This window comes from Leuconostoc citreum (genome assembly GCF_004354555.1).
GTDB classification, from domain to species: domain Bacteria; phylum Bacillota; class Bacilli; order Lactobacillales; family Lactobacillaceae; genus Leuconostoc; species Leuconostoc citreum.
The window spans coordinates 115,034-230,376 of sequence record NZ_PUFH01000004.1; the positions used below are offsets into that span (position 1 = coordinate 115,034).

At 39.1% G+C, this 115,343-nt stretch carries 104 protein-coding genes, 5 tRNA genes, 1 pseudogene and 1 riboswitch (2 of these 111 running past the window's edge); of the genes and pseudogenes, 87 read left to right on the forward strand and 23 right to left on the reverse strand.

The genetic code is table 11. The annotated features are described in order from the left end of the window. The 4 genes from C5L21_RS02425 to C5L21_RS02440 all read left to right on the forward strand — a co-directional run. On the forward strand, positions 1-889 hold the 3' portion of the coding sequence (locus C5L21_RS02425; protein WP_004899127.1) for a sensor histidine kinase. The gene continues 395 nt to the left of window position 1, outside the view; the window shows 889 of its 1,284 coding nt (coding positions 396-1,284); its start codon lies beyond the left edge, outside the window; its stop codon occupies positions 887-889. Between the two features lie 51 nt (positions 890-940). Then, on the forward strand, positions 941-1,807 hold the full coding sequence (locus tag C5L21_RS02430; RefSeq protein ID WP_004899126.1) for a S1C family serine protease: 867 nt from the start codon (positions 941-943) through the stop codon (positions 1,805-1,807). 189 nt (positions 1,808-1,996) lie between these two features. Next, positions 1,997-3,328 carry an L-fucose:H+ symporter permease gene (gene fucP, locus C5L21_RS02435; RefSeq protein WP_004905471.1) on the forward strand — a complete coding sequence of 444 codons (1,332 nt, stop codon included), beginning with the start codon at positions 1,997-1,999 and terminating at the stop codon, positions 3,326-3,328. A gap of 21 nt (positions 3,329-3,349) precedes the next feature. Next, on the forward strand, positions 3,350-3,736 hold the full coding sequence (locus tag C5L21_RS02440; protein ID WP_085699564.1) for a VOC family protein: 387 nt from the start codon (positions 3,350-3,352) through the stop codon (positions 3,734-3,736). A 33-nt stretch (positions 3,737-3,769) separates the two neighbouring features. On the opposite strand, the gene C5L21_RS02445 is transcribed toward C5L21_RS02440, so the two are convergent. Then, positions 3,770-4,099, reverse strand: a complete 330-nt coding sequence (locus C5L21_RS02445; RefSeq protein WP_004905475.1) for a thioredoxin family protein — start codon at positions 4,097-4,099, stop codon at positions 3,770-3,772. A 509-nt stretch (positions 4,100-4,608) separates the two neighbouring features. Between C5L21_RS02445 and C5L21_RS02450 the strand changes: the two genes are divergently transcribed. From C5L21_RS02450 to C5L21_RS09415, 10 genes are all read left to right on the forward strand, one after another. Beyond that, positions 4,609-5,490 carry a homoserine O-acetyltransferase/O-succinyltransferase family protein gene (locus tag C5L21_RS02450; RefSeq protein WP_133286003.1) on the forward strand — a complete coding sequence of 294 codons (882 nt, stop codon included), beginning with the start codon at positions 4,609-4,611 and terminating at the stop codon, positions 5,488-5,490. A gap of 15 nt (positions 5,491-5,505) precedes the next feature. Beyond that, positions 5,506-6,615: a trans-sulfuration enzyme family protein gene (locus C5L21_RS02455; protein ID WP_085699567.1), complete on the forward strand. Its 1,110-nt coding sequence runs from the start codon at positions 5,506-5,508 to the stop codon at positions 6,613-6,615. Then, positions 6,612-7,763, forward strand: a complete 1,152-nt coding sequence (locus C5L21_RS02460; RefSeq protein ID WP_004905483.1) for a trans-sulfuration enzyme family protein — start codon at positions 6,612-6,614, stop codon at positions 7,761-7,763. Before C5L21_RS02455 ends, C5L21_RS02460 begins: the two co-directional genes overlap by 4 nt. A 5-nt stretch (positions 7,764-7,768) precedes the next feature. Next, complete coding sequence (locus tag C5L21_RS02465) at positions 7,769-8,890, forward strand: vitamin B12 independent methionine synthase (RefSeq protein ID WP_012305419.1); 1,122 nt, start codon at positions 7,769-7,771, stop codon at positions 8,888-8,890. A gap of 72 nt (positions 8,891-8,962) precedes the next feature. After that, a complete protein-coding gene (locus tag C5L21_RS02470) occupies positions 8,963-9,439 on the forward strand; it encodes an S-ribosylhomocysteine lyase (protein ID WP_004899110.1) in 477 nt (158 codons plus the stop codon). 447 nt (positions 9,440-9,886) lie between these two features. Beyond that, the gene (locus C5L21_RS02475; protein ID WP_085699569.1) at positions 9,887-11,014 is read left to right on the forward strand and encodes a 5-methyltetrahydropteroyltriglutamate--homocysteine S-methyltransferase; all 1,128 of its coding nucleotides are present in this window, start codon (positions 9,887-9,889) and stop codon (positions 11,012-11,014) included. A 166-nt stretch (positions 11,015-11,180) separates the two neighbouring features. Next, the gene (locus tag C5L21_RS02480; protein WP_085699571.1) at positions 11,181-12,782 is read left to right on the forward strand and encodes a peptide ABC transporter substrate-binding protein; all 1,602 of its coding nucleotides are present in this window, start codon (positions 11,181-11,183) and stop codon (positions 12,780-12,782) included. A gap of 23 nt (positions 12,783-12,805) precedes the next feature. Beyond that, positions 12,806-13,519: a gamma-glutamyl-gamma-aminobutyrate hydrolase family protein gene (locus C5L21_RS02485; RefSeq protein ID WP_040177411.1), complete on the forward strand. Its 714-nt coding sequence runs from the start codon at positions 12,806-12,808 to the stop codon at positions 13,517-13,519. A 138-nt stretch (positions 13,520-13,657) separates the two neighbouring features. Continuing rightward, positions 13,658-15,502: an APC family permease gene (locus tag C5L21_RS02490; RefSeq protein WP_085699572.1), complete on the forward strand. Its 1,845-nt coding sequence runs from the start codon at positions 13,658-13,660 to the stop codon at positions 15,500-15,502. Positions 15,503-15,596: 94 nt separating this feature from the next. Then, on the forward strand, positions 15,597-15,770 hold the full coding sequence (locus C5L21_RS09415) for a hypothetical protein (protein WP_004899099.1): 174 nt from the start codon (positions 15,597-15,599) through the stop codon (positions 15,768-15,770). A 36-nt stretch (positions 15,771-15,806) separates the two neighbouring features. Here C5L21_RS09415 and C5L21_RS02495 read toward each other — a convergent pair whose 3' ends face one another. After that, positions 15,807-16,538, reverse strand: coding sequence for a type 1 glutamine amidotransferase (locus C5L21_RS02495; RefSeq protein WP_085699574.1), 732 nt, complete (start codon positions 16,536-16,538; stop codon positions 15,807-15,809). Then, complete coding sequence (locus C5L21_RS02500) at positions 16,538-17,896, reverse strand: Mur ligase family protein (RefSeq protein ID WP_004905517.1); 1,359 nt, start codon at positions 17,894-17,896, stop codon at positions 16,538-16,540. Before C5L21_RS02500 ends, C5L21_RS02495 begins: the two co-directional genes overlap by 1 nt. Positions 17,897-18,126: 230 nt before the next feature. On the opposite strand from C5L21_RS02500, the gene C5L21_RS02505 reads away from it, so the two are divergent. From C5L21_RS02505 to C5L21_RS02575, 15 genes are all read left to right on the forward strand, one after another. Continuing rightward, positions 18,127-18,732: a thymidine kinase gene (locus C5L21_RS02505; protein ID WP_004899095.1), complete on the forward strand. Its 606-nt coding sequence runs from the start codon at positions 18,127-18,129 to the stop codon at positions 18,730-18,732. 71 nt (positions 18,733-18,803) lie between these two features. Next, positions 18,804-19,877, forward strand: coding sequence for a peptide chain release factor 1 (gene prfA, locus C5L21_RS02510; protein WP_085699576.1), 1,074 nt, complete (start codon positions 18,804-18,806; stop codon positions 19,875-19,877). Between the two features lies 1 nt (position 19,878). After that, positions 19,879-20,877 carry a peptide chain release factor N(5)-glutamine methyltransferase gene (gene prmC / locus C5L21_RS02515; protein ID WP_004906788.1) on the forward strand — a complete coding sequence of 333 codons (999 nt, stop codon included), beginning with the start codon at positions 19,879-19,881 and terminating at the stop codon, positions 20,875-20,877. A gap of 29 nt (positions 20,878-20,906) precedes the next feature. After that, positions 20,907-21,917 carry an L-threonylcarbamoyladenylate synthase gene (locus C5L21_RS02520; protein ID WP_004906784.1) on the forward strand — a complete coding sequence of 337 codons (1,011 nt, stop codon included), beginning with the start codon at positions 20,907-20,909 and terminating at the stop codon, positions 21,915-21,917. Positions 21,918-22,128: 211 nt separating this feature from the next. Continuing rightward, complete coding sequence (locus tag C5L21_RS02525) at positions 22,129-22,398, forward strand: phosphocarrier protein HPr (RefSeq protein ID WP_004899089.1); 270 nt, start codon at positions 22,129-22,131, stop codon at positions 22,396-22,398. Between the two features lie 2 nt (positions 22,399-22,400). Then, complete coding sequence (ptsP, locus tag C5L21_RS02530) at positions 22,401-24,116, forward strand: phosphoenolpyruvate--protein phosphotransferase (RefSeq protein ID WP_004899085.1); 1,716 nt, start codon at positions 22,401-22,403, stop codon at positions 24,114-24,116. A gap of 108 nt (positions 24,117-24,224) precedes the next feature. Next, positions 24,225-24,710: an RNA polymerase sigma factor gene (locus C5L21_RS02535; RefSeq protein ID WP_004899084.1), complete on the forward strand. Its 486-nt coding sequence runs from the start codon at positions 24,225-24,227 to the stop codon at positions 24,708-24,710. Continuing rightward, complete coding sequence (locus tag C5L21_RS02540; protein ID WP_004899082.1) at positions 24,700-25,728, forward strand: anti sigma factor C-terminal domain-containing protein; 1,029 nt, start codon at positions 24,700-24,702, stop codon at positions 25,726-25,728. The genes C5L21_RS02535 and C5L21_RS02540 overlap by 11 nt, the downstream gene beginning before the upstream one ends. An 80-nt stretch (positions 25,729-25,808) precedes the next feature. Continuing rightward, the gene (gene tsaB / locus C5L21_RS02545; RefSeq protein ID WP_085699578.1) at positions 25,809-26,519 is read left to right on the forward strand and encodes a tRNA (adenosine(37)-N6)-threonylcarbamoyltransferase complex dimerization subunit type 1 TsaB; all 711 of its coding nucleotides are present in this window, start codon (positions 25,809-25,811) and stop codon (positions 26,517-26,519) included. Continuing rightward, complete coding sequence (rimI, locus tag C5L21_RS02550; protein WP_004899074.1) at positions 26,503-27,060, forward strand: ribosomal protein S18-alanine N-acetyltransferase; 558 nt, start codon at positions 26,503-26,505, stop codon at positions 27,058-27,060. Before tsaB ends, rimI (C5L21_RS02550) begins: the two co-directional genes overlap by 17 nt. Beyond that, on the forward strand, positions 27,035-27,445 hold the full coding sequence (rimI, locus tag C5L21_RS02555) for a ribosomal protein S18-alanine N-acetyltransferase (RefSeq protein WP_024047330.1): 411 nt from the start codon (positions 27,035-27,037) through the stop codon (positions 27,443-27,445). The genes rimI (C5L21_RS02550) and rimI (C5L21_RS02555) overlap by 26 nt, the downstream gene beginning before the upstream one ends. Positions 27,446-27,447: 2 nt before the next feature. Then, positions 27,448-28,464, forward strand: coding sequence for a tRNA (adenosine(37)-N6)-threonylcarbamoyltransferase complex transferase subunit TsaD (tsaD, locus tag C5L21_RS02560; RefSeq protein WP_085699580.1), 1,017 nt, complete (start codon positions 27,448-27,450; stop codon positions 28,462-28,464). A 154-nt stretch (positions 28,465-28,618) separates the two neighbouring features. Beyond that, positions 28,619-29,269 carry a redox-sensing transcriptional repressor Rex gene (locus tag C5L21_RS02565; protein WP_004899069.1) on the forward strand — a complete coding sequence of 217 codons (651 nt, stop codon included), beginning with the start codon at positions 28,619-28,621 and terminating at the stop codon, positions 29,267-29,269. 5 nt (positions 29,270-29,274) lie between these two features. Next, entirely contained in the window at positions 29,275-30,312 is a 1,038-nt protein-coding gene (locus C5L21_RS02570) for a lipid II:glycine glycyltransferase FemX (protein WP_133286004.1), read from the forward strand. A 189-nt stretch (positions 30,313-30,501) separates the two neighbouring features. Then, the gene (locus C5L21_RS02575; protein WP_036058290.1) at positions 30,502-31,320 is read left to right on the forward strand and encodes an HAD-IIB family hydrolase; all 819 of its coding nucleotides are present in this window, start codon (positions 30,502-30,504) and stop codon (positions 31,318-31,320) included. Between the two features lie 48 nt (positions 31,321-31,368). On the opposite strand, the gene C5L21_RS02580 is transcribed toward C5L21_RS02575, so the two are convergent. Further along, positions 31,369-31,851 (reverse strand): FUSC family protein, encoded by a 483-nt coding sequence (locus C5L21_RS02580; RefSeq protein ID WP_004899061.1) that lies wholly within the window; start codon positions 31,849-31,851, stop codon positions 31,369-31,371. A 124-nt stretch (positions 31,852-31,975) separates the two neighbouring features. On the opposite strand from C5L21_RS02580, the gene C5L21_RS02585 reads away from it, so the two are divergent. Further along, positions 31,976-32,713: a nitroreductase family protein gene (locus C5L21_RS02585; protein WP_085699582.1), complete on the forward strand. Its 738-nt coding sequence runs from the start codon at positions 31,976-31,978 to the stop codon at positions 32,711-32,713. Between the two features lie 28 nt (positions 32,714-32,741). Here C5L21_RS02585 and C5L21_RS02590 read toward each other — a convergent pair whose 3' ends face one another. Further along, complete coding sequence (locus C5L21_RS02590; RefSeq protein WP_133286005.1) at positions 32,742-33,197, reverse strand: ImmA/IrrE family metallo-endopeptidase; 456 nt, start codon at positions 33,195-33,197, stop codon at positions 32,742-32,744. Beyond that, positions 33,181-33,561, reverse strand: a complete 381-nt coding sequence (locus C5L21_RS02595) for a helix-turn-helix domain-containing protein (protein WP_004899048.1) — start codon at positions 33,559-33,561, stop codon at positions 33,181-33,183. The genes C5L21_RS02590 and C5L21_RS02595 overlap by 17 nt, the downstream gene beginning before the upstream one ends. Positions 33,562-33,714: 153 nt before the next feature. Between C5L21_RS02595 and C5L21_RS02600 the strand changes: the two genes are divergently transcribed. From C5L21_RS02600 to C5L21_RS02665, 14 genes are all read left to right on the forward strand, one after another. Continuing rightward, on the forward strand, positions 33,715-33,927 hold the full coding sequence (locus C5L21_RS02600; protein WP_133286006.1) for a helix-turn-helix domain-containing protein: 213 nt from the start codon (positions 33,715-33,717) through the stop codon (positions 33,925-33,927). Between the two features lie 316 nt (positions 33,928-34,243). Then, a complete protein-coding gene (locus tag C5L21_RS02605) occupies positions 34,244-38,077 on the forward strand; it encodes a KxYKxGKxW signal peptide domain-containing protein (RefSeq protein WP_170167807.1) in 3,834 nt (1,277 codons plus the stop codon). 128 nt (positions 38,078-38,205) lie between these two features. Beyond that, the gene (locus C5L21_RS02610) at positions 38,206-39,186 is read left to right on the forward strand and encodes a type I phosphomannose isomerase catalytic subunit (RefSeq protein ID WP_085699592.1); all 981 of its coding nucleotides are present in this window, start codon (positions 38,206-38,208) and stop codon (positions 39,184-39,186) included. 205 nt (positions 39,187-39,391) lie between these two features. Continuing rightward, on the forward strand, positions 39,392-40,342 hold the full coding sequence (locus C5L21_RS02615) for a mannose/fructose/sorbose PTS transporter subunit IIA (RefSeq protein WP_133286008.1): 951 nt from the start codon (positions 39,392-39,394) through the stop codon (positions 40,340-40,342). 31 nt (positions 40,343-40,373) lie between these two features. Beyond that, positions 40,374-41,183, forward strand: a complete 810-nt coding sequence (locus C5L21_RS02620; RefSeq protein WP_004901559.1) for a PTS mannose/fructose/sorbose transporter subunit IIC — start codon at positions 40,374-40,376, stop codon at positions 41,181-41,183. Positions 41,184-41,197: 14 nt separating this feature from the next. Beyond that, complete coding sequence (locus C5L21_RS02625) at positions 41,198-42,109, forward strand: PTS system mannose/fructose/sorbose family transporter subunit IID (RefSeq protein ID WP_036058395.1); 912 nt, start codon at positions 41,198-41,200, stop codon at positions 42,107-42,109. A gap of 142 nt (positions 42,110-42,251) precedes the next feature. After that, positions 42,252-42,629: a DUF956 family protein gene (locus C5L21_RS02630; protein WP_004901554.1), complete on the forward strand. Its 378-nt coding sequence runs from the start codon at positions 42,252-42,254 to the stop codon at positions 42,627-42,629. Continuing rightward, a complete protein-coding gene (locus C5L21_RS02635) occupies positions 42,629-43,462 on the forward strand; it encodes a YitT family protein (RefSeq protein ID WP_004905442.1) in 834 nt (277 codons plus the stop codon). The genes C5L21_RS02630 and C5L21_RS02635 overlap by 1 nt, the downstream gene beginning before the upstream one ends. Before the next feature lie 150 nt (positions 43,463-43,612). After that, on the forward strand, positions 43,613-43,897 hold the full coding sequence (gene groES, locus C5L21_RS02640; protein ID WP_004901550.1) for a co-chaperone GroES: 285 nt from the start codon (positions 43,613-43,615) through the stop codon (positions 43,895-43,897). Between the two features lie 75 nt (positions 43,898-43,972). Then, positions 43,973-45,592: a chaperonin GroEL gene (gene groL / locus C5L21_RS02645; protein WP_004906732.1), complete on the forward strand. Its 1,620-nt coding sequence runs from the start codon at positions 43,973-43,975 to the stop codon at positions 45,590-45,592. Between the two features lie 136 nt (positions 45,593-45,728). Next, positions 45,729-46,139 carry a flavodoxin gene (locus tag C5L21_RS02650; protein WP_012305410.1) on the forward strand — a complete coding sequence of 137 codons (411 nt, stop codon included), beginning with the start codon at positions 45,729-45,731 and terminating at the stop codon, positions 46,137-46,139. A 111-nt stretch (positions 46,140-46,250) separates the two neighbouring features. Next, complete coding sequence (locus tag C5L21_RS02655; RefSeq protein ID WP_004906727.1) at positions 46,251-46,694, forward strand: DUF3290 family protein; 444 nt, start codon at positions 46,251-46,253, stop codon at positions 46,692-46,694. Next, positions 46,691-47,335: a DUF421 domain-containing protein gene (locus C5L21_RS02660; protein ID WP_004905436.1), complete on the forward strand. Its 645-nt coding sequence runs from the start codon at positions 46,691-46,693 to the stop codon at positions 47,333-47,335. Before C5L21_RS02655 ends, C5L21_RS02660 begins: the two co-directional genes overlap by 4 nt. A 45-nt stretch (positions 47,336-47,380) precedes the next feature. Beyond that, complete coding sequence (locus C5L21_RS02665; protein ID WP_004906724.1) at positions 47,381-48,268, forward strand: prenyltransferase; 888 nt, start codon at positions 47,381-47,383, stop codon at positions 48,266-48,268. Between the two features lie 19 nt (positions 48,269-48,287). On the opposite strand, the gene C5L21_RS02670 is transcribed toward C5L21_RS02665, so the two are convergent. The 5 genes from C5L21_RS02670 to cbpA form a co-directional block, all read right to left on the reverse strand. Beyond that, on the reverse strand, positions 48,288-49,274 hold the full coding sequence (locus C5L21_RS02670) for a LacI family DNA-binding transcriptional regulator (protein ID WP_004905433.1): 987 nt from the start codon (positions 49,272-49,274) through the stop codon (positions 48,288-48,290). A gap of 65 nt (positions 49,275-49,339) precedes the next feature. Then, the gene (locus tag C5L21_RS02675; RefSeq protein WP_004901528.1) at positions 49,340-49,585 is read right to left on the reverse strand and encodes a hypothetical protein; all 246 of its coding nucleotides are present in this window, start codon (positions 49,583-49,585) and stop codon (positions 49,340-49,342) included. An 18-nt stretch (positions 49,586-49,603) separates the two neighbouring features. Then, positions 49,604-51,013, reverse strand: a complete 1,410-nt coding sequence (locus C5L21_RS02680; RefSeq protein ID WP_040190584.1) for a glycoside-pentoside-hexuronide (GPH):cation symporter — start codon at positions 51,011-51,013, stop codon at positions 49,604-49,606. Between the two features lie 17 nt (positions 51,014-51,030). Continuing rightward, positions 51,031-52,731, reverse strand: a complete 1,701-nt coding sequence (locus C5L21_RS02685; protein ID WP_085699598.1) for a glycoside hydrolase family 13 protein — start codon at positions 52,729-52,731, stop codon at positions 51,031-51,033. Between the two features lie 186 nt (positions 52,732-52,917). Continuing rightward, complete coding sequence (cbpA, locus tag C5L21_RS02690) at positions 52,918-53,565, reverse strand: cyclic di-AMP binding protein CbpA (protein ID WP_004901521.1); 648 nt, start codon at positions 53,563-53,565, stop codon at positions 52,918-52,920. A gap of 119 nt (positions 53,566-53,684) precedes the next feature. On the opposite strand from cbpA, the gene pth reads away from it, so the two are divergent. From pth to C5L21_RS02760, 14 genes are all read left to right on the forward strand, one after another. Next, the gene (gene pth, locus C5L21_RS02695; protein WP_085699600.1) at positions 53,685-54,254 is read left to right on the forward strand and encodes an aminoacyl-tRNA hydrolase; all 570 of its coding nucleotides are present in this window, start codon (positions 53,685-53,687) and stop codon (positions 54,252-54,254) included. Positions 54,255-54,274: 20 nt separating this feature from the next. Further along, a complete protein-coding gene (mfd, locus tag C5L21_RS02700) occupies positions 54,275-57,811 on the forward strand; it encodes a transcription-repair coupling factor (protein ID WP_133286009.1) in 3,537 nt (1,178 codons plus the stop codon). A gap of 17 nt (positions 57,812-57,828) precedes the next feature. Beyond that, entirely contained in the window at positions 57,829-58,122 is a 294-nt protein-coding gene (locus C5L21_RS02705; protein WP_004901515.1) for an RNA-binding S4 domain-containing protein, read from the forward strand. Between the two features lie 62 nt (positions 58,123-58,184). Next, complete coding sequence (locus C5L21_RS02710) at positions 58,185-58,580, forward strand: FtsB family cell division protein (RefSeq protein WP_004905424.1); 396 nt, start codon at positions 58,185-58,187, stop codon at positions 58,578-58,580. A 29-nt stretch (positions 58,581-58,609) separates the two neighbouring features. Beyond that, a complete protein-coding gene (tilS, locus tag C5L21_RS02715; RefSeq protein ID WP_085699602.1) occupies positions 58,610-59,917 on the forward strand; it encodes a tRNA lysidine(34) synthetase TilS in 1,308 nt (435 codons plus the stop codon). Continuing rightward, entirely contained in the window at positions 59,917-60,456 is a 540-nt protein-coding gene (gene hpt, locus C5L21_RS02720) for a hypoxanthine phosphoribosyltransferase (protein WP_004901507.1), read from the forward strand. Before tilS ends, hpt begins: the two co-directional genes overlap by 1 nt. Positions 60,457-60,479: 23 nt before the next feature. Continuing rightward, positions 60,480-62,570: an ATP-dependent zinc metalloprotease FtsH gene (ftsH, locus tag C5L21_RS02725; protein WP_004901503.1), complete on the forward strand. Its 2,091-nt coding sequence runs from the start codon at positions 60,480-60,482 to the stop codon at positions 62,568-62,570. Positions 62,571-62,634: 64 nt separating this feature from the next. Continuing rightward, positions 62,635-63,531, forward strand: coding sequence for an Hsp33 family molecular chaperone HslO (hslO, locus tag C5L21_RS02730; RefSeq protein WP_004901500.1), 897 nt, complete (start codon positions 62,635-62,637; stop codon positions 63,529-63,531). Between the two features lie 117 nt (positions 63,532-63,648). Next, the gene (lysS, locus tag C5L21_RS02735; RefSeq protein ID WP_085699606.1) at positions 63,649-65,130 is read left to right on the forward strand and encodes a lysine--tRNA ligase; all 1,482 of its coding nucleotides are present in this window, start codon (positions 63,649-63,651) and stop codon (positions 65,128-65,130) included. A gap of 81 nt (positions 65,131-65,211) precedes the next feature. Beyond that, positions 65,212-65,284: transfer RNA gene (locus C5L21_RS02740), tRNA-Asn, on the forward strand. Between the two features lie 127 nt (positions 65,285-65,411). After that, positions 65,412-65,484: transfer RNA gene (locus C5L21_RS02745), tRNA-Asn, on the forward strand. Positions 65,485-65,513: 29 nt separating this feature from the next. Beyond that, positions 65,514-65,586 (forward strand) — tRNA-Thr (locus tag C5L21_RS02750). 352 nt (positions 65,587-65,938) lie between these two features. Continuing rightward, the gene (locus C5L21_RS02755; RefSeq protein WP_004906698.1) at positions 65,939-68,095 is read left to right on the forward strand and encodes a peptidoglycan amidohydrolase family protein; all 2,157 of its coding nucleotides are present in this window, start codon (positions 65,939-65,941) and stop codon (positions 68,093-68,095) included. A gap of 354 nt (positions 68,096-68,449) precedes the next feature. Then, positions 68,450-68,761 (forward strand): hypothetical protein, encoded by a 312-nt coding sequence (locus tag C5L21_RS02760; RefSeq protein ID WP_004901496.1) that lies wholly within the window; start codon positions 68,450-68,452, stop codon positions 68,759-68,761. A 54-nt stretch (positions 68,762-68,815) separates the two neighbouring features. On the opposite strand, the gene C5L21_RS02765 is transcribed toward C5L21_RS02760, so the two are convergent. Continuing rightward, positions 68,816-69,988 (reverse strand): MFS transporter, encoded by a 1,173-nt coding sequence (locus C5L21_RS02765; protein ID WP_004906695.1) that lies wholly within the window; start codon positions 69,986-69,988, stop codon positions 68,816-68,818. A 388-nt stretch (positions 69,989-70,376) separates the two neighbouring features. Between C5L21_RS02765 and C5L21_RS02770 the strand changes: the two genes are divergently transcribed. From C5L21_RS02770 to C5L21_RS02780, 3 genes are all read left to right on the forward strand, one after another. Continuing rightward, positions 70,377-71,696: an APC family permease gene (locus C5L21_RS02770; RefSeq protein WP_004901491.1), complete on the forward strand. Its 1,320-nt coding sequence runs from the start codon at positions 70,377-70,379 to the stop codon at positions 71,694-71,696. A 251-nt stretch (positions 71,697-71,947) separates the two neighbouring features. After that, positions 71,948-74,638, forward strand: a complete 2,691-nt coding sequence (locus C5L21_RS02775) for an HAD-IC family P-type ATPase (protein ID WP_085699608.1) — start codon at positions 71,948-71,950, stop codon at positions 74,636-74,638. A gap of 110 nt (positions 74,639-74,748) precedes the next feature. Continuing rightward, positions 74,749-76,152: a DUF2130 domain-containing protein gene (locus tag C5L21_RS02780; RefSeq protein ID WP_085699610.1), complete on the forward strand. Its 1,404-nt coding sequence runs from the start codon at positions 74,749-74,751 to the stop codon at positions 76,150-76,152. A gap of 119 nt (positions 76,153-76,271) precedes the next feature. Here the strand turns inward: C5L21_RS02780 and C5L21_RS02785 are convergent, their stop codons facing one another. After that, positions 76,272-77,141, reverse strand: coding sequence for a Cof-type HAD-IIB family hydrolase (locus C5L21_RS02785; RefSeq protein ID WP_085699612.1), 870 nt, complete (start codon positions 77,139-77,141; stop codon positions 76,272-76,274). 12 nt (positions 77,142-77,153) lie between these two features. Continuing rightward, positions 77,154-78,638: a BglG family transcription antiterminator gene (locus C5L21_RS02790; protein ID WP_085699614.1), complete on the reverse strand. Its 1,485-nt coding sequence runs from the start codon at positions 78,636-78,638 to the stop codon at positions 77,154-77,156. Positions 78,639-78,850: 212 nt separating this feature from the next. On the opposite strand from C5L21_RS02790, the gene ulaG reads away from it, so the two are divergent. The 7 genes from ulaG to C5L21_RS02825 are packed head-to-tail and all read left to right on the forward strand — an operon-like array spanning position 78,851 to position 84,515. Beyond that, entirely contained in the window at positions 78,851-79,924 is a 1,074-nt protein-coding gene (gene ulaG / locus C5L21_RS02795; protein ID WP_004901478.1) for an L-ascorbate 6-phosphate lactonase, read from the forward strand. Between the two features lie 23 nt (positions 79,925-79,947). Next, positions 79,948-80,418 (forward strand): PTS sugar transporter subunit IIA, encoded by a 471-nt coding sequence (locus C5L21_RS02800; protein ID WP_036058399.1) that lies wholly within the window; start codon positions 79,948-79,950, stop codon positions 80,416-80,418. Positions 80,419-80,431: 13 nt separating this feature from the next. Continuing rightward, on the forward strand, positions 80,432-81,940 hold the full coding sequence (locus tag C5L21_RS02805) for a PTS ascorbate transporter subunit IIC (protein WP_133286010.1): 1,509 nt from the start codon (positions 80,432-80,434) through the stop codon (positions 81,938-81,940). A 45-nt stretch (positions 81,941-81,985) separates the two neighbouring features. Continuing rightward, the gene (locus C5L21_RS02810; protein ID WP_085699616.1) at positions 81,986-82,291 is read left to right on the forward strand and encodes a PTS sugar transporter subunit IIB; all 306 of its coding nucleotides are present in this window, start codon (positions 81,986-81,988) and stop codon (positions 82,289-82,291) included. 10 nt (positions 82,292-82,301) lie between these two features. After that, positions 82,302-82,940, forward strand: a complete 639-nt coding sequence (locus tag C5L21_RS02815; protein WP_004901470.1) for a 3-keto-L-gulonate-6-phosphate decarboxylase UlaD — start codon at positions 82,302-82,304, stop codon at positions 82,938-82,940. Continuing rightward, positions 82,940-83,821, forward strand: a complete 882-nt coding sequence (locus C5L21_RS02820; protein ID WP_004901467.1) for an L-ribulose-5-phosphate 3-epimerase — start codon at positions 82,940-82,942, stop codon at positions 83,819-83,821. Before C5L21_RS02815 ends, C5L21_RS02820 begins: the two co-directional genes overlap by 1 nt. Continuing rightward, positions 83,805-84,515, forward strand: coding sequence for an L-ribulose-5-phosphate 4-epimerase (locus tag C5L21_RS02825; protein ID WP_085699618.1), 711 nt, complete (start codon positions 83,805-83,807; stop codon positions 84,513-84,515). Before C5L21_RS02820 ends, C5L21_RS02825 begins: the two co-directional genes overlap by 17 nt. A 129-nt stretch (positions 84,516-84,644) precedes the next feature. Here C5L21_RS02825 and C5L21_RS02830 read toward each other — a convergent pair. Beyond that, a tRNA-Glu gene (locus C5L21_RS02830) sits at positions 84,645-84,716 on the reverse strand. A gap of 81 nt (positions 84,717-84,797) precedes the next feature. Next, a complete protein-coding gene (locus C5L21_RS02835) occupies positions 84,798-85,121 on the reverse strand; it encodes a hypothetical protein (RefSeq protein ID WP_048801607.1) in 324 nt (107 codons plus the stop codon). Between the two features lie 426 nt (positions 85,122-85,547). Here C5L21_RS02835 and treR point away from each other — a divergent pair, with 426 nt between their 5' ends. The 9 genes from treR to C5L21_RS02880 all read left to right on the forward strand — a co-directional run bounded on the left by treR (position 85,548) and on the right by C5L21_RS02880 (position 96,246). After that, entirely contained in the window at positions 85,548-86,246 is a 699-nt protein-coding gene (treR, locus tag C5L21_RS02840) for a trehalose operon repressor (RefSeq protein WP_004901460.1), read from the forward strand. A 47-nt stretch (positions 86,247-86,293) separates the two neighbouring features. Continuing rightward, the gene (locus C5L21_RS02845) at positions 86,294-88,315 is read left to right on the forward strand and encodes a PTS sugar transporter subunit IIABC (protein WP_085699620.1); all 2,022 of its coding nucleotides are present in this window, start codon (positions 86,294-86,296) and stop codon (positions 88,313-88,315) included. Positions 88,316-88,327: 12 nt separating this feature from the next. Continuing rightward, positions 88,328-90,700, forward strand: a complete 2,373-nt coding sequence (locus C5L21_RS02850; protein WP_085699622.1) for a glycosyl hydrolase family 65 domain-containing protein — start codon at positions 88,328-88,330, stop codon at positions 90,698-90,700. Next, entirely contained in the window at positions 90,693-91,361 is a 669-nt protein-coding gene (gene pgmB / locus C5L21_RS02855) for a beta-phosphoglucomutase (protein ID WP_085699624.1), read from the forward strand. The genes C5L21_RS02850 and pgmB overlap by 8 nt, the downstream gene beginning before the upstream one ends. Before the next feature lie 123 nt (positions 91,362-91,484). Continuing rightward, on the forward strand, positions 91,485-92,357 hold the full coding sequence (locus tag C5L21_RS02860) for an ATP-binding cassette domain-containing protein (protein ID WP_040190561.1): 873 nt from the start codon (positions 91,485-91,487) through the stop codon (positions 92,355-92,357). Further along, complete coding sequence (locus tag C5L21_RS02865; protein WP_085699626.1) at positions 92,354-93,100, forward strand: MFS transporter permease; 747 nt, start codon at positions 92,354-92,356, stop codon at positions 93,098-93,100. Before C5L21_RS02860 ends, C5L21_RS02865 begins: the two co-directional genes overlap by 4 nt. Before the next feature lie 60 nt (positions 93,101-93,160). After that, a complete protein-coding gene (locus C5L21_RS02870) occupies positions 93,161-93,628 on the forward strand; it encodes a LytTR family DNA-binding domain-containing protein (RefSeq protein ID WP_004901442.1) in 468 nt (155 codons plus the stop codon). Next, entirely contained in the window at positions 93,615-94,007 is a 393-nt protein-coding gene (locus C5L21_RS02875) for a DUF3021 family protein (RefSeq protein WP_371862923.1), read from the forward strand. Before C5L21_RS02870 ends, C5L21_RS02875 begins: the two co-directional genes overlap by 14 nt. Before the next feature lie 160 nt (positions 94,008-94,167). Beyond that, positions 94,168-96,246 carry a DNA topoisomerase gene (locus C5L21_RS02880; RefSeq protein WP_085699628.1) on the forward strand — a complete coding sequence of 693 codons (2,079 nt, stop codon included), beginning with the start codon at positions 94,168-94,170 and terminating at the stop codon, positions 96,244-96,246. 37 nt (positions 96,247-96,283) lie between these two features. On the opposite strand, the gene C5L21_RS02885 is transcribed toward C5L21_RS02880, so the two are convergent. Further along, complete coding sequence (locus C5L21_RS02885) at positions 96,284-96,580, reverse strand: winged helix-turn-helix transcriptional regulator (RefSeq protein WP_133286011.1); 297 nt, start codon at positions 96,578-96,580, stop codon at positions 96,284-96,286. Positions 96,581-96,709: 129 nt separating this feature from the next. On the opposite strand from C5L21_RS02885, the gene C5L21_RS02895 reads away from it, so the two are divergent. The 6 genes from C5L21_RS02895 to C5L21_RS02920 are packed head-to-tail and all read left to right on the forward strand — an operon-like array spanning position 96,710 to position 102,289. Continuing rightward, positions 96,710-97,909, forward strand: a complete 1,200-nt coding sequence (locus C5L21_RS02895; protein ID WP_085699630.1) for an ATP-binding protein — start codon at positions 96,710-96,712, stop codon at positions 97,907-97,909. Between the two features lie 15 nt (positions 97,910-97,924). Next, entirely contained in the window at positions 97,925-98,479 is a 555-nt protein-coding gene (locus tag C5L21_RS02900; RefSeq protein ID WP_133286012.1) for an NAD(P)H-dependent oxidoreductase, read from the forward strand. Then, positions 98,476-99,183 carry a triose-phosphate isomerase gene (locus C5L21_RS02905; protein WP_012305399.1) on the forward strand — a complete coding sequence of 236 codons (708 nt, stop codon included), beginning with the start codon at positions 98,476-98,478 and terminating at the stop codon, positions 99,181-99,183. Before C5L21_RS02900 ends, C5L21_RS02905 begins: the two co-directional genes overlap by 4 nt. A gap of 7 nt (positions 99,184-99,190) precedes the next feature. Then, the gene (locus C5L21_RS02910; protein WP_004901426.1) at positions 99,191-100,444 is read left to right on the forward strand and encodes a CinA family nicotinamide mononucleotide deamidase-related protein; all 1,254 of its coding nucleotides are present in this window, start codon (positions 99,191-99,193) and stop codon (positions 100,442-100,444) included. 18 nt (positions 100,445-100,462) lie between these two features. Continuing rightward, positions 100,463-101,197: a 3-oxoacyl-ACP reductase FabG gene (fabG, locus tag C5L21_RS02915; protein WP_085699636.1), complete on the forward strand. Its 735-nt coding sequence runs from the start codon at positions 100,463-100,465 to the stop codon at positions 101,195-101,197. Positions 101,198-101,215: 18 nt separating this feature from the next. Continuing rightward, positions 101,216-102,289 (forward strand): glycerol dehydrogenase, encoded by a 1,074-nt coding sequence (locus tag C5L21_RS02920; protein ID WP_133286083.1) that lies wholly within the window; start codon positions 101,216-101,218, stop codon positions 102,287-102,289. Between the two features lie 82 nt (positions 102,290-102,371). Here C5L21_RS02920 and C5L21_RS02925 read toward each other — a convergent pair whose 3' ends face one another. Then, complete coding sequence (locus C5L21_RS02925; protein WP_085699639.1) at positions 102,372-103,331, reverse strand: Dyp-type peroxidase; 960 nt, start codon at positions 103,329-103,331, stop codon at positions 102,372-102,374. Between the two features lie 149 nt (positions 103,332-103,480). Here C5L21_RS02925 and C5L21_RS02930 point away from each other — a divergent pair, with 149 nt between their 5' ends. Together C5L21_RS02930 and C5L21_RS02935 are read left to right on the forward strand one after the other, a co-directional pair. Next, positions 103,481-104,851: an MFS transporter gene (locus C5L21_RS02930; RefSeq protein ID WP_133286013.1), complete on the forward strand. Its 1,371-nt coding sequence runs from the start codon at positions 103,481-103,483 to the stop codon at positions 104,849-104,851. A gap of 197 nt (positions 104,852-105,048) precedes the next feature. After that, a pseudogene (locus C5L21_RS02935) lies at positions 105,049-109,546 on the forward strand (glycoside hydrolase family 70 protein). Positions 109,547-109,596: 50 nt separating this feature from the next. Here C5L21_RS02935 and tenA read toward each other — a convergent pair. From tenA to C5L21_RS02955, 4 genes are read right to left on the reverse strand one after another with little or no spacing between them, the layout of a single operon-like run. Continuing rightward, positions 109,597-110,268, reverse strand: coding sequence for a thiaminase II (gene tenA, locus C5L21_RS02940; RefSeq protein ID WP_085699643.1), 672 nt, complete (start codon positions 110,266-110,268; stop codon positions 109,597-109,599). Between the two features lie 11 nt (positions 110,269-110,279). Beyond that, on the reverse strand, positions 110,280-110,942 hold the full coding sequence (locus C5L21_RS02945; RefSeq protein WP_004901408.1) for an energy-coupling factor transporter transmembrane component T family protein: 663 nt from the start codon (positions 110,940-110,942) through the stop codon (positions 110,280-110,282). Further along, entirely contained in the window at positions 110,939-112,348 is a 1,410-nt protein-coding gene (locus C5L21_RS02950; RefSeq protein ID WP_085699645.1) for an ABC transporter ATP-binding protein, read from the reverse strand. Before C5L21_RS02950 ends, C5L21_RS02945 begins: the two co-directional genes overlap by 4 nt. Further along, positions 112,341-112,922 carry an ECF transporter S component gene (locus C5L21_RS02955; RefSeq protein WP_004901403.1) on the reverse strand — a complete coding sequence of 194 codons (582 nt, stop codon included), beginning with the start codon at positions 112,920-112,922 and terminating at the stop codon, positions 112,341-112,343. The genes C5L21_RS02950 and C5L21_RS02955 overlap by 8 nt, the downstream gene beginning before the upstream one ends. A gap of 136 nt (positions 112,923-113,058) precedes the next feature. Further along, positions 113,059-113,148: riboswitch (TPP riboswitch) on the reverse strand. A 116-nt stretch (positions 113,149-113,264) separates the two neighbouring features. Here C5L21_RS02955 and C5L21_RS02960 point away from each other — a divergent pair. Further along, positions 113,265-114,602 (forward strand): dihydrolipoyl dehydrogenase family protein, encoded by a 1,338-nt coding sequence (locus C5L21_RS02960; protein ID WP_133286084.1) that lies wholly within the window; start codon positions 113,265-113,267, stop codon positions 114,600-114,602. A gap of 123 nt (positions 114,603-114,725) precedes the next feature. Here the strand turns inward: C5L21_RS02960 and C5L21_RS02965 are convergent. After that, positions 114,726-114,797 (reverse strand) — tRNA-Gln (locus tag C5L21_RS02965). Between the two features lie 109 nt (positions 114,798-114,906). Here C5L21_RS02965 and C5L21_RS02970 point away from each other — a divergent pair. Then, on the forward strand, positions 114,907-115,343 hold the 5' portion of the coding sequence (locus tag C5L21_RS02970) for a phosphatidylglycerophosphatase A family protein (protein ID WP_004901399.1). The gene runs 76 nt beyond the window's last position; only the first 437 of its 513 coding nucleotides appear in the window; its start codon is at positions 114,907-114,909; its stop codon lies beyond the right edge, outside the window.

Consider the following 115,343-nt stretch of genomic DNA (forward strand, 5'->3'; position numbering starts at 1 on the left):
TGTCGCTAGCGTAGAATTTATTGACAATACCCGTAATAATAGTGGGCAACTTGTTAAGTATGGGATTATCACTGTCAATGTGAATGATACAATTTTTAACCTGAACCACTTCAAAAAAGTTATTTTGTGGTCGTTTGGTACTTTTGGTCTACTCGCATTGATGGTCTCATATTGGATTAGCCTTAAAAATATGAAACCAATCATTAAATCTTGGCAACAGCAACAAGATTTTGTTAATAACGCGGCACATGAATTACGAACACCGATGGCAGTCATTCAAGGTAAACTAGAAAATATGTTGACGCACCCAGAATCAACAGTCCGCGAGCAGTCGAATGCCATTATCTTGTCGCTATCAGAAGTACGACGTCTAACGTCCTTAACGAACAATATGCTCACATTAGCAAAGTCAGAATCCAATATGACGCGTATTGAAAAAGAACCGACTAATATCGCCGATTTCTTGTCTCGTATTTTAGCACCTTATCAAGAAATGGCAGAATTTGATGGCAAGCAGGTATTACTTTCTGCACATGTTAATCAGCCCATTTATATTGATCAAAAGCGCATTCATCAGTTAATTGTACTTTTAGTCGATAATGCTATGAAATATTCAGAAGCAGGTGCCACGGTAGCAATTGCTGCTAGCATTGAAAAACGTAAGTTTGTTTTGACAGTAGCTGATACGGGGCGCGGTATTAGCGATGAAGCCAAAAAGCATGTTTTTGACCGCTTTTATCGTGAAGATAAAACGGGCAGTCGCGAAACGGGTGGTACAGGTCTGGGACTATCTATTGCAGAATGGATTGTCAGGGCACACGGTGGTAAAATTACTGTAGCAGACAATCAGCCGAAAGGCACCGTTTTTAGAATTACCTTACCACTTTAATATTCAGTAAAACTTGTCACGCTATACTACTTTTATCTTAGGAGGGTCGTTATGAAACATAGTTTAATTGTCGTGGCTGCCGTTTCGGCAATTGTTGGTGGCGGAGTTGTTTATTCAGGCACGCAGCCAAACTCGTGGTTTCAAAGAGAACCAGCAATTGAGAAAAAAGCTAATGTCACAGGGCAAGCAACCATAGCTAAGACATCTTATAAAAGCCAAGACACAGCAACGACAGCCTACAATAAAGTTAAAGATGCTGTTGTTACAGTTCAGAATATGAAAAGAGAGACAGCGCAGCCAACAGATGGTTTTGCTGCATTATTCGGACAAAAACCTAAGCAAAATAACCCAAATGGGGCCGTTCAAACAGCATCAGAAGGGTCAGGTGTTGTTTATAAAATTGATAATGGTTATGTCTACATGATTACTAACAATCATGTCGTGGCTAATTCCGATGCATTACAAATCATCACGGCTAGTGGTGAAAAAATCAAAGCAACTATTGTAGGGACTGATCAACAAAAAGATTTGGCTCTCATTAAAGCCAAGACAGATGCAATTAAAACGGTTGCACCATTTGGCGATACGAAGAATATCCAATCGGGACAGCCGGTCTTAGCCATTGGTTCGCCGTTAGGTTCACAATATGCCACTTCAGTAACCAGTGGTATTATATCTGCTCCTCGCCGTGATTTAACAAGTCAACAGACTGGCGGTAATACAGAGCAAGTGATCCAAACAGATACTGCTATTAATCCTGGTAATTCAGGGGGCCCCTTGGTTGATTTAAATGGGCAAGTAATTGGAATTAATTCTTCAAAAGTAGCCGCTTCAGACAACGGGACAAGTGTAGAAGGCATGGGCTTTGCCATTCCTGCTGATGTCGTACAAAGCTTCATAAAAAACACTGAAAAATAATATGAGTTAAAAACACCATTGCGTCGATAATTATCGATGTAATGGTGTTTTTTGATACTTTTCAACGGATTTTCAAATATATTAGTAAAACATATGAAAGGGCTTTCATTAATAAGAGTGATGTGCTATCATTAAAACTTGTAAACGCTTACAAGTGACAACACTTGTTTCTACTAGAGGAGAAGTAGCATGATTAATACTGTTAGCAAAAGTGCTAAGCATCATCATGATTTTGGGCAATTAGCAGATGGATATCTGAAAAAGACACCAATTTTCCAATTTGTCGTTGTCTCACTTATGTTTCCGTTGTGGGGAACAGCAGCAAGTTTGAATGATATTTTAATTACGCAGTTCAAAACTGTTTTTGAATTAAATGATGCAGCGACAGCTTTTGTTCAGTCTGCATTTTATGGCGGTTATTTTCTGGTAGCAATTCCAGCGAGCTTTGTGATTCGCAAAGCGTCTTATAAAGTAACGATAATGACAGGGTTAGTCGCCTATATTTTGGGCGCAGGGTTATTTTTTCCGGCTTCACGTGTAGCAACTTACTCAATGTTTTTAGTGGCGATTTTTGCGATTGCGATTGGCTTGTCCTTTCTTGAGACAGCAAGTGATACATATAGTTCCATGATGGGTCCCAAAAAGTATGCTAACCTACGTTTGAATATTTCACAAATCTTGAACCCAATAGGTAGTATTACGGGTATTTTGTTGGGTAAGTATTTGATTTTTGGTTCTGTGGGCAATTTATCAGAGAAAATGTCTGGTATGCAAGGTGCAGAACGAATTGCATACGGTGAAAAAATGTTGCAGTTGACCTTGCAACCGTATAAATACATTTTGTTTGTCTTGATTGCGATGTTGATTGTCTTGGCCTTTACTAAAATGCCAAGTGCTAAGCCAATTGTGGATGAAACGAAACACGCTAAAGTGCGTTTTAGTGAGTCCATTGCTTATTTGTTTCATAATTATCGGTTTAAAAAAGGTATTTTAGCGCAATTTATCTATGTCGGCATGCAGACAGCAGTTTGGTCATTTACCATTCGTCTAGCTTTGGTGATGAATCACAGTATTTCTGATGCACAAGCGTCTAATTTTATGATTTACTCATATATTGTCTTTTTCCTTGGAAAGGTTGTAGCGACATGGCTATTTACTCAAATTAAGCCGACGCAAGTATTGACTGCTTATTCAATTTTAGGGACCTTATCACTACTGCTGGCAACATTTGCCCAGGGTATGATTGCTGTTTATGCAGCCGTTGGCGCCAGCTTCTTCTTTGGACCACAGTGGCCAACTATCTATGCGCATACCCTTGATAACGTCGCAGATAAGCGTCATACCGAGACAGCAGGTGCCATTTTGGTCATGGCTATTGTTGGTGGTGCTGTGGTACCAGCTATCCAAGGACTTGTATCGGATGCGGTGGGTTCGATGCAACTATCATTTATCGTCCCTACCGTAGCATTTGCTTTAGTCAGTTACTATTTTGCAACTGAAATCAAGCACGATATTGAATGATTGAACGAAATGGAGAAACTCATGGCAATCAATGACTATTTTACTGGGATACAACATGTTGGCATACCAACTCAGAATTTAGAGGCAACAATAGCCTTTTATGAAACAATTGGCTTCAAAAAATCCGGTTTATTTCGAAATAATGACAGTCGTTGTGCTTTCATGCAATTTAATAATCTCGTTATTGAGACATGGGAGGGCGATACAATAAATCATGCGGGGGCAATTAACCACATATCTTTGAATGCAACAGACATTGATAAAGCCTTTGCAGCTGTTAAAGCAGCTGGTTTGATGTTGGTGGATCAAGAGATACAAAGTATCCCTACTTTCTGGGAAAATGGCATACGTTACTTTAACATTTTGGGACCGAATCAAGAAACGATTGAGTTTTGTCAAATTTTATAACTAAAAAAAGACACATAGCCTATATGTGTCTTTTTAATTCAACGTCCTTTGGTACCAATCGAGAATTTGTTTTGGTGTGAGCCGCTCGCCGTGGCCAATGCGAGATATTTCTTTACCATTCTCAAACAAAACAAAAGATGGAATGCCACGTAAATTATATGCTGTTGCAACGTCCAGGTTATCATCACGATCAGCATCGAACCAGTTTGCTGTTTGGCTAACAGTGTCTTTAATATTTTGGATGAATGGTTTAATAGCACGGCAATCGCCACACCAATCCGCTGAAAGAAACATGACATTACGACCAGGCTTGTGAATATTTTCTGTCACAACAGCGTTGGTATTTTTGACAGGTTGATACATGGTTATTCTCCTTAGTGACATTATTTTTGAAAAGTATACCACAAATTCTAATGGATAATATTTTTTATGTTTGTGAGTTTAAAATGATAAAAATAAAAAAAAGATTTGAAAAATGTTTGACATCACACAAATATTGCGTTAAAGTATAAACAACATAAACGTTGATGAGATAAGTATACTATTTAATCTTAATGAGAGAGCCCGTATTTGGTGTAAGCGGGTAAGTGCGGATAGTCGAAAATGGTCTTGGAGTTTTTTATGGAGATGAGCCAGCGAGCACTCATATGTGTGACGTAGTAAGTTGAAATCGAGGGTGTTCGTTAACGCACGACGTATAACCAAAAGTATTCACAGATGTTCTCGACGAATACTTTGAGGCGTACGATTAAGGTGTTGTGCGGAAGCACAACATGAACACAGGGTGGTAACACGTGTATTGAACGTCCCGTAGTCTAGCAATCTAGACTACGGGATTTTTTTGTTAACAGCAGGACCAGGAGGGGTAAACAGTGAGTGTGACATTGCAAAATGGCTTATTACGTAGAAAAAAAATAATTGTGGGGGAATTTAATATTTTAGCACCGACGTTGAATATTTTGGTGGTTAATTTAATGCCAAATCGATTACAGACAGAAAAACAATTTGTGGCACATTTGGCATCACAACGTATTAATATCAGGCTGACTTTTGCAGTGCCAACTGCGCATAAAGTGAAGCATGAGAGTAATTTAATTAAAGGACATTATGTCACGCTAGATGATATTTGGCAAGAATACTTTGACGGTCTCATTGTAACTGGTGCGCCAGTTGATCAAGTTCCCTTTGAATCAATTGACTATTGGTCTGAATTTCAGAAGTTATTGTTTTGGCGTCAATCTCATGTGTCTGAAAGCTTATTTACTTGTTGGGCAGCCTATGGTGCTGGTTACGTTGAAAAAATTTTTCCGGTTGAATCAGTAGTACACAAAATTTTTGGTGTCTATCAAGCAAGTGTGGCAAGTGATAATCAACACCCAGAATTAGTGCAGAATATTGACCAGCTGATCATGCCACACTCTCGTTATTTTACAATTCCAGATGACAATGTGTCCAAGAACTTAAGGATTGCAGGGAACAATCAAGTAGGAACAGTGTTGTTAAGAGATGCATCGCGACATTCCACTTATACCACTGGGCATTTAGAATATGACACGAATACCCTGCAAACTGAATATTATAGGGATATTCAGCAAGGCGTTCTACCACAAAAACCAGAAAATTATGATAGTTTTGGTCAACCTAACAATACATGGCATGTAAGCGCTAAAAGTTTTTTCGGCAATTGGACTAAGCTATTGCTGATGCAGAAACATTTGCCTGAAACTGTTGATTACATCACTGCACTCGGATAAAAGGAGCCTTTGAATATGGGATTAAGTATTGATACTGTTTTAGCACAAGCAGGGAATGGTAGTGATGATGACAAAACTGGTGCGATTGTGACGCCATTATATTTTTCAACGGCTTATCGGCATCCTAGTTTGGGCGAATCAACTGGATTTGATTATGCACGTTTAACCACCCCGACACGAGCTGTACTTGAACAACAACTTGCATTATTAGAGAAAGGGGTGCAAGCTTTTGCAACTAGTTCGGGTATGTCAGCGATTGATTTAGTTTTTGAAACTTGTCTTAAAAGTGGCGACCATTTTTTGACGAGTGATGATTTATACGGTGGGACATATCGTTATTTTGATGCCATTGTATCTCAAAGTCAGATCACCTATGACACATTTGATACTGTTTCTCATCTGATGCAAAAGCTTCAGTCGAACACGCGATTGATTTGGCTTGAAACACCCTCTAATCCAATGATGAAAGTGATAGATATCGTAGAGTTATGTAGACAGGTACGTCGTGTCAGTCCAGATATTGTGATTGCTGTGGATAATACATTTTTAACACCAATTTTTCAACAGCCTTTAGCATTGGGGGCAGATATTGTTGTCCATTCTGCAACAAAATATTTAGGTGGACATAATGATTTATTAGCTGGCGCGGTCATTGCCGGTAACCAGTTGCTTGCCAAACAGTTGACGGATACACTCATAACACATGGACAAGTGTTGGATAATTTTAGTGCTTGGCTGCTGATTCGTAGTTTGAAAACTTTGCACCTGAGAATGGCACGGCACAATGAAAATGGCCAGTATCTAGCTAAGAAACTTCTGAATGTAGCTGGTATAACTAGTGTAAAGTACGCAGGAGTAGGCGGTATGATAAGCTTCTATTTGGCTAAAGGATATGATGTTAATCGCTTTTTAACACGATTACAACTTGCTTCGTTTGCTGAAAGTTTAGGCGGACCAGAGACGTTAATTACAATACCAGCAATACAAACACATCATGATATGACCATTGAAAAGCGCGAAGCATTAGGCATAACAGACCAGCTTGTCCGTGTTAGTGCCGGTTTGGAAAACAAATTAGATATATTTGAAGATATTGAACAAGCAGTGGTGGGGGCAAAACTATGAGTGATTGGACAGATATTATTCACGTTGCAACAACACATGACCCATTATCTGGCGCCATCAATACGCCAATACAGCTCAGCTCTACTTTTCATCAATCATCTTTTAATGATTTTGGTGAGTTTGATTATGCACGGTCTGGGAACCCAACACGTGCATCAGGCGAAATAGCAATTGCGACACTCGAACATGGCACGCATGGATTTCTTTTTAGTACGGGGATGGCAGCTATTAGTAGTGTCTTGTTTACCTTATCTGCTGGTGATCATATTGTTGTGAGCAAGCATGTTTATGGTGGTACTTTCCGTGTACTAGAAGATATCCTACCACGATGGGGAATTACACATGATTTTGTCGACTTTGCTGATGTGGCAGCTGTTACAAAAGCCATTAAGCCAAATACGAAAGCATTATATATTGAAACACCTTCAAATCCAACATTACAAGTTACCGATATTAAAGCTATTGTTGCTGTCGCAAAAAAGCATCATCTGCTAACAATTGCGGATAATACCTTTTTATCACCATTTTTGCAGCGACCATTGGATTTGGGTGTTGATATTGTTGTCCATTCTGCGACTAAGTTTCTAGCTGGTCATTCGGATATATTGGCTGGTGCTGTTGTCGTTAAACAGAAAGCATTAGCTGATCGCATTTATTTTATTCAAAATGCGGTTGGTGCTACCCTTGGTGTGTTTGATACATGGCTGCTGTTGCGTGGTATGAAGACGTTAGCCGTACGGATGACGCAATCCAGTCAGTCCGCTAAAAAAATTGCCACTTTTTTAGCTCAGCACGATAAAGTTAGCCGTATATTATATCCCGGCTTATCAACGCATCAAGGTTATGATATTCAGCTATCACAGGCTAAAAACGGTGGTGCAGTTCTCAGCTTTGATGTCGGTAGCCAGCATAATGCACAAACTGTTGTTGCTAATTTGAAAATACCTGTATTCTCGGTCAGTTTGGGTGGTGTCGAAAGTATCATTAGTTATCCGCCAAAAATGAGCCATGCAGAATTAACAACAACACAATTATTAGAAAACGGAATTTCTCCTGGTTTACTCAGATTATCCGTAGGATTAGAATCTGCCGATGATCTCATAAATGATTTAAATCAGGCATTAAACAAGATAAAAAAAGGAGCATGATAACTATGACACAGGCAGGAAAATTAAACTATCATTTCGATCAAGTGGGGTCATATTTACGACCTGAAAACTTAAAGATAGCGCGTGAACAATACGCAAATGGTGATATTTCAAAAGAAGATTTATTAACAGTACAACATGCTGAGATTAAAAAACTTGTCGCCCAGCAAGTGGCTGCCGGCTTAAAGGCTGTCACTGATGGCGAATTTAATCGGTCGTGGTGGCATCTCGATTTTCTAGGGAACTTGGGTGGTTTTGAATTTTACGATCAAGTAGATTCTTACAAATTTCATGGTGAAAAAACACGATCAACCAATATACGACTAAATGGCAAGGTTCATGCTAATTTAAAGCATCCGTTCTTTGAAGATTTTGACTATTTAAAACGCATTGTACCTGATGGTATTGAAGTTAAGCAAACCATACCGTCGCCAAGTTTGATTATCAACCGCGATCAACGGTCAGATGCATGGGCACAATACTATGACAACTGGTCTGATTTTCTCGATGACTTAGCGCAAGCTTACCATGATACACTGCAGCAATTTTATGACTTGGGTGCACGTTATATTCAGCTTGATGATACAACTTGGGCTTACTTGATTGCACAGCTCAACGCTTACCGTGATGATCCAGTTGGCCGTGCGCCATTTGAACAAATAGCAGCAGATGATGTGTATGTCATTAATAAAGCCATAGCAGGTTTGCCAGAAGATTTAAAGTTATCGACGCACATTTGTCGTGGAAATTTCAAATCCACTTACTTATTTGAGGGTGGTTATCAACCAGTAGCTCAATATCTTGGACAATTAAATTATGATGCTTTTTTCTTAGAATATGATAATGATCGTTCAGGTGACTTTGAACCACTGAAAGCGATTTACAATAACCGGCCAAATGTTGAAATTGTATTAGGTCTATTAACGTCTAAATCAGCTGATTTAGAATCCTCACAAGAGGTTATTGCGCGTATTGACGAGGCAGCAGCTATTATTCCAAGATCTCAGTTAGCGCTATCCACGCAATGTGGCTTCTCATCAACAGAAGAAGGCAACATTTTAACAATTGCTGATCAATGGCGTAAGTTAGCCTTGGTCAAAAGCATTGCTGATCAAGCTTTAGGGTAAAAATAATATCATTTGTTGTCGCTAACCGAGGCGCGTATACTTAGGTTAACGCATTATTAAAAGGAGAAAATTATGTCAGAAACAGTTGTTGAAAGTTTCACACTAGACCATACAAAGGTTAAAGCACCTTATGTTCGTGTCATCGAGACACAAAGTGGCCCAAATGGTGGAACCATTACTAATTACGATTTACGCTTAACCCAGCCTAATGAAACGGCTATCGAAACTGGGGGATTGCATACGCTAGAACATCTTTTTGCTGGCTTAGTGCGTGATGAAATTGATGGCATTATTGATATGTCGCCATTTGGCTGCCGTACTGGGTTTCATGTCATTTCTTGGGTAAATTATGATTCAGAAACTTTGGCCAAGGTCTTTAAGAAAGTCTTGGAAAAAATAGCCAGTGATGATATTACTGAGGTACCTGCTGCGGAAATTGAGAGTTGTGGTAACTATAAAGATCATAGCTTACATTCTGCTAAAGAATGGGCCAAACTAATTTTGGCTCAAGGCATTTCAAGTGATGCGTTCGAACGTCATGTTGTATAAGTATTAAAAATAGCCGAGATGAGTAATTGTGTCATACACTAAACAGAGAGTTCAAGTTGGCTGAAATTGAACAGGGTAGCACTATGAATATGGTCTCGGTATATTATTGGTTACTATTGTGAGCTGAATAAACAGTTAGCATTAGTCGGTGAGCGCGTTATTGCTTGGTTAATTGGAATGATCCGATTAACAATGAGATATACCTGTGTATATAAACGCTGGGTGGTAACACGATCACACGTCCCGCAGTCTAATAATTTAGACTGCGGTTTTTTATTAGTCAAATGAAACGGGTGGTAGATGATGAAGAAGCAAATAATCTATTATTTACATGCCAATCAAGTTGTCACTGCTATCTTTCTTTGTGGGGATGGCGCACAGGTTGACTGCTAAGCGTTAAAACACTATTTAAGCGGAAAAAATTAATATTTGAAAAAGGTAAAGTATATGACAAACAAGACTTTAAATAAAATTGGCTTTCAACATGTGGGATCATTTTTGAGGCCAGAACAACTTAAACAAGCGCGCGCAGACTATGAAGCGCATAAAATTACTGCAGCCGAATTAGACAAGGTAACGGATGAAAAAATCAAACAGTTAGTCGAAAAACAAGTGGCTGCTGGGTTAGACATAATTACAGATGGGGAATTTCGGCGCTCGTATTGGCACCTTGATAATTTTTGGGGTTTTGGTGGTGTTGAACGTTTCAAGTTTGGCGAAGGGTATCGTTTTGCCCATGAAGAAACACGTGATGACTCAGCACGTTTAACGGGGCGTTTAACTTTTGACGCTGAGGTGCATCCTTTTATTCAACAGTTTGTATTCTTAAAAAAATTGGCAGACCAGCATGGTGTGGCTGCTAAAATCACGCTACCTGCACCAGCGCAATTTTATGCTGAGCTTGTGCGTGGGGATAATGCAGCACGTATAGTAAAGTATTACGACAATTATGAGACATTATATGATGATATTAAGCGTGTCTATCATGAAGAAATGTTGGCATTATATGAGGCGGGGGCACGTACCATACAATTAGATGATTGTACTTGGGGCATGTTGGTGGATCCGAAATTCTGGTCTTTGATGGCTGGCGACGATTTTGATGCTCATACGATTAAGCAAGTTTATTTAGACTTAAACAACGGGGCGATCGCTGGTTTGCCAGATGATTTAGTGATTAACACACATATTTGTCGTGGTAATTACCATTCAGATTGGGCAGCAACAGGTGGGTACGATGCTGTTGCTGAACCATTATTTACGCAAGAAAATGTTGCTAATTATTTCTTGGAATATGATACAGCGCGATCAGGTAGTTTTGAACCATTAGCAAAAGTGTCAGGAAATAAGTGTGTTGTTTTGGGCTTGGTAACAACTAAAAGTGGTGAATTAGAGGATCGTCAAACTATTATTGACCGTATTCATGATGCGTCAAAGTATCTGCCACTCTCACGACTTTGGTTATCAACGCAATGTGGTTTTGCTTCAACCGAAGAAGGCAATGTGATTACGGAAGCACAACAATGGGCAAAATTGGTATATGTGAAATCGATTATTGATGAAGTATGGCAATAAATAATCAGGCGAGTTATCGCCATACATAAAGGATAATCATATGGAGAACCAAAGCAGTTTGAAATCATATGAATTGAATCACATCGCCACTCGCGCTATACTTTAATTATTTACTTTGAGAAAAATTGTGTGATAGGTTAAATTATTTAGGGAATAGGATAACAATATGAATCGAAAAAAACTGACGGGTATTGCCATTGTGGTTGTGCTAATAATAGGTAGTTATTTGTTTTTACAGCAAAAACCAAAAGAACAGCCAAAAAGCCAATTGCAAGTTGCCGTTCAAAACCCAATTACAACACTAGACCCAAATTTTGCTGATGATATTGGTTCTAACTGGGCTGAAACACAAACGTTGGAAGGCTTATATACATTGGATGATAAAGGTCAGGTGGTCGCTGGTATGGCGGAAAAAGTCGTTAAGCCAACGGTCAATAATACGGTTTATACGATTAAAATAAAGGCTAACCAAAAATGGTCGGATGGCACGCCTGTTACAGCTGATGACTTTGTCAATTCGGCTAAGAGACAAGTTAATCCCGCCTCAAAATCAACACGAGCGAATCATTTTAAAGATTTAGCTAACTATGACAGTATCCGCAAGCAAGGTGCAGATATCAATGAACTTGGTATTAGTGCACCGGATAAGGCAACAGTTAAAATTCAACTATCACATCCCGTGCCGTATTTTAATTTTATCTTAGCTAACCAACTTTACCCAATTAATATGGCAAAGGTGCAGGCATATGGTAAAAGGTATGGGCAAACAGCCGAGACGACGGTGTCTAATGGGGCTTATGCAATTAAAAATTGGAATCAATCAGCTACCACTTGGCAATTTGTTAAAAACCCATATTATTCTAACAAGCAACAGGTCCATTATCAAACAATTAATACAACTGTTGTCACGAATGCAACGTTAGCTAGTAAACAGTATTTGGCCGGTAAAGTGGATGAAGCCGAAATTACTGGAAGTGTCCTATCTGATTTAAAAAAGCAGCATAACAAAGATATTAAATCACAACAAAAAGGTCGTATGGTGTTTATTGTTTGGAACGCGCAAGACAAAATTGCCGGCAATACCAATTTTAAAAGAGCAGTGAGCTATGCAATTAATCGGGATGTTTTGGCACAACAAGCCTTGGGAGATGGTTCAACAGCAGCAAAATCTATCGTACCTAGTGGTGAAATCACAATAGATGGGCAAGACTTTAACCATGATTTATCGTTACCTTTTGACAAAACAAAAGCGCAAGCATATTTGAAAAAAGCACAGGATGAATTAGGGACCAAAAAAATTAGCCTCAATTTGAACTTGGCAGATACCGATGCTTATCGTTCGTTAAGTGTTTACCTGAAAGAGAGAATTGAAAGTGTATTACCTGATGTTACAATTAATATTAACCGAATGCCGTTAAATGCAGAAATTTCCGCATTTAATGCACGTAATTTTCAGGCAGGTACGTTGAGTTGGTCGACAGATTATAACGATCCAATTGATTTCTTGGACATGGCCTATTCAGATGGCGCAATTAATTTCACAAAATGGCAGCATCCGGATTATGACCAATTGATTCAACAAATTAATCAGCAAGGTGATGCAACAACAACACGCTTTAAATTAGAAAAAGACGCAGCTAAATTAAATAATGACTTAAATGGTGTCACACCACTCTACCAAATGGCCAATGTTCATTTATTACAATCACACGTACGTGGCTTAACTTATCCAGTAATTGGTTATCAAAATTATAAATATGCTAAGTAGCGCGAAAGAAGGACAGAACAATCATGAAGAAAATAGGCATTGCTGGTAATCACTTGATGCATGCTAATCCGAGGTTTGGCACGAATTATGTGAATTATATTCAGAAAAATTATGCGGCAGGTATCACTAATGGTGGGGCACTTCCGATTATTTTGCCAATTGGCGCCCCCGAATTAGCCTCAGATTACATCGCAACAATCGATGCGTTACTATTACCTGGTGGCCAAGATGTCTCACCAGATGACTATGGTGAAGAACCTATACCACAAATCGGTGAAATAGATCCGCAACGTGATGCTTTTGAAATAGCGTTAATTCAAGCCGCAATTGCCGCAGATAAGCCTATTTTTGGTATCTGCCGTGGCGCACAGATAATTAATGTTGCCTTGGGTGGTACACTATACCAAGATTTAACAACACAAGTACCGGCATTAGCGGTCAAACATGACCAGTATCCAACAAAATGGTCGACACCAACACATCACTTGGCTTGGCAAAGTAGTAACTGGCTAACAGCACATATGTCAAAGACGGCGTTAGTCAACTCTTTTCATCATCAAGCAGTCAAAACATTGGCGACAGGTTTGCAGTTAGATGCTACTAGCACTGATGGCGTCATCGAAGCCTTTTCAGATGAAAAACGGCGTATTTACGGTGTTCAATGGCATCCGGAAATGCTGCTGATGGCGGATAAAAATGCACAACTTGTTTTTGATGCGTTTATTAGTAGGGTTTAACTACTTGTTTGTCATAAAGTCGTCATATAGGACGGCTTTTTTTCATTGTTAAAATAGCGTACAATGTGATGAGTGATGAATAAAAAAGTTTTTGGGTGCGCAGGTGGGAAATAAAACACCGTCATCCTGGAGAAGAAAATGTTTCAATATATAAAAAAGATTTTGATTGGTAAGCCACTAAAAACACTAGATGAGGGCGGACAATCACTTTCTAAGAAAAAAGCGCTTGCACTATTGTCATCAGATGCGTTATCATCTGTTGCTTATGGTACAGAATCGATTACAACAACTTTGCTGGCTGCAGGCGCGGTTGCGTTATGGCTCCAGCTACCAATCGCTTTATTGGTTCTGATACTATTGGCAGCAATTGTTTTGAGTTACCGACAAATTATTCATGCTTACCCTTCAGGTGGCGGTGCGTATGCGGTAGCGAGTGAAAATTGGGGCGCTAAGGCCGGCTTGGTCGCTGGTGGCTCCTTACTTGTGGATTATATGTTGACGGTGGCAGTATCTGCCTCCGCTGCATCTGATGCAATCACGGCAGCTATCCCGATGTTCCAACCTTATGTTGTGCCACTATCGATTATTATTGTGGTGTTATTGACAGGGATGAATTTACGCGGATTACGTGAAAGTGCTAATTTTTTGATGTTCCCCGTTTATTTCTTCATCATGGCTTTGGGCGTAATGATACTATGGGGTGTTTATCAAGCAGCAACTGGGCAATTGCCTTACCATGCTGCTGCACGTGTTGGCACGAGTTTTTCCGGCTTGTCATTTGTGTTGTTTATGCGAGCCTTTTCTAGTGGTTCCTCATCATTGACAGGTGTTGAAGCAATTTCCAATGCTGTACCAAACTTTAAAGTACCAAAAGAGAAGCATGCAGCAACGACACTGAGTATGATGGCCTTAATTTTGGCCTTATTTTTTGGTGGTATTACTTTTCTAAGTTATTGGTACGGGGTTAAGCCAAATGCCCATTCGACCGTATTGTCTCAAATTGCGGCAACAACATTTGGCGGACATGGTGTTGGTTTTTATGTCATTCAGCTTGCGACGGCTTTGATTTTGGCAGTAGCGGCTAATACCGGTTTTTCTGCATTCCCAATGTTGGCACTTAATCTCGCTCGGGATAAGTACTTGCCACATCTTTATATGGATAAAGGTGATCGATTGGGTTATTCAAATGGTATTTTATCACTGGCATTTGGTGCGATTATTCTGTTATTGATTTTCCATGGTTCAACAGATGCTCTGATTCCTCTATATGCTGTCGGCGTTTTCGTACCATTTACACTATCGCAATCAGGTATGATTATCCATTGGTGGCGTAAAAAACCAGGTTATTGGTGGTTTAAAGCCCTGATTAATTTTATTGGCGCCGCGATATCGGTAATTCTAGTTATCACGCTATTTGCGACACGTATCGAGCACGTTTGGCCATATTTGTTGATTATGCCAATTGTGATGTTTATGTTCTTAAAGGTTAAGCATCATTATGTTAGCATTGCACGTCAGTTGCGTTTAGAATATGTTAAAAATGATCGTGCGGTTCGACATCACTATGATGGTGCCACGGTGATTGTATTAGTATCAAATATCACTAAGGTGACAACAGAGGCCATTGATTATGCATTATCAATTGGCGATTATGTTGTTGCGATGCACGTGAGTTTTGATGTTAATCCTAAAAAAGAATTAGAAACATCCAATGGCTTCAAAGAAGACTTTCCAGATGTGCGTTATGTTGATATCCATTCATCTTATCGGTCAATTGTGAAACCGGCATTAAGTTTCGTAGATGCCGTTGTGAAACAGGCTGAAAAGCGTAACCATTCTGTGACTGTTTTGTTGCCACAATTCGTACCGAAAAAGCCGTGGCAGAATATCCTACACAACCAAAATTCGTTAAGGTTACGTACAGCATTTGCTTCACGTAATGATATATCTGTGTCAACGTATTATTATCACTTATCAGAATAAATTGTGTACATCACACAAACAAGCGCAATAGCTAACCGTAATTTTACTTAAAAGAAAGGGCGACGCCATTATTCGACGTTAGAGGCTAAAATCTATGTCATTTGATACAAAATTAATTTTGTTTTTTATTTGGGTTGTGATCGCTATGACAATTTCAACAGTTGGCCTGATTCTTATTATGAGATGGTACCACCGCGAAGTTAAAAAAGTTAAAAGTGCACAACAAGAGAAGCAGGCACTAGACAATAAACGAATACCAAAAAAATAAGGGACAAAAAAAGCAGTCAGGCGTTTGACTGCTTTTTTAGAACGATTCGGTTGGCACAGTGTTAAGTTTACTTTGCCAATCGATGTCTGGATATTTACGTTGTAGTGTGGTAGCAAGCACTCTCTTTGCTAGATTACCATTTCGTGTAAAAATAGGTCCGTGGAAATAAGAACCATAGACATTTTTATAAATGACACCTTCAGAATGATCCATGCCGTTGTTACCGTTGCCGGAAATAACGGTACCAAGTGCACGTTCGCCTTGGCCAAGGAAAGTCCGTCCTTGGTGATTTTCAAAGCCGTGATATTCTTCACCATTGTCGTTGTTTTTGATGACAATATTGCCAGTTAAACGTTTACCCGACAAAACGGTTAAGCTTTTATCATACATATTTGTTGTAAAATGATCCATCACGCCAATACCGTCAACTTTTTTGCCATCGGCCATAACCATGTAATGTCCTAAAAGTTGAAAACCACCACAAACAGCTAAGAGCGGGCCATCATGTTCGATATATTGTTTTAAATCTGTTGCTTTTTGCTTGAGGTCTTCGGCGACGATAGTCTCTTCATAGTCTTGTCCACCACCAAAGAGAACAAAATCAAACGCTGAACTATCAAAACGATCCCCTAAAGAAACCAGATGGTAATTCATCGTTACACCTATTTTGGTAGCATAATATTTTAGGGCAATAATATTACCATAATCGCCATAGGTATTCATGAGGTCACCATAAAGATGTGCGACCGAAATGTCATATGTCGCCATTAAAAGCCTCCTTTAATGTAGCCAGCCGAGCCTAATTGTTCACGTAATTGTAGCATTGCCGTGTAAGTTGCGACAATGTATACCTTATCTGTTGGCATGGCTTTGATTGCTTCAACGATACGTGTAAGATCTTGATAAATAGCCTGATCTTCAAAGCCGGCCATTTTCAAACGAACGTGAATATCTTTATAACGCTGACCACCGGTGGCAACAGCTTGAATGTTGGTATCATGCAGTTTTTCAAACTCAGCATCCCAAATCCAACTTGTGTCAATACCATCGGCATAATTGGCATTGAGTAATGCGAGCATAGAAAAATCATCCTGTTCGGTAAGCATCATATCAATAACCGAATTGGTACCGACTGGGTTTTTAATGAGGACAATGGTGACATCCTTACCATCAACATGAATGGCTTCTTGGCGACCAAATATTTGTGCATTTGACTCAAAAGCTGTTTTTATCTGATCGGCTGAAACATTAAATTCGCGTCCGACAGCAAAGGCGGTGAGGGCGTTATAAATGTTGTACAAACCACCAATCTCAATGCGCAGTGGTGTATTATCAATTGAAAAAGTAGAGTATTTTGGTGTGAGCTCATCGACATGTGTGACTTGATAGCGTAAGTTGGGCCTAGCAAATTGATCAGTGGTGCTAAAATATTTACCAAGATTAGCATAAGTAATGAAATCATAGTGCAATACACTGTGGTCTGTTGGTGATAAAATACCGTCTGTATTAATTGGTGCTGCACCTGGCTGATATTCTGCAGGCTGTACATGATTAAATCCAAAATAACGTCGTTCATTCGGGAAATCGCCGCGTGTGAAAATTGGTGAATCGCCATTAGCTAAGACGACCGCTTCGGGGGCATGCTTGATACCCGCGATAATTTTATCGTAAGTGGTGTAAATTTCACCATAGCGGTCAAGTTGATCTCGAAAAATATTTGTCAAAACAAACATCTTAGGCTTAATTGCAGAAGCAATTTTTTCGACGTTAGCTTCATCTACTTCTAATACAGCAACGGGCTTCTTGCCATTCGCTGATGGCTTAATTTTACTAGTAACTAGCGTACCAGTGATACCTTGAATCATATTCGAGCCAGAATGGTTGGTAATGACTTCATAACCGCCAGCTTGTAAAACACGTGTGATTAAGGCAGTGGTTAACGTTTTACCATTTGTACCGGTAACAATAACTAAATCAAAATCTTGCTGAATAGACTTTAAAACATCAGGATCAATAGATACAGCTAATTTACCTGGTAAGCTAGTGCCACCACGATGGAGCACGTCATGTAGCAACCAATGAGCGCTTTTGGCTGTTGTACGTGCAAGTGTACTTTTAAGTGTCATAAATATCCCCACTTTCATGTTTATAATTTTACCACGGGAAGGCTTGTTTTGGCAGTTTTAGTTCATATTTGTCACATGCTTAGTCAAGTTGTTTCATTAGACGACTCGTCTAAGTAGTTAATCATTTTGCTTGAATTTTGATATAATGTTAAGGAGTGACAATTCTTTGTCAACGATGAAGAATTGGGAAAGGGTGTGTTGACGAATGAATTCGCCAGCACATATAAATTATGGCACAATTATTCTTTGAATATGGCGCAATGAGTTCAGGCAAGTCAATTGAAATCCTGAAAGTCGCGCATAATTATGAATCGCAAGGACGTAAGGTTCTGCTGATGACCCCTAATATTGATACACGAGCTGGTGTTGGCATCGTAGCGAGTCGTATTGGTTTATCGCGTGAAGCCGTCGCCGTCAAACCCGAAGACGATTTGTATGAGTTAATCAAGCAAATGAAAAATAACGATAATCTGGCTGTGGCGTTAGTTGATGAGGCACAATTTTTGACGACAAAACAGGTGGATCAGCTGGCCTATGCTGTTGATCATTTGAATATGCCAGTGATGACTTTTGGCCTTAAGCAAGATGCTTTTAATCAACTGTTCGAAGGTTCCAAACGTTTGATAGAAATGGCTGACAAGCTAGAAGAAATGAAAACAATTTGTTCGTTTTGTGGTAAGAAAGCCACCACACAATTACGTATTGTGAACGGCCAACCACAGCGAAAGGGCGCACAAGTATTTATTGGCGGTGATGAAGCTTATATTCCAACATGCCGACACCATTGGTATCATCCTGATTTAGACAAAATCACAGAGATGTTTCCTGCAAATTAACACTCACCTTATGGTGACGCGTACATATAAAATAAGACATGCTGCTAGCACATGTGTCATGGAGAAATAAAATGGACCCAATATTCCAATCGCTACAAACAGTAGTTGACCGTTATGATGAACTGAATGAACAGTTAGCTGACCCGGAAATAGCCGGAGATGGTCAAAAATATATGGCTTTATCAAAAGAAGCCGGTGAAATGCGTGAAACAGTGGAAACATACTTGCACTACCAACAGGTGATGCAAGATATTGCTGATGCTGAGGACTTACTAGATGATGCCGAAATGGCACCTTTAGCTAAAGAAGATTTAAATACATTAAAGCCGGAAAAAGAAGCATTAGAGTCACAATTAAAAATCTTGATGCTACCCAAAGATCCTAACGATGACAAGAACATCATTATGGAGATTCGCGGTGCCGCAGGCGGGGATGAATCATCCTTATTTGCTGCTGATTTGCTTGATATGTATCGCCGTTACGCAGAAAAGCAACGTTGGACGTTAAGTATTATTGATGAAACGCTGACAGAGGTTGGTGGATATAAAGAAGTTGCGGTGATGATTACAGGAGACAACGTTTACTCAAAATTGAAATTTGAGTCAGGCGCGCATCGTGTGCAACGCGTACCAGCCACAGAAACGCAGGGACGTGTGCACACATCAACGGCAACTGTTGGTGTGATGCCTGAATTTCAAGAAATCGATTTTGAATTAGCAGAGTCTGACTTGGAAGAGGAATTCTTTCGATCAGGTGGTGCTGGTGGGCAAAACGTCAATAAAGTCTCGACAGCTGTGCGTCTAGTGCATAAGCCAACCGGTATTATGATCAAAATGCAAGAGGAACGGACACAGATTAAAAATCGTGACAAGGCGCGTAAATTGTTAGCAAGTCGCGTGTATGATTTTTATGCCCAACAAAACGAAGCCGAATATGCTGAGAAACGTAAATCAGCTGTCGGGACAGGTGACCGTTCTGAGCGTATTAGAACATATAATTATCCGCAAAATCGCGTGACAGATCATCGTATTGGGTTAACACTCAATAAGTTAGACCGTGTCATGAATGGTGAGTTAGGTGAGGTGATTGACGCGCTAGTTATTGCCGATCAGACAGCCAAATTGGCCGAATTGAATAACGCATAAAATGACAGAAAAACACTTTGAAACACCAAAACAATTTAAATCTTTGGTGGCACAAAAGAAGCTAAAATCAGACCGACTAACGACACCTAAGTGGTATGACTGGGACGATATTAAGAAGCCGACACAACTTGATCATGTCAAAATGTCTTTATTAGAGGCTAGAAAATGGGCCATTAATGAGTTATTAGATGCTGGCATGCCCAAAGATGATGCAACCGACAATGTTGATTTTTTGTTGAGTGGCGCGCTAAATATTAACTATGCTTATTTACGCGCTAATATTACACGTACCATGCCAGCAAAGTTGGCGGCTGTTTGGCCAAAGTGGATTGCGATGCTTATACAACAACAACCACCACAATATATCTTAGGTCATGCGCCTTTTTATGGTCGTGAGTTTATCGTTGATGAGCGTGTCTTGATTCCACGTCCTGAGACTGAACAATTAGTTGCATGGATACTTGCAGATGCTAGTGGCACAACCGGCGAATCGGTATCTGTGCTAGATATTGGGACAGGTTCTGGTGCTATTATTGAAACGCTCATGTTAGAGAATCCACGTGTTCGAGGATTTGCAGCAGATATATCAAGCGATGCGTTAACTGTTGCGGCGTTAAATGCGCAGCAATTAAACATTAAACAACTTCGTTTTGTAGAAAGTGATGTCTTTTCAGGCTTGGCAGACCTTAGATTTGATTTAATCGTAAGCAATCCACCTTATATTGCTAGTTCAGACGAAGATGAAATGGATGCTAGTGTGTTGACTTATGAGCCGCATGACGCATTATTTGCTGATAATCAGGGATTAGCTATTTATCAAAAAATTGCTGAAGGGCTGGCCGCGCACTTAACACCTCAAGGTCGTGCTTATTTTGAAATAGGGTATAAGCAAGGGCAGCAAGTTGTTGACATCATGCAGAAGGCTTTACCCAAAGCCACAGTCACATTGAAACAAGATTTTGCTGGGCTAGATCGTATGGTCCGTGTAGTGAAAGGATAACAAGTTAGGCATGACTAACTAGATAATAAATGATGAATACAGAACGTTTAACAAATCAAGATATTCAGCGCGCTGGCGTCTTACTCAAAGCTGGTGAAGTTGTCGCATTTCCAACAGAAACAGTGTATGGTTTAGGTGCTGACGCAACACATGAAGAAGCAGTCCAAAAAGTATTTGTGGCTAAAGGGCGGCCGGCCGATAATCCGTTGATTATGACTGTGGCAGATGCTGAGCAGTTAACAAATTTTGTGAGCGTATCTGAAGCAGCGAAAGCATTAATAGATGCCTTTTGGCCAGGTTCCCTAACCATTATTCTACCCATTAAACCAGGACAAGTATCTATGATGGTGACTGGTGGGTTAGACACTGCTGCCTTTCGTTTGCCAGATAATGAAACGACACGTGCGATTATTCGCGAAGCAGGCGTACCAATTGTCGGCCCAAGTGCGAATACATCAGGCAAACCTTCGCCAACAACAGCACAGCATGTTTGGCACGATATGCAAGGTAAAATTGCGGCCATTGTTGATGATGGGCCAACACAAGTTGGCGTTGAGTCAACAGTGGTTGATATGGCGGCAGATGTGCCGACTATTCTAAGACCTGGTGCTGTCACACAGCAGCAACTAGAAGATGTCTTAGGTATTCATGTGCTTGATGCGACAAGTACGATGTCAGTTGCTGATGATGTCACACCAAAAGCGCCAGGTATGAAATATAGGCATTATGCGCCTGATAAGCAAGTGGTTATGTTTGATAGATTAGACGCGCTGGCTTTGAAAGTAAGTTTAGCACCGACTGACGTTGTGATGGCGCAAGAAGAAACGTTGCAACGCATGGCACTACCATTAGCACAAACTTGGTCATTAGGCACGACGTTAGAAAATGCAACAGAACAACTTTTTGCTGGTTTAAGATATTATGATGATGTGGCACATGTCAAGACTATCTATGTTGAAAAGATGCCACCAATTGGTCTGGGCAAAGCTTTCAATAATCGCTTAGGGAAAGCCTCGGGAAACCAAGAATATCAAGGCTAATCAAAAACGGCTTCGTGCTGTTTTTTTTATTTACAGAAAAAGGATGTTCTGTTTGTGTAAACGTTTACATTTAAAAGCCCGCCAGATAGGCATTTTCAGCTTAATTCCCTGATATATCAGGGATTAAGCCAACATTTTACTTGATATTTTGTAAGCGCTTTGATACACTAATAGCAGAAGCTGATTCACAGCTAAAAAGGAGAAATTAATCATGGCACAATCAAAAGACTTTCATATCATAGCAGAAACAGGAATTCATGCACGTCCAGCAACTTTGTTGGTACAAGCTGCCTCAAAGTTCACTTCAGATGTTACATTGTCATATCAAGGTAAGGATGTTAACTTGAAGTCAATCATGGGTGTGATGTCACTTGGTGTTGGTCAAGGTGCCGATGTTACTATCAAAACTGAAGGCGATGATGAAGAAGCTGCAATGGCTGCTATCGTTGAAGCAATGGGAACAGAAGGACTTGCAGAATAACAATGGCTAAGAACTTCAAAGGAATCGCGGCAAGTAATGGCGTAGCAATTGCTAAGGCCTATTTGTTAGTTGATCCAGATTTGTCTTTTACAAAGACAACAATTACTGATGTGACAGCTGAACAGGCTCGTGTCGACGATGCTTTGAAGGCTGCCAGTGCTGATGTTGAAATTATTAAGCGTAAAGCTGAAAAAAACTTAGGTGCTGATGAAGCACAAGTTTTTGAAGCACATTTGATGGTTTTGTCTGACCCTGAAATGTCAGGTGCGTTTAAGCAAAAGATTGCTGACGATAAGGTCAATGCTGAAGAAGCAGTTAAAGAAGTAACAGACATGTATATTAGCATGTTTGAAGCAATGACTGACAATGCTTATATGCAAGAACGTGCGGCAGATATTCGTGACGTCACGAAACGAATTCTGTCACATTTGTTGCAAGTAACATTACCAAATCCAGCGTTGATTGATGAAGAAGTTGTTTTGGTTTCTAAAGACCTGACACCATCTGATACAGCACAACTTGATCGACAATTTGTTAAGGGTATTTTAACGGATCTAGGTGGTCGTACTGCGCATGCTTCTATCATGGCACGTACGCTCGAAATTCCTGCTGTTGTTGGGTCAGATGTTGCAACGCAAGAAGTAACAGATGGCGTCACAGTAATCGTCGACGGCTTAACTGGTGATGTTATCGTTGATCCAGATGCTGATACTTTGGCAACTTACCAACAAAAGGCAGCAGACTATTCAGCACAACGTGCTGAATGGGCTTTGTTAAAAGATCAACAGTCGGTGAGTGCGGATGGCAAGACTTTCGTAGTTGGGGCCAATATTGGTTCACCAAAAGATATGGCTGCTGTTTTGGAAAATGGTTCAGAAGGCGTTGGTTTGTATCGTACTGAGTTCCTATATATGGAATCAGATCACTTACCAACCGAAGACGAACAATTTGAAGCTTATAAGGCTGTTGTCGAAAAAATGGCCGGTAAGCCTGTGACAGTGAGAACGATGGATATTGGTGGCGACAAGCACTTAAGTTACTGGAAGCTACCTGATGAAGAGAACCCATTCTTGGGTTACCGTGCTATCCGTATTTCTTTGGACCAGACTGAAATTTTCCGTACACAACTACGCGCGTTATTGCGAGCATCTGCCTATGGTAATTTGTGGATTATGTTCCCGATGATTGCCACATTGGCTGAATTCCGTGCTGCTAAGAAACTTTACTTAGAAGAACGTGCTAAGTTGGAAAATGACGGCGTTGCAATGGGCGAAGTCAAGTTGGGTATTATGATTGAAATACCAGCTGCTGCTGTTTTGGCTGACAAGTTTGCTAAAGAACTTGATTTCTTCTCAATTGGCACAAACGATTTGATCGGTTACACAATGGCTGCAGATCGTGGTAATGATAAGGTTGCTTATTTGTACCAACCCTACAACCCTTCAATTTTGCGCCTAATCAATAACGTGATTGAGGCAGCTCATAAAGAAGGCAAGTTCGTCGCTATGTGTGGCGAAATGGCTGGTGATCCAGTTGCCGTCCCAGTTTTGATGGGCATGGGCTTGGATGAATTCTCAATGAGTGCCCCTTCTGTTTTGCAGACACGTTCATTAATGAAAAAGTTAAATACAGCTGACATGAAATTATTGGCTGAAAAGGCTTTGGATGCTGAAACGAATGATGAAGTAATTGCATTAGTTGAAGCAGCAACAAAATAAATAGTTAAATTTTTTTTAAATGCAAGTATGACTCATATTGAGGAATACTTGTTTTTTTGTGTAACCATTTTGTTTTTGATTCGTTATATCTATAGAAAGGCGGGGGAGATGAAAATAGATTACTATGAACAGCTTTTACTTGACATAGCACATGAGCTCACCGGTTTTTTGATTAATCATCGGATTCAAAGACAAGATGCAGAAGACATTATACAAGATGTCTTTGTCAGGTTGATTCAAGCCGACATCATGTTACCGCCTGAGAAATTAAGACCGTGGCTATATCGTGTTGCTTTATCACGTTTTTACGATTTATATCGTCGGCAAAAAAAGTATCGCGATATTTTACTAGCACAGTATGCACAATATTCTGAAATTGCGCCAAGCATGACTAAAAATGAGCTTTTGCAACAGGCACTAGACAAGTTAGATGACTATCAAAAATCGTTGATATTACTTTATTATGACAGTCGCCACAGTATTCGTGATATTGCCACAATATATAATGCGAGTGATTCAAAAATAAAAGTTGATTTATATCGCACAAGACAGCAACTGAGGCAGACAATAGAAAGGGCACAAAATGAACGATAACCAAAATTTTGAGCGAATAATAAAAAAAGAAAAGCGTAAAAAACTACTCATAACAGCAGTTATTTCAAGCATCGTTACAGTAACTATTGGTTTTGTTGCGGTTATGGCAACAACCATTATTTTAGGAAAACAGATGGACGTTCAAGCTGAAAAGCAGATTAATCAATTTAATATTGCTGATCTTATTTATTCACCAAATATTAGGTCAACATCGCAACGTTATAGGCTTACGGCAATGACGCGTGCAACATTATCTAGTGATCGTCAAAAGAATATTGATGGTTATCGCGTTGCTTATCCTGAAAAAAAAGTGATACTCAATCTGAGTGGACCAGAGAGTAGCAGTGAAACATCCTCTAATATCTATAAGAACGATACCATTAAAAACATTAACATTATGGCAGCAAACCCTAAAACAGGGCAAAAAGAACCGATATTTTTCAATCGGGCCTACCCAAATTGGTATGGTAGCCAAAAGAACAAAGACAAGTTGATGTCACCGATTACACCGACACATGAAGCGAAAACCCTACAAGCATTACCCAACACACTAGGCGAAGTGGCTATCACGTTTGATAAGCGATACAGATACGAAGATATTTTAAAGATGATGCCACACAATATTATGATTAACTATTATTGGCTTGGTTTCCATTCTGCTGCACTTGATACGTCAAGTCATGTTGGTTGTTATGTTGGTTTGAATGCAAAAGATGACGGCAGCGGGAAATTGAACGATCAATTTGCTGGGCTACCTGATAAAACGAAATATAATGATTATCAAGGTCTGAAGAAGGCTTTAAAAAGTCAAATTAACAGAAAAAATGTTGATCATATTGATATTGCTAAAGATGCGGAAAAGCAACTTGCACCATCGCTTAAAACGGCTGAGTTTGCTGGGGTTATCGTCACTGGACGTACAGAAAATCTTGCGAAGTTAGACCAATTACCTTATACTTATGCAAGTAATGTCGGTATAACCACACCTATCATGCCATACCAGTCGCCAATTAAATAAATGGTGATTGTATTTGTTTGAAATCAGTATAACAGTTCAAGACCGTCGTTTGGCGGTTTTTTTGTGGTAGAATATAGATTATGAAGATTTTAGCATTTGATACAAGTAACCAACCACTAACCGTGAGTTTGGCGGAAGATAATCAGGTTATTCGTGTTTTTTCAACCAACGAAGCACGTAACCATTCTATTCAGCTACTACCAGCGATTCAGCAAACAATTGCAGAACAGGGTTGGACATTATCGACAATTGATCGAATCATTGTTGCACAAGGGCCTGGTTCTTTTACAGGATTACGTATTGGCGTGACTGTCGCTAAAGTATTAGCCGATACAATTAAGTGTGAGTTAATTGGGGTATCTAGCTTAGCTATTTTGGCTGAACAACAAACATTTGATGGGCTAACCATCCCATTATTCAACGCACGTAATGACAACGTGTTTACTGGGGTGTACGCGATGGGAAATAATGTATTGCCGGATGCGCACCGGCCAGTAAAAAGTTTATTTGATTGGTTGGCGTCTCGACCAGAACCATTGCTTTTTATTGGTGATACTGATGTGTTTGGCACAGCAATTGTTGAACACTTTGATTCTCGAGCGCAAATTTTGTCACCTGATGAGAGTTTGCCAGATGGGCAGGGTATTGTGTCGCTTGGAAACAGGACATTACCAGCTAAGAGGGTAGCGGATTTTAATCCAAATTATCTGCGTCGCACGCAAGCAGAATTAAATTGGTTAGCTGCCCACCCAAATGAGGATAAGCCTGAAAATTATGTTTTTGAAGTTTAATCGTCAAGGTAAATTACCTTTAACAATCCCACAATATCAAAAGCGTGCTATTGACAGTCAGGGTTATAGTTTTTTGATACGGCGTGCAACTGTTGAAGATATTGATACGCTAGTGAACATTGAAGAAGCTGTTTATGCTGGTCAGGCGCCTTGGTTATTGAGAGATTTTTTAAGTGAACTATCACGACCACATATCCGACTGTATTTAGTTATTGAGCGTCATAACCAGGTCATCGGTTTTGCTGGTGCGGCTTATCAACGTGAAATATATGACATGCATATTACAAATATTGCCGTCGTACCGGTCTGGCAAGGTAATGGGTTAGGACGCTTGCTGATTGAAGATATCGCTAACTTCTCTAAAAATATTGGTATACACACAGTATCCTTGGAGGCTAGATCATCAAATGTTAGAGCAATAGCCCTATATCAACGACTAGGATTTAAAAATGTTGGGATTAAAAAAGGCTACTATTTAGGTGATCATGAAGATGCGATTTCGATGGTAAGAGAGATTGATAATAAGACAAGCCAAAACTGAAGATGCACGGTTGATTTTTAATATTGCCGAAGCAGCATTTGTGCCGTCGCCTTGGCCGATGGCTGTTTTTGAGCATGAATTATCTAGCCCGCGAAGCAGGTATTTTATTGCAAATGCTGGATTTATTGGTGTGACGCAGATAATTGATGAAATCGAAATTGGCAGTTTGGCCGTTCATCCTGATTATCAACGGCGAGGTATAGCACAGCAGTTGTTAAATCAAATCCTTAAGCAGCCAAAAGTCAAACGATTTCTATTAGAAGTTGATGAAACCAATATTTCAGCCATTCAATTATACGAAAAAAATGGTTTTCAGGCTTATTTTCGCCGTGAAAAATATTATAAAAACGGCCATGCAGCAATCATGATGGAAAGGAACATCTAACCGTGACAAAAATTATAGCTTTTGAATCAAGTGCTGACGAAACTAGTGTAGCGATTGTTGAAGATGGTCATATTGTACTTAGTAATGCGGTAGCCACACAAATTAATTCCCATCAACGCTTCGGCGGGATTGTGCCAGAAGTTGCTAGTCGCCATCATATTGAATGGATTACGCGTGTCTTAGATGATGCACTAGATGCAGCACAAGTTAGGCCTGAAGATTTAGATGGTGTAGCTGTGACTTATGGCCCAGGATTGGTTGGCTCATTACTAGTTGGGCTGATGGGAGCCAAAACTTTCGCTCTGGCACATGATTTGCCAATCATACCGGTTAATCACTTGGCGGGTCATATTGCCGCTGCTAATTTCAATGTCCCAATTATTTATCCAGCGTTAGCATTGATGGTTTCCGGTGGCCATACTGAGCTTGTATTGATGACATCAGAAAATAATTTCGCTGTCTTAGGTGAGACTCGTGATGATGCGGCAGGTGAAAGTTTTGATAAAGTTGGTCGATTACTCAAACTCCCTTATCCAGCAGGTAAAACAATTGACGAAATGGCGCATAGGGGACAAGCAACCATTAAATTTCCAACTGCTATGGCACATGAAGATAACTATGATTTTAGTTTTTCCGGCTTAAAAAGTGCAGTTATTAACTATGTTCATCATGCTGAACAAAAGGGTGAAACAATCGATCATAACAATTTGGCGACAAGTTTTCAAAATGCTGTCGTTGATGCATTGATTGGTCGTACCAGAAAAGCCTTGAAGGATTATGACGTTAAAAGTTTTGTTTTGGCTGGCGGTGTAGCGGCCAATACGCAGCTACGTGATGAGTTAGACATATTATTATCACAATTCCCCAAGACAACCTTTATTCCAGTGCCACGAGAATACACAGGCGATAATGCGGCGATGATAGGTGCTGCTGGTTATTGGAACTTTAAACAACATATTTTTGCTGGATTAGATCTTAATACTAACCCTGGCTTAGATTTTGAATTATTAAATAAATAGTCACTTTGTGAATGAATCACTATCTTTTTTTGAAAAGCCTATTTATGTGATATAATAGTTATGCAAAAGTTCACAAGGTGAACATAGAGTGTGCTTTAATATTAAATAGAAAGTGACCACGTTCAGATGGTGACTTAAATGAATTGGAGAAACTATGACTCAACAACCAAAAATTCCACGTGCTACGGCAAAAAGATTGCCGATATACTTCCGTTACTTAACATTTTTACACGATGCGGGGACTGATCGCATTTCATCAGCAGAACTTAGTGATGCTATTAAATTTGATGCGGCAACAATACGTCGTGATTTTTCTTATTTTGGTGCACTTGGTAAGCGTGGTTATGGTTATGATGTGAAAGCACTATTAGATTTTTTTGCTAATGTTTTAGATCAAGACAGCTTAATTAATGTTGCTTTGATTGGCGCTGGTAATCTTGGACAAGCGCTCCTAAACTTTAACTTCCATCAATCTTCAAATATGCGTATTTCCGCTGCCTTTGACGTTGATGAAACTCGAGCTGGAACGATTATGGCTGGTGTGCCTATCTATGCCATGAGTGAGTTAACAGAACAGATTACAGCACAGCGCATTAATATTGCTATTTTAACTGTTCCACAAGGTGTCGCACAAGAGATTACTGATAAGCTTGTTGAAGCAGGGATTAAAGGTATTTTGAACTTTACACCACTGCGTGTGACTGTACCAAATAATGTGCGTGTGCAGAACGTTGATTTAACAAATGAATTGCAAACATTGGTTTATTTTATTGATAACTATGGTTCAATTACGACAGGGTTATAATTCAGATGGCTATTTTAGATTTAAATGATGCAGAGAAAGTTACCGCCTACCAAGAATTTGTTCGTCGTGATCCAAGAGGGCAGGTAACACAGGATCCGCTTTGGGGTGAATTAAAATCTAATTGGGGTCATGTCTACGTTTACCATGAGACTAATGGCCGTATTGATGCAGTTTTGTCAGTCTTAACGGTTGAAGCTGTTACTGGCAAGTTACTAGGCTATGCTGGTCGCGGGCCGATTGCGGACATCGACGATATTGATTTGATAAAGTCTATGATTGAGGAAGCTTTGACAGCTTTACCAGATAATGTATTTTTAATTCGGATGGACCCTGAAGTGCCTTACACACCAGCACGTAATACAGCTTATCAAAACGCAGGTTTTGTCACTCGTAATCGCGATATTACGCACATGCATGGCAATATACAACCACGAAAGAACGTTGTCTTATATTACGATGGTCGTGGTGAAGGCGCTAAACCAATTACCAATGAAGATGACCTGATGTTGCATTTTAAGCGTGATTATCGTAATCAAATTAGACGTGCAGCCAAGGATGGTGTGACAGTAACTTCTGGTGATAGCGAAGCCGATGTCCGGGCATTCTTTGAGACCTATGTGATGATGGCTACAGCTCAAAGTATTACACATCGTCCAATTGATTATTTCTTGCGTATGCAAAAACTATGGCAAGGGACAGGACTATTTAAGATATTCTTAGCTCACTTTGAGGGCCATGTTGTTGCTAGTGGCATTGGCTTTAGTTATGGGGACGAAATTTGGTATATGTATGCTGGATCTGATCGTCGTTATGCCAAGCATTATGGGCCTTATGCAGTGCAGTGGCATATGTTACAATGGGGCTTGGCCCTGGGTAAAGTAGCCTACGATTTTGGTGGTGTGGGGGACTTTGTGCCAACAGATGGGCTATATAAATTTAAACATGGCTTTGCCTATCATGATCCGCATGCTGAATATATTGGTGAGCTTGATTGGGTTCTTGATGATAGTGCATATCAGATGTATCTTGAGCAATTTAGTTAAAAACCGCCAAAAGGCGGTTTTTAAAATTAATATGTTATAATTAATGAGTTATCTATGTTAAATTGAACAATACTGTATCACTACTTTCTGATACAATTTTGTTTGGCTTCGCATAGATTTTTATTCATTAACAAGTTTAATATGGCGTAATAGATTACGCATTAACATTTTTTAAAAGGTGGGAGACCAGTGAACATTAGGATGATTGCCTCTGATATGGATGGCACGTTTTTAACAGCTAATGACGAATATAGCCAAGGTCGTTTTGAGCGTATTTTGGATAATATGAAAGCGCGCGACATGCGTTTTGTCGCGGCTTCTGGGCGACAAGTTAAAAACTTACAAGAACTATTTGAACCAACAATTGGTAAAGGTTACGAAATTGACTTTGTTGGTTCAAATGGGGCTATGGTCGCGACGAGTCAAGAACAGCTATACGCTGTGCATTTATCACCAGCACAGCTATCAAAAGTGATTGCTTGGAATGCTAAAAACCCAGAATCAGCGGAAAATATTATTATTATGACTGGTGATCGGGCAACATATGTTTCTAATCATGCTACGGGGCCAGTAGCTGAGATGGTATTTCAATTTTATCCTAATGTTAAACAAGTTGAAAAGCTTATGGAGGTTGATGACCATATTTTAGAAATTACGTTTGTTTGGCCGAATGATGAAGTGCAACAACATGTTGCTGAATTACGAGAAATATTTGGTAGTGAACTTCATGCAACCGGTTCGGGATTTGGTTCGGTGGATGTGTTGGGTAAAGGTGTAGATAAGGCTGCCGGTTTGCAGGTGTTGCAGGATTATTATGATGTGTTAGACAGTGAAGTAATGACTTTTGGTGATAATGGGAACGATCTAGAGATGCTTCAAAAGTATCCTAATAGTTTTGTCATGCCAAATGCCAATTCATTCATGCTAACCGCAGTTCAAAACAAGGCTTTAAATACCAATGTCAATGATGGCGTATTGGAAACAATAGAACATTTTCTAGGTATATAATTAGTCAAAAAAAGTTAATGGTTAGCAAAAAAAATAAGGCGTCAAGCCTTATTTTTTTGGATCGGGGGACGCAAATCGATTAACAGCAATGGCTACAAAGACACCAATAAATGTATCAGCAATACGATCAATGACATAAAGCACAGTTGCCCCACTTGGAATGTTTAGTGAAATCATTAATAGTGCCGCTAGTGCACCAATGACACCGCTATTATAGTTAAAACCGTCTAAGAAAACAATGGCTACAACAACTAAAAAAGGTAAGAAAATCATTGACACCCATACTGCATGAGACGTAGACGTATGAACCATAAAATAGACTAAGGCTAGTAACCCGCCGACCATGTTTGAAATGAGACGGATCTTAGCAAAGCTTAATGTTTTATCCCAACTTTCTCTTAGCGCAAATACTGATGCCAATGCGGCAACAAATGGTGGGCGCTTGAAGAAATAGAAGGCGGTAATAATGAGCATAACGGCCATTGCTGTCTTTAGTGTGCGTAACCCGATACGGAATTTTCCGAATTGCATAGTCGCCTCCACTAATATTCTTATTATCTTATCATAAAAACATGGTAAAATCTATTTATTATAATAATGGAGGAATAATGATTATGTTCGCGCTCGAGCGTGTATACATAATTATATAAAAACAATGACAAATCCTGTAATTGATTTACTCAAGAATCATAAATCTATTCGTGCCTATACCGACAAGCCTATATCAGATGATATCGTTGAAACGATTTTCAGTGCGGCTATTGCTGGACCAAATATCAATAACTTTCAACCAGTGACTTTTATTGAAATTACCGATCAAGCATTCAAAGCAGAAATTACAACGCAGGTTGGCATGAAATATATTGAAAGTGCTGCGCGCTATTTTGTTGTGGCAATTGATTTTAATAAGGACTTAATTGGCTTGACGCCAGAGGTGCGTCAACTGGCAGAAGAACGGTTAGCCAGTTACCCTATGTTGGAGGGGGCAATTGTTTCAGCTGGTATTGCCTTAGGACGTGCTCAAGTTGCTGCTGAATCACTAGGTTTGGGAAGCGTGACCATGGCCGGTGCGTTGGGGTCTTTTGAATTATACGAAGCGCGCTTGAAATTACCAAAATTTGTTAAGGCTGTTATGGGATTTTCCTTAGGCTATCCAGATCAAGAACCTGGCATTAAACCAAAGCTTCCTCTGTCAGGTGTACTTATGAAAGACGGTTATGATCAAGCCACTTTAGAAAAAACAGTTATGGCTTATGACAACACAATGAAGGCCTATTATGCTGATCGTGGGGTTGATAGCTCGTGGTTTAAAAATAACACGAAATTATTGACTAGGGACCGAGATATGGAACCTTTATCAAATTATCCAACGCGTAAAGGTTTTAAATTATAGTAACTAAAAAAGTATGTGTGTTTTTAATTTACTCACATACTTTTTTGATTGGTGTTAATAAACGTTCCACTAAGTGCGTCAATGGACCTAAACCAAAGGTATTAATAAAATTGAAGCGGTTGTCCCAACGCCACTTTTGTGATGTCAAATCAGCAAAATAAAAATCTAAGAGTAATTGGATTGCATCTATATGTGCCCTTTTTTCAATTGTTACTTTCGTAAAATAATTGCGGTGATAGTTTGATGAAGAAAGTTGATGCAAAAGGTGTGCTATTTCATGTGCAACACGAAAATCATAACTAAAGTGCGTTTCATAATTGCAATTAATAATAATCACACGCTTATTTAAATTCACCACATCAGGATCATAGGCTGAACCGTGAAGGTGAAGTATAGTTAATTTATTTTGGTAAATAATACGCTCAAAATATTCTTGAATCGCATCACTTTTAAATGAAGGTCGCTGCTCAGTCTTTTTTAGCATCAGGTAATGTTTTTAAAATAGATAGAATAGCTTGTCGATATTCTGGTGATAGCTCTTTACCTTCAAAAGATAATAGCAGTTTATCGTTATCAAGTTGTTCACCTAAGTCAATTGTGTAACGATCAGTTTTATCATTTTCATGGGTAGTGATACCTGCTATATCTAAAATTTCGTTCTCAGAAATTCTTAGACCTTTAGCAATTTTATAGAGTGTTTCAACCTTAGGTATATTTTTATTACCATTCTCAATTTGAGATAGGTAGGCAGGTGATATGTGCCCTTGGAGTGCTGTTTGACGAACAGTAAAATGCTTTTGCTCGCGTATTCTTTTAATTTCTAAACCGAAAATTTCTTTAGATATCATATTATCAATTGTTTTCCTTGTTGGAATGTATTATGTACAACTATAAAGCAAACAATAAACAAATATAAAACAAATAACTGAAAAAACGTTTGACGATGTGATACAGCGACTGTATAATAACAACATAGTAATAATTAAAAAAGGGGCAATATTGTGGCATTAACATTGAAATTTAAAAATCCGGAACAGGTCAAAGAAAAGATAGCCATCCAAGGTGAGACAATTGCTGGATTTTCAAAACGAATAAGCGTTAATTACTCGCTGATGGTTGAATATCTAAATACCAAAAAATTTCCATCACCACCAACAGCCAAAAAGATAGCGGATGGGCTAGAAATGGCTATCGGGGATATTTTTTCGATTTAATGTTTACTAAAGTAATACAAAAGCGGTTAACCGCTTTTTTTATTTGAAAAAAATACGATTATTCGTATAACCGTATAACAAGATACCATGTTTTAAAGGAACACATTGTGACGTGATAATGTTTAAAAAATAGAAATCCCTTTTTTTGATATTAATGGCTAAAAAATACAATGATTTGAAAAAATTAAGATGGTAATATAAACGCTAGCTATGATTAAAGGGGGATATTAAAAGCTTATACATGAAAAAATTATTTGATAGTAATCTATAAATATTCAGTAGGTACATTAATGTCATGACACTTCGTGGGGGAAAAATGGAAAATAAAAAAGAACATTATAAATTATACAAATCAGGGAAAATTTGGGTAACAGCATCAATTGTTGCTGCTGTTATGGGAGCAACTACTGTTTCTGTCTCCGCTAGCACGGATAATACCGTGGCAGATAAACAAAGTATTGAAAGCTCACCAAAATCTAAGACTCTGGATAAATCAGTATCAAGTGCCGATCTTGATCAAAGTATAAAAGATGCTAAAAAGGCCAATGTTGATGTTCGAGAAAATAGTAAAGCATCAAATATCACAAGTATTCAAGGGACTAACTCTGCTGATAGTAGTTTACAATTACAATCTACCCAAGATTCAGATACTGAAGATTATAAAAAGCAAGTTGGTAATTTAAATAATGCACAACAGGATGAACAAGCATACCAGAAAGCCTTAGATACCAATAAAAAAAGCAATAAAGATGGGAAAACACAAATTGCAACCTCGGGGAATAAACAGGCCTTAACGTTAGATACAAGTAGAACAAAGCAAGATAATAGTCAACCAGATGCTAAGACAGCACAGAAAACTAAATTAGAGCCAACTAAGGTTTATATTTTGGCAGATAAAAAAACATGGGATGTTGACAATAAAACTGGGCAACCCATTATAAATGATATGCAACCAACTACGGGTGACAGTATCACACCACAAAGTGATACTGTTTGGAAATACACCGGTTCTCAATTAATTGGATCTACCATTACTAAAAGTTGGACGAATGCTGCTACACTTAGTATTGCAGACGGCCAAGATGGTTTAGGTAATATAAAAACAAAACAAATTAATGTAGATTTTCATCAGTCTTTTCACGATTTTCAACTTCAAAATGGAAACTTTAATGATGAAACCGATTACAAGAAACCGGGTTTGCCATCAGTGGAAATATCTAGCAATCTGATTCAGAATGTTCGTATGAACAATTTGAATTGGGCTACAACATTTTGGATGACGTATTCAGGAACGGAGGAAATTGTACCAATTTCAAAAATGACTGGTAAAAATGGTGAACCAAAAGTATATTTCTTGAGTGGTTCATTAAGTTCTACGAATTATGATGGTCCAGCCAAGTTAAATCCAGCAGAACCATGGGATAATTGGTCAATTAATCGTAAAGAATATGCTCAAACGTATGATGCACAAACTGCTGTTATTTCCGCGGGTTCTACTATAGGTTTGACTAATATTAGCTCTACTGGTTCTAAGACTAATGTAAAAAATGGGTTAGCTTACGCTAATACTAGTTCTGAATTTCAATCGCCTAGCGGTGAAGATGATGATCCTGAAATTTATGCTATACAAGAAGGTGTATCATTTACTGATTTCACATCTGATAGACCTACATTATATTTTGGTTCTGTAGCTATGCGTAACGATGCACGTTGGTGGCACGATATTCATATTCTTAATTCTGATAAACTAGCTTTTGTTCAGAAACCCACAGTTGCTTATCATAAAAATACCATTTCATATACACAAATACCCATAAAATCAATCAACGAAAGAATAAACTATGTAGATACCTCGGGAAATAAGTTGGCTGATAGTTACGAAACTAATGATAGTAATAATAAAAAGTTTATTACTTTAACACGAGTTAGAGAAGATGGAACCGACTATGTTGAACATTGGACGACAACTGGTGAGATTGGAACTGATAAAGTGGGCAATCCTACTGTTGTCAAGAAAGTAACTAAAGATATTAATGGTAAAGATGTTATTAGTGAAACCATAACTGGCACAAATGGTTGGAAACAGTTGGATAGCAACAGTTTTCCTGCTATCAAGAATAAAAAAATATCTGGATATAAAGTAGTAGGAACAACAGATAAGCAATCAACTAATGAAAATTTCAACACAACAAAACAAATAGTTACTGCAACTGAACCTAATCAATTACGTGAGATTACCGTGGCTTACGAACCCCAGATTAAGAAAGCTAATGTACACTATGTATTGAAAAATATTAATGGTGTTGAGTTGTTACCTTCAACAAAATTGACTGGAAAATCTGGACAATCTTTTTATGATAAAAATGGAAACTTTATTAGCTACAATTCAAAGAACGAGTCTACAATTTACAATATACCGCAAACATTAGACCAAGCGGTTGGAAATATAAAAGACTCTAATGATCAGAAGCTACATTATTTAGGTACGTCTGATGCTTCTGGGGGGTGTTTCGTAAAAAATTCAGACGGTGAACAGAATATCTGGGTAATTTATACTTATGTTACAGACGGTAAGGACGGCCAAGACGGCAAGAACGGCGAAGCTGGCAAGAATGGTTTAGACGGTAAGAACGGTCAAGACGGCAAGAATGGCTTAGACGGCAAGAATGGTGAAGCTGGCAAGAATGGCCAAGACGGCAAGAATGGCCAAGACGGCAAGAATGGCTTAGACGGTAAGGACGGTCAAGACGGCAAGAATGGTGAAGCTGGTAAGAACGGCTTAGACGGTAAGAACGGCCAAGACGGCAAGAATGGCCAAGACGGCAAGAACGGCGAAGCTGGCAAGAATGGTTTAGACGGTAAGAATGGCTTAGACGGTAAGGACGGCGAAGCTGGTAAGAACGGCTTAGACGGTAAGGACGGCGAAGCTGGTAAGAACGGCTTAGACGGTAAGGACGGTCAAGACGGCAAGGACGGCGAAGCTGGTAAGAACGGCTTAGACGGTAAGGACGGTCAAGACGGCAAGAACGGTGAAGCTGGCAAGAATGGCTTAGACGGTAAGAACGGTCAAGACGGCAAGAATGGTGAAGCTGGTAAGAACGGCTTAGACGGTAAGGACGGTCAAGACGGTAAGAATGGCTTAGACGGTAAGGACGGTCAAGACGGCAAGAACGGCCAAGACGGTAAGAACGGTGAAGCTGGCAAGAATGGCCAAGACGGCAAGAATGGCTTAGACGGTAAGGACGGCGAAGCTGGTAAGAACGGCTTAGACGGTAAGGACGGCGAAGCTGGTAAGAACGGCTTAGACGGTAAGGACGGCGAAGCTGGTAAGAACGGCTTAGACGGTAAGGACGGTCAAGACGGCAAGGACGGCGAAGCTGGTAAGAACGGCTTAGACGGTAAGGACGGTCAAGACGGCAAGAATGGCTTAGACGGCAAGAATGGTGAAGCTGGCAAGAATGGCCAAGACGGCAAGAATGGCCAAGACGGCAAGAATGGCTTAGACGGTAAGGACGGTCAAGACGGTAAGGACGGCGAAGCTGGTAAGAACGGCTTAGACGGTAAGGACGGTGAAGCTGGCAAGAATGGCTTAGACGGTAAGAACGGTCAAGACGGCAAGAATGGCTTAGACGGCAAGAATGGTGAAGCTGGCAAGAATGGCCAAGACGGCAAGAATGGCCAAGACGGCAAGAATGGCTTAGACGGTAAGGACGGTCAAGACGGCAAGAATGGTGAAGCTGGTAAGAACGGCTTAGACGGTAAGAACGGTGAAGCTGGTAAGAACGGCCAAGACGGCAAGAATGGTGAAGCTGGCAAGAACGGCGAAGCTGGCAAGAATGGCCAAGACGGCAAGAATGGCGAAGCTGGTAAGAACGGCTTAGACGGTAAGGACGGCCAAGACGGCAAGAACGGCTTAGCTGGCAAGAACGGCTTAGCTGGCAAGAACGGTCAAGACGGTGCTACCAGCGAACAAAGTGCAACTAGAGTAACAGAAACGAATCAAAATGAAACTGATAGAAAATCCAAAAATAACAAATTACCTCATACGGCAACATCAGATCGCTATTCTGGTGTACTAAGTCATGGGGTCATGGCTCTTGGGTTAGTATCGTTATTATCAGTGTTCAAGGGTAAGCGTCGTAAAGATTAGTATCACAACATTAAAGGGATTGTTTTTAAATAATTTTGAAACAATCTTTTTTGTTGTGTTAGAATGAAAGCGCATACATATATCGTTAAAATGTCTACTAATATCACGGTTCACTAAGGAGAAAAACAATGACTGTATTGATTTTAAAACCAGCGCTTCATGATAAAATTTGGGGCGGGACACGATTAAAACAATTTAAATATGATTTGAAATCCGACCATGTTGGTGAAGCTTGGGTAATTGCTGCGCACAAAAATGGTGTTTCGACTATCGTTAATGGAGATTATGCTGGACAGACGTTAAAAGAACTCTGGGATAATCAACCAGATTTATTCGGTGGGCACCATGTCAATGAAACGTTTCCGTTATTAGTCAAAATATTAGACGCGCAAGATAACTTATCCATTCAAGTACATCCAAATGACAAACAATCTTCTGAAAATTTTGGTAAAACAGAAAGTTGGTACATTTTAGATGCAGAGTCAAATGCTAAATTATTCTATGGGCATCATGCAAAAACAATGCCAGAACTGAAGCAATTTGTCGACAATAAAGCGTGGGATGCGTTATTGCGGACAATACCTGTGAAAAAGGGTGATTTTTTTTATGTACCTGCTGGCACATTCCATGCCCTAGGGGCTGGCGTTTTAGCACTTGAAATACAACAAAGTGCGGATACGACTTATCGTTTTTATGATTTTGATCGTGTGGATCATACTACACACAAAAAAAGACCATTGCAGATTACTGAAGCTTTGTCTGTGACAAAAGTGCCACACGTTGACCCTATTTTAAATCAACGTGTACGTATTCAAGATAGTACGGTTGTTACTCGCCTATTGACCTCTCCAAAATTTACAATTGATAAATTGTCTGTGCGAGGGACTAGTCAATTTAACCAACACCATCAATATGAACTATTCAATGTAATATCGGGGCAAATTACGTTACAGGATTCAGAAGGAACTTATCAATTCGAAAAAGGCGATAATTTCATTATGTTTAAAGATACACAGCAATACACATTAGATGGTTCTGGCGAGGTTGTGGTGAGTTTTGTCACGCCAAATAGCTACCAATCACAAGAGTTAGCATACTTAGATAATTAATTTAATGTAAAGTTTCCAGAAAATAAATGTAAATTTTTTGATAACAGTTTGCAAAAGGTAATGAAAGCGTTTACTTTGATGGCAGGTTAGCGTATAATATCAAATGTAAACAATAGATGATAAAATTTATTGTGAAAGCGTTTACATTACACTGTAATTCGATTATAATCGTATAGTAAACAATTTATTGAGAAGGAGATTATCAATGGTTAATCTTATTGTTGCCAGTCATGGTGACTTTGCAAAGGGCATTTTGATGTCAGGATCAATGATTTTCGGAGAACAAGAAAACGTTGAAGTCGTGACTTTTCAGCATACCGAAGGACCAGATGACTTAGATAAGCATTATCAAGAAGCATTAGCAAAGTTTGATAATGATGATGACACCTTATTCCTAGTTGATTTGTGGGGTGGTTCGCCGTTCAACCGTGCGAGTTTGATTCAGCAGCAAGATCCTGAGCATAAGGCTATTATTGCTGGATTGAATTTACCTATGTTGATCGAGGCGTATGGTGGTCGCTTAGGTATGAATACTGCGGCTGACTTAGCTAAATACTTAGTGCCGGTCGCTAAAGATGGTGTTAAGTCTGTCCCTGAAGCTGAAGAGGCGACACCAGCAGATGCCAAGTCAGACGCACCAATTGCTGGTTTGAAAGAAGGGCACATCAACATCAAGCTTGTGCGCTTGGACACACGTTTGTTGCACGGACAAGTGGCAACAGCTTGGACACCGGATTCAAAAGCAAATCGCATTATCGTTGTCTCAGATGCTGTTGCTGGTGATGAACTGCGTAAGAATTTAATCCAGCAAGCTGCGCCAAATGGAGTTAAGGCAAACATTGTACCAATTAGTAAAATGGTAGAAGTTGCCAAAGACGATCGTTTTGGCGGTGTGGATGCGTTCTTATTGTTTGAAACGGTTGAAGATGTGTTACGTGCCGTTGAGGGCGGTGTGCCAATTAAAACATTGAACGTTGGTTCAATGGCACACTCAGAAGGTAAGACGATGGTCAACAAAGTATTGTCGATGAACAAAACAGATGTTGCAGCATTTGAAAAGTTGCGTGATTTAGGTGTTTCGTTCGACGTCCGTAAAGTGCCAAGCGACAGCCAGGCTAACTTGTTTGACTTAATTAAAAAAGCTAACGTTCAATAAATGAATGTTTATTAGGAAAGGTGTTTAAACTATGTCTATTATCGCAATGATTTTAGTCGTAATCATTGCCTTCTTTGCAGGTATGGAAGGTATTTTAGATGAATTTCAGATTCATCAACCATTGGTTTCGGCAACTTTAATTGGATTAGTAACCGGTCACTTGACAGCAGGTATTGTGCTGGGTGGTTCGCTACAAATGATTGCCCTTGGTTGGGCCAACATTGGTGCCGCTGTGGCACCTGATATTGCGCTAGCATCAGTTGCTTCAGCCATTATCATGGTTAAGGGTAATAACTTCTCAACATCAGGAATTGGTGTTGCCGTAGCATCAGCCATTCCGTTGGCGGTTGCTGGGCTGTTCCTAACAATGATTGTACGTACAATCTCTGTTGGTTTGACACACGGTGCCGATGCGGCGGCTAAAGAAGGTAAGTATCAGACAATCGAACGTTTGCATTTGGTTGGTATTTTACTACAAGGGTTGCGTATTGCAATTCCCGCCGCTTTACTAATTGCAGTTCCTGCTTCAGCAGTTCAAAATGCGTTGGGCGCTATGCCTGATTGGTTGACAGGTGGTATGACTATCGGTGGTGGTATGGTTGTTGCCGTAGGTTATGCTCTGGTTATCAACATGATGGCAACACGCGAAGTATGGCCATTCTTTGCTATCGGTTTCGCATTAGCTGCCGTTAGCCAATTAACATTGATTGCCCTTGGTGCAATCGGTGTTGCTCTGGCTTTGATTTACCTTAACCTATCAAAGATGGGTGGTAATGGTGGCGGTGGTTCAAATGGTGGTGGCTCGGGTGACCCAGTCGGCGACATTTTGAACCAGTACTAGGAAGGAGCAACATGATGGCTGAAAAAATCGAATTAACACGTAGCGATCGCATGTCTGTTGCATGGCGTTCACAATTCTTGCAGGGCTCATGGAACTACGAGCGTATGCAAAACGTGGGTTGGGCATATGCCTTAATCCCAGCAATTAAAAAATTATACACGACAAAAGAAGACCGTACAGCTGCCCTAAAGCGTCACTTGGAATTCTTTAACACACATCCCTATGTTGCTTCGCCAATTATTGGTGTAACATTGGCGCTGGAAGAAGAGCGCGCTAATGGTGCACCAATCGATGATACAGCGATTCAAGGTGTTAAGATTGGTATGATGGGTCCTTTGGCCGGAATCGGTGACCCAGTGTTCTGGTTCACTGTGCGACCAATCTTAGGTGCGCTTGGTGCGTCATTAGCATTAGGAGGCAACATATTAGGCCCAATTTTGTTCTTCGTTTTGTGGAACGTTATCCGTATGTCTTTCATATGGTATACACAGGAATTTGGTTATAAGGCTGGTTCAGCAATTACCCAAGATTTATCTGGTGGTTTGTTAAAGGATATTACCAAGGGTGCATCAATTCTTGGTATGTTCATTCTAGCTGTGTTGGTTGAGCGATGGGTATCGATTAAGTTTGCCGTTGAATTGCCAGCTAAGAAGTTAGCTGAAGGCGCTTATATCAAGTTCCCTAACGGTGCAGTCAGTGGTGGTAAGTTGCAAGAAATCTTGTCACAACAAGCATCTGGCTTGTCACTAACTAAAATGGCACCTAATACATTGCAAGGTAACTTAGACAGCTTGATTCCTGGGTTAATGGGCTTGTTGTTGACATTCCTAGCTATGTGGTTACTTAAGAAGAAAGTATCACCGATTGTTATGATTATTGGTATCTTTATCTTTGGAATCCTCATGCGTGTACTTCACATTATGTAATTATCATAACTTATAAAGTGCGCTCGTCTTCTGCGACGAGCGCCTTTGTACATATAAATGACACAAACCATTGTGAACGTATTCAATTTAATGATACGATAAATAGAGTTAATTATCACAAGTTTTCTGATGGAGGAAAAGCATGGTACAATCACTGAATTCAAAAGCCGAATTAACAACGAAAGGTATTTCCTATTTGGGTATCGGTGCGCAATACGGCAAATTTTTAATTGGCGATCGCGCTTTCGAGTTCTTCAATGATAATAATGTGTCAGATTTTATTCAAATCCCTTGGGCCAATATGACGGTTGTCTATGCTAGTGTTTCTAAAAATAAAATTGGTCGACGTTTTAAAATTCAAACGGATAAAGGTGTTTTTGATTTTTCGTCACCTGAAGCTGGCAAGATATTAAAATTAATACGCGAGCATCTGGGTAACGATAAAGTACTCAAAAATCCAACACTAATTAAACGGCTACTCAGAATATTTAAAAAAAAGCACGTTAAGAAAGGCGTTTAATGAAATTATTACAGAAGTATCAAATTTTACGATATGTGATTATTATTACGGCGTTAGAAATTGTTGCCATTAGTATTAACTTTTTTTATGCGCCCGCTAAAGTAGCTGCTGGTGGTGCAACTGGTTTTGCTATTTTAGTAAACGAATTGTTTGGTGTTGATCGTGCTGTCACGGTACTCGCCATCAATATCATTATGATTGTTTTAGCAGCTGTGTTTCTTGATCGAGGGACAACTGCCAGAATAACATTTGGTAGTCTTATCTTACCAATTCTTTTAAAAATCACACCTAGTGAACAAGTCTTAACAGATAGAACCTTTTCTGTGCTTGTGGGCGGTACTATTTTTGCTATTGGCGTGGCATTATTGTATCGTGTTGATGCATCGAGTGGGGGTACAGCAGTGCCGCCAATGATTTTAAAAAAATATTTTCGTATTGCGCCGGCTGTTTCATTGTTAGTTATTGATATGGTTGTCTCGTTAGGTAACTTAGTAACGGAAGGGATCGAAGCATTATTATTAGCTTTCTTTTCTTTGATGATTACCGCAGTTGTCATGAATTATATTGAAACTGGATTAGATAGACGCAAGATGGTTTATATTACAAGTAATCATCACATCAATGCAGTTAAAGACTATTTATCAGAAAATGAGACTGGTTATACAGCAATGGATGTTCGTGGTGGTTATACTGGTGATGGTCGTGAAATGTTAATGGTTATTTTAGATAACCACGATTATAATCGTTTAATTCGCGGTGTGCACCAAGTTGATCCAGAAGCATTTATGATAGCTTATGATATCAGTGAAGCACATGGTGGAACTTTCTTATAGAGAACAATTACCTAAGCAGATGAAGTCATTTTCTAATGATGAAAATGTGCTTTTTTTATTGACAATTCATGGTAAAGTGCTATACTTAAAATTGTAATTAGCACTCATTGTAAAAGAGTGCTAAAACTTAAAAATCGGAGGTATTGTCTCATGTTGAAGCCATTAGGTGATCGCGTGATTATTGAAGTAACAGAAGCTGCAGAACAAACAGTTGGTGGCATTGTTTTAGCTAATAATGCCAAGGATAAGCCAGTCACAGGTAAAGTTGTGGCTGTTGGTTCAGGCTATGTTCTAAACGATGGTTCAAAGCAAGACCTAACAGTTAAGTCTGGTGATCAGGTCTTGTTTGATAAGTATGCAGGGCAAGAAGTATCATTTGAAGGGGCAGATTATTTGGCACTTCATGAAAAGGATATTGTTGCGATTGTTGAGTAACAACAAAAGAGACGTAGTCACTTTTTAAGTGAATTCAAAATATAACGATAAAAATTCTAAAGAGGTATTTTAACAATGGCTAAAGAATTAAAGTTTTCAGAAGATGCACGTGCTAAGATGAAGGCTGGCGTTGATAAGCTTGCTGACACAGTTAAGACAACAATTGGTCCTAAGGGCCGTAATGTTGTTTTGGAACAGTCATACGGCGCACCAACGATCACAAATGATGGTGTAACAATTGCTAAAGCAATTGAATTAGAAGATCATTTTGAGAATATGGGCGCTAAACTAGTCGCTGAAGTCGCCTCAAAGACAAATGATATTGCTGGTGATGGCACAACAACAGCAACGGTTTTGACACAAGCAATCGTTGCAGAAGGCTTGAAAAACGTCACAGCTGGGGCTAACCCAGTTGGTATCCGTACGGGTATTGAAAAGGCAACTGCGGCTGCTGTCGCAAAATTGCATGAAATGTCACATACAGTTAATACAAAAGATGAAATTGCTCAGATTGCTTCAATTTCAGCGGCTAATGAAGAAGTAGGTGCTTTAATTGCCGAGGCAATGGATAAGGTTGGTAATGACGGTGTCATTACCATTGAAGAATCAAAGGGTATTGAAACAACACTCGATGTTGTTGAAGGTATGCAATTCGATCGAGGTTACATGTCACAGTACATGGTAACTGACAATGACAAGATGGAAGCAAACTTGGATAATCCATACATCTTGATTACAGATAAGAAGATTGGTAACATTCAAGATATTTTGCCTGTGTTACAAGCTGTTGTTGAGCAAGGTCGCGCGATGCTAATTATTGCTGATGATATCACCGGTGAAGCATTACCAACACTTGTACTAAACAAGATGCGTGGTACATTTAATGTTGTTGCGGTTAAGGCACCAGGATTCGGTGATCGTCGTAAAGCACAACTTGAAGACATTGCTATCTTAACTGGTGGTACGGTTATTACCGAAGATCTTGGATTGAATTTGAAAGATGTTACAATTGATCAGCTTGGACAAGCAAGCAAGGTTAATGTGACAAAGGACAACACAACGATTGTTGAAGGCGGTGGTGACAAAGCAGCTGTAGCAACGCGTGTGGAAACAATTAAGCAACAAATCGCTGAAACAACTTCTGACTTTGATCGCGAAAAGTTACAAGAGCGTTTGGCAAAATTGGCTGGTGGTGTTGCCGTCATTAACGTTGGTGCAGCAACCGAAACTGAACTCAAGGAACGCAAGTATCGTATCGAAGATGCTTTGAACGCAACGCGTGCAGCTGTTGAAGAAGGTTTCGTTGCTGGGGGTGGCACAGCGCTTGTTAATGCCATTTCTGCTGTAGAAGCTTTGTCAGAGGCTGGCGATGTACAGACTGGCATTAACACAGTGATTAAGGCGCTTGAATCACCAGTACGTCAGATTGCTGAGAATGCTGGCCTTGAAGGCTCAGTAATTGTCAACAAGTTGAAAGATCAAGACGAAGGATTTGGTTACAATGCGGCAACTGATGAATGGGTTGATATGATTGCCGCTGGTATCGTGGATCCAACTAAGGTAACACGCTCTGCCTTGCAAAATGCAGCCTCTGTCTCAGCTTTGTTGTTGACTACTGAGGCGGTAGTTGCTGAAGAACCAAAAGATGAAACACCTATGCCTATGCCACAAGGTGGTATGCCAGGCATGATGTAATGAAGTGATACAGTCAAACGATAACCTTTTTGATAGGGTTTATCGTTTTTTTGTGAATTGATAAAGCTTCAGGGTTGCGGTATACTGTCATAGAAACTAATTAAGAGTTGCCAGCGAGCAATCATTGGAGGCGTATATGATTATTTACTTTTCACAGGGTGGGCATACGAAAAAGGTTGCAGAGGAGATAGCCAACAAAACAGGCGATCGCTTATATGCTATCGAACCAGTTGTACCCTATCCAAGTAGTACAATATTAGCAACGCCACGTATTACTAAGGAAATTGCCACACAGAGCATACCAGAAGTCAAAAAAGCGCCGACAGATGTGTTATCAGATGATACGATATATCTCGGTTATCCAATGTATGGCATGGACATGGCACACGCTATGCGCGGATTTTTGGCAGTAAATGATTTATCCGGAAAGACGATTAAGCCTTTCATAACGAGCGGAACAAGCACCGTTAGTATGAGTCTCAAAACGCTCCAACAATTAGCCCCAAATAGTGTTATCGATAACAGTTTTGATCCTAAACAGTTATAGAAGTGTTTTTTAATTAAGATGAGTAAAGCGCAGCTGTTTGTAATAAACATAAACTGCGCTTTTTATTGTTGTTTGAATTGTTTTAAAAAGCGGTCGGGGGAGAGATAGATTGTGAATTTTTATAGTGTTAATTTTTTAAGTCAGAATGCTAACTTGAACGATACGATTGTCATTTATACTATGGTAGTTGTTTTTGGATTAATGGCGGTTGGTGCAGTTGCCTCATTACGAAATCGTTATAATACTAAATATCGAGACTTAAGTATTATTGCATTATTGTTGTTTTTATTTTTAGCAGGTGCTAGATATACAGACTATGAACAAGCAAAGTCAAATGATACACAAGTAACGCAGATGCCTTCTTTTGCACAAAAAGTTGCTGAGACACAACATGTAAGTAAAAATGACCTCTATTTTAATCAAAAAACGATCAATGATGGCATGATTGTTAAAATAAAGGACAAGTTTTTTCGGATGACAATTAGTCCTGACCAACAGTCTTATACATTAACGCGAACTTATATTACAGCAAAGGAGATTAACTATATCAAATGACAACCTATTTTCCGATTTTAATTAAATTAGCGATTGGTTTGTTAGCGTTAATTATCCAAATTAATATTATGGGTAAAGGTAATTTAGCGCCTACATCAGCACTAGATCAGGTTCAAAATTATGTATTAGGTGGCATTATTGGGGCAGTGATTTATTCCGATACCATTACTATTTTCCAATTTACGATTGTGCTTATTATTTGGACGATGCTCGTGATGTCGTTGAAATTTGCTAAGCAACATAACAACCTTGTTAAAAAGCTAATTGATGGGCAACCACGCGTCGTGATTGAACGTGGTCAAGTTCGTGTCGATAATGTGTTACGTGCCAGTATGACGGCTGATGAATTAATGTTTAAGCTACGGACACAAGGGATTTATAAAATTGCAGACGTCAAGCGGGCTATTTTGGAGCAGAATGGGCAATTAACTGTGATAGAATTTGGTGATGATAGCATTAAGTATCCCATTATTTACGATGGCCAAATTAATGTGGATGTATTAGAGATGGTTGATAAAACAGAAGACTGGCTCAATGATCAGGTTAAGGCACAAGGTTATCAGCACATTGGCGATATCTTTATTGGTGAATTTATTGATGGTGAGGTGCGGTTAGTTGCTTATCATAAAACTCAAAGTTAGCTGACGATATTTTTCTGGTAAAATAAAAGACTAGAGGTTGAAAAAATGACACCAAAACAGTTTTTAGACTTAGTTGAGATTCGTGTTGTGATTCCTAGTGTGGCCCCTTTAATGGTCGGATTAGCCTATAGTCAGTGGCAATATGGCCGTTTAAATTGGACCAACGCACTATTACTCATAATCGCGACAGTATGCGTTCATTTAGCAGTTAATACATTTAATCGCTATGAAGACTCAAAACGACAAAAAGAAAATGAGTTTTTGCGTGAAGCAGCACAAGGTGAAGTGATTTCTAACAAGCAGGTACTGTACGTTGCTGCAGGGTTGGCATTGATTGCCGCCATTGCTGGTGTTGTAGTTGCTGTGCGTACTGATTATGTGACATGGATTATTGGTATCGTCAGCTTTTTAATTGGTTATTTGTACTCGGCAGGACCCAAACCAATTACTAATACGCCTTTTGGAGAAATTGTTTCAGGCATCACCATGGGTTATTTCATTTTTGTTGCCCAGGTATATGTCAATACACGTATGGTACCGATGCCAAGTGTATTATGGCAATGGTTTATGGTCAGCTTGCCTTTGACAGTGTTTATTGCAGAAATTATGTTGGCCAATAATATCGCAGACCATGCTGAAGATGAACGTAACAACAGACATACGATTGTTCATTATACTGGTATCGCTGCCGCAAAAAAGCTTTATCTATTTTGGGCAATATTAGCCGTGGTGGCGTTGTTGATTGTGACGTACGTTGGTTGGTTACCGGTGACAAGTTATGCAATTATTATTTTGTTACCTTTGATTATCAGTAATGCGCGTCATTTTACTGCCCGGCCAATCAAAAAAGAGACCTTCATATTGGCTATCAAAAACTTAATCATTGTTATGCTCGGTATGACAGTAGCGATTCTTGCTGGTATATTGATTTGAATTAAAAAAGTTAGACCGTTTATGGTCTAACTTTTTTTGTAGTGAAACCTTGTTGAAAAGTAACAGGCAAAGTTGTAATTGTTGCTTGGGATACGGGATGCTGTGACGCCATTTGTTCGTATAATTTTTCCACAGTTGTTTTGGCAATGGCTTCTACAGGCTGACGTATTGAGGATAAAAAAATTTTTTGGCGTTTATAAACATGCGCAGCATCAAAACCAATAATTTGGACAGTGTTGGGAACATCAATATGCTGTTGCATAAGCAGATGCCAAAAATCACTGGCATACTCATCGGCATCTGAAAATATTCCATCGTAAGCAAAATCATGATTGTGAGTATGATTAATAATGAATGCTTCAAAGTCGTTAATGAAATCAGGTGAGTCAGAGGCCAGAAAGGTACTAACTGATAGGTTATTTTTAGTACAAAAATCTTTAAACCCTTTTTCTCGAATACTAGATATATTTTTAACAGGTGCTTTAGAAATAAAGAGCAGTTTCTTGGCACCGAGCGTCTGTAATTGTTTGGCTGCTAATTGACCGCCTGCATAGTTGTCAGATACAACGAGAGGAAATTGAGGCGAAACAGGTTTTTCGATAGCCACGAGTGGAATATTAGGAGAGACAATATCAGCAATATCGGAATATGACATGGTAATAATGCCAGCTACTTTTTGCATATTAGCCATTTGAATGTAATCAATTTCATCTTCGGGATTACTATTAGAATTGCATAAAATCATTTTATAGCCAAATTGATTTAATGATAGCTGCATGTGGTAGCTCAATTCTGAAAAGAAAGGGGTGTTGACCGTTGGAATAATTAGCACAACGTAATTTGACTTGTTGGTTTTGAGCGCTCGTGCAGTAGCATTGGGCACGTAATTTAATTGCTCAATAGCTGCTTCTATTTTCAATTGTGTTGCTGGTTTTGTACGACGACCATTGATGTAATTAGATATCGACCCTCTCGATACTCCAGCAACGCGCGCAACATCATTCATATTAACCACTAGTCATACCTACTTTTATTTTCTAAAAAAACGTCTGATACAGACGTTTTGACATGTTAAGGTTGAAACCTACCTGATAATATTTTATCAAATAATTCGGAAATTTGCTTTTGTTTCATCTGATCCATTTGACTAATTTCAAGGTGATTAAAATCTTTAATTAAATAATATGTTTCTAAGTAGAGTGTTAATTGTTGTTTGATGAACTGTGTATTCGTTGTTTTCGGCTCTTTTTGTGTATTGCGAATGATTGTCATCGCAAATTCAGTGGGATCGATTTGTAATTTGTCTTCGGATAGCATGTTTATTTCCTCATTTCATTAGTTGCTGAAGGCTGCATCCTCGGCAGCTTCTTTTTGGTGTTTTGCATTAAGTTCTTGTCGCATAATCCGTTCTTTGTTTGGCGTGAGTTGATAGAATAAAATAAGAATAAAGGATAATACGAGTGCAAGTAATGGGACCCAAACGTAGTTTGCTTCAATACTAAAGAGCGAAGCAGCTGTTTGCGTTTTATTTGGGACGTAGTGACCGATTGAGAGTAGTAGGCCAGTAATGGCGCCACCTAAGCCCATGCCGAATTTTGCTGTAAAACTTGAAGCAGAAGTCACGATACCTTCGGCACGAACGTTATTTTTCCATTCACCATAATCAACGGCGTCAGCTAATAATACCGCGATTAAAGCACCGACAAAGCCGTTACCAAAGTTACCGACAATTGTGCCTAAAATAACAGTTACTGTGCTTAAAGTCCAAGCGCCGAGGCCCAAAATAAGTTGACCGACAATACTAATCAGTAGACCGCCCAGCAAGGTTCGTTTCTTGCCAATTTTTGTTACGACGTAAGGGGTTAAGAAGACAGAGACAAGACCAACGGCATTAAAGAACAGTGCAAGAGAGACTAAACCAGGTTCCTGTAAGTTATATTTGAAGAAGTAAATAGTGACTTGACCTTTAGTTTGCATACCCAGCCAGTAGACAAAATTGAGACCAATCACAATTAACCATGGCCAGTTACGCTTAAGGGCTTTGAGAGATGTTTTAATCGGCAATGGTTTTTGAGACTGCCGTGTTTGGACACGCTCTCTTAAGTTAGCAAAAACAAATAAATAAATGACGAAGAATACCAAAGCAGCAAGGACAGCTAACCAAAAGAAGCCACGCCGTGGATTATTTGCGCCACCAAACAGGCCAACTAATGGTAACGCTATAACAGAAATTAAAGTACCACCAAAATTTGAGAAGAGTGAGCGTATCGTAGATAAGACAACGCGCTCATCAGGGTCTGCAGTCATACTTGGCAGAATCGATGTCAAGGGGATGTTGACGGCCGAATATAACACATCAATACCAATATAGGTGACATAGGCCCAAACGATTTTCCAGGTCATGGGGAGATTGGGTGTGGTGAAACAGAGAATGGTAAAAATAGTAAACGGGGCATTAAACCATAAGAGAAATGGTCGACTACGACCCCATTTTGTATGTGTGTGGTCAATCATAATACCCCAGAAAGGACCATCTAAGGCATCAATAACACGAGCAACTAGCATTAAGGTACCGACAGCGGCAGCAGAAATACCAAATACATCCGTATAAAAATACATTAAATAAGTGCCAATAAGACTAAAAGTAAAGCTGCAGGCAAAGTCACTGGCACCATAACTGAGTCGTTCACGCCAAGGCAGTTTTCCTGTAATATAACTATCCTGTGCATTTATATGATTATCCATGATACAAGACCTCCTTGTTAATCAGTTGCAGCAGTTGATTGATAAAGGTAGACTTTCGTTTCATAAGGGCGTAGTGTGCTGCCCTGATCATCGGTATAATTTTGAACAATTAATTTATGATCACTTGGTATGTCGTAATAGCGTGTGAGTTGATTTGCAGTAAAATTAGCTATGACTAGCAGTGTTTGATCACTGTTTTGACGCGTATAAGCAAAGACTTCTGTATCTTTCTCATTGCCTGTTACTAAACTAAAAGTACCGTTTGTTACAACAGGCAAGGTATGGCGCCACTTGATGAGTTGCTTATAGAAATTGAAAACAGAGTTGCTGTCTGATAGTTGCTGTTGCGCATTTACCTCGGTATGGTTATCGTTGACGGGCAACCAGGGTTTATTTTGACTAAAACCGGCATACTGGCTGTTATCCCATTGCATCGGTGTACGTGCATTATCGCGAGAAGTTGTCTGTAAGTAACGTAGCATAGTTTCAGGTGAGACAAGTGCTTCTTTATCAACGAATTCATGATAGGCATTGAGAGATTCCAAATCACGATATTGTGATAAATCATGCCACGCGCTATTGGTCATTCCCAGTTCTTCACCTTGATAAATATAAGGCGTACCTTGCATGAAGTGTAGCATAGCACCAAGCATTTTAGCTGAATAGTCACGATATTGTGGATCATCGTCACCAAAACGTGAGACTGCGCGCGGTTGATCATGGTTGTTCCAATAGAGACTATTCCACGCTTTGCCGGCTAATTGTGTTTGCCACTTAACAAGATTTTCTCTCAAGTCAACTAATGAGACACGACGATCAGACCATTTTCCTAGTATAGGGTTCACATTACCATCTAAGCTGACATGTTCAAATTGAAATACCATATTTAACTCTGAACCATCGAGGTTAGCGTATTTGTCAGCTTGTTCCGTTGTGACACCGGCAGTTTCGCCGACGGTAATCCAATCATATTTTGATAAGACTTCTTGGTTCATTTCTTTGAGATACTGGTGTACATGGGGACCATTGGCGACAGCTTGGCCAGCATCTTCATAAGGTTGGCCTTTACCTGCGTGATCATCTGTTAAATTTTTTGGTTTAGATATTAGTGAAATGACATCCATTCTAAAACCATCAATACCCTTTGCCGCCCACCAATTCATCATACGAAAAATGGCCTTGCGAACTTCCGGGTTATCCCAGTTAAGATCAGGCTGCTCTTTAGCAAATAGGTGTAGATAATATTGTTGGGACTGTTCATCGTAGGTCCAAGCAGGGCCAGAGAAAAACGATCCCCAGTTATTTGGTTCATGACCGTCAACTGGGTCGCGCCAAATGTAATAGTCGCGATAAGGATTGTCTGTTGATGAACTACTTTGTTTAAACCAATCATGATCGCTAGAAGTATGATTAACGACAAGATCCATCATAATCTTTAAACCACGTTGATGAGCTTCAGTAACTAATGCATCAAAATCAGACATTGTGCCTAAGTCAGGGTTGATACTTTGGTAGTCTGAGATATCGTAGCCACCATCAATATTAGCAGTTTTATAGACCGGATTAAGCCAAATCACATCTGCACCTAACTGCTTAATATAGTCTAGTCGACTGATGATTCCACGCAAATCACCTAGGCCATCTTGATTACTATCTTGAAAGCTTTTGGGATAAACTTGATAAATAACGGCTTGTTGCCACCACTTTGAATTGTTCATGTGATACATCTCCTTTATTGTCATAACGACTAAAATGGAACGTTCCATTTATCAACTATAGTATATGCCTAAGTGTCATTTTATGCAAGCGCTTACATTTTTATGTAACAAAAAAAGAGTGACTAATTTGATACTTTTGGAAAGCACCATTGTTAGTGACTCATGAATTGTTTGAACTATATCAGTTTATGCATTGAAACGTTGTAAATCTTCAATACTAGTTACTTGAAAACGCTTTTTCTCAAGATGCTTTACCAGTTTTTGTAGTTGTGGACTATCGACACTAATTGGCAGTGTGAACATAAGTGTTACTGTTTCACTAACGGCTTGTAGGCTTAGTACCGACTCAATGTTTGAATAACGTGCAATGATACCAGAAATGAGCTTGAGATCACCTTGTGTATTATGTGATGCAATCGATACAGCCACACCACCAGTGCGAACAGACCAACTTTGTGACAATAAGTCCATTAAAGCATCATGCGTGAAAATCCCAGTAAAATAATGATTTTCATCTAGAACAGCAATAAATGGTAAATCGCGAATAGCAAAAAATACCTCATAAAACTGACTAGTCGTATAAATGAACTTAGTCGAGTTACGCATGATAGCGGTAACTGGCAAATTCATATCACCTTGCTTTGCAATGTGTTCATAGACGTGTTGTTTGTAAACGTTTCCCCGAAAAAGCTTGCCAGATTCATCTAAAATTGGCATTGTCCGTGTGTGAGCCTCTTCAGGAGAATTAAATAATTCATTTACTTGTGCAATCGTTGTATTTTCAGTTACGGTTGTAATATCTGATTTTGGTGTGATAAATGACTTATGAATCATATCTATGTCCTAAAATTAATTTTTTTATCATGAAATAGCCATATATCATGATAACACAGAATTCTGTTATACTGGTATATAAGATTAAGAAATTTATTAAGGACACACGTATAATCAATATGAAGTATGTTATTGGATTGGGAAATATTGGCACGAAATATGAGAAAACACGTCATAATATTGGATTTATGGCAGTAGATAATTTTGCTGAAGCACATCATGTCGCTTTTTCGCCCAGCAAACAATTTGCAATTGTGGGCAAAACAGCGATTAATGGGGAGCAAGTGCTAATCGTCAAGCCAACAACCTACATGAATGATTCAGGGAAAGCAGTGCGTGCACTGTTAGACTACTATGGCGGGAACATCGATAGTGATGTTTTAGTATTAGTTGATGATATGGATTTGCCATTTGGCAAGTTGCGTTTTCGAGGCAAAGGGTCAGCTGGTGGGCATAATGGGCTAAAATCTATCATAGCGCATACTGGCTCACAAGCTTTTTTGCGTTTAAAATTTGGGTTAGGTCATCCACAGCATGAGCAAGAGGCTGTGATTAATTATGTTCTTGGTCAGTTTACACGTAGTGAACAACCAGAAATTGATCAAATGCTAGATCGGAGTACACAGGCCATTGACATGTGGCTATCAGGGGCCAAGGTATCACAACTAAGTAATCAATTTAACGGATAATAGGCGGTAGTAAAATAATTATGACAAATGTGTTAACTGATTTTCTAGCACAAACCGACACAATTAAAACATTAAATCAGCATGCGCGCCCAACAACACGACAACTTTTGCTAGGCGTGAATGGTAGTGCTAGAGCTGCAAACATTGCCGCTTTATATCAGTCAAATCCGCGACAGATGTTAGTCATTACGGACACCCAGGCACATGCTGACCAAATGTTAGCCGATTTATCTGGCTTAACCCCTGAAGCAATAAGCTTTCCGGCTGAAGAATCCTTAGCAACTGAGATGGCCATTAGTTCACCTGAATTACGTTTGCAGCGCGTCTTAACGTTACTTAGGCTGCGTACACAACAGCCATGCATTGTTGTGACTAGTCTTGCAGGTGCCGAACGCTTTTTACCGGAGCCAAGTACTTTAGATCAGGCGTCACTATCGTTGACTGTGCAAGCACGATATGACATTCATCAGATTAAAAATACTTTGATGATGATGGGGTATATACCCACTAAGCTAGTACAAGGACCTGGTGAGTTTGCACAACGTGGTGCGATTGTTGATATTTACCCACTAACTGAAGACAATCCTATTCGATTAGACTTTTTTGATGATGAGCTCGATCAGATTAAAATATTTGATGTTGAGACACAAAAAAGTATCACTGTGCTTGAAGCGACAACGATACAGCCGGCAACCGACTTGATTGTCTCTGAAACGCGCTATGAGCAAGCAAAACAAATAATTGAAGCACAATTTAATACCTATCGTACGACATTATCAGGTATTGATAAAAAGCATATTACAGAGGGCTTTGCGGCAACGCAATATAGGCTTAGTAATCACACCCGTGATAACCAGCTGTTACCTTATGCACTGCATTTTTTTGGTAAAGAAACCAATTTATTAGACTATTTTGATGGGCAAGCATTAGTCGTTATTGATGAGTATACACGCCTCAAAGAAACAAGATTACAGCAGTTGATGCGTGACCAAGAGTGGTTATCCCATCAACTTGAAACTTATCAAATATTGCCACATCAATCCTTACGTGCAGACTTTGATCATATTGTTTCTAGTATGGCCCAACCATTTATTTACTTAGCTAATTTTCAACGTGGTCTCAATAAAATTCATTTCACTAACATTGTTGAAGTGACGACAAGGCCTGCTACTCAGTATTATGGTCAATTACCGGCAATCAAAAATGACCTTGTTTACGCGCAAGAATCGGGAACAACGGTTGTTATGCTAATTAGTGAACCGCAAAGAAGGCAACATTTCGGTCAATCGTTACAGGACTTAACGGTGCCACTGCATGAATCAAATCATTTATTAGTTAATGAGGTACAGTTGGCAGATGGCAATCTATCAGCTGGATTTGAATGGCCTAAACTTCATTTAACTGTTTTAACAGAGCACGAATTGTTTACCCAGTCGCGGCGGCCTGCACCGCGGCAACGAAAAATAGCCAATGCTGAACGTTTAAAATCATATAACGAGCTCAATGTTGGTGATTATGTTGTGCATATTAATCATGGTATTGGTCGTTATGAAGGCTTACAGACTATCACTGTAGATGGTGGTAAGCAAGATTATTTGTCGATTGCCTACCAAAAAAATGCTAAGATTTTTATTCCAGTCACACAGTTAAACCTGATCCAAAAGTATATTGGTGCCTCGGATGCAGCAAAGGCGCCCAAGTTAAATAAATTGGGTGGTGCAGAATGGGCAAAGACGAAGCGACAAGTTGCAGCCAAAATAGAGGATATTGCTGATGATCTCTTGGATTTGTATGCGCAAAGAGAGGCTTTGTCAGGATACGCCTTTCCACCAGATGACACCGCTCAATTACAATTTGATACCACATTTGGATACCCTGAAACACCAGATCAAATTCGTTCTATTGAAGAAATTAAGGCAGATATGCAAAAAGAACGACCAATGGATCGGTTATTAGTTGGAGATGTTGGTTTTGGAAAAACAGAGGTTGCCTTGCGTGCTGTATTTAAAGCAGCACATGCTGGGAAACAAGTTGCATTTTTGGCGCCAACCACAATTTTAGTGCAGCAGCACTATGAAACGATGCTGGCACGGTTTAGTGACTTTTCAGATATTCGTATTGGCGTCTTGAGTCGCTTCCAAACACCAGCGCAAAATAAAAAAGTAATCAAGGAACTTGAAGCACATGAACTTGATGTAGTGGTTGGTACACATCGATTATTAAGTCAAGATGTTAACTTTGCTGATTTGGGTCTACTCATCATTGATGAAGAACAACGTTTTGGTGTGAAACATAAAGAACGTCTGAAACAATTACGAAACAATGTTGATGTGTTAACATTGACAGCCACGCCAATTCCCAGGACACTTAATATGGCCATGGTTGGTGCGCGTGACTTATCCGTCATCGAGACGCCACCCGCTAATCGTTATCCAATTCAAACATATGTTCTTGAAGCGGATTGGACAATTGTTAGAAATGCTATTGAAAAAGAATTAGCACGAGACGGTCAAGTCTTTTATCTGCACAATCGTGTGGCAGATTTAGATCGTGTTGCCAGTCAAATAGAAGACTTAGTGCCATCTGCACGTGTAGCCAGTATTCATGGGCAAATGTCAGAAACGCAATTAGAAAGTGTGCTTTATGACTTTTTAAATGGCAACTATGATGTGCTCGTGACCACAACTATTATTGAGACGGGTGTGGATATTCCTAATGCGAACACGCTGATTGTTGAAAATGCTGATCACATGGGGCTTTCACAACTTTATCAACTACGTGGTCGCGTTGGTCGTTCAACACGTTTGGCCTATGCTTACTTTACTTATCCATTCACACGTACACCTAGTGAGGAAGCCGAAAAGAGGCTGGAGGCTATTAGAGATTTCACTGAACTTGGCTCTGGCTTTAGAATTGCCATGCGAGATTTAAGTATCAGAGGTGCAGGTGATTTACTTGGTAAGCAGCAGCACGGTTTCATAGATTCTGTTGGTTATGACATGTATACACAAATGTTAAAAGACGCCGTGGCAAAAAAACAAGGCAAAGTAACGCAAAATCAGCAACCAGAAACAGATACAGAATTGATATTGGGTGTGTTGGCTTATTTGCCTGACGACTATGTTCCTGATAATGCGCAAAAAATTGAACTTTATACGCGTATTAGACAAGCAAAATCAGATGAACAGTTTGAAGATATTGAAGCTGATATGTTAGACCGTTTTGGCGACATGCCAGATGAGGTCGCACGCTTGTTATTGGTTGGGCAAATTAAATCACTAGCTGATCAAACGCAGTTAGTCTATATTAGACGACAAAAAAATCAGTTAACCCTACAGTTTAATCATGATGCAACCGAAAAATTAGCTGGAGAAGCAATTTTTGAAACCTTAGCTGATGTGCCACTTAAAGTCGCCGTCCGAACAGAAGCGGGAGATTTACAGGTGATAATGACGGTTGATGATGTTGCTGAAAGTAGTATATGGTTAATTATTTTACGTCAGTATTTATTGACTGTCTTAGAAAAAGAGCAAAATATGACGAGCAACCAAATTTAATTAAAAGGAAATAAATTATGCGTTTAGATAAATATTTAAAAGTGTCACGCTTAATCAAGCGTCGCACTGTTGCAAAAGAAATCGCCGATCAAGGGCGCATTTCAATCAATGGGAAGGTTGGCAAATCTTCTTCTGATATTAGTACAAATGACATACTAGAAATAAGGTTTGGTAACAAAACACTAACCGTTAAAGTATTGAAAATTGTCGAAACGACTAAAAAAGAGGCATCTGCAGATGTGTATGAAGTGATTAGTGAAAAGTATGAGAATGATTTTCGTACACCGAGTGATGAGACGCCAAAAGTTTAAGTATTGTTAAATATTCTTGTAAAAATGATAAGAACGTGCCAAACTAGGACTAGGTAAAGTTCATGTCGACTCAAAAAAGAAGACAATTGAATAGGCAGCATGTTAATCCTGAAATACAGCAAATTATCCGAAACTCAGAATCGGCAAACATGCAGGCAAGGCGTCACTATAAAAAGGCGCATGCTAGTCGTGAAAAAAAGATTCTGTTTTTTGGCGCGGTTATCGCAACTATTTTTGCAGTACAGCTGCTTGTTAGCCAAGTGAAACTACACACGGCTAATGCGACTTTAACAACAACACAAAGTCGCTTGACATCAATACAAAAAACAAATGATAATCTTAAGGCTGATGTTAAACGCCTGAATGATCCAACTTATTTGCAGCAAATTTTGCGAGATAAGTACGGTTACACTAAGCAAGGTGAACTAATCTATAATTTGCCTTCGGATAAGCAGTAATAGGGCACCGGAATGGTGCTTTTTCTAATATGATTAATAAAATTGATGAACAATTACGACGCTATGCTTGGGAAGCAACGATTATTGTGGCTGTTTCAGGCGGAGTAGACTCGGTTGTCTTGCTCCATGCTTTGCGTCAATACTTACCTGACACCAAGTTAGTGGTTGCGCATGTTAACTATCATCTTCGTAAAGAAAGTGACGGTGATGCGCTTTTTGTGCGTCAGCTTGCTACGACCTATCAAGCAGTTTTTGAACAAATAGACTGGTCAATTATGCCTAGTCATGCTGTGGAAGAACAAGCACGTGAGTTCCGCTATCGTTTTTTTGCGCGATTGGCTGGCCAGTATCAAACCAAGACTATTGTTGTTGCACACCATGCCAATGACCAGGCTGAAACAGTGTTGCTCAAATTAATCCGTGGCGGACGGTTGGAACAGCTGGCGGGTATGTCAGTAAAAAAACGCTTAGTTTTGCGTCCCTTTTTGGGGATAACTAAGCAGCAACTGATAACTTATGCACAACAACATCATTTATCATGGCGCGAAGACGACACTAATTTTGATGCGACATACACGCCTAGAAATCTTTTGCGAAATATTGTCATACCCGAATTGAAGACAATTAATCTGCAAGTGGTTAATCATGTGAATAGCTTTGCCAAACAAATAGCCGAACAATCTGAACTTATCTCTTTTCAAGCGAAACAGTACGTACCGTTATTAACAAAGGATTGGACCAAAATTCCTGATTTGTGGCTTGAAGTCACGTTAGCCGCTTATTTACATGAGCAGAAGGTATATCGGTTTAAGCAACAGCAATTAAAACATATTCATCAATTGCTGATTAATGAGAAAAAACCGACTGGTTCGATTCAATTATCTCACACGGTTGTGTTAATTAAGAATTATCGGCAGGTTTATCTTAAAAAAACAACAGAAATACCAAATACAGTGCAAGATTTGCCGACACTTATGTTAAAATTAAATCAATGGCAAAATTTTGCAGATGATGTATATTGTTGGACAACAAATCAGCCAGTTAACTCTGACAATAGTTTTGTCTTTGGCTTGGTTGATGATCTGCCAGCTATATACTTGCGCCCAGTAAAAACAAGTGATAAACTTGCACTCATACATGGGCATAAAAAACTGCGACGCTTAGCGATTGATGAAAAATTATCACAAAATGAACGGCACGATATGGTCGTTTTATCAACACCAAATGACGATGTGATAGCCGTACGTGTTCGTCAGCGTTGGCGTTTAAGTGCAGATTTTGTCAGCAAACAAGATGCAACCAATTATTGGCTTGCATGGCGAATTGAGGAAAAGTAGTGGATAACGATATACAAGAAGTGTTATTTGACCAGGCTAGTATTCATAATGCTGCCTCACGCTTAGGTCAAAAAATTACACAAGATTATGCAGGCGAAAAACCGATTGTTTTGTCAGTGTTGAAGGGCGCGTATCTTTGGACAGCTGACTTATTGCGAGAAGTTGATTTATACGTTGACTTAGAGTTTATTAACGTATCTAGCTACCATGGTGGCGTTAAAAGCACCGATGAAATTACACTGGTGACAGATATTCGTTCCGATGTTAAAAATCGACAGGTCATCATTCTTGAAGACATTGTTGACACTGGACAATCATTGTTGTTCATGAAAGATTTGTTACGCAAGCGTGGTGCAAAGTCAATTAAAGTAGCAACCTTGTTAGATAAAAAAGAAGGTCGTAAGGTATCAATTGATGCTGATTATGTCGGCTTTGATGTGCGTAACGAATTTGTTGTTGGCTATGGTTTAGACTACAAAGAAATGTACCGAAACTTGCCATATGTTGGTATTCTGAAAAAAGAAGTTTATACTGACTAACTTCTAGAAATTGGGGAAACTTAATGAATAATAATCCAAAAGGTGGTTTCTTAAAAAGTTCTGTCTTCTATATTTTCATTTTCCTAGCTGTCGTTGGGATGATTTATGGTTTGTTTGGTAATGATAAGTCATCTTCTAAGACACTAACGTCAAGTGAATTTATGAAGGCACTGAATGACAAGGAACTTAAGTCAATTACAGTGCAACCTGGAAATGGTATCTATAATGTTTCAGGTGAGTATCGTACGGCGCAAAAGACGAAGGCTGACAAGGGATTAAGTTTCTTGCAGTCATCTCAAAAAGTAACACGCTTCAGTTCTACATTGCTACCTAACGATGCTTCTCTGAAGTCAGTGACACAAGTCGCTTCATCAACTGATACGGATATGGTTACAAAGCAACAAGAGTCGTCAGGCTTTTGGCTAAATTTGTTAGTATCGTTGATACCTGTTTTGCTTATCGTGGCAGTATTTTATGTCATGATGAGCCAGGCTGGTGGTAAAGGCGGCCAAGGTGGCATGATGAGCTTTGGAAAATCAAAAGCAAAGCCATCTGATCCTAAGGACAACAAAGTTCGCTTTTCTGACGTCGCTGGCGCCGAAGAAGAAAAACAAGAATTGGTTGAAGTTGTTGAGTTCTTAAAGTCACCTAAGAAGTTCGTTAATCTTGGTGCCCGTATTCCAAAAGGTGTTTTGCTTGAGGGACCTCCGGGAACTGGTAAAACATTATTAGCTAAAGCAGTCGCTGGTGAAGCGAGTGTCCCATTCTTTTCAATGTCAGGTTCTGACTTCGTTGAGATGTTTGTTGGTGTTGGTGCTTCACGTGTACGTGATTTGTTTGAAAATGCTAAAAAGTCGGCACCAGCCATTATCTTTATTGATGAAATCGATGCCGTTGGTCGTCGACGCGGTACAGGCATGGGTGGCGGAAACGATGAACGTGAACAAACACTTAACCAAATATTGATTGAAATGGATGGTTTTGAAGGATCAGAAGGTGTCATTATTTTGGCTTCAACTAACCGTTCTGATGTGCTAGATCCAGCATTGCTTCGTTCTGGTCGTTTTGACCGTAAAATTTTAGTTGGGGCACCTGATGTTAAGGGCCGTGAAGCTATCTTAAATGTTCATGCCAAGAACAAGCCATTGGCAGATAATGTTGATTTGAAAGCCATTGCGCAGCAGACACCAGGGTACGTTGGTGCCGATTTGGAAAACTTGTTGAACGAAGCTGCTTTACTTGCAGCACGTCGCAATAAGAAAAAAGTTGATGCAGCAGATATTGATGAAGCTGAAGATCGTATTTTCCAAGGCCCAGCAAAAACAAACCGTGGTATGTCAGAGCAAGAGCGTCGAACAACAGCATACCACGAAGCGGGTCATGCATTAGTTGGTTTGGTACGTTCAGAAGCATCAGTTGTCCGTAAAGTAACGATTGTACCACGTGGTCGTATTGGTGGGTATGCATTGATGACGCCTAAAAATGATCGTTACAACTTACGCTACTCTGAGGCAAAAGAGCAGCTAGCTGGTTTGATGGGTGGTCGTGCCTCGGAAATATTCATGTTTAATGAAGCTAGTTCTGGCGCGTCAAACGATTTTCAACAAGCTACTGGTTTAGCAAGACAGATGGTTACGGCATTTGGTATGTCTGACAGAGTTGGTATGGTACAGCTTGAAGGTAATGCCAGTGTCGGTTACGCTGAACAGGCTGGGAATCGTAGTTATTCTGAAGAAACCGCAAGATTGATTGATGAAGAAGTGCGTCGTATTACGAAGGAAGCATTTGAAGACGCTTCAGCAATTCTTTCTGAACATAAGGATAAGCTGGTTGCGATTGCCGAAGCATTGCTAGAAGTTGAAACATTGGACGAAAAGCAAATTAGAGATATTTACGAAACTGGTAAATTTACACGTAAAGATATACAAGATGATGATGAACTGGCGACAGCTAAATCATTTGAAGAAGCAAAAGCAGCCGTTGATGCTAAAGATTCAGAGGCTGAAGAGCGTTATGAACATCACGATGAACCAAAAAAACAAGATGATAGTCAGTCAGAAGTTGAAACACCAGATGATGCGCCAATTGATGACAAAAACGATAAAAATAAGTAAAATGATAGTTGGCGTTTAACGTCAACTTTTTTATTTTAATGACGCATGGCGTAGAAAGTATATTATGGCAGATCAATTTATTAAAACAGTGACAAAAAACAAATTTTTTCGAGCATATGCATTAGATGGTACGCAGCTTGTTCGTGCTGCAGCTTTGACACATGACACATCGCGCTTAGGAGCGATTGTTTTAGGGCGTGGTATGTTGGCAACGACATTAACTGCTCAATCAGTCTTAAAGGGCGAAGAACGACTTGCTATTCAAATTAATGGCCGTGGCCCAATTGGGAATATTGTGGTCGAGGCAGATGCTAAGGGTAGCGTTCGCGGTTACGTGACCAACCCGCAAGTTGCATCAATCGTTGATGACAAAGGACAATTGGATGTTGCGCAAGCTGTTGGTTCAAATGGTTTCTTACAAATAACTAAGTTTGCACCTTATTCAGATCCTTATATAGGGCAGAGTCAGCTGGTCTCAGGCGAAATAGGTGATGACTTTACCTATTACTTGGCGCAATCTGAACAAATACCATCAGTTGTTGGTGTATCAGTTTATATGAACGCTGATAACACAGTTGAAGCTGCCGGTGGTTTTCTCATTCAAGCATTACCGGATGCAACCGACGAAGCACTTGATACCCTAGAAAAAGCGTTAAAGCAAATGAAGCCCTTGGCGGATATGCTAGTTGATAGTTACACACCACTAGATATTTTAGAAGAAATTTTTGGTAAAGGTGAAGTCGAGATACTACAAGTAGCAGGGGTTGGTTTAGCTGCAGAGCCATCAAAAGCGGCTTACCGGGATATGTTGACAACTTTGCCCGCAGAAGAAGTACAAGCGATGATTGATGAAGATGGCGGTGCGGAGGTTGTGGGTAAGTTCTCTGGTAAACGGTACTTTTTCACAGCTGAAGAATTAAGCCGTATTGTTGCAGAAATTAAGAAGAATAATCAGGACTAACCTTTGAGGTTAGCTTTGTTTTTTGGTATAGTTATTATTAGTGAGAACTTTTAGAACTGGTTAATATAACCAGAATAATATGGAGGAAACGTGCTCAATTCAGAGCACTTTATACACATGGCAGAAGAAAAAGCCCTCAACGATCAAATGCTGGCTCGTCGTCAAAAATTAGCAACTATTGTTGATGATTTGCATTTAGATCCATTTGGTAAGCGTTTTGAGCGTACAGCAAAGGCGCAGGAATTACACGATTTATATGATAACAGTACATTGGAAACGCTCGAAGCAGAACAACATGAAGTTGTGATTGCTGGTCGTATGATTGCTAAGCGTGGTGCAGGGAAAGTGATTTTTGCTGATTTCCGCGACGTTTCAGGCAAAATTCAAGTCTATGCTAAGCGCGATGATTTGGGTGAAAATTATCCAATTATTAAGCGAGCTGATTTGGGCGATTTCCTTGGTATTAAAGGAATTATAATGAAAACTGAAGCGGGTGAATTAACCGTTTTGGCAACCGAATTAACGCATTTAACAAAGGCTTTACGTCCCATGCCTGACAAGTTCCATGGTATTGCTGATGTTGAAACTCGCTATCGCAAGCGTTATTTAGATTTGATTGCTAATGAGGAATCATTCAAGAAATTCCAATTACGCTCGAAGATAATCTCAGCAATTCGTGCTTATATGGATTCACAAGACTTTATGGAAGTTGAGACGCCAATTTTACAAACAGAAGCTGGTGGTGCTGCTGCGCGGCCATTCATCACACATCATAATGCACTTAATATTGACATGTATATGCGAATTGCGACTGAATTGTACTTGAAGCGTTTGGTTGTTGGTGGCTTTGAACGTGTTTATGAGATTGGCCGTATTTTCCGAAATGAAGGTATGGATCCTAAGCATAACCCTGAGTTTACAACAATGGAGACATATGCTGCATATATGGACTTCACAGACGTTATGGACGAAACTGAAGGCATATTCAAAGCAGCTGCTTCGGTAGTCTCTTCCGATTTAAAAGTGACGTATCAAGGGACAGAAATTGATTTGGGTTCAAACTTTGCGCGTAAGCATATGGTTGACTTGATTAAAGAACAAACAGGTATTGATTTCTGGCAAGACATGTCTGTCGAGGCAGCACAAAAGTTAGCTGACGATAAGCATGTTAAATATGAAAAATATTGGGGTGTTGGTCATATTATCAATGCATTCTTCGAAGAGTTTGTTGAAGACACACTGGTACAACCAACCTTTGTTTACGGTCATCCCGTCGAAGTATCGCCATTGGCTAAACGTAACGCTGAGGACTCTCGTTTTACAGATCGTTTCGAACTGTTTATCATGGGTAGCGAGTATGGCAATGCCTTCACTGAGTTGAATGATCCCATTGATCAGCGCGCACGTTTCGAAGCGCAAGTTGCTGAACGTGAAAATGGGAATGATGAAGCAGAAAATATCGATGAAGATTTCATTGAAGCACTTGAATACGGTATGCCGCCAACAGGTGGCTTGGGCATTGGCATTGATCGTTTGGTCATGCTGCTGACAGATTCTGATACGATTCGTGATGTTTTGCTTTTCCCAACAATGCGTTAAATTGTAAAAACTAATTATCAAAAACGCTTGACACATCGCCTAGTTATTCGTTATAATAATTAAGTTGTGTTAAGCAATTATTCCGACTTAGCTCAGTTGGTAGAGCACCTGACTGTTAATCAGGTTGTCGCCGGTTCGAGCCCGGCAGTCGGAGTTATATGAGAAGCAAATCTTAAAAGATTTGCTTTTTTTGTGCCATTTTTCTGGGTATCTTTATCGAAAAAAGTGTTGACATTTTTAGTCAAAACTGGCATAATTAAATAGTTGTGTTAAGCAATTATTCCGACTTAGCTCAGTTGGTAGAGCACCTGACTGTTAATCAGGTTGTCGCCGGTTCGAGCCCGGCAGTCGGAGTTATCAGGTAACCTCAGTGTTATCTACTTGCCGATGTAGCTCAGTTGGTAGAGCACGGGTATCGTAAACCTGGGGTCGGAGGTTCGATTCCTCTCGTCGGCATCAGTTTAAAACCTTCAATCATAAATGATTCGTGATTGAAGGTTTTTTTGTAATGTTGAGACTAATTGATTAGCTCAGTGTTATGTTGGTAATTTGAAAAATAAGCAAATGACGAGGTACAAAATACTTACTAACAAAAGATAAAAACAATTTGATTACAATATGTTGTTATTCTTATTAAAATGGCTGTTATTGCGAATCGATGTGATACAATAATGGCGGTGTAATTGACTTGCCTGATGACTCAGTGGTGATGGTCTACTTGTTTGCAAAATAGCTAAGTACTAAGTATTTCAACCTACTGCTTCCCATTGGTGCCAAAGGTATAGCCGTTTAATAATGGGAGAAAATCATGTTTAAACCTTGGTCTATTTTATCAACGTCTGTTATCATCGCAACAGCACTAACTACTATCAGTTTAAAGCAAGCAAGCGCGGATACAATAACTGGCGCAGCAGTAGCCGACAATAAAACGCAGACAGTAACAACGCCAATAACAGCTGACGCTACTATGGTGTTAACTGCAACTGATGTTAACCGTCACCAAAATGTTGCAACGGTAACGAGTAAAGTACCTGATAAAGCCAGTGACACAAAAAATGATGTTTCAGTAACAACGGCTAGAGATAAGAGTCAGAAACAAGAGATTGTTCAAACCCCAGACAAACAAACGAGTGCTGGCAATGATATACCAACAGATATACAAGTCTCTCATTCAGTGGCGCGTGATGACACATCTGCTACTGAAACGACAGACACAGACAAGACATCGGAATCTGCCAGTGCTGGTAAGGTAGTGGTCAATCAAGAGACACATGAACATACTAATTCTCTGCAAGTAGCAACATTAACTAGTTTTCAAAACCAAAGGACCTTTCGGGATTCTAATCGGGATTCTAAAATACAAGCTCGTTCTGGCTGGGTAAATGATAATGGTCAAAGAAAGTACCAAGAAAATGGTCATTTTATCAGTGGTGAGAAGAAAATAGATAACTACTGGTATAATTTTGATAACAACTATGTCATGTCACGTGGTTTGACACAATTACCAAATAAAATCGTGTACTACAATGCGCAAACTGGGCGAATGGTGTATGGGTATCTTTGGTACAATAATGATTTTATGTACTTTGATGATTATGATGGTCACATGATTAAGGGTGAACGGCATTACGGTAATAACAGCATGGAGTATTACGATAATTCTGGTATGCAAGTACGTGATGCTTATGTCTGGGCTGGTAACACATTTTATTATATGAAGCCAAATGGCGATGCGGTTAAAGGTGTGCGTTATTATGGTAATGGCAATATGGAATTTTATGGTGATGATTTCAAGCAAGTACGTAATAATTATGCACAAGATGCTGCTGGCCGATATTATTTAACTAGTAATGGGGATGCTTTCAAGGGTGTTCGCAACGTTGGTAATAGTTTTGAAATTTACGGTAACGATTATAAACAAGTTATCAATCAATATGTCGCTACTGGCAGTACCTTTTATTATATGGATCAAAATGGTCTGGCGATTAAAGGGATTCGCCATTATGGCAATAATAACATGGAGTACTATGGTAGTGATGCCAAACAAGTTCGAGACGCCTATGTTCACGACAATGGTGTGCTATACTATATGAAATCTAATGGCGACGCGCTGAGAGGCTTTCGGCATTATGGCAATAACATGTTAGAGTACTATGGAGATAATTTTGTTCAGTACCGTGACAAATACTTAATATACGGTCATAAAAGATACCATTTTGGCCGGTGGGGTGACGCTGACACGATTGATACTGTTGATGCCAATGGCAATGTGGTCGCCGTATCGAAATTCAACGTCTGGGACACAGCTTATATAACAAAGTTTGCTGATTCAACATTAGGCGGTAGTCATGACTTGAAGCAGCTGGCTGGACAAAATGTTACAATTCTCAACAAGACACAGACGAATTATTCAAATTCTTCATACTATTATACGGTTAGGCTGGCTAATAATAACATTATTAGTCATGTTTTAGAGCAAGACTTACAATCGTCTCCGGTACAATTTCACGTGGATGTTAATCAAGTCATTAATTGGTTTGAATATAATAAGGGTCGTTTGACTTATTCAATGTATGGTTCACGTAATGGCGCCGATGGTACAGCCGATTGTTCTGGTTCAATGACACAAGCTTTGTATGAGGCTGGGGCTAAACCATATGATTACTTGTACAGTACAGAGTCATTACATGATTATTTGACAAATAATGGATTCAAATTAATTATTGAAAATGCTTCTAGTTGGGATGCCAAACGTGGCGATATTGTGATCTGGGGTAAGCGCGGATTTAGTGAGGGAGCTTTTGGTCACGTTGGGATTATGACCACAACAGAAAATGACCCATACTTTATTTCAACATGTTATTTAACAGCAGGGGCAAAAGGATCAGCTGTTCAAGAAGTGCGTTATAATGAATTTGCGCAACGTGACAGTTACCCGTATTACTATGTTTATCGTCAAATGTAAGTTATTAAAAGCCGAAGGGCTTTTTTTCATTGCTTTCTGAAAATATTTGTTATAATGACAGTAGCAACACAGAAAGTTTTGAGTATTCATACGTTAATTTGGCGCAGCCATTAAAGGGGTAGCAAGAAATATGAATATGATTTTTAACATACTAGCTGACTTACACTTAGAAATTATATATCGAAAAATACGCTCAAGAATTGTAACTAGTTCGCCATAGATTTTTTCATGCGCACGTGTATAAATTGTGCTATCAAGCTGTCTCCAAAAATTTAAACGATAATCACAATAGGCATTGTGCGCATTTATCAGCTTAATGAGTCTAAATGACAATTGTTGAAAGTGAGTTGGCGCATGAATAGCGATTATTTGTACAAAGTCATTAAACACGCATTGTTAAAATTACAGGCAAAAGCTAATCAAAATGAGGCTGAGAGAGAAAAACTTATACCATATATTAAAAATTACCAAAAAGACCTAACAACACTTAAACGTAAGAAACGCGCAGTCCATCCAAATGATCTTAATAGTGGCGATTTAGCCGTGCGCTATGAAACACAAGTTGCCGTTGCCGACCACGAAGTTATCTTAATTATGCGAAAAACTGAACGGATAATTCAGGATCTGGCTAAGTGTCCGAGACGCGGTATTGCTGTTAATTATTAATATAAAAGAGACGTGCAATCTATTAATGGATTGCACGTCTCTTTTAAAATGTCGTTAAGCTGGCTTAAATTTAACAGTGAAAGTTAGCACACTCGCAATGACTAATATGACAGCCACGAAACTATATGGCAAAAAACTATTAATGTCCAGTAGCACACCGCCCAGAACAGGACCAATAATATTACCGACACTTGTCAAAGACATATTTAAGCCATTAATAAATCCTTGTTGTTCATTATCAATTTTGGATAGCATAGTTGTGATGGCGGGTCGTAGAATATCAAAACCAACGAAAATAATTAAGGTAGCGATAAATACTTCCCATTTGCTTTGCGAGAATAAAATCCACAAAATAGCAACAAATCCAGCCATAAAGCTGATACGAATGACCATCAGCTCACCGACTAACATGACGAGCTTTTCAAACAAAATAACCTGAAAAAAAAGAGATACGGCACCGTTGATTACTAAAAACCAAGCAATTTCTGTTAAATTAAAACCACGAACATCATGAAAGTATAGGCTGAACATATTCTCAAAGGCAGACAAACCAAACGATGCCACAAAAATCATTAATAAAAGCATGACTAATGCGACTGTCCAAAAATTACGAATAGTTTTAGTCTGAGATTGTGTCGTCTCAGCAATATTTTTGACGCGTAAGTCCTCGTCTTTTGGCATGAATATCATAAAAATGAGGAAAGCAGTGGCACCGAGTACAGCTGAACCAACGAAAGGCAGTGTATGATTAATATTAGCTAAAACACCACCAATACCAGGGCCTAAGATAATACCACCACTAAAAGAAGCGGATAACCAACCAATCACACGCGCACGATTATCGTTAGTTGTCATATCGGCTGCTAGTGCGGTAATTGAAGGAATTGACAATGCTGCCGCAAGACCACCTAATGCGCGAGCTAGGTTGAGTAACCACAAAGCATTGCCTATGCCAAAAGCGAAAACAGCTTCCGATACAGCAAAAAAGAATAAACCAGCAGCAATTAAGGGGACACGCGCAAATTTATCAGAAATTTTACCAATAATGGGTGAGGCCACAAATTGTACAGCTGCAAACAGTGCAGCCATAATGCCCATATCAGTGGCTGTCAGTCCCATATCATCTTTGATATAGGGTTCAACTGGAATAATGAGACCAATACCCAACATAATGAGTAATTGTGATCCAACTAATAAAGTTAATGCACGTTTTTGAATCTTTGTCATGAAATGTTCACGCTCTCTTTCAGTATTAAAAAAGTGTATAAAAAAGAGGACGTCGCATTGACAACGTCCAATCTATACCCATTCTGCAGGGTTAACGCATACGTGAAGTCACGTCGGTATTTACTTAATCACTATACAATATCATCAAAAAAAAGTTGTGTCAACTAGTCAAGCTGGCGTAGTAAAATAGCAGCGAGGAAACGATAACGGTATACTAAAATAGGTTATCGCGCTAACTGCGTATAAATGACGTACCAATTGACAAAAAAGACGATTACAAAGCAAACAATTGACGATTATTTTCATGAAAAGAGATATGTTTGTAACATATAACCTGTTATGATAGAAGAATATGTTTAATCATAAATGGAGAAATAGAGGAGTAAACATGGCGACAGATCAAAAACTTAATCGGACCATGACGTTAGTCCCTGCGATTTCAACTGTGATGGGTACAGTGATTGGGGCAGGGGTATTCTATAAGGCATCGAGTGTAGCTGATGCAACTGGTTCGACAAGCATGTCGTTGTTTGTATGGTTAGTTGGTGGATTAATTAGTTTAGCAGCTGGTTTGACAGGCGCTGAATTGGCGGCCGCTTTGCCACAAACGGGTGGGATGCTTGTCTATATTGAACGTGCCTATGGCAAGCTAGCAAGTTATTTATTAGGTTGGGCACAAATTATTATTTATTTCCCAGCCAGCATTGCAGCTAAGGGTGTCATCTTTGGGACACAGGTCGCTAATTTGCTACATTGGGGTAGTGCGGCGATTATTCCTTCTGGTATTGCCGCTTTGGTATCAGTTGCAATGATTAATATGTTGGGTTCAAAAATTGCTGGGCAGTTCCAGTCAATTACATTATTTTTCAAACTAATACCACTAGCTTTAATTATTATTTTTGGCTTATTACAGCCAGGCGGGGTTGATGTCAGCTTATTCCCTGTGTCACCTGGACACGCAGTTGGCGGTTGGGCAACTGCGATGGGTGCTGGATTATTAGCCACAATGTATGCTTATGATGGTTGGATTCACGTGGGTAATATCGCCGGTGAAATGAAAAATCCAACCCGTGATTTACCACGTGCGATTGCTGGTGGCTTACTAGGCATCATGATTATTTATTTGTTAGTTAATTATGCTTTCTTGCATGCATTACCATTTCATGCTATTCAAGGCAATCAAAACACCGCTATGGATGCTGCACAACAAATATTTGGTGGTTTCGGTGGTAAATTAATTACAATAGGTATCTTAATCTCAATTTATGGTACTTTAAATGGTTATACCATGACCGGAATGCGCTTGCCCTATGCTATGGCATTAGAAAACAGCTTGCCATTCTCAAAACATTTAGTTAAACTTAATCGTTTCAAGATTCCTTATATTGCTGGTATATTTGAATTGATAGTGGCGATTGCTTTGATGTTTGTCGGTGGGTTTGATACATTAACTGATATGCTGATTTTTGTGATTTGGTTATTTTACACAATGGTCTTTATTGCGGTGATTAAGCTGCGTCGTACAGAACCAGACTTAAAGCGCCCATACCGTGTGCCATTTTATCCGGTTGTGCCAATTATCGCTATTTTAGGCGGTGTATTCATTATTGGCATGACATTGATGACTGAATTTAAATTAGCTATGATTGGTGTCTTGGCAACATTAGCTGGGTTGCCACTGTACTATTTCATGCAAAAGCGTAAATAAATCAGTAAAACGTCTGACGATTGTCAGGTGTTTTTTATTTTCGCCAACCACGCCTAAAAGCGAACCAGTAGCATTTTGAAAAATGACATGGTAAAATTTTATTAATCAAAACTTTTTTGCTCAGTATTGACATGCTTGCGGGAGTAGCGGCACAAATGTGTGGGAAACTGACTAACTAGGTAATCTAATATCTAGCGGCCAACCTTAAACAGCAAGACGCAAAGTAAATTTCTCTTAAAGGAGTGTGTCATATGAGCATACAAACTAGTGAAACGGACGACGTGCCGTTATCGCCTGACATTAAGTTTCACAATCAAGAATGGTCCCAAGTTGTTGATGAACTATCAACGCCGTATCCTGATGGTTTGAGTACCAAGGAAGCAACTGATAGGTTACACAGCAATGGGTATAATGAGGTGACATTAAAACCAACACCAAAATGGGTCATGTTTTTACGGCAATTCAATAATATCATTGTGTATATTTTAGTTGTTGCCGCTGTTTTAACGTTATTGATGAGGCATTACTCTGACTCAGTGGTTATTGGATTAGTCGTGGTTATTAATGCGCTAATTGGCTATTTACAAGAAGTTAATGCAAGTAATGCACTTGAAAAGATTAAGCGCATGTTGTCAGTGGAAGCAACAGTGATTCGACAGGGACAACGTGTAGATATACCAGCGCGTGAATTAGTGACTGGCGATTTAGTATACTTAGAGGCTGGGGATAATGTCCCTGCAGATTTACGATTATTAGATGTTGATAACCTACGCATACAGGAGTCATCCTTAACCGGGGAAGCAGATTCGGTTTTAAAAAATGATGCTGTATTATCTGCTAATATGCCATTAGCTGAGCGCTATAATATGGCCTATGCTTCAACAGCAGTGACTAACGGTAGTGCTACAGGTATTGTTGTGGCTACAGGGCTACAAACACAAATTGGACAAATTTCTCAAAGTGTATCAGATGTCGCTGGAAACAAATCACCATTAACGCGAGAATTAGATAAACTGGGACATGGCATTTCTTGGTTTATTGTTGCGGCTTCTGTTGTGATGTTTGTTATTGGATGGTTACTAGATATTTATACATTGCCAACTTTGGTAATGGCTATTATTGCTATGATTGTTGGTTCAATGCCGGAAGGCCTTCCAGCTGCAACATCAATTATTTTGGCAACTGGTGTACAAAAGTTAACCAAAAAACATGCGATTGTAAAAACTTTACCTGCTGCTGAAACACTGGGAGCCGTTGATATTATAGCTTCTGATAAGACTGGGACGCTCACAAAAAATGAGATGACGGTGCAAGATATTGTGATTGATGAGAAACATTATCAAGTCACAGGAACAGGTTATGCACCCAATGGTCAAATTCTATATAACCAACAACCAGTTGAATTATCACAAGATAAATCACTAGCTATGTTTTTGACTATGGGGCATCAAGCTAATGATACGTTTTTAACAGAAACAAATGGTATTTGGGAGGTTAATGGTGAACCAACGGATGCAGCATTCTTGTCAGCTTATTATAAAGCTTTTGGACAGAAAACACCTCAGTTAGTAGAAATAGATCGTATTCCTTTTGATTCAGATTATCGGTATATTGCCAGATTAGTTGAAAACCAGAAACACGCACGTTTTATTGCTATAAAAGGTTCCCCGGACAAATTATTTGACTTAGCAGCGCATGATGATCAGTTCGATCGTCAGTATTGGGAAAAACAAGCGACTCATTTTGCGCAACAAGGTAAACGTGTGATTGCTGTGGGTTACTTAGACGTTGCTACTACATTGTCTGAAGTGACACATGAGCATTTAGCTATTGAAGGGATTAAATTACTTGGTTTGGCAGCTATTATCGACCCACCGCGGCCAGAGGTAGTTGAAGCAATTGCTGACATGCGACGGGCAGGCATTCGCGTTAAAATGATTACTGGCGATAGTGCGGATACAGCCAGAGCCATTGGTAGTCAACTCGGCCTTGCTAATAATATTAAAGCAATGACAGGCGCTGAGGTAGAAACCCTTTCTGATCGTGCCTTAGCAAAAATCGTTCCAAAATATGATGTCTTTGCTCGTACCACCCCACAGGATAAGTTACGCATTGTTGCTGCTTATCAAGCTAACGGTCTTGTAACGGCGATGACTGGGGATGGCGTTAATGACGCACCAGCGTTAAAAAAGGCAGATATTGGCGTTGCTATGGGGATTAAAGGTACGGATGTTGCCAAAGATTCTGCGGATATGGTACTAGCAACCGATGATTTCTCAACGATTAAAGTAGCCATTGCACAGGGACGCCGCTTGTATGATAATATCCGTAAAACAATTTTATATTTATTACCTACAAGTTTTGCTGAGGGGCTGATTGTGGTCTTTAGTATCTTGCTACGCCAACCAATGCCGTTGACAGCAACACAATTATTGTGGATAAATATGGTATCAGCACTGACGTTACAACTTGCCTTGATTTTTGAACCAGCTGAACCAGGTATTATGACAAGACCACCACGTCGGGCCTCGGCAAAACTGATGACACGTCATGATGTTATTCAGATGGTTTATGTAAGTGTAATTATTGCTGCGGTAGCTTTAGGCGTCTTTGAATACCTTAATGGTAAAACGAGTTTTGCGGTTGCCAGTACGATGGCAGTGAATGTGATTATTTTCGGGAAAATTTTTTATCTTTTTAATATTAGAACAGCAGCGCCTGCGCTAAGTCGTTCATTTTGGACGAATCCAATGGCATTTGTGACAATTGCTGTGATGATTCTATTACAGTTGGTTTTCACCTATGTGCCATTTATGCAAAGTGTCTTCTCGACGGCTGCATTGCGTCTAGAAAACTGGGGGGTTATTATCGCAACAGGCACAATTGTCTTAATTGTTGCAGAATTAGATAAATACCGACGTCTTTTCAAGAGTCGTCATTAAGTAACAATATATCATACGATAATAGCTGGAAGGTCGCTTAATGAGTGGCCTTTTTGCTATAATAAAAACGGTATACCCATTTAGGGCAATAATTTGAGATAGGTAATGACATGGCAAAAGTTAGATTTCACATTGCATCACAAACAGAATTAGTCCTTGATCAAGAAGCTCATATCGGGGATGTGATTGATTTGACTGATGAACAAAATATTGATACGTCTATTATTAATGGTAAGATTGCAGATATTTTAGATGATAAGTTGGTGCAGGCCAAGGTGGAATGGCAGGCACAACAAGAAAAGCAAGCGCAAATAGAATTAGAAAACCAATTACAAGCGCAAAAACAAAGTTTACAAGAACAACTTAATGACAAGTCACAACAAATTGTGGCACTAGAGACCAAATTAACAGCATTATCACAACAAAATGAGGCTGAACTGCAATCAAAACTTATACAAAAAGACCTTGATTTGCAAGAAACATTAGCTAAAAAGCAGGCTGAAATCGTTGAATTACAAGCTAAAATTGATGCTGTGAAACAACAAAGCCAATCTGAATTGACAACAACTTTAATCAAAAAAGACGCAGAAGTGCAAAATGAATTAGCTACACGCGAAAAGGTTTTAGCCGAACTGCGCTCACAATTACAGCTCAAGGAACAAGAAAAACAATTACAGCTAGCTAGTGTTAAAAATGACTATGAAACACAACTTAAAACAGCTAATGAACAAGTTGAATTTTATAAAGATTTTAAAGCACGTCAGTCAACTAAGGAGATTGGTGAAAGTTTAGAGCAATATGCCATGACAGAATTCAATAAAATTCGGCCATATGCTTTCCCAAATGCTTATTTTGAGAAAGATAATACCTTGTCGGAAACCAATTCCAAAGGCGACTTTATTTTTAGAGACTACCAAGATGATTTAGAATTTATTAGTATTATGTTCGATATGAAAAATGAGGCTGATACAACAGCTTCTAAACATAAAAATACTGATTTTTTTAAAGAATTAGATAAGGATCGCCGAGAAAAGAAAACCGAATATGCAGTTCTAGTGTCCATGTTGGAAGCCGATAGCGACTTATACAATACCGGTATTGTCCAGGTGCCGGATTACGATAAAATGTACGTGATCCGACCACAATTTTTTATTCAATTTATTGGTGTGTTGCGTAATGCGGCACTTAATTCAGTTAGTTATAAAAAAGAACTAGAACAAGTTAAAGAACAAAACATTGATATTACACATTTTGAGAGTGATTTGACGCAATTCAAAAATGCGTTTGGTAAAAATTACGAAAGTGCCTCAAATAACTTTAAAAAAGCAGTTGAGGAAATTGATAAGTCAATCGCCCGAATGGAAGCTGTTAAACGCGCGTTGACAACTTCGGAAAATCAATTACGGTTAGCCAATAACAAGTTGGAAGATGTGAGTGTTAAGAAACTGACAAGAGGCAATCCAACGATGAAGGCAAAGTTTGATGAGACTAGCAATGTAAACAGTAAAAAATAATGCAACACGGTGCATTTAAAAGCGACAGAATATGGCAATAATTTATGTTACTCTTTAGAAGCAAGCATTAGAAGATGGTTTGATTTTTATCTTGTTGTATATACTTTTTATATCTATCACTAAAAATTAAGTTGATGCTGTTCTTTTTTATGCTGGTCTAGTGTTATATTTCTAAAATAACTTTCCAAAAACTCTGATACACCATCGTGAACGTTGTCTAGTGTTTGAAAATCAGCAGCTGCTTTTACCTTTGGAATAGCATTTCCCATTGCAACTCCTATGCGGGCAAGTTTGATCATTTCTATATCATTTTCCTCATCACCGAAAGCCATTAGGTTATCTGGTGTGAGTGATAAGTGTTCTAACAATGCATTTAGAGCAAGTGCTTTGTTAACATTTTTGGGAACGAATTCTAAAAGAATACGGCGAGATCTCACAAAGTTAAACTGATTGTTAATCAATGGACTATTGGACAATATTTTTTCTAAGTGTGATAATTGTTCGCTTGTAGCGCAAACGACAAATTTATTAAATTGAAAGTTAGTATGGGTATTTAATACGCTTAGATTAATCTGAGAATATGGCAATGATCGACTAATGAGTTGAGAATATGCAGATTGGCCATATTCTTTAATGCTGTACACATGATTTTGTGTGACCAGATCGATAGGTAAGCTTAATGATTTAAGAATTAATAAGATATGTTGAATATTTTTTATTGAAAAATACTTGTTCAACAAAATATTGTTATTGGATAGATTTTTTATTAGGCCACCATTAAATAATATGACGTAATCATCCTTTTCTGTAAAATTAAGCTGATCAAGAATTGGCTTCGTGTTAGGCAAGGGACGTCCAGTTGTCAAAACAATCTTAATATGATGATGATGCAATGTTTGGAGAATACATTTATTTCGATGAGAAAGTGTTTTATCAGGTAATAGTAAAGTGTTGTCCAAATCTAGTGCAATGAGTTTGATTGTTGTCATGTGAAATACTCCTTAGATTTCAGAAATTATTTTCTGCAATCTTTCAAATTCGCTATTGTTTAATTCTTGGCCTATCAAAAAGGTTGGTTGCTTTGTTTTTAATTGTGCAGTATCAGTAATAATGATATCGAAACTGTCAAAATCATCAATATTTTCAGAGAGTTGTAGTAGTTTTCTAATAGAAAGATTAATATTTGAACCAGAACGCAAAATAATGGTTCTTAGTAAATTTTGACTATAGACTGGGAGTGCAGATGTTAGTAAAATATTGACCGGTTTAACTTTTTGATGTGATAAATAAAAGTTATAAAAAATCATAGCTAAGATGGTGACTTGATCGGGAAATAATCCGAATGGGAATAATTGATGATAAATAGCCGATTTGGACAGCGATTCAAGGGTTGATTGCATCTTATTTTCAAAATTTTTATTATGATACAGATACTCATAATTCGTAATTGATTGGTAGTGAACGGCAAACCAAAAAGGTTTAAGCTGTGTTTGTACTGATTCAATCAGTTGGTCTAATTCCTCTGGTTCGGGTCGATAATTTTCGTGCATTGTTAGAAAAGTGTTGACAATATCGGTACTGACTAACAATAAATCTTGAAATGCTTCACTATTAAAATGTGCGTCACTCTCTTTTGAGACACTTAATAATTCAAGCGTTAAAAAGTATTTGATGAAATCAGTAATTTGAATATCAAAATTTAGCGCTACTATATTAGTGAACAGGTCAATAACTTCATATTCTTGTCGATTGGTAAATGACAAAATATCATTGTGGCTAAACAAATGTTGCATGTGCTTAGTGTTGATATCGTAATAGCGAGCCAGAATAACAGAAAACATCGCTAATGCATTTGCATCGTAATTAGATATTTTTTTATCTAAATTTTCTTGGTATATACTTTGTAGTTTACTACTTAATAGGTCGAATTTTGAAAGTGTCATCTCTCTGTCAATCGTACTAATGAATAGTTTACGTATCCCAATGTCGTACTGCAATGAATAGATTAGGTTATAGGCATGAACTAAGTTGGTATATATAGGAGAATCATACATAAAACCTTTCCCTTTATCATAAATAGGTCTGAATTCTTTTCGGGCTTTTAAATCAGAGATATCTCGTAACGCTGTTGCACGGGAAACAGTAAATAAATCTTGGAAATCAATTAGACGCCATTTTCTTAGGGGCATACTAATTAATATATCCATTATTAATTGTCTTTCGTACGCATTAATGTATGACTCTGTTTTTTCAGAATCGGCTAAAGCATCTATCAACACGTGAATTTGTGAGGCATGAATTTTTTCATTAGGAAATAAGAAAGGCTGATGAGCAGAACGCAACTCCGCATTGGCATGTTGCAGAATGTAATAAATCTTGCGAGAAGACAAGTTTAAATGTCGCGCAATTGTGCGCACGCTGGGTAACGATTTGTGAGAAACAAGATAATGAACAAAATTTGAATAATTGTCATCAAAGGATTGCATAATAGAACCTCATTTAGCTGAATTCGAGAAACTACTTATGAGTCTCATTATAGAGATAGTATGAAACACTTAACAGTATCATTAGTGTACAAGTAACCGACGTAACTAAATCTGTTGCCGATAAGTTTTTTGTTAGATAATGATGGTACAAATAAATTGTAAGCGCATACATTTATTAAATCAAATATTCATGAAAAGGATGGTAGTGACATATGGCAAAGCCTAAGAATGTTATTGAGGCAACACGTGAAAATTGGATAGCAAATACTTTTCCAGAATGGGGTACTTGGCTAAATGAGGAAATAGAGCATAGTTTGGTTCCAGAAAAGAATTTCAAAATCTGGTGGTTAGCAAACAATGGTATCTGGTTAAAAACACATGAAGATACCAATATACTAGTTGATTTGTGGAATGGTACGGGTAAGCGAACTCATGGCGATGGTCTCATGAAAAAAGGGCATCAAATGCAACGTATGAGTGGTGTTGCGAAACTACAACCCAATCTCCGCTTGCAACCTTTCGTGATAGATCCCTACGCTATGAAAGATATCGACGCACTATTTGTAACACATATCCATTCTGATCACTTAGATATTAATACTGCTGCAGCTGTGTTACAAAACAGTACGCCAGATACGAAATTTATTGGGCCTCAAGCAGTTGTTGATATTTGGCATAGCTGGGGTGTACCAGAAGAACGTACTATTGTGGTACATCCTGGGGATGAAATACAAGTTAAGTCGGTTACTGTTAAGGCGTTAGAAGCTTTTGATCGTACAGCGTTGTTAACAGTAAATCAAGATCAAACGATTAAAGGTTCAATGCCACAGGATATGAATGAAATTGCTGTGAATTATTTATTTAAAACGTCTGGCGGTAATTTATATCATGCGGCCGATTCACATATGTCAAATATGTTTGCTAAACACGGCAATGAAAACGATGTGGATGTTGAAATTATTAATTACGGTGAGAATCCACGTGGTATTACTGATAAAGTTACATCTTTTGATGTTTTAAGATCAGCAGAAGATCTTAAAACAAAGGTTGTTATTCCAGTTCATTATGATATTTGGTCAAATTTTGATGCTGATCCAAAAGAAATTATAAAAATTTGGCAGATGAAAAAGGATATTTTGAACTATCAGTTTCATCCGTTCGTTTGGAAAGTTGGCGGTAGCTATACTTATCCACAGGATAAGGAACGTACTCAATACCATTATGATCGAGGATTTTCCGATGTCTTTTCGTTAGAAAACGATGTACCGTTCCCATCGTTTTTGTGAAAAAGGAGAATAATATGTCCACGATGTTGAAATATTTTTATGATAACAATCTTGTGCGTATTGAGAAGCAACAGCCCAAAGATTGGCGACAAGCATTGAATCAGTCGACTCAGAGTTTGATAGATGCAAATTTGGTTACCAAAGATTATGTGAATGAAATTATCCAAAATGTGGTATCTTACGGGCCATATATCGTCATTCAGCCAGGGATTGTCATGCCACATGCACTATCTACTAGTCCGAATGTGTTGGGTACGGGTATTAGTTTTACAAAGTTTAATCAACCTGTTTATTTTGATGAGGGTAATTATGAAAAACAAGGAAACTTATTTTTCACATTAGCTGCTAAAGATGAGACGCAACATTTAGAAAATATTCAAAAACTTATGTCACTATTAATGCGTGATGGTGTTATTGAGTCGTTGCAGTCAATTAATACTGAAGAAGACTATATTCGAATTATGAACAGCCTTGAACAAATCTCGACAACATGACTAAGGAGAAAAAATGATAAACAATTTAATAACAGGGATTATGGCTGTTTGGTCTTTCTTTGCTAATAATATTTTGACGCAGCCTGCCTACATGATTGGATTCATTGTGTTAATTGGTTATTTATTGGAAAAAAAGCCTTGGTATGATAGCTTAGCTGGTTTTCTGAAGGCAACCATTGGCTATATGATTTTAATGGTTGGATCAAGCGGTTTAGTGAATGGCTTTAGACCAATTTTAACTGGACTTAAAGACCGATTTCATCTCACAGCAACCGTAATTGATCCTTATTTTGGACAAAATGCAGTTACAGATGGTGTGATGAAAACATTTGGTAGATCGTTTGGCGATGTTATGATTTTGCTGCTAATCGCCTTTGTTTTTAACATATTACTCGTTAGATTTTCAAAGTATACCAAATTACGCGCGGTGTTTACAACTGGTAACGTTCAGGTACAACAAGCAGCAACAGGATTTTGGATTCTACTTTTTGCCATACCTAGCTTGAATCGTATTGAAGTTTTACTTGTTATGGGGGTACTGCTAGGATTGTATTGGGCTGTAGGGTCAAATATGACCATTAAACCAGTTCAGGAATTAACAGATGGCGGTGGATTTGCAGTAGCGCATCAGCAAATGTTTGGTATTGCGCTTGTTGCTTGGCTATCTGATAAAATGAAAAAATCCAATATTCAAAAAGGAAAGCGTTCTGCAACGAAACTTGAAGATGTCTCACTACCTGGTTTCTTGAGAATATTTAATGAAAATATGGTTGCCACAGCAATTCTAATGTTTTTGTTCTTTGGCATTATTATGTTAGTTTTAGGAGAAAATTATTTTCATCAAGTATTTATTGAAACTAAGGGCGTTTCTGGATTAGCAAAGGGTGCCAGCTTCTTCTTTTATATTTTAACTACATCTCTGGGATTTGCTGTTAATTTAGCTATACTACAACTTGGTGTAAGAACATTCGTTGGCGAATTAACTGAAAGTTTCACGGGTATTAGTGATACAATTCTCCCTAATTCTGTACCAGGGATTGATGTTGCAGCCACATTTGCTTTTGGTGAACAAAATGCTGTAACGATCGGTTTCTTATTCGGTGCATTGGGACAATTCTTAGCCATTGGTGCGCTGATGCTGTTTCATTCTCCTACCATTATCATAGCTGGTTTCATACCATTGTTTTTTGATAACGCTGTGTTTGGTGTTATTGCCAATAACCGTGCCGGTGCTAAAGCAGCAATGATATTGCCGTTCTTTTCGGGCATTATTCAAGTGGTAGGAGCCGCACTAATTTCTACGTGGATAGGTATGTCAAAATTTGGCGGTTATTTGGGTATGTTTGATTGGGATACAGTATGGCCTGGATTTACAGTTATTTTGAAGTATTTAGGCTATGTTGGTATTGTTGTTGTTGCCTTGATTTTAATTCTTATACCGCAACTACAATATCGAAAAGATCCTAAAAATTATTTCCTAATGGTTGAGGATTATGAGGCATATAAAGAAAAAACAAAATAAAAATAGTGACTACGACTTAAGTGATAAACGTATTGGAGAAAAAAGATGAATATTTTAGTTTCTTGTGCAAATGGTTCAGGTACTAGTTTAATGATGATGAAAAGTGTTGAGAAGGCAATGAAAAAGCTGGGAATTCCAATTTCAAATATCAATCATACAAGTATTGCTGAGGGAAAATCCACTGCGGGGCAATATGATGCTGTATTTACACCATTAAATTTTGTGGATATGTTTGACGATGCTGCAAAAAAAGGTGTGAAAGTGATTGGTGTTAAAAACGTTATGAGTGATAAAGAAATTATGCAACGAGTAATTGATGAGACAGATTTTCAAGAGAAATATGTGAAGTGAGGATGATAAGATGACAAAACCAAATTTACAAATCGCTTTGGATCAAAATAGCTTGGCAGATGCCGTAAAAATAGCCCATTTGGCTGGGCCAGTAGTTGATATTGTAGAAGCAGGTACAATTCTTGAACTGCAAGCTGGACAACAATCTATTAAGGTATTACGAGAGATGTTTCCCGAAAAGATTATTGTTTCAGATACGAAATGCGCAGACGCAGGCTCAACTGTTGCACAAAATTCTAAAGATGCTGGCGCTGATTTTATGACAGTTATTGATTCTGCAACCATTGCAACTATGAAATCTGCCAAATCTATTTTGGCAGGTATCCAAGTTGAATTATATTCTGCGTGGAATTGGGATTTAGCAAAAAAATGGCGAGAGATCGGCATTGATCAAGTGATTTACCATCAAAGTCGCGATGCATTACTGGCTGGTGAAGTTTGGGGGAAAAAGGATTTAGATATTGTAAAAGAATTTATTGATATGGGGTTCAAAGTCTCCGTAACTGGGGGATTAACTTTGGATACAATTAAACTATTTAAAGGGGTGCCAGTGTATACTTTCATAGCTGGTCGTGCAATTACAGGGAAGGAGAACCCTGCTGCCGCAGCGAGAGATTTCCAAGATGAAATTAGAAAGTATTGGGCATAATGTCAAAAATAGGAATAAACGAAAAGTCACTACCTTATGATTTACCTTGGTCTGAAAAATTAGCTTTGGCTAAAGAAGAAGGTTATTCATTTGTTGAATTATCAATAGATGAGACAGAAGAAAGACTAGCTCGCTTAGATTGGTCTAAAGAAGAAAGACTGGCCATTGTTCGCGCAGTTTATAATGTTGGTATACCAATTGACACGATGATGTTGTCAACTCTGCGAAAAACGCCGTTAGGATCAGAAGATGATCAGATTTATGAACAAGCATATTTGATTTGCAGAAAAGCTATTTTACTGGCTTGTGATCTTGGTGTTCGTAATATTCAAATTGCAGGATATGATGAATATTATGGTAAAAAAACAGTTTTGACAAGAGAGAATTTTATAGAAAACTTGCAGCGTGTGGTTGATTTTGCGGCAGAAAATCAGGTAATGATTGCTGTTGAAACAATGGACGATTCATTTATGAATTCCATCTCAAAGATTAGAACCATTAAAGAAACGATAAAATCACCATGGTTACAAACTTATCCTGACCTAGGGAATATTTCGGCTTGGCCAGAAAACAATCCTAGTTTGGATTTAGAATCTGGTCTCGAGAGTATCGTGTCAATTCATTTAAAAGATACATTATCTGTCACTGCGAATACACCAGGAAAATTTAAAGATGTTGGATTTGGTTCTGGACAAGTTAATTTTTTGGGATTATTAAAAACCTTAAAACGGATTGGTTATCAAGGTACCTATACAGTAGAAATGTGGAATGAGAGACGCCCAGATGCGGTAAATCAAATGAGATATGCCAGAGCATTCTTTGAGCAACTATTTAAAAAAGCGAATATTGTATTGGAGGATGAGTATGTTAGAAGAAGTTAAAGAGAAAGTCTATCAAGCAAATATGTTGTTACCACAATCTGGTTTAGTAACATTGACCTGGGGTAATGCTTCTCAAATTGATCGTGCTAGTGGCTTAGTGGTTATCAAACCGAGTGGTGTTCCTTATAAACAATTGACACCAGAAGATATGGTTGTTGTTAATATGGATGGTAAAGTTATTGAAGGAGATTTACAGCCGTCTAGCGATACACCAACACATCTCTATTTATATAAAAAATGGTTGAATATTACCGGTATTGTGCATACACATTCCCCTTGGGCTGTTGCCTTTGCTCAAGCAGGGTTGGACATTCCTGCAGCAGGAACAACGCACGCAGATACTTTTTATGGCGATGTCCCTGTGGCGCAGAAGTTGAGTAAAGAGCAAGTCGAGCGTGACTATGAATTGAATACGGGAAAAACGATTGTCTCCGAATTCACAAAACGTGATCTTAGCCCGATGGCCATCCCAGCGGTATTGACAGATGACCATGGACCGTTTACATGGGGAGAAAACGTCAATGAAGCAGTACACAATGCAATCATACTAGATACAGTTGCCAAAATGGCATATCATACAATGATGTTGTCTCCTGGCCAAGATATTCATATTGAGCAGTATTTATTAGATCGCCATTATTACCGTAAACATGGAGAAATGGCTTATTATGGGCAAAAAAACCAGACATTTTAATCGTTTAATAGCAGTATGTCCGTAATGTTAATAATTGGTTATTTTATGCAGTTGCTATTGTTATTCTTTTGTCTATTGATTTTAACTCAAACCAACATAAAAAGCCGCAACCGAAGTTGCGACTTGATATAGCTCGTGAGAGAATCGAACTCTCGATTCCGCCGTGAAAGGGCAGCGTCTTAGCCACTTGACCAACGAGCCATGGTCAGTGATGTCTAATTTGTATCAGACAACTATAATATCATATCAACTTTCACGGTGGGTGTCAATACTTTTCAATTGCTAGTTAAGTATTTTTTTTAGAGTTTGTCGTTGCGTAACTGTTAGATATGTTTCTAACGCACATAATTGTGCTATATAGTGTTGACGCCCTTGGTATGCGATGATGCCTTTGGCATGTTGTAAATGTTGGTAATGAGCAATTAATACGTCTGCTTGAGATTGTGCGACTTGGTTAATTTTGGCATGTATATTGTTATCTTTCGTGGCATGTGCCATAAGATTTAAATCGTTAATTGTCACATCTGGCATTGTCAGCACGTAGTCAAAACCTAGTTGTGATAACGCTTGTGTGCGCAGTGCGTCTGATAAATTTAATGAAACCATCTCATACTCCTGTTTAACGTCCAAAGGACTAGTTAAACAAATAAAAAACGTGCACGATATACGCGCACGTTAAGAGTGACGTATATCCTATTACAGTGGAGCACCTTGCCAAAGTGGTAGGTTGCTGCTAGGTCGAAGTGTGTAATCACTCACTAGCTCTCGATATAACACGTGATTTAATTGTTACACTCAGTCTATACAATAAGACAATGAATGTCAATACGACAGCGATTCATTTTTGTAGTAGCCCAGAATTATTTCTGGGCTATTTTTTTTAATAAAAAGTTGTCTAGGGACAGAATAACGAGATAGAGTGCTTGCTTATCAACTTGTCTATACATTTCTTTAAAAAGTGCGTATATCTAATTTGTAAGCGGTTACATTACGTGATATATTGGGCTTGTTAACACAGGGGAGGGCATTAAAATGAATAAATATCAGATAATTCATGATGACCTAGTGAAAGATATTCTGGCGGGTAAATATCACGAAAAAATGTTACCTAGTGATTATGCGTTAATGAATCGCTATCATGTTGCGCGCGAAACTGCTCGCAAAGCTATTGCTATGTTGGTCGATGAAGGCTATGCCATGCGAATCAAAGGCAAGGGCACATTTGTGATTCAACATAATCGTTATTCATTTCCAATCTCTCATGTTGAGAGTTATCGTGAATTAGCCAATAGATTACACCTTAAAGAACATACACAACTAGTTGCGATTCAGGACGCTGAGGTGCCAGCAACTTTTGATAGTAAAGCAGAAACAGTGGTGCTAGCAACAGAAATTACGCGTGTACGCTATTTAGATGATGAACCAATCATCATTGATAGAGATTATGTTTTGAAAGCTGTGATTCCGGAAATTCTAGCACTTCCAAAATCATTGTCTCTATTTGAATTATTTGAGCAGCAACTAGGCCTAACGATTAGTCATGCGACCAAAACAATTACCATTGAAGCACTAAGTATACAAGATAAACAACTAATGAAATTACCCGAAGCGGGTGTCGTCGTTGTTGTGCGTTCCGAAACGTTTTTAAGCGATGGCAGGACATTGTCGTACACTGAATCACGTCATCGCGCTGATAAATTTAAGAGCGTCGAATTTGCTAGACGGCATTAAATTACTACGTGACTCATGCACTAACAGCCGATATGAAGGAGAAAATGATGAATAATGTGGAGATATTGGCACCAATTACTGGGCAACTGATAGCGTTGTCATCTGTAAAGGACAACGTTTTTAGTCGAGAAGTGATGGGGAAAGGTTTTGCTATTATACCGACTGGGCAAGAAATCGTTGCGCCAGTCGATGGCGAAGTGATAGCTTTGCAGGGACATGCTTTTGGCATCAAGCAAACCAATGGACTAGAAGTACTGACGCATGTTGGTTTAGAAACAGTTACCTTGAATGGCAAACCCTACTCATGGTCAATTAAAGTAGGCGAAATGGTTCATGCAGGAGATGTTATTGGTCATGTCGATTTGGCACAAATTGCGGCAGCAAATTTAGATGCAACAACAATGGTTGTGATGACAAATACTGATGATGTCGTAGAGCATGTTAATATTTTGTCGCAAAGTACAGTCAATATGGGGCAATCAGTTGCTAAAGTAACGTTGAAAAAAGTCCAACTGACAGAAGTCGCCAGTCCAACTGGTAGCCAATACGAAAAATTGGCAGCTGATATTATAGCTGGCGTAGGTGGTAAGCAAAATGTAGTTAAAGTCATTCACTGTATCACACGGTTACGATTTTATCTTAAAAATCATGAGCTTGCTGACGACCAGGGAATCTCACAGTTAAATGGCGTTGCTGGCGTGAACTATGCAGAATCACTGGGACAATATCAAGTAGTGATTGGACCAGCTGTGACTGATGTTTATGATGAAGTAATCTCACAGCTTGGTGATGGTGTTGCCGATGATTCAGCCAAAAGCAATAATAATACGGATAGTGCCTCAAAAAATCCAATAATACGTGGTTTTCAAGCAATTATTGGTACAATTACAGGTTCGATGATGCCTATTATTGGGTTATTGGCTGCTGGTGGAATGCTGAATGGTTTCTTAAGTTTATTTTCTAACAAAGCGTCGTTTCCAGCGATTTATTTTATTGATCCTGCATCAAGTACTTTTACTATTTTACAGTCCATGGCGATGGCACCATTCTATTTCCTGCCAATTTTAGTAGGATTTTCTGCTGCACAACAACTTAAAAGTGACCCATTTGTCGTTGCAGCGATTGGGGCTTTCTTAGTTAAGCCTGAGTTTATTGGGATAACTAATCCGCATGTTGTCGATGGTAAGTTGGCAGAACCAGCCAAGGCAGTTGGTTCATTATTCGGCGTATCGCTGAATGCGACTTTTTTCGGGCTACCAATTAACATCCCTAGTTATGCCTATTCAATTTTCCCAATTATTTTTGCAGCCTGGCTAGCAAGACCAGTAGGTAATTGGTTAAAGAAACATTTACCATTGGTTTTGCGGTCAATTTTCCAACCATTGTTAACGCTCTTGGTTGTTGGGGCAGTCGTTCTTGTCTTTGTTGGCCCAGCGATTACATTACTATCGCAGGGTATTTCTACCATAATTAATTGGTTATTGCACTTGAATTATCCATTGTCTGGATTGATTATTGGTGGCTTGTATCAAGCTTTGGTTATTTTCGGGTTACATTGGATGGTTGTACCATTGATTGCCAATGAAATTGCACAAACAGGGCACTCAACTCTAAATGCAATCGTGAACTTTACAATGATTGCACAAGGTGCTGGGGCATTAGCTGTTTGGGCAAAAACCAAGATACCATCATTAAAGGGGTTGGCTGGTGCTGGTTTCTTGTCAGCGATGGCCGGTATTACAGAGCCAGCAATGTATGGTATTAATTTGAAATATGGTCGTGTATTCTGGATGGCTAATATTGGTGGTGCTGTTGGCGGTTTGATTGCTGGGTTATTTAATCTGAACATGTATGGCTTTACAGGGTCATTAATTGGTTTTCCATCATTTGCGGTACCAAAGGGGCAAGCTGGTTCAGCAAACAATATGCTTATATTCTGGGTTGCAGCTATAGCAACCATCGCTGTTGCGTTCCTGATGGTTTACTTCTTTGGCTTCAAAGATACAGATACACAACAAATTAAAACTGTCGAAAAGAAAAATGCTTTTAAAGACGCAGTAAAAAAGTAGAAAGGACAACACATGGTGGATAAAAGATGGACCTTAACATACGATACGATGGTAACGGGGGTTAAAAATTATGGTCGTGAGAGTTTATTAAGCCTTGGCAACGGTTTTCTAGGTTGGCGTGGTGCTCTAGTGACCAACGACTTCAGTGATGATTCATACCCTGGGTTGTATGCGGCCGGTGTTTTTAATCAGACGACAACACCGGTGGCCGGCCGCCAAGTGGTAAATGAAGATTTAGTCAACTTGCCCAATTTACAGCGTATTAATATCATTATTGATGAACAGCCTTTACGTGTTAACGCTGAAACAGTTAAACAGCTAAAACAAACTTTAGATTTTAAAACAGGGACACTAACAGATTCATTTCGTGTACAAGTTGATGATAATGTCTTGCATTATGTTGATATCACTACAGTGAAAGTGATTGATCCTGTGAATTGGCATTGTTTAGGCTTAACATTGGCACTCAAAACAAGTTATGAATTTAATCTGACTTTGAAGGCAGAAATTGATGGGCAAGTATTGAATCAAAATGTCGCGCGCTACCGACAATTTGATAGTCAAGAATTTGATGTAACAGCTACTAAACCAGGGTTGATGTTGCTATCTACTAAAACGACTGCAGTCGATATTGCCATTGCGGCGCAATCAAGCCTGGATGTAGCAGCCCATAAAGAGGTTGTCGTAGAAGCTACAAAGTTATCCGATCGTTATCAGCTGCAATTGGCACCTCAGCAAACAGTCACTTTGAGCCGAGTGATGGCAGTTGCCACAAGTTTGGAAACACCGGGGAACTTGGCCACATTTACAACGCAGACAATCGAAAAGCAAACGTTTAAACAAATGCAGATGAGTAGTCAAAATTATTGGCAACAGTTTTGGCATGAAAAAGATGTTCATATTGTCGGCGATGATGCAATTCAACGTCTAGTGCGAATGAATATTTTTCACCTTAATCAAATGGCTAATCCCAATGCTAATAGCCACTTAGACGTTTCAATTGGTTCACGTGGCTTGACCGGAGAAGGCTATCGTGGTCATATTTTCTGGGATGAATTGTTTGTTTTGCCTTACTATTCAGCCAATGAACCTACTATGGCTAGTCAGCTATTGAATTATCGTAAGCGCCGACTACAAGCAGCAGAAAAAAATGCTGATTTTGAAAATGAGGTTGGGGCGATGTATCCGTGGCAATCAGGCATGTATGGGGATGAACAAAGTCAACGGATTCATCTTAACACGGTAGATCAAACTTGGATTCCTGATAATTCGAGATTGCAGCGGCATGTTTCTCTGGCAATAGCCTATAACATGTGGGTTTATCAACAAATCAGTGGCAAAAAAGATCATTTGGAGAATGATGGCTTGGCTATGTTGTTGGCGATTGCACGTTTTTGGGTAAGTAAAGCGGAAAAAGTTGCTGGACGTTATCATATCAGTGGTGTTATGGGACCTAACGAATTTCATGAAGCCATGCCCAAACAGTCAATTGGTGGGCTAAAAAATAATGCTTATACGAACTTAATGGTGGTTTGGTTGTTAAACTATGTGCATGATTTAGAACAGCAGGATAAGACATCCTTTGATTTGATTGCTGCGACAGTCGGCTATACGAAAGCATTACAAGATAAGGCTGTTATGATGCGACATCAGATGAAGCTATCAATTAGTTCAGAAGGTATTATCGAACAATACGAGGGGTTTTTCAGCTTAAAATCGTTAGATTTTCAAGCCTACAAAACAAAATATGGTGATATTCATCGTATTGATCGCCTCTTAAAAGCCGAAGGTCAGTCACCAGATGAATTTCAGGTCATTAAGCAGGCTGACTTGTTGATGCTCCTTTATAATTTTGGGGCCCGTCAGACCGAGGCGTTGGTCACACAACTTGGATATACCTTACCAAGTGATTGGCTAGCGAAAAATACGGCTTATTATTTAGCACGTACAACGCATGGTTCAACTACGTCACGACCAGTTTTTGCTGGTATTTATGTTGCGTTAGCGCGGCAAGGACAACAAGTATTTGAAAAACAAGCCTATTATTTTCTGACTGAGGCGATTGGCTCTGATTATTATGATATTCAGGGCGGGACCACCGCTGAAGGTGTGCATATGGGTGTGATGGGCGAAACCTTAGCGGTCATTCAAAATGATTATGCTGGAGTTGACATGCTGCATGACACATTTCGGGTGATGCCAAAGTTACCATCGCAATGGTCAAGTATTTCTTTCACGCAAAAATATCATGGCGTCACTATTGATTTACAAATTTCGCATCATCACGTGATAGCTAAGGCAGATAAAAAAATTTCTGTGATAATTGCTGGTGAACAGATGATATTACAACCAGATGAAAGGAAAGAGGTAAAATACCATGGTTGAGTTTTCTGATATTAAAGGCTTTACTTTTGATTTAGATGGGGTAATAACCGATACCGCTAAATTTCATGAACAAGCTTGGCATGAATTAGCAACAGAACTATCTTTGCCTTTTCCAGATGAACTTGCGCGTCAACTAAAGGGTATTAGCCGGATGGATTCCTTGCAAATGATTCTTGATCAGGGGGATAAGTCCTATACGGATGATGAAAAAGCAAATTTTGCAGCACGTAAAAATAAGCACTATGTGACATTAATTACCGGGTTGACGCCAAATGATATTCTACCAGGTATGTTTGACTTTATTGCTGATATAAAACAGAAAGGTTATGTGGCTAGTATCGCTAGTGCCTCAAAAAACGCGCCGACAATTTTAAAACAGTTGGGTTTGACAGATTATTTTATTGGTATTGTTGATCCAAGTACATTGGCGCATGGTAAGCCAAATCCTGAAATTTATATCAAAGCTGGGGAATTGCTAAAGTTAGCACCACAACAAATTATTGGTCTAGAGGATGCCAGTGCAGGCGTTAAAGCCATTCAAGGTGCTGGGCAAACAGCATTGGGTATTGGCCCAGCTGTGTCGCAAGACAATTTACAGCTGTGGTTTGCCGATACAGCAAGCGTGACATTAGATAATATTAAACAAAAGCTAACGCAGTAAGTTTTACATTGCAAGGCAGTGCAACATAAAGGTAAATTAAAACCGCTTATCACAAAAGCGGTTTTTTTTTGATGCTACTTGGTAAACTAACATCATAAAGATAGGAACAACAGGGGGAATGATATGTTAGAGATGAAGCATATTAAAGTCAATTATGGTGAGTTTGTTGCACTTGATATGGGACGCGATATAATTGTTGATGCACATGATATCGTTGGCATTGTTGGCAGTAACGGGGCTGGTAAATCAACTTTAATCAAGGCATTAACGAATCAAGTAGCTTATACTGGTAAAATCGTTAAACCAGGGCAAATTGCGGTGCATTTGCAAGAAAACAATTACCCAGCCACTGTCACTTGTCGCACAATTTTGGAAGGTTTATTACAAACAACCTACAAGAAAAATCCAAAATTAATTGCGCTCGTACAATTTTTTGACTTTGAAAAGAATTTGAAAAAAAAGGTGGCCCAGTTATCGGGTGGGCAAAAGCAGCGATTGACGATTATTATGGTGTTATATCAGGATGCGCCATTAACTTGTTTTGATGAGTTGAGTACTGGCCTTGATTTTGAGACACGCTTTAACTTAATGGCCAAAATTAAAGCATGGTATGCTAATAAGCCAGCTATGATTTTACTGATTACACATTATTTTGATGAATTGGAAAAATTAGCCAATAAATTATTGATTATTGATCAAGGGCACGTTGTAGATTACGATTTAACGACGATGTTGTTTGCAAAATATGTGGGTTATTCGGCGGTTGTCGTAGATGCACCGCAGTTAGCGATTACCTTGCCAAAAGGGTGCGATATTATACGTGGTGAAGCAGGGCAAACTGTGATTGGTTGTGACAATCAGAATAGTCAACAGTTAGTGATTGCGCACTTAAATCAACACGGTTTTACCTTTTCGGCAACACGAACAAGTGTGACACTTATCTATTTGAACGCGTTACACCAGCGTGAAATAAACAGATTGGGGCAGACATCATGAAGCACTATATTAAATTTGAACTTAAAAATACACTAGGGTATAGTCTTGCGATGATCGTTGGTGGACTATTACCGATGATTTTGGCTATTGGCAATTATCATGCCACTAGTAACACGTTAGCAAATCAAGCATTAGCTAAAGGTTTATTTGCAACGTTATTACCGATGATACCGCTTGGCTTAGTCATTTTGCCATTCACGATTTCTTTTGGTCGAGATATGGCTGATGGTGTCACAACACGATTTGTCTTGTTTGGCTATCGTATGGCTAAACAGTTGGTCGCTAAATTTGTCTCAGTGGCCATTTTGGTGTCACTGGTGACAGTAGTTTATTGTTTGGTTTTGTATCAGGTATTACCGTTGCCTTCAATGAGTATGCTGAGCTTAGCCAACGTCTTTGCTAGCACCATGATTCTAACTGCAGCATTATATCTTTTGTCTTTTGCCATTGCCCAAGTTTTTAAAGGCTTCAATATGATTCAGGGCGTGGCGATGGTGTGTTACTTTGGTATTGCCTTCTTAACAGGCAGTATGGGCACATTTCAATTGCCGCGTACGCTTGAAAAAGCCATAGAATGGATTCCATTTGCTGCCATACGAGAGACACTCAAAATGCATTGGGGCAGTAATACGGTGACTGATATGCAGACAGAGTGGTTTAAACTGATTGTTTTCTTATTAATCACGCTATTCTTATTTGGTCTGGCAGAATTTTATCGCCGTCTCAAAACACACGCCGTCTGATAACAGAATTTGATAGAATAAGGTTATATTGGTAAGCTAATTGCCACATGGGGGAGAGACATGGAAATTAAAATCAATGTCGATGAGCAACTTGATGGCATTAAAGTTGTCATTTCGGGCAACGATTTGACACAAATGACAGCCATCGCCAAACAACTACAAACAAAAAAATCAGAAACAAGTAAATTTGTGGTTAAAACGGTTGATGATATTCATGTGATTACGCAATCAGATATTTTAATGGTATCAAGTTTTGGTAACGAATTAACAGTGACACGTAATAATCATCAGCAATTAGTAACGCGTAAAACACTAAAACAATTTTTAAATGAAGACAAGTCGCAGTTGTTTGTTCAAATATCTAAAGCAACAGCGATTAATTTAAACCAACTATCACGAATGGCATCGGCTTTTTCTGGTAATTATTATGGTTTTTTAACAGATGGGACACGTGTTACTGTGTCGAGACGATATATTAAGCATATTTTAAATCGATTAGAAGGGAATGATGAAAATGAGACAATTTAAGTATATAATCATGCTAGCTTTCATCGGTATCGGGATAGGGTCATTTTTCTCCTTATTGTCAATCACATTAAATCAAGCTATATTTTCATTGACACAATTTGCTTTGTTAATGACCATGAGTGCCATTATGGGAATATTATCAATAATTTTTGATTATGATAAGTTCAGCTTCATGACGCAACTAGTCTTACATTTTGTATTAGAGATGTTAACTTATTTGATCTTTATTGCTTTGACTTTTGGTAAAACAAGCATCTCATTAACAAATATACCAACTTTTGTGATTATCTATTTAGCGATTTTTCTTTATATGCGTCAACAAGGACATGACAATGCTCGACGTATTAATGAACAATTGGCCAATAAAAAGCACAGTTGAATGCGTTCATTCAACTGTGCTTTTTTGCTGATGTTAACGATAAGCAAAGGATAACTCACCATATCAAATTTTGCCATAGCAATACCAGTTTTTAGTGAAATATGTGATAATCTGGTAAAATGAGAGAAAGTATTAGAGAAGAAGTGACACAGGATAGGACATGCCCAAATATCTTATTTTAACTGAAAAGCCGTCAGCTGCCGCAAATTTTGTGAAAGCGCTAGGCGGTAAAAACGGTCAATTTGACACGTTTACTTACACAATTACCAATTTGCGTGGTCATGTGATGACGCTAAAAGATCCTGAAAAAATGGTGTCAGAAGACCTAAAAAAACAGTATAAATCCTGGTTAATTAAGCATTTACCTTGGAATTTAAACGATTTTAATTGGGCGCGTACCTATATTCGACAACGTAATTTGCGGACAGGTAAAGTCGCATCTACTAAGCAGTTAGTTGACGATCTCAAAAAAGAAGCTGCAAATGGTTATGATGCCATCGTGATTGCCACCGATACGGATCCTTCTGGTGAAGGTGAGTTATTGGCTTGGGAAGCATTAGAAGCAATTAAATGGCGCGGACAAGTATTACGTGCCAATTTTATGGATGAATCGGTTAAGGGTATTCAGACGTCTATGCAGCATTTACGTGATGTTTCTGATAAAAATCAAGATGGCGAGTACATTAAAGGTGAAAGTCGTAATCGATGGGATTTTGCGTCCATGCAATTGACACGTATCGCCACGACAGCTGCCAAGAAGCAAGGTTTCAAAGTTGTGGCACGTGAGGGCCGACTGAAATCAGTGATTGTTTGGCAGATTTATGCCCAGCTAGAAGCGATTAAACGATATGTGAAAAAACCTTATTTTGAAGTTAAGTTTAAAGACCTTGCGGGGCACATTTTTGGTCGTATTACGCCAGAAGGGGATGTGATACCTTGGCGTTTTGATAGCAAAGCAGTTGCACAGCAGGATTTATTGCAATATCATGAGAGTGCGGTTACTAATGAGCGGCACCAAACCCGTACACAAGCACCTGGTAAACTATTAGATTTAGCTGGATTAGCAGCCATATTAGCACCACGTGGTTTTTCTGCCAAAGAAGTATTAAGTACCTACCAAAAAATGTATGAGGCCCAGGTTGTTTCATATCCGCGTACCGAAGATAAGACAGTGACCCCAGAACAATTTAATGAACTATTACCTAAAATTGATCAAATTGCTCAAGTTGTGCATGTTGATACAGCCCTGCTGACACATAGGCAACCACGGGCGACCCATGTTAAGAACCAAGGAGCACACGGGGCTAATCGACCTGGAGAAAATGTACCTACTGATTTGGCAACCCTAACCAAATTTGGAGCGAGTGCACAAGCTATCTATGAGGTATTGGCCAAAAACTATTTGGCCATGTTGGCAGAAGATTATGTCTATGATCATGTCACGGCAAATTTGACTGATTATCCAATTTTTAAGACAGCTTATAATGTGCCAGTTCAGTTAAATTTTAAGGCTGTGTATGATTCACAGCGTGCCATTAAGGTAGATGATGATGATGAAACAGCTGTAATGGGTCAGCTTGGACCAACTGCACAACCTTATTTGTATGAAGGGGCCAATAAAAAGCCACAGGCGCCAAGCACGAAGTGGATCATGGCCTTTTTAGAGAAACACAATGTTGGAACAGGTGCGACGCGCGTCTCGACCTTATCTGATATGAGTCGGGGGACGAAAGCTATGATTAAGGAAACGCGTGGTAAATTAACACTGACTGAAACAGGTAATGTCTCAGCTGTTATGGTTAAAGGCACATGGATTGCGTCCCCTAAAATAACTAAGCGCCTCTTTGAGATGATGGACCAAGTCGGTCGTTTTGAAATGACAATGCCTAAATTATTGGACTCTGTTACCCAAGTTGTGGTACATGACATGCCTATCATGGTAGCAAATGCTGAGCAATTAGAAACGTTACTTGGGCAACCAAAAATAAAACCGAAACGCCCAGTAAGTGAAAAGACGACGGGCCAATTTAAAGGTGAAGAAATCACCTTTGCTAAAGAATGGAGCGGGCATGTTTTTACGGACGAGGAGCTAACCAAGTTACTCAATGGCGCTGAAATTAGTTTTGAAGCTAAATCTAAACGTGGTAAACTATATACGGCTACAGGCACAATGGCAAAACAAACATATAAAGGGCGTACTTTTTATGGCTTCAAGTTAAAACCCAAGCCCAAAAAATGAAACATCTAACAGTACATTAATGACTGTTAGATGTTTTTTAATTTGATGTATTATTTAGTTGTTCTAATATGATCAGCATAGTCGAACCTTTTGGTGAGATTTTATAGATAACACGCAGTGGAATACGTTCCAAAACTGTGCGACTAACTAGACGATAAGTCACTAGTTGTTTTAAACGATCAGTGAGTACCTTGTGCGATATTCCCGGTAAAGACTGATGCAATTGGTTGAAACCAGTAACTTGTAAATCTGCAATGGTCAATAATATTTCAATTGACCATTTGGCGCCCATTAGCTTCATGACTTGCTTTGTAGATGTTGAAATAGTGGGCATGTTTCCTCGATTTAGTCATTAACGCACAAAATAGTGCGTTATGTGCGATTACAGATAAATATAGTAAAATAATTCACATGGCTAATTATAAACTATGCAATATTATTTAGCAAGATAAGGAGGCCTCCCATGCAGATTGATCACTTTGCTGAAGCATTAGATGCCTCTCAGCCATTGTCTATTGATGCCAATAGCTTGCTGGCACACCATCTGCTTATTACTGGCGCCACAGGGAGTGGTAAATCAACCTCACTCCTGAGGCTAGTGGAATGTTTACGAGACAAAAAACAAGCAACAATTATTTTTGACCCAACAGGAGAATATCAGACAGCTGGGCATGTTGTTCGTTATAAATTAGGAGAAAATGCCAGTATAGATGTTAGTCAGTTAACCGCCATGGAAATTACCAAGCTTCTTGGTGATCATGAGGGCGAGTTTGTTGACAGGTTTGAGAGTGCAATTACTGCGTTACAAATACAAAAACAAGTCGTCAAGCAACCAGGGATATACAACAAAATTAATCGCACACAAGTCAGTTACAGAAATGATAAATCGCAGCTAAAATTCTGCGGACATGACTATGATACGTCTCAATTAATTAATCAATTAATTCAAGAATTTATTGTACCATATGCTGATCATCAGGCTGACTACAATTTATTGGGTCAGACATTAGACTATCAAGTTATTCAAAGACATTGGTCAAAAATATTGGCCATGCAAGAACAATTATCATCACCGAATTTGGCTGGTTTATTTAAGCATGAACAAGTCAATGCGCAACAGCCACAAACAGATATGAGTTATGTACTTAAGTTATTTGCAACACGAAAAAGTCAGGCTACTTTGGTGATTGACGTGAGCATGCTAATGAAGCATGGGGCACAAAGTAGGCTAGTATTATCCATTTTGTTAAGAGAATTACTGACTATTCGCACGACAAGTGATGCCCGTTTTCCGCTAACTATATTTTTAGACGAAGCACATCGTTTCTTACCAAATAACAATGATACACTTTCTGATTCAGGACTTTTTAAATTAATACGTGAAGGCCGTAAGTATGGTTTGTATGTTGTGTTATCGACGCAATCGCCATTGGACTTACCAGTCAAATTAAGCGGACAATTTGGCAGCTTGTTGATACACCAGTTAAATAATCAGGCAGAGGTAACGAGCTTACTAAATAACCAAGCAGAGCAGGTCGCTACATATCAAAAGTTATCACCAGGTCAAGGGCTACTTAAAGTGAATGGGACAACAGTGGTACATCCAGTTTGTGTTGCTATACCGAATGCTTTACATTCTACGGATTCACCTAAATTTAGTTAAAATAAGGAAAAATAAATGAATATACTAGTAATTAATGGCTTTGAAGAACACCACGATGCAAATGGTCAGTTAAATCACCGTTTGTTTACAGAATATGTGAGACAACTAAAAACACAACACAACATACGTGTGTCATTTGCAACAGAATATCAACGTGCTGATGAAATTAATAAATGGTTATGGGCTGATTTAATCATCATACAATGCCCTATTTATTGGTTTAATGTACCAGGAAAACTGAAAAGTTACTTTGATGATGTATTCGCTTATGGCATCTTTTATGGGCTAGATTATACAAAATATGGTCAAGCTGGCCGATTAATAGGTAAAAAGTTTATGTTGTCGACAACATGGAATGCACCTGAGTCAGCATTTAATGATAATAATGAATTCTTTAATGGTATGCGAGTGGCAGATATCTTGATGCCCACAATTAAAGCATTAGAATTTGTTGGTGTAGCACCTTGGTCACGTGATGGTGTCATTGCTTATCACGATGTGATTCATAACCCGCAATTTGAGCTGTATTTATCGCAGCAAGCGCAATTTATTGATGAGGTTAATGCATGATTTGTATCGTTAATTTTAAGAGTCTGATGTGCTATAAGAAACAGCTACAATGGTTACAAGATATTGAGCAACTGCCACTTAATTTTAAGTTACTGGTTGCACCAACACTACCTGAGCACAACACGTATCAAAATTATGAAATTATTGCGCAAAACATTAGTCTAGCACAACGTACCGTTGGTGAAATGTCTGCCAATGTGCTTAAAGCATTAGACATTAGATACGCTTTTGTTGGTCATTTAGAACGGCGAAAATTATTGAACGAGACCACGGATATCATCCATGAACGCTTAGCCAACTGTCTGAATAATGATATGATTCCAATTATTTGTTTGGGGATGCATAGTGGCCCAGATTTGGTTATACGTGAATTAAAATCTATTCTTAAAAATATTGATTTTATGGGGCAACGTATTATTGTTGCTTATGAATCGCTTCGTTCCACACAGTCTAATAGTTCAGCGTACTCTTATGTAGAAATGGAAGCTGTTTATTTGAAGTTAAATCAATATCTGTCTGAATTAGTAAAAAACAGCAATTTAGCGTCTTATAGTTTAGTAATGGGTGGACATATTACGGCAGAAGGTATTTCTGTAGCTCGAAAGATTGGCTATGATGGGGTGCTTATTGGCGATCGGTATCAAGAAGTTAGTGCATTTCAGCCCATTATTGAGGCATTAAATCAAGTTAAAAAAGAAAGGTGAGGCTGCTTTGAAAGCTGAAATTATATCTGTCGGCACCGAGTTGTTACTAGGTCAAATAACAGATACGAATCGACCATACATTGCACGGGCTTTGCACGATATGGGGATTGAATCGTATCATCAGTCAATTGTGGGCGGTAATGCGGCCGATATTCTAACAACGCTGCGTTTAGCTGCACATCGTTCTGATTTAATTATATTAATTGGTGGATTAGGGCCTGCCGTTGATGATCTCACAAAACAAGTTGTGTCGCAATTCATTAATAGCTCACTGATACCAGATACAGAAGCATTGCGTAAATTAAAAAAGTGGCATGATGCTGTTGATGTTGAAATGGCCGATAATAATTATCGGCAAGTGCTCTTCTTAGAACAGGGTAAGCCATTAAAAAATGATTTTGGTTTTGCTGTTGGTAGTTTTTATCAAAGTAATGATGGGCCAGATTTTTTATTAATGCCTGGACCACCTTGGGAAATGGTGCCAATGTTTGATCATTATGTTGTCCCGTTACTTGAAAGACAGTATTTGCATGGCCAGGTATTGAACTCGCTCGTCATGCGTTATTTTGGCATTGGTGAATCGCGATTATCTCAACTAATCAGTGATTTAATGATTTCTCAAACGAATCCAACAATGACAACTGATGCTAAAAAACACGAAGTAACCATTAGGTTAACGTCTAAGGCATCATCTGAAGCCATAGCAGAGAATTTAAATCAAAAAGCGGCTGCTAAGATTAATACATTGGTTGGAGACTACTTTTATGGTTATGGTGCCCATAATTCACTCGAAAAAGTGGTTGCAAATTTACTTGAAGAAAATCAGCAAACGATTGCGATGACAGAAGTTTTTACACGTGGCTTGGTACAATCAACATTGCAAAATGCGTTATCGCAAACGGAAACATTAGCTGGTGGCTTTAATGGTATGAGTGCTTTACTAGATCTAACTGACGATGAAATTGAACTATCTGGTGATAATGGCGCACAATTAGTGTCACGTCTAGCACAACTAACGCAACAGCGTTTAGGCGCTGATATAGGGTTGGCAATTTTAGCAGAAACACCCGAATCCAATGGACAGCATGATTATGTTAATGAAAAAGTTTGGTTTGGCTTAGTTAGCCATCAAGAGAGGTTACTAGTCACTTCACAAAGCTTTGCAAAAGATCATCAAGATAACGTTGAAGATGCGATTTTTGTAGCACTTGACTTAATTCGTCGACACTTATCGCAGCAAAATTTAGTAGATCGTGCTTGAAAAATAGGGGGAATAGATATGGTTAAACAGTTACAAGGTAAGACGGTTTTAATAACAGGTTCTTCTCGAGGTATTGGTTTGGCAATGGCTAAGCATTTTGATATTCTCGGGGCACAAGTCATTTTACATTCACGACAAGGTGTCGCAGACAATATAAAAGCACAATTCCAGACACAACCATTGGAAGTGATGTTTGATTTGACTAATCAGCAAGCCATTGATGATGGCATAAATGCCTTGTACCGAAGTCAGGCATTTAAAGGGGTTGATATTTTAATTAATAACGCAGGCATTACAGCCGATCAACTAGCTATCAATATGTCATCAGACAACTTTGCACAGGTTATTAATGCTAATTTAGTGGGGACGTTTAATGTGACGCAACCAATTTTAAAGCACATGCTTAAAGCCAGAACAGGCTGCATTATTAACATGAGCTCGATTGTCGGTCTGCATGGTAATATTGGACAGGTTAATTATGCTACAAGTAAAGCAGGATTAATCGGCATGACAAAAACGCTAGCCAAAGAAGCGGCAAGAAGACAAGTGCGTGTCAATGCAATTGCCCCTGGTATGTTTAAATCTGATATGACTGATGTGTTATCTGATAAGATTAAGTCTCGAATTCTAGAGACAATACCGATGCAACGCTTTGGAAATGTAGCTGAATTAGCTGAAGTAGCAGCATTTTTAGCTGAAGCACCATATATCACAGGGCAAACAATTGTGGTCGATGGCGGTCAAAGTATGTAACTTAGAGGAGGAAGTATGATGAAAAGCTATTCTAGTCCAGCTTTATATATGCAGGGTCAAAATATTCTATCACAAGATTACGATCAAATAACGTGTCTTGGTCACCGTGCAATTATTCTGAGTAACGGTATTGCAGTTAATGTTGCAGCAGAACCACTATGCCAGACATTAAATACGCAAAATTTAGTGAGTGAAGTTGTTGTAATTAGTGATCATTTTAATGATCATGAATTGACTAATTTAACAGCACTCATCAAAGAAAGAGCGGCAGATATTGTCATTGCTGTTGGTGGCGGTAAAGTTATAGACATTTCTAAGATTGTCGCCGCAAAAATTGACTGTCAATTAGTTATTGTGCCCACATTGGCATCGACAGATGCACCAACCTCAAGATTATCGGCAACTTATAATGCACAGGGACATTTTGAAAATTATATTTTTTTTGATCGCAGCCCCAGCCTCGTGATGGTCGATACGGACATCATAGTCAATGCACCAACACGAACACTGATTGCAGGCATTGCTGATGCACTGGCAACATTTGTTGAATATCGTGCTGTCAAGTGTGCTCATGGACAAAATATGTTTGGGGATAAGGCTACGATCGCAGCAGGCGTGTTGGCAGAACAAGCGACTAAAACAATTTTTAGAGAAGCAAAATTAGCGATTAAAGCCAATAGTGCACACACTGTAGATCAGCATTTTGAAAATGTTGTTGAGGCGAATATCTTATTAAGCGGTATCGGTTTTGAGAGCGGTGGTGAGGCGGCAGCCCATAGTATTGCTAACGGTTTAACGCAATTTGTTTCGCCTACCATTATGCATGGTGAAAAAGTAGCTTTCGGATTGTTGGGTCAACTAGTACTCTCGCAATCATCTAGTGTATTATATCAAAAATATCTCAAATTTTTGCGAGCCTTAGGTTTGCCAGTTTGTCTAAAGGATTTAGGATTAACACGAGATCGACAAACACTTTATCAGATTGCACAAGAAGTATTAAGACCTAATGAAACAATTCATCAAATGAATCTCTCATTGACAGCAGCTGATATTGTTAATACGCTGTTACAAATAGATAGTTACGCCAATTAATTATGGATGATCAGTATGTCTGATAAGCAAAAAAAGCGACTAACACGAATAAGGTGTGAGCCGCTTTTTGAATCAAATACTGTTATTTATTTAAATCACCATCAGCTATGGCAGCTAGTAAATCGCGCGATGGAATAAAGAACAATTGACCAGAAAGTATATCAGAAAAGCTAAGTAAGAAATCGGATTGATCTAGCATGTTTTGAAGCATGCCTTTAATAATATGCCAGTGACGTGAGTAACCCATAAAGTAGGTGCCAGTTTTACCTGAGGCGGGATTAGAAAAAGGGACATTCATACGAATTATTTTTTGTTCTTCACCGTTTGGTTCAAATTTTGAGGCAACATTGTGCGCATTATGATATTTATCTTCATCTGCTAATTCAAGATCTGAGAATTTTTCGCGACCAATGGCTTTTTCTTGTTCTTCAGTCTTCAAATTGTGCCAGAAATCCATGTTATGTTGCCATTTTTGTGCAAAAGCATAAGATCCATTAATGAAAGGTGCATCTTCATCACCAATTAATGCATACTCTGCGGTATCTTCAATAGCAGGTGCCTCTGTGCCATCAATAAAACCAATAATTGCGCGACCTTCAAAATAACGAAAACCTTTCGTCTCATCCACCACACTGGTAATATTTTTTAAAAAGCGCATAAATTGTGTTTGTGCTTCGTAAACAACGGCTTCATTACTAGCACGAATATGAAAGAAAATATCACCGTCAGTTGCTGGCATGCTATATTCAGGGCCGCGCAAGGTTTGGTATGTTTCTAATTCACTTGGTTTGGCTGCATTGGGAAATAAATATGTCCATGCTTGGTTGCTGAAGCCAAAGGCTACTTTCAAACCAGATTCTGCGGCTAAATGAGAATCACGAATGCGTAGTGATCTTATAATAGCTTGTGAACGGTCGGCAAATTCTTGTATTGCCTCTTGTGCTAGCGCTTGATTGTGTCTTGTTAATTTTAAAACGGTAAATTGTACATGTTCACCAACGTCTTTCCACACATCTTGTGCTTTGCTTGGGGTAATTGCCATAGTGATAACCTCCAAAAGTTAGATTTTATTTGCAACATTAGCGTACACTATTTTAATTCATTAATCAAGAATCATTCTAATTTAACTTGAAAAAATCATTCTAAAAGTTTAGAATGATTATAAGTTATTTACAGAGGGAGAAACAAAAAATGTTTAAAAATGTGAAACAATTAACCCCATTTTCGCTCGTTTTACTCGCTATTTCATTTACAATGTCAATTAGTCAATCAACTATGACAACAGCTTATCCGATTTTAATGAAAAATTTTGGGGTTGATGCTAGTACAGTACAATGGCTAACTACTGGCTTCATGATTGCGATGACACTTGTTATGCCACTTAGTCCATGGCTATTAGATAATATTAAACTAAAACCATTACTCAACGGAATTGTAGCCGTTTTTTTAGTTGGCACAGCAGTAGCTATGGTGACGCCTGTGTTTTCGGGTATTATTATTGGTCGGTTATTAGAAGGCATGGCTGTTGGCGCACTATTTCCAACTTTTCAAAGTGTTATTATGGAAAACACTAACCAAGAAAAACGTGGGACAACAATGGGGGTTGTTGGTCTAGTGATGGGTTCAGCACTTGCTGTTGGTCCGATTATATCTGGCGTTGTGTTGCAATGGGTATCTTGGCGCGCACTATTTATTTTATTTTTTGTTATACTACTTGGCCTTTTAATAGGCTGCCAGAAGTTGATTCAAAACACACATGAGCTTAAAAAGTCGCAATTTGACTGGTTATCAGCTGTTACGCTCATCGGCTTTGGGGGTATTTTGTACGATATTTCTAGTTTGCCAAAAAATGGCTTTAGTGTACAGTGGTGGCTGATTTTAGTTGTCAGTCTGATATTACTGACTTTTTTCGTGTTTCGGCAACACAGATTAACACAACCATTCCTTAATTTAACGGTATTTAAATATAAAGGGTTTTTACCAGGTATGTTGTTAACTGGTATTTCTTATTCAGGGCTCATTATTGCTACCGTCTTAATGCCGTTATTTTATCAACGTGTTTTTCATTTAACACCCCTTTGGTCAGGCCTATTAATGGTACCCGCCGCTATTTTTCTCAGCCAGCTCAATCCAAGAGCCGGACGTTTACTTAATCAAATTGGCCTAAAAAAGCTAGTCTATATTGGAACTAGTATGATGATTTTTGGGTATTTATTATTAAGTATTGCCGGCACTACATCCTGGCTCATTGGTTTACTGGCGGCGATGCTACTAGAAGGTGGCAATGCCTTTATTATGATGCCCGCGATAACAGCTGCTAACAATGCCTTAACGAAAGACCTGATGAGTCATGGGACAGCTCTAATTACAACAATGCGGCAAGTCATCGGCGCAGCGAGTGTTGTTGTGGCGTCTATATTAATTGCTTACTTTAGTACTACTAAGACGATTGGTACCGCATTATCTCAAACGAGCGCGTGGTTTGTTCTCGTGCCGATTATAGGGTTATTAATGACTAGTCGTTTACAAAATCATGTATCCAAATCTCAAATGAATAAATAGTAAAAAAGCAAGGAGTGCCTGTGATCCTTGCTTTTTTATTGTCCTATTATAAATAAAGGGTGTAATATTCAATTTTGCATAATTTAAGATAAGCTGTTTTTGCTATGTATGATTTAATGAGAGTCTTGTGCTTAAGCGTCAATATGAAGTCATTGACCTATTATACAAGCAAATTATGAGTTCATAGGAGAACAAAAATGCAAAACGGCGAAGTGTGTCAGCGTAAAAAACTGTACAAGTCAGGGAAGATATTAGTTACAGCAAGTATTTTTGCTGTTATGGGTTTTGGTACTGCCATATCACAAGCAAACGCGAGCAGTAGTGACAATGACAGCAAAACACAAACTATTTCAAAAATAGTAAAAAGTAAAGTCGAACCGGCAACTGTTCAACCAGCGGAACCTGCGGAACCTACTCATAAAATAGTTGACCAAGCAGATATGCATACGGTCAACGGGCAAAACAGCGTGCCACCAGTAGTGACTAATCAATCCAATCAACAGGCTGCAAAACCAACTACACCTGTTACCGATGTCACAGATACGCATAAAATCGAAGTAAACAACGTCCCTGCTGATGTTATGCCAGCAAATGATCCAGATAAACAATCAGTGACTAATGCACCAGTAGTGTCGCCAAAGCATGATACGGACAAGCAGGACGATTCACTAGAAAAACAGCAAGTATTAGAACCGACCGTAAATAGTAATATACCAAAAAAGCAGACAAATCAACAGTTAGCGGTTGTTACAGCACCAACAAATTCAGCACCTCAAACCAAAACAACAGCAGAAATTTCTGCTGGCACGGAGTTAGACACGGTGCCTAATGTTAAGCATGTAGATGGCAAAGTTTATTTTTATGGAGATGATGGCCAACCAAAAAAGAACTTTACTACTATTATAGATGGTAAACCTTACTACTTTGATAAAGATACAGGGGCACTATCTAATAACGATAAGCAATATGTATCGGAATTATTCAGTATTGGCAATAAACATAACGCCGTCTATAACACATCATCAGAAAATTTTACGCAATTAGAAGGACATCTGACGGCAAGTAGTTGGTATCGTCCAAAAGATATTTTGAAAAATGGTAAACGTTGGGTACCTTCAACAGTGACTGATTTCAGACCATTATTGATGGCCTGGTGGCCGGATAAGAGTACGCAAGTCACTTATCTGAATTACATGAAAGATCAGGGCCTCTTGTCTGGTACTCATCACTTTTCCGATAATGAAAATATGCGGACCTTAACGGCAGCTGCCATGCAGGCACAGGTAAACATTGAGAAAAAAATTGGGCAACTTGGCAATACGGATTGGTTGAAAACGGCGATGACGCAATACATTGATGCCCAGCCCAATTGGAATATTGACAGTGAGGCGAAAGGAGATGATCATCTACAAGGTGGTGCACTGCTTTATACAAATAGTGATATGTCGCCAAAGGCCAATTCTGATTATCGTAAGCTGAGCCGTACGCCTAAAAATCAAAAAGGTCAAATTGCTGATAAATATAAGCAAGGTGGGTTTGAACTATTACTAGCAAACGATGTCGATAATTCTAATCCAGTTGTGCAAGCAGAACAACTTAATTGGTTACATTATATGATGAATATCGGTAGTATTTTACAAAATGATGACCAAGCTAATTTTGATGGTTACCGTGTTGATGCTGTCGATAATGTGGACGCTGACTTACTACAGATTGCTGGTGAATATGCTAAGGCTGCCTATGGTGTTGACAAAAATGACGCGAGAGCGAATCAACATTTATCAATTTTGGAAGACTGGGGAGATGAAGATCCAGACTATGTCAAAGCACATGGCAACCAGCAAATTACAATGGATTTCCCCTTGCATTTAGCGATTAAATACGCGCTCAACATGCCTAATGATAAACGGAGTGGCCTTGAGCCAACCCGTGAACACAGTTTAGTCAAACGAATTACAGATGATAAAGAAAATGTTGCACAACCAAATTATTCATTTATTCGAGCTCATGACAGTGAAGTACAAACGATTATTGCTGATATTATTAAAGATAAAATCAACCCGGCCTCAACAGGGCTAGATTCAACAGTGACTTTGGATCAAATTAAGCAGGCTTTTGACATCTATAATGCTGATGAATTGAAAGCAGATAAAGTTTACACACCTTACAATATTCCAGCTTCATACGCTTTGTTATTGACTAATAAAGACACAATTCCACGTGTTTATTATGGTGATATGTTCACGGATTGATGGTCAATACATGGCTAAACAATCACCTTACTATCAAGCCATTGATGCGTTGTTGAAAGCTCGTATCAAGTATGCTGCTGGTGGTCAAACCATGAAAATGAACTATTTTCCAGATGAACAATCTGTTATGACATCAGTTCGTTATGGTAAGGGTGCAATGACGGCAAGTGACTCTGGTAACCAAGAGACACGCTATCAAGGTATTGGACTTGTTGTCAACAATCGCCCAGATTTGAAACTATCTGACAAAGATGAAGTCAAAATGGATATGGGTGCGGCACATAAAAACCAAGATTATCGCCCAGTTTTGTTGACGACAAAATCAGGATTAAAAGTCTACAGCACTGATGCAAATGCACCTGTCGTTCGAACTGACGCCAATGGCCAATTAACTTTTAAGGCAGACATGGTATATGGTGTAAACGACCCACAAGTGTCAGGGTACATTGCGGCTTGGGTACCAGTAGGGGCTTCAGAAAATCAAGATGCTCGAACGAAAAGTGAAACAACGCAGTCAACTGACGGGAGTGTTTATCATTCTAATGCAGCGTTAGATTCGCAAGTCATTTATGAAGGCTTTTCAAATTTTCAAGACTTTCCAACAACACCCGATGAGTTTACGAACATTAAAATTGCTCAAAATGTTAACTTATTTAAGGATTGGGGTATTACTAGCTTTGAAATGGCGCCACAATATCGCGCCAGCTCAGATAAAAGTTTCTTAGATGCTATCGTACAAAATGGTTATGCATTTACAGATCGATATGATATTGGTTACAACACACCAACAAAGTATGGGACAGCAGATAATTTGTTAGATGCTTTACGTGCATTGCATGGTCAGGGGATTCAAGCGATTAACGACTGGGTACCAGATCAAATTTATAATCTACCCGATGAACAGTTAGTCACGGCTATTCGAACAGACGGTTCAGGTGATCATACTTATGGTTCAGTTATTGACCATACTTTGTATGCATCAAAGACAGTTGGCGGGGGCATTTATCAGCAACAATATGGTGGGGCCTTCTTGGATCAATTAAAAACACAGTACCCGCAACTTTTCCAGCAAAAACAGATTTCCACAGATCAGCCAATGAACCCAGATATTCAAATTAAGTCATGGGAAGCCAAGTATTTCAACGGTTCGAACATTCAGGGGCGTGGGGCTTGGTATGTTTTGAAGGACTGGGGCACACAACAGTATTTTAATGTGTCAGATGCGCAGACCTTCCTTCCAAAGCAATTATTGGGTGAAAAGGCCAAAACTGGTTTTGTTACGCGTGGTAAGGAGACTTCATTCTATTCCACTAGTGGCTATCAAGCAAAATCTGCCTTTATTTGTGATAACGGTAATTGGTACTACTTTGATGACAAAGGGAAAATGGTTGTTGGAAACCAAGTTATCAATGGCATCAATTATTACTTTTTACCAAATGGTATCGAATTACAAGATGCCTATCTAGTACATGATGGTATGTACTATTATTATAATAATATTGGCAAGCAACTGCACAACACATATTACCAAGATAAACAAAAAAATTTCCATTACTTCTTTGAAGATGGGCACATGGCACAGGGTATTGTCACCATCATTCAAAGTGATGGCACCCCAGTCACACAGTACTTTGATGAAAATGGTAAGCAACAAAAAGGCGTGGCGGTCAAAGGATTAGATGGTCATTTACATTACTTTGACGGTGCGTCAGGGAATATGCTCTTTAAATCATGGGGTAGACTAGCAGATGGCTCTTGGCTATATGTAGACGAGAAAGGTAATGCGGTTACAGGCAAACAAACCATTAATAATCAAACGGTTTACTTTAATGATGATGGTCGTCAAATCAAAAATAACTTTAAAGAATTAGCAGATGGTTCTTGGATTTATCTTAACAATAAAGGTGTTGCAGTAACAGGAGAGCAAATAATTAATGGGCAGACACTTTATTTTGGTAACGATGGTCGTCAATTTAAAGGGACAACACATATAAATGCTACTGGTGAAAGCCGTTACTATGACCCAGACTCAGGTAATATGATAACTGATCGTTTTGAACGTGTTGGTGATAATCAATGGGCTTATTTTGGTTATGATGGTGTTGCAGTAACAGGGGACCGAATCATTAAAGGGCAAAAACTCTATTTCAACCAAAATGGTATCCAAATGAAAGGCCACTTACGTCTTGAAAATGGTATCATGCGTTATTACGACGCTGATACTGGCGAATTAGTTCGTAATCGATTTGTATTGCTATCTGATGGTTCATGGGTTTACTTTGGCCAAGATGGCGTACCCGTAACTGGCGTGCAAGTGATTAATGGCCAAACATTATATTTTGACGCAGATGGTAGGCAAGTCAAAGGGCAGCAACGTGTAATCGGCAATCAACGCTATTGGATGGATAAAGACAATGGTGAAATGAAAAAAATAACATACTAGAATGATTAAAAAATAACCTCACAGGCGTTGGTTGCCTGCAAGGTTATTTTTTAATGTTGAAATTGCCATGTTTTTTGTTGCCAAGCAGCTTCCCAAAAGTGCCATTCCATTTCTAAACTGCATAAAAATGTTTGTGCAACATGCTCTTTTTGTTCATTATTTAGAGTCGTTACTGCTCGGTTTAGCGCTTCAAAACGCCAAATATTGTAATCAGGTGTATCTGAATTTTTTTGTGGTGCATAAAGTTCAATCCACTCTTTCAAGGGGTTTTGCTCTCGATTAGCGCCACGTGAAACGAGTTGTTCACCAATGACCGCATAACTCCAAACACATGGTAGCAAAACAGCGATGGCATCCGCATAAGTACCGTGATATGCAGATGCATACATATGATCAGTATAGCGTTTTGTTTCTGGTTCACGTTGCCAATTTTCTATGTGGTGACCAGTGATGCCAAGCATGACTTCATGTGCTTGTGACTCATTTTGAACAAAGGCAGCGGTCGCTAAAAGATTGGTAATATCTTCGGCATTCGTTGTTTTTGTAATAGCTAATGAAGTGACCTGCAAATAATCTTTTAAATAGTGTTCATCTTGTTCAACATAATAATTTAAAACGTTGTGAGGCACCTGACCATTGGCGATAGCTTCGACAAATGGGTGGCTCATAATCGCGCTCATCATAGGTTGCGCACGTTCTAAAAGTGTTTCTGAAAAAGACATGTTTTTTCTCCTTAATACCAACCTGGGAATAATAGTAGCTGAAACATAAGTAAGATAATCGCGGCAATAACCCAATCACGTAATTTGATTTTTACAACTGCCAGATGTGTTCTGGTTGCCCCCTCTGTGAAGCCATGGCTAACCATACCTTCTGCTAAATTTTGAGACCAACGAATCGCAGCTAAAATGGCTTTGAAATATAACTGTGGTGCCCAAATATGAAGTGTTTGGCCACGCATTTGTGCTGCTACGCGTATAGTTTTAACTTGTTGATTCACTGCTGGCATGAAGTTCAAGACGCCAACAAGGGCATAAACAAATGTCGCGCTTAAATGTGCGCGTTGCTCAAGTGTCGCCAGGAAAATATCACGTTCATCATTGAGTTTTAATGTGAATAAACCACCAAGCCATAAGTAAGCAAAAACACGAGATAACATGATCCATGCCATATGAACATGATCACCGGTACCAAAATACATCAGTGAGAACCATGATCCCAGGCCAGGCAAAATTGGAAGTAACAATAGCCAAAGCCATTGTTGCCAACGCAATTTAAGGACAGTATAAATGAGAGCACTAACGATAATAATTACCAAATTAACAGTGACGCTTTTAATAAAAGTTAGTTCCAACGCAATCAACATAATAACACCAAATTTCATTAGTGGATTCATGAGGCATCCCCCTGAAATGTTAAGTGTTGTTGCTCGAATTCGAGATGATAGTCAAACCAATCCGTTACAGCATGCAGTTGATGACTAATCATGATAACAGTCTGTGATTGTTTATCGGTTACTTCGGCAATTAAGTCTAATAGTTGTTTTTGTGATTCAGCATCTAGTCCGGCCAGCGGTTCGTCAAATAATAACACTGGGGTACCTGTAATTAGCATCAACAAAACTTGCAGCTTTTTTTGTTGTCCACCAGATAGTTGATAAACAATATGGTCGCGAACATGTGTGAGATTTAAGCGTTGCAAGGTGGAAGTAATGACATCATCTGACCATTGTTTGGCGAAATGACTGGTAGCTTGCGCTTGTTTGAGTTCTTCTGCCATTGTCATTGCAATAAATTGTTGTTCAGCATTTTGAAAGATCAGGGCAACCTGACGTACATGCTGTGCAATACGGCGTTTAGCAATGTCTTGGCCTTGGTAGCTGATTTTACCACCATAAGGGTAAAGTTTGACTAACGCGGAAAAAAGAGTCGATTTACCTACACCATTTGGTCCAGTAATCAGGGTGCGTTTAGCTGTAGGAAAAGACAAACTTGTCTCATTTAGTAGTAGTCTGTCACCATTTGATAGGGAGACTTGTTTGAGATCTAAATCACCAGGCTGGGCTGCCGGTAATTTTGTATGAATTTCAGGGGCAATAGGTAACTGCGATAAAATATGATGGCTTTCTTCGGCATTTGCTACATGGAGTTGGCCATCAGACATCACAAAAATATCGTCAATGACATCAGCATAACCACTCCAATCATGATCAGCAATCAGAATGGTTTTACCTTGTTTTTGATAATCCTTAATTAAATGAATGAGCTGTAACCGTGATTGAGGGTCTACATTAGCAAAGGGTTCATCGAGTAATAGATAATCGCTGTCTGCTGCTAAGATAGCTGCTAAGGCTACCTTTTGTTTTTCACCACCAGATAATGTCATGAGGTCATGCGTGATAAATTCTTTCATACCGACACGTGCAAGTGATTGCGTAATAAGATTAGGTATTATTTGAGGAGAACGCTGTAAATTTTCCAGACTGAAACGCAATTCTTCAAATGGTGTTTTCATCACGAACTGGCGGGTTGGGTTTTGGAAAAGATAACCAATATGGTCAACGCGTTGATAAGGGACGATATCATGAATCGCATAGTTGTCAAGTGTTAGTTCTCCTGTCAGTTTACCACCACTAAATGTTGGATAAAGACCAGCAATTAATTTAAGTAGTGTTGATTTGCCGCTACCACTAGGTCCAACTAGCAAATTGAGACTACCAGGTCGCAACGTCATCGAGACGTTTTCGAGTACGGTGGTGTCTTGATAAGCAAAACTGACCTGTTTGACAACCAGATTAGCCACGATGCAAGACACCTGATTTTTCAATTAATTTTTGAATAGCAACAACTAGTACACCGCCAAAGAAAAACAATGAAATGAACCGTGTAATAAATAGGGCCACCAACAAACCAACATGATATGAAGCATAGCCATCACGGAATAATGACCAAATAAAAGTGATAATTGTACCAGTAATTGCTGAGGCGAAAATACCTCGCCAATGCCAATCTTTATAAGCTAAAGCGGCAAATCCGGCTTCACTACCCACACCTTGAACCAAGCCTGAGAGCAATGTTGCAACCCCCCATTGACCACCAAGCAACATTTCGACTGCTGAGGCAAAGAGCTCGCCTAATACACCAGCGCCAGCCTGACGAATTAATATGCTGGCTAGTGGCGCGGCCATCATCCAACCCCCGATTAATAAATCGTTAGCAAATGGGGCTAATCCCATGGGTGTCAAAGCAGCTGCTAGTATATTATAAACAGGGCCGAGGACCCAAAAGATAAAGCCAATAAACACCGCAACAAAAGCGAGCAGTAAGACATCGCGTAGCGCCCAATGGTGTTGTTTAGATTCTGAAACAGTTTGCATAATTGTTATGCCTCCATAAAATTTTTTGTAGTTTCTATTTTATGTCTGGCAAAGTGCAGTTATTGTGTGCTGATGCTTGAATTTTAGCAAATAAAAAACGCCTGGCAATTAGATGAGCCATGCGTTTGCTAAAATACACACTAAAGCGCAATGCTCCCTTCGCTGGTGCTAACCAGAGCAGGTTCAATGGGTGTTTCTCAGCCAAATGGCACCCCAGATTGTTAAATATAAAACTACACGTTAAACTTAACATAAATTGTGTAGATATGCAATTATTTTCATGAAAACGACCAGTATATTGACTTGACATTGCCTGATATAATATAAGTAACGAGGTAAATGATGGTTGAATATCAGTATGAAGTTGGTGTTATTGGCGCTGGTCCAGCAGGACTTGCAGCCGCTTTTGCCGCAAAAGCTTTGGGTAAAAAAGTGGTCATTTTAGAGCAATACTTATGGGGTGGAACCTGCCCAAATTACGGCTGTGATCCTAAGAAAATTTTGCTTGCAGCAGTTGAGAATATTAAAAGACAAAAAGCCTTACAAACGCGAGGTTTGCATGGCTATTCACAAATTAATTGGTCTGATTTAATGGCTCACAAACAGCGTTATGTTGATGCTGTGCAACCGCGTAAAATTCGTGGTTTGGATCAAGCAGGTATTGCGCGCTTTTATGGTCATGCCAGCTTTATCAATGAAGATACTGTTCGTGTCGGAGATTCTAAGGATACAATTAGAGCAAGTGATTGGGTTATTGCAACGGGTCAGCGACCGCAGACATTAAATTTTCCGGGATCAGGCTATACACAAAATTCAGAAGATTTTTTGAACATGCCAAATATGCCAGAAGACGTGACATTTATTGGGGCTGGTTTTGTGGGCTTTGAATTTGCAACAATTACGAATACGGTTGGTGCACACACGCGTATTGTTACTGAGGGGCAAACTGCTTTGCGGGCATTTGATCAGATATTGGTACAACAATTGATGACAGAGATGCAGGAAACAGGGATTGAATGGTATTTTAATGCTACTGTGTGCCGCATTGATAAGACTTTAACTGGTCGCTTGGTCGTTAAACTAACCAACGGAACAACATTTGAAACAGACCGTGTGTTTGTTACGGCTGGACGTATTGGCAATTTTGATCAGATGAATTTGGCCGCAGCTGGTGTGGCTTGTCAGGTGGCCGATTTGCCTGTTGATGAGCACTTACGTACCAGTAATTCCCATGTTTATGCTGTCGGGGATGTTGGCGGCTCACCAGTACCAAAACTTGTCCCAACGGGTAACTATGAAGGACGTTATGTGGCACAAGTGATTGCCGGAAAAACGAACGCGCCAATAAGTTATCCAACAACACCAATTGTCGTATTTGGATCACAGCACATCGCCCAAACGGGCTTAACGGTTGCCGCCGGTCGAACAGCAGGTTATCGTGTGATAGATATGGATATGAGCGATGTGATTACTTTTTTCCGTTACCATGATCAAGTGCGTGTACGTGTGGTATTGGACCACAATGACTGCATTGTCGGCGCGAGCGTCATTGCAGCTGAAGCAGAAGAAGTGATTAATTATTTTGTGACAGCGATTAATGAACGGCGTACATTAGCGGAAACACAGGCAAATTTGTATGCTTATCCATCTTTGGGTTCGGAATTTGCAACATTTTATTAACCTTGCATCTAAAAATGGGCCGACATTTAATGGCAAAAAGCATAACATGACTTTGTTCTGTCAATCAATTGTTACTATACGCGTTTTTAAACCAAAAAAAACAGTCCGAAGACTGTTTAGAAATTGCCCCTGTTGGATTCGAACCAACGCATAGTGGCACCAGAAGCCACCGCCTTACCGCTTGGCCAAGGGGCAATTACTCTATATATTTTACAGGGTCTCCTACCATTTTGCAAGTAGAAATTTGTCTTTGTCAAAAATAAGATTTTTCGTTATACTTAGGAAACAGACTAAGGGGGATACCATGCAGTACGCAACCTATGAAAATACCGTTGAGAAGCTAGAGCGTCATCACATTACAATTCGTGCCATTGCCGACATTGCTTACAATAGCGAAAAAGCTTATCTGCCGAATTTATCTATTGAGCAAGTGGAAGAAGCTGTTATCAGTATTTTGCATAAACGTGTTGTACAACACCAAGTCTGGGTAGCCTTAGAACTTGATCGTTTAGCAGAAGCACATTTACTCGAGTCGCCATTGCAAGATCTTGTTGAAAGCGATGATTCTTTGTTTGGTGTGGATGAAACACTAGCCACTGCTATTGCTATGTCTTACGATACCATTGGGGTAACGAATTATGGCTATATCGATAAATTAAAAATTGGTTTGGTGGGTGAACTTGACCGCAAAGGGAAAACCACCTCAGCTGTAACAACTTTTGCAGACGATATTGTTGGTGC

Excerpts from the sequence above, each read along its gene's own strand:
- C5L21_RS02430 (WP_004899126.1), top strand. The coding sequence starts at position 941 with ATGAAACATAGTTTAATTGTCGTGGCTGCCGTTTCGGCAATTGTTGGT.
- fucP (WP_004905471.1), top strand. The coding sequence starts at position 1,997 with ATGATTAATACTGTTAGCAAAAGTGCTAAGCATCATCATGATTTTGGG.
- C5L21_RS02440 (WP_085699564.1), top strand. The coding sequence starts at position 3,350 with ATGGCAATCAATGACTATTTTACTGGGATACAACATGTTGGCATACCA.
- C5L21_RS02445 (WP_004905475.1), bottom strand. The coding sequence starts at position 4,099 with ATGTATCAACCTGTCAAAAATACCAACGCTGTTGTGACAGAAAATATT.
- C5L21_RS02455 (WP_085699567.1), top strand. The coding sequence starts at position 5,506 with ATGGGATTAAGTATTGATACTGTTTTAGCACAAGCAGGGAATGGTAGT.
- C5L21_RS02460 (WP_004905483.1), top strand. The coding sequence starts at position 6,612 with ATGAGTGATTGGACAGATATTATTCACGTTGCAACAACACATGACCCA.
- C5L21_RS02465 (WP_012305419.1), top strand. The coding sequence starts at position 7,769 with ATGACACAGGCAGGAAAATTAAACTATCATTTCGATCAAGTGGGGTCA.
- C5L21_RS02470 (WP_004899110.1), top strand. The coding sequence starts at position 8,963 with ATGTCAGAAACAGTTGTTGAAAGTTTCACACTAGACCATACAAAGGTT.
- C5L21_RS02475 (WP_085699569.1), top strand. The coding sequence starts at position 9,887 with ATGACAAACAAGACTTTAAATAAAATTGGCTTTCAACATGTGGGATCA.
- C5L21_RS02480 (WP_085699571.1), top strand. The coding sequence starts at position 11,181 with ATGAATCGAAAAAAACTGACGGGTATTGCCATTGTGGTTGTGCTAATA.
- C5L21_RS02485 (WP_040177411.1), top strand. The coding sequence starts at position 12,806 with ATGAAGAAAATAGGCATTGCTGGTAATCACTTGATGCATGCTAATCCG.
- C5L21_RS02490 (WP_085699572.1), top strand. The coding sequence starts at position 13,658 with ATGTTTCAATATATAAAAAAGATTTTGATTGGTAAGCCACTAAAAACA.
- C5L21_RS09415 (WP_004899099.1), top strand. The coding sequence starts at position 15,597 with ATGTCATTTGATACAAAATTAATTTTGTTTTTTATTTGGGTTGTGATC.
- C5L21_RS02495 (WP_085699574.1), bottom strand. The coding sequence starts at position 16,538 with ATGGCGACATATGACATTTCGGTCGCACATCTTTATGGTGACCTCATG.
- C5L21_RS02500 (WP_004905517.1), bottom strand. The coding sequence starts at position 17,896 with ATGACACTTAAAAGTACACTTGCACGTACAACAGCCAAAAGCGCTCAT.
- C5L21_RS02505 (WP_004899095.1), top strand. The coding sequence starts at position 18,127 with ATGGCACAATTATTCTTTGAATATGGCGCAATGAGTTCAGGCAAGTCA.
- prfA (WP_085699576.1), top strand. The coding sequence starts at position 18,804 with ATGGACCCAATATTCCAATCGCTACAAACAGTAGTTGACCGTTATGAT.
- prmC (WP_004906788.1), top strand. The coding sequence starts at position 19,879 with ATGACAGAAAAACACTTTGAAACACCAAAACAATTTAAATCTTTGGTG.
- C5L21_RS02520 (WP_004906784.1), top strand. The coding sequence starts at position 20,907 with ATGATGAATACAGAACGTTTAACAAATCAAGATATTCAGCGCGCTGGC.
- C5L21_RS02525 (WP_004899089.1), top strand. The coding sequence starts at position 22,129 with ATGGCACAATCAAAAGACTTTCATATCATAGCAGAAACAGGAATTCAT.
- ptsP (WP_004899085.1), top strand. The coding sequence starts at position 22,401 with ATGGCTAAGAACTTCAAAGGAATCGCGGCAAGTAATGGCGTAGCAATT.
- C5L21_RS02535 (WP_004899084.1), top strand. The coding sequence starts at position 24,225 with ATGAAAATAGATTACTATGAACAGCTTTTACTTGACATAGCACATGAG.
- C5L21_RS02540 (WP_004899082.1), top strand. The coding sequence starts at position 24,700 with ATGAACGATAACCAAAATTTTGAGCGAATAATAAAAAAAGAAAAGCGT.
- tsaB (WP_085699578.1), top strand. The coding sequence starts at position 25,809 with ATGAAGATTTTAGCATTTGATACAAGTAACCAACCACTAACCGTGAGT.
- rimI (WP_004899074.1), top strand. The coding sequence starts at position 26,503 with ATGTTTTTGAAGTTTAATCGTCAAGGTAAATTACCTTTAACAATCCCA.
- C5L21_RS02565 (WP_004899069.1), top strand. The coding sequence starts at position 28,619 with ATGACTCAACAACCAAAAATTCCACGTGCTACGGCAAAAAGATTGCCG.
- C5L21_RS02570 (WP_133286004.1), top strand. The coding sequence starts at position 29,275 with ATGGCTATTTTAGATTTAAATGATGCAGAGAAAGTTACCGCCTACCAA.
- C5L21_RS02580 (WP_004899061.1), bottom strand. The coding sequence starts at position 31,851 with ATGCAATTCGGAAAATTCCGTATCGGGTTACGCACACTAAAGACAGCA.
- C5L21_RS02585 (WP_085699582.1), top strand. The coding sequence starts at position 31,976 with ATGACAAATCCTGTAATTGATTTACTCAAGAATCATAAATCTATTCGT.
- C5L21_RS02590 (WP_133286005.1), bottom strand. The coding sequence starts at position 33,197 with ATGCTAAAAAAGACTGAGCAGCGACCTTCATTTAAAAGTGATGCGATT.
- C5L21_RS02595 (WP_004899048.1), bottom strand. The coding sequence starts at position 33,561 with ATGATATCTAAAGAAATTTTCGGTTTAGAAATTAAAAGAATACGCGAG.
- C5L21_RS02605 (WP_170167807.1), top strand. The coding sequence starts at position 34,244 with ATGGAAAATAAAAAAGAACATTATAAATTATACAAATCAGGGAAAATT.
- C5L21_RS02610 (WP_085699592.1), top strand. The coding sequence starts at position 38,206 with ATGACTGTATTGATTTTAAAACCAGCGCTTCATGATAAAATTTGGGGC.
- C5L21_RS02615 (WP_133286008.1), top strand. The coding sequence starts at position 39,392 with ATGGTTAATCTTATTGTTGCCAGTCATGGTGACTTTGCAAAGGGCATT.
- C5L21_RS02620 (WP_004901559.1), top strand. The coding sequence starts at position 40,374 with ATGTCTATTATCGCAATGATTTTAGTCGTAATCATTGCCTTCTTTGCA.
- C5L21_RS02625 (WP_036058395.1), top strand. The coding sequence starts at position 41,198 with ATGGCTGAAAAAATCGAATTAACACGTAGCGATCGCATGTCTGTTGCA.
- C5L21_RS02630 (WP_004901554.1), top strand. The coding sequence starts at position 42,252 with ATGGTACAATCACTGAATTCAAAAGCCGAATTAACAACGAAAGGTATT.
- C5L21_RS02635 (WP_004905442.1), top strand. The coding sequence starts at position 42,629 with ATGAAATTATTACAGAAGTATCAAATTTTACGATATGTGATTATTATT.
- groES (WP_004901550.1), top strand. The coding sequence starts at position 43,613 with ATGTTGAAGCCATTAGGTGATCGCGTGATTATTGAAGTAACAGAAGCT.
- groL (WP_004906732.1), top strand. The coding sequence starts at position 43,973 with ATGGCTAAAGAATTAAAGTTTTCAGAAGATGCACGTGCTAAGATGAAG.
- C5L21_RS02650 (WP_012305410.1), top strand. The coding sequence starts at position 45,729 with ATGATTATTTACTTTTCACAGGGTGGGCATACGAAAAAGGTTGCAGAG.
- C5L21_RS02660 (WP_004905436.1), top strand. The coding sequence starts at position 46,691 with ATGACAACCTATTTTCCGATTTTAATTAAATTAGCGATTGGTTTGTTA.
- C5L21_RS02665 (WP_004906724.1), top strand. The coding sequence starts at position 47,381 with ATGACACCAAAACAGTTTTTAGACTTAGTTGAGATTCGTGTTGTGATT.
- C5L21_RS02670 (WP_004905433.1), bottom strand. The coding sequence starts at position 49,274 with ATGAATGATGTTGCGCGCGTTGCTGGAGTATCGAGAGGGTCGATATCT.
- C5L21_RS02675 (WP_004901528.1), bottom strand. The coding sequence starts at position 49,585 with ATGCTATCCGAAGACAAATTACAAATCGATCCCACTGAATTTGCGATG.
- C5L21_RS02680 (WP_040190584.1), bottom strand. The coding sequence starts at position 51,013 with ATGGATAATCATATAAATGCACAGGATAGTTATATTACAGGAAAACTG.
- C5L21_RS02685 (WP_085699598.1), bottom strand. The coding sequence starts at position 52,731 with ATGAACAATTCAAAGTGGTGGCAACAAGCCGTTATTTATCAAGTTTAT.
- cbpA (WP_004901521.1), bottom strand. The coding sequence starts at position 53,565 with ATGATTCATAAGTCATTTATCACACCAAAATCAGATATTACAACCGTA.
- pth (WP_085699600.1), top strand. The coding sequence starts at position 53,685 with ATGAAGTATGTTATTGGATTGGGAAATATTGGCACGAAATATGAGAAA.
- mfd (WP_133286009.1), top strand. The coding sequence starts at position 54,275 with ATGACAAATGTGTTAACTGATTTTCTAGCACAAACCGACACAATTAAA.
- C5L21_RS02705 (WP_004901515.1), top strand. The coding sequence starts at position 57,829 with ATGCGTTTAGATAAATATTTAAAAGTGTCACGCTTAATCAAGCGTCGC.
- C5L21_RS02710 (WP_004905424.1), top strand. The coding sequence starts at position 58,185 with ATGTCGACTCAAAAAAGAAGACAATTGAATAGGCAGCATGTTAATCCT.
- tilS (WP_085699602.1), top strand. The coding sequence starts at position 58,610 with ATGATTAATAAAATTGATGAACAATTACGACGCTATGCTTGGGAAGCA.
- ftsH (WP_004901503.1), top strand. The coding sequence starts at position 60,480 with ATGAATAATAATCCAAAAGGTGGTTTCTTAAAAAGTTCTGTCTTCTAT.
- hslO (WP_004901500.1), top strand. The coding sequence starts at position 62,635 with ATGGCAGATCAATTTATTAAAACAGTGACAAAAAACAAATTTTTTCGA.
- lysS (WP_085699606.1), top strand. The coding sequence starts at position 63,649 with ATGGCAGAAGAAAAAGCCCTCAACGATCAAATGCTGGCTCGTCGTCAA.
- C5L21_RS02755 (WP_004906698.1), top strand. The coding sequence starts at position 65,939 with ATGTTTAAACCTTGGTCTATTTTATCAACGTCTGTTATCATCGCAACA.
- C5L21_RS02760 (WP_004901496.1), top strand. The coding sequence starts at position 68,450 with ATGAATAGCGATTATTTGTACAAAGTCATTAAACACGCATTGTTAAAA.
- C5L21_RS02765 (WP_004906695.1), bottom strand. The coding sequence starts at position 69,988 with ATGACAAAGATTCAAAAACGTGCATTAACTTTATTAGTTGGATCACAA.
- C5L21_RS02770 (WP_004901491.1), top strand. The coding sequence starts at position 70,377 with ATGGCGACAGATCAAAAACTTAATCGGACCATGACGTTAGTCCCTGCG.
- C5L21_RS02775 (WP_085699608.1), top strand. The coding sequence starts at position 71,948 with ATGAGCATACAAACTAGTGAAACGGACGACGTGCCGTTATCGCCTGAC.
- C5L21_RS02780 (WP_085699610.1), top strand. The coding sequence starts at position 74,749 with ATGGCAAAAGTTAGATTTCACATTGCATCACAAACAGAATTAGTCCTT.
- C5L21_RS02785 (WP_085699612.1), bottom strand. The coding sequence starts at position 77,141 with ATGACAACAATCAAACTCATTGCACTAGATTTGGACAACACTTTACTA.
- C5L21_RS02790 (WP_085699614.1), bottom strand. The coding sequence starts at position 78,638 with ATGCAATCCTTTGATGACAATTATTCAAATTTTGTTCATTATCTTGTT.
- ulaG (WP_004901478.1), top strand. The coding sequence starts at position 78,851 with ATGGCAAAGCCTAAGAATGTTATTGAGGCAACACGTGAAAATTGGATA.
- C5L21_RS02800 (WP_036058399.1), top strand. The coding sequence starts at position 79,948 with ATGTTGAAATATTTTTATGATAACAATCTTGTGCGTATTGAGAAGCAA.
- C5L21_RS02805 (WP_133286010.1), top strand. The coding sequence starts at position 80,432 with ATGATAAACAATTTAATAACAGGGATTATGGCTGTTTGGTCTTTCTTT.
- C5L21_RS02810 (WP_085699616.1), top strand. The coding sequence starts at position 81,986 with ATGAATATTTTAGTTTCTTGTGCAAATGGTTCAGGTACTAGTTTAATG.
- C5L21_RS02815 (WP_004901470.1), top strand. The coding sequence starts at position 82,302 with ATGACAAAACCAAATTTACAAATCGCTTTGGATCAAAATAGCTTGGCA.
- C5L21_RS02820 (WP_004901467.1), top strand. The coding sequence starts at position 82,940 with ATGTCAAAAATAGGAATAAACGAAAAGTCACTACCTTATGATTTACCT.
- C5L21_RS02825 (WP_085699618.1), top strand. The coding sequence starts at position 83,805 with ATGTTAGAAGAAGTTAAAGAGAAAGTCTATCAAGCAAATATGTTGTTA.
- C5L21_RS02835 (WP_048801607.1), bottom strand. The coding sequence starts at position 85,121 with ATGGTTTCATTAAATTTATCAGACGCACTGCGCACACAAGCGTTATCA.
- treR (WP_004901460.1), top strand. The coding sequence starts at position 85,548 with ATGAATAAATATCAGATAATTCATGATGACCTAGTGAAAGATATTCTG.
- C5L21_RS02845 (WP_085699620.1), top strand. The coding sequence starts at position 86,294 with ATGAATAATGTGGAGATATTGGCACCAATTACTGGGCAACTGATAGCG.
- C5L21_RS02850 (WP_085699622.1), top strand. The coding sequence starts at position 88,328 with ATGGTGGATAAAAGATGGACCTTAACATACGATACGATGGTAACGGGG.
- pgmB (WP_085699624.1), top strand. The coding sequence starts at position 90,693 with ATGGTTGAGTTTTCTGATATTAAAGGCTTTACTTTTGATTTAGATGGG.
- C5L21_RS02860 (WP_040190561.1), top strand. The coding sequence starts at position 91,485 with ATGTTAGAGATGAAGCATATTAAAGTCAATTATGGTGAGTTTGTTGCA.
- C5L21_RS02865 (WP_085699626.1), top strand. The coding sequence starts at position 92,354 with ATGAAGCACTATATTAAATTTGAACTTAAAAATACACTAGGGTATAGT.
- C5L21_RS02870 (WP_004901442.1), top strand. The coding sequence starts at position 93,161 with ATGGAAATTAAAATCAATGTCGATGAGCAACTTGATGGCATTAAAGTT.
- C5L21_RS02875 (WP_371862923.1), top strand. The coding sequence starts at position 93,615 with ATGAGACAATTTAAGTATATAATCATGCTAGCTTTCATCGGTATCGGG.
- C5L21_RS02880 (WP_085699628.1), top strand. The coding sequence starts at position 94,168 with ATGCCCAAATATCTTATTTTAACTGAAAAGCCGTCAGCTGCCGCAAAT.
- C5L21_RS02885 (WP_133286011.1), bottom strand. The coding sequence starts at position 96,580 with ATGCCCACTATTTCAACATCTACAAAGCAAGTCATGAAGCTAATGGGC.
- C5L21_RS02895 (WP_085699630.1), top strand. The coding sequence starts at position 96,710 with ATGCAGATTGATCACTTTGCTGAAGCATTAGATGCCTCTCAGCCATTG.
- C5L21_RS02900 (WP_133286012.1), top strand. The coding sequence starts at position 97,925 with ATGAATATACTAGTAATTAATGGCTTTGAAGAACACCACGATGCAAAT.
- C5L21_RS02905 (WP_012305399.1), top strand. The coding sequence starts at position 98,476 with ATGATTTGTATCGTTAATTTTAAGAGTCTGATGTGCTATAAGAAACAG.
- fabG (WP_085699636.1), top strand. The coding sequence starts at position 100,463 with ATGGTTAAACAGTTACAAGGTAAGACGGTTTTAATAACAGGTTCTTCT.
- C5L21_RS02920 (WP_133286083.1), top strand. The coding sequence starts at position 101,216 with ATGAAAAGCTATTCTAGTCCAGCTTTATATATGCAGGGTCAAAATATT.
- C5L21_RS02925 (WP_085699639.1), bottom strand. The coding sequence starts at position 103,331 with ATGGCAATTACCCCAAGCAAAGCACAAGATGTGTGGAAAGACGTTGGT.
- C5L21_RS02930 (WP_133286013.1), top strand. The coding sequence starts at position 103,481 with ATGTTTAAAAATGTGAAACAATTAACCCCATTTTCGCTCGTTTTACTC.
- tenA (WP_085699643.1), bottom strand. The coding sequence starts at position 110,268 with ATGTCTTTTTCAGAAACACTTTTAGAACGTGCGCAACCTATGATGAGC.
- C5L21_RS02945 (WP_004901408.1), bottom strand. The coding sequence starts at position 110,942 with ATGAATCCACTAATGAAATTTGGTGTTATTATGTTGATTGCGTTGGAA.
- C5L21_RS02955 (WP_004901403.1), bottom strand. The coding sequence starts at position 112,922 with ATGCAAACTGTTTCAGAATCTAAACAACACCATTGGGCGCTACGCGAT.
- C5L21_RS02960 (WP_133286084.1), top strand. The coding sequence starts at position 113,265 with ATGGTTGAATATCAGTATGAAGTTGGTGTTATTGGCGCTGGTCCAGCA.